Raw genomic sequence first — 115,343 nt, 5'->3', positions numbered from 1 at the left:
GATATTCGTCTCATCGGGATTCTTAGCCGCACTTTTGGTGAGCAAGCCTGTTTGCAAGAACTTGATGGTTTACTGGCGCATCGCGACAGTATTACTGCGCTGGATCTGGCGGGTGATGAGCTGGGTTTCCCTGGTGGCCTATTCCGCAGCCATTTTAACCGCGCCCGTGATGCCGGTTTGCGTATTACTGTCCATGCCGGTGAAGCCGCAGGCCCTGAAAGTATCTGGCAAGCGATCCGCGAGTTAGGCGCTGAACGTATCGGTCACGGTGTTAAAGCCGTGGAAGATATTAAGCTGATGGATTATTTAGCTGAGCACAGCATTGGCATTGAATCCTGTCTGACCTCCAATATCCAGACCAGCACAGTCACATCACTGGCGGCCCACCCCTTGGCTATCTTCTTACGCCATGGTGTGTTGGCATCGATCAACACTGATGACCCTGCCGTGCAAGGAATTGAAATTACCAATGAATATCATGTTGCTGCACCAGCTGCTGGCCTGACACCACAAGAAATTCGTCAAGCTCAAGAGAATGGGCTAACTATGGCCTTTATCAGCGAAGCAGAGAAACAGGCGCTACGCGACAAAATCTGCGCTTAACTGACTGAAATAATGCTAACAAAAACGCCCGTGTTTCAATGAAATACGGGCGTTTATTATTGATAACTCGCTATGACTTGGTTTCAGTATTCTCAGCCAAAAGCGGTTGTGCACTTGTCAGCTCTTTAGCCGCATTTTCTTTGGCAACCCGTTTGGCGTAACGTTGTGCCAATACCGCACAAACCATCAATTGCACCTGATGGAATATCATCAGCGGTAATACCATAACCCCCACCACAGAGGCAGGAAACAGCACATTCGCCATCGGAATCCCATTTGCCAGGCTTTTCTTCGAGCCGCAGAATACAATGGTAATCTCATCTGCGGTGTTGAAACCTAGCCAACGTGCGGCCAGCGTATTGACAACTAATACGAGTGTCAGCAATACCATTGAGCAAACTAATATTGCCAACAAAGACCAGCCGTCGATTTGGTGCCAAATCCCCTCAACCACCGCCTCACTGAAGGCCACATAAACCACCAATAGAATTGATGACCGGTCAGTGATATTGACCAACTTTTTATGCCGTTCAACCCATTTGGCAATCAGCGGACGAGATAAATGGCCGACAATAAAGGGCACCATCAATTGCATGACGATAGAACCGATAGCATGCAAAGTATCAGTATCCCCCCCCTGCGTTTGCATCAGCATGCCCACCAGAATCGGGGATAAAAACACACCAAGGATGCTGGAAGCCGATGCGCTACATATGGCGGCCGCCACATTCCCGCCCGCCACCGAGGTATAGGCAATGGCGGATTGAACTGTTGCCGGTAATGCACACAGATAAAGGAAACCCAGATACAACGTTGGCGTTAACACCCCTGGGACCAATACATTCATGCCCAATCCCAGTAACGGAAACAGAGCAAAGGTGCTGAGGAACACCACCAAGTGCAGTTTCCAATGCCCCATGCCAGAGACAATCGCGGCGCGGGAAAGCTTGGCCCCGTGCATAAAGAACAATAATGCGATGGCCGCTGTCGTCAGGTGTTCGAACCACACTTTAACTTCGCCCTCACAGGGGAAGATTGAAGCAATGATAACAACCAGTATCAATACCAATAAAAACTTATCTATCCGTAAGCGTTGTAACCAGGACATGCCACTGTATTCCTTCAATTATCCCCGTCATACTTCAAGCTGCAAGTGTGTTGGCTGCTCTCGCGAACCACTGACCGATGTAAGCTCATCGGGACTCACTCGCTGACCGCCTTCTTGCAACTCGAATTATTTAGGGTATATACCCTTCGAACTTCACGTTACTGGGTGTTAGTTACACACACTCACTGGCAGCGCTCTTTTCTGTTGATCAGAGGCGATACCCAGCTCAATCAATTCCATCACCTTAATCGCCTCAGAGGCTGGCACCGGATTAGCAGCCGTCCCCAAAATAGCATCGCGGATCCCAGCATAATAAGCAGGATAATTACCTGGTAATGTCAATAAAGGTTTCTCGGCCAGCACACCATCATGTGACAGTGTCACAATACCATCACGCATATCATAACCCCAGTCGGCCTGTGGTAAACGCTCACCTGCTTTCAGACGGTCTTCCTGTGGGTCCAAACCAAATTTAATATAGCTGCCCTGCATCCCGTGGACGATATAACGCGCAGTTTCTGCGGCCGCAACCACCGAGCCGTGCAATACCACGCGTTGCCCAGGATAGCTGAGAATGGCATGGAAATAGTCAACAGATTGCGCCCCTGGACGCAACATCCCTAAATCAACATTCAGCGTATCTGGCAAACCAAACAGTTGCAGCGCCTGGTCCAATAAGTGTGGCCCTAAATCGTACCAGATGCCACTGCCGGCCCCCGCTTGCTCACGCCAACGCTGACGGATTTCTGGGCGATAGCGATCAAAGTGAGATTCAAAATAGACCACTTTGCCCAGCGAGCCTTCTGCCAACAAAGTTTTTAATGTCAGGAAATCACTGTCCCAGCGGCGATTGTGGAACACCGACAACAAAAGACCAGCAGCATCAGCTTGTTGCTTCAGATCATTTGCTTGTGACAGTGTCACAGTAAACGGCTTATCAACCACTACATGCTTACCCGCTGCCAGCGCCTTTTGAGCCAAAGGAAAGTGGGTATCATTAGGGGTAGGAATGACGATGAGATCGATGGAAGGGTCATCAAATAAGGTTTGCGGATCAGAAACGACGTTCATCGACGGCCAATCAGCATGAACTTTACTGGCATCACTACTGGAAACACCCACCAGCTCCAACCCCGGAGTCCCCATAATCAGCGGTGCATGAAACGTTTTACTGGCGTAGCCATAACCCAGTAAACCCACTTTTATTTTTTCGCCCATTATGTAATTCCTCTTGCGCACAATATTCGCTAATTGATATCACTCGATTAATCGATTTGACACCATGATGATTGCCGCGACAAGAGGTAATTTTTTACTGAACATGACTAACGCGGTTAAATCTGGGTAATTTCCGCTGAATCATCACGCCATTCTGGGGGCTGCAAGCTACGTTGTGGGTAGTTGGTTTCAATGCTACGACGCCTGAAATCACTGGGGCTGACCCCCACGCGCTTACGGAAAACGCGGGAGAAATACAGTTGGTCGTCATAACCCACGACACGGCCAATGGTTGCAATAGGTTCTTGCGTGGTTTGCAGCAATAATTTAGCTCGGATAACCCGTTGGTCTTCGCGCCAACGCAAGATATTGATACCGACCTGATCACGAAACAGATGTGCCAACCGTGACGGAGACAAACACACATGCCGCGCCACTTCATCAATGCGCAGCTCGCCAGCCAGATTGCCGGTGATAAATTGACATGCTTCGATAACGCGTGGATCCATAATCCGTTGCGGGCTGAGGGGGTCTTCTTCCATTGAGCGCAATAACAGCCGTTCCAGTAAGTTCATCCCTAGCTCTTCGCCAAAACGTCGTCCGGATTGTTGTGTCTGTTCTATATTGGCAAACAGCCGATCAAACTCCAGCAGTAAATTATTGTTCGGTAAGGATAAACGCCCTACTTCATAAGCTTTACTGTGCCACTCTAACCAATCAGCCCAGTATGCCCGAGGCCGGAAATAGACCCAACGGTGATACCAACAATCACTGCTGGGTGAACGACCATAATAATGAGCAACTTTAGGCGGAAATAACAGCAAATCACCGGGATTACTGTAAAACGTATTTTCACCGTCAAAAATCTTGCCCTGCCCCTTAATGGTTAAATTCAGAATATAGCCTTTCATACCGCCGGGTCGGTCGATAAAAAAATCAAGCGGCCCATCGGCCAGTATCGGGGTTAATCCTGCTACCAGATAAGCATTAAAGGTATAACCTGGCAGCAAGGGGTTAGATTGCGGTTCCTGAGCCATTCGATGATACATTGAGTCTCCTAGGCATCCCTTTCTGATTTTTATGCGCTTATCTCAGTCTATCGAACCAATTTTACGCTGCCCGATAGTGATGACAAAACTGTGAGCCAGAGTGGTTTTTTATGGACTATTCTGTCACTCAACCACAGATACTCTCTATTTATGCACTGGTTTGTCATTTAACCCATCATTGTCATGACCATTCCGGCTCACGCTTGCGCCCGCATACAGGAATATCACTCCCAACTTTTGACTGGCATCACAAAAACGCTATACGAAGCAGAAAAGTACATACTTCCAGCGATTGGCTCCTCACCTTTTGCCGTCACTCACTTCTATCTTTGTTAGCAATTAATAGGCAATTGCCAATGAGTCTTTTTTCAGCAATGAGTTAGGAGCAACCACCATGACAGGCGAAGTTATATCGGTAGACAGCCCTATCGCGCTCGGGTTGGATTTTGGCAGCGATTCTGTCCGGGTATTGGCGGTGGATTGTCAACATGGCATCGAGATAGATACTGAGGTTGTTTATTATCCTCGCTGGCAGAAAGGACTCTACAGCCAAGCCGCACAAAACCAGTTCCGCCATCATCCGCTCGACTATATTGAAGCTATGGAACAGGCTATTTTTCAGTTAGTTAGTCGTCTATCAGTAGAGCAACGTCAACATATTATTGGCATTGGCGTGGATACGACCGGATCCACCCCCGCACCGATTGATAAACAGGGCCAGGTACTCGCGTTACGCCCTGACTTTGCTGAAAATCCCAATGCTATGTTCGTGTTATGGAAAGACCATACCGCCATAGAAGAAGCGGAGGAAATCAACCGTTTATGCAGCAGTGGTGAATTTGATGATTATTCGCGTTATATCGGCGGAGTTTATTCATCTGAATGGTTTTGGGCAAAAATTCTGCATGTTACACGAGCGGATCAGGCTGTCTGTGACGCGGCGGTGTCATGGGTTGAGCTGTGCGACTGGATCCCCGCACTACTCTCTGGCACTACCGCCCCTAAAGATATTCAGCGGGGGCGGTGTGGCGCGGGGCATAAAAGTTTGTGGCATCCATCGTGGGGAGGATTACCACCTCGCGAATTTTTGACAGCACTCGATAGCCGTTTAGTCGACCATCTCGATTACCCAATGTTCACCGAGACCTATACGGCTGAACGCCCAGTAGGCAAGATTACGGCTGAATGGGCCGAGCGCTTAGGGTTGCCCACGACGGTGGTTATTTCTGGTGGTGCATTCGATTGTCATATGGGTGCCGTCGGTGCAGGTGCTCAGCCATATACTTTGGTGAAAGTCATTGGAACTTCCACTTGTGATATTTTGATTGCCGACAAAAAGTTAGTTGGTGAGCGGGCAATTGCAGGGATTTGTGGTCAAGTGGAAGGTAGCGTAGTCCCCGGTTGGATAGGCATGGAAGCCGGTCAGTCCGCATTTGGCGATATGTATGCCTGGTTCAGCCGGTTATTAAGCTGGCCATTGCATCAGGCCGCGCTGGCTCAGCCAGAATTACAGTCCCAGTTAAAACTGATTGAATCTACGTTACTGGCCTCTCTGACGGCAGAATGGGCTAAAAACCCTTCACTGGATAACCTGCCAGTGGTATTGGATTGGTTTAATGGTCGCCGTACCCCAAATGCTAATCAGCGGCTAAAAGGGATTATCACTGACCTGAACTTGGGGACTGATGCACCCACGCTGTTTGGCGGTTTTATCGCCGCGACTGCCTTTGGTGCCCGCGCGATTATGGAATGCTTCGAACAGCAGGATATTCCGGTTGAGAACATCCTGGCCTTAGGCGGTATTGCACGTAAATCACCGGTTATTATGCAGGTTTGTGCTGATGTCATGAACAGGCCGCTCCAAATTGTGGCATCAGATCAATGTTGTGCATTGGGTGCGGCTATATTTGCGGCTGTTGCTGCGGGTATTTTTGCTGATGTCCCCACCGCACAGCGCCATATGGCGTGTAAAATTGAACGAACCCTGACACCCAATGCAGCACAAGTGGCTCGCTATCAGCAGCTTTATCAACGTTATCAACAATGGTGTCTGTCGGCCGAGCCACATTACACACCAGTAACCAAAGCAACGCTATGACCTTGATGATCAGGACGATTTATCACTGTATGCTGTATATAAATTGATTAAATGGAGTATCCGATGGACGTATTCAAGCAATCAGAAGTATGGTTTGTGGTCGGTAGCCAAAATCTGTATGGCCCTAAAACCCTGCAACAAGTCATGGATAATGCCCATCATGTTGTTAACAGCCTGAATAACGAAGCCGGTTTACCAATAAAACTGGTACTGAAACCATTGGTGACGACACCAGATGAAATCACCACTTTGTGCCGCGAGGCCAACTACAATACCACCTGTATTGGTATCATGGTCTGGTTACATACTTTTTCCCCAGCCAAAATGTGGATTGGTGGATTGAGTATTCTGAGTAAGCCGTTACTACAATTTCACACGCAGTTTAATGCTCAGATTCCATGGGAAACCATGGATATGGACTTTATGAACTTGAACCAAACTGCACATGGTGGCCGGGAGTTTGGTTTTATCGGCGCACGGATGCGCCAGCAACACAGTGTTATCACCGGCCACTGGCAAGATAAAGCAGCCCATCAGCGTATCAGCCAGTGGATGCGTGTCGCGGCGGCTAAACAAGAAAGCCAACAGCTGAAAGTGGCCCGTTTTGGCGATAATATGCGCGAAGTGGCGGTGACCGAAGGGGATAAAGTCGCCGCGCAAATCCAGTTTGGTTATTCGGTTAATGCCTATGGTATCGGTGATTTAGTTACAGTGGTAGATGCCGTCAGCAAAGGTGATATTGATACCTTGGTTGAAGAATACGAAGCGACTTACCAGCTTACAGACGCCGTGAAACTGAATGGTAATAAACGTGAAAACTTACTAGATGCTGCTCGTATTGAGTTAGGTATGAAGCATTTTCTGGAACAAGGCGGTTTTAAAGCTTTCACCACTAACTTTGAAAATCTTTATGGATTGAATCAGTTACCGGGCCTTGCAGTTCAACGTCTGATGCAACAAGGGTACGGTTTTGGCGCCGAAGGCGATTGGAAAACCGCCGCGTTATTGCGCATTATGAAAGTGATGGGAACTGGCCTTCAAGGCGGTACCTCCTTTATGGAGGATTACACTTATCACTTCCAGCCGGGTAATGATTTAGTGGTTGGTTCCCATATGCTGGAAGTGTGCCCATCGATCGCCAAAGAAGAAAAACCGCTGTTAGATGTACAATATTTAGGTATTGGTGGTAAAGCCGATCCTGCCCGGTTGATCTTCTCTACGCCTGCTAGCACGGCACTGAATGCCAGCTTGATCGATATGGGTAACCGCTTCCGTTTATTGGTCAGTGTGGTTGATACCATTGAGCAACCCCATCCATTGCCCAAACTACCGGTAGCGCGTGCTATTTGGCAAGCTCAGCCTTCACTAGCAACAGCCGCCGAAGCCTGGATTATCGCAGGAGGCGCGCACCATACCGTATTTTCGCAAGCTATCGGCGTAGATGAGTTGCTCTTGTATGCCGAAATGCATGGCATTGAATTCCTGCTTATTGATAACGACACCTCTTTGCCCGTTTTCAAAAATGAAATTCGCTGGAATGAAGTGTATTACCATCTAAATCGTTAAGTTAACCATTGCGCACTTAGTGTTTATTTATCAGCAAACTTTATCAGCAAACATGGGGCCTAACCGCCCCTTGTTATTGTTTTTCAATTCTATTTTTCTAACGTGATGGCCATTGCCAATATGGGTCGCTCTCTTGTTGTATCGTGGTTTCACTAAGTTCTTTATGCAACAAGATATGGCGGCAGTTCTCTTCCTGCACAAGCGCATCCACCAATTCTGCGGCATGGGAAACAACAATCACCTGTGTGTGCTGTGCAGACTGAGCAATCAGGCGTGCTAAAGGTTTTAGTAAATCAACATGTAAGCTGATCTCCGGTTCATTGAGAATCATCATTTCTGGCGGACGTGGAGAGAGTAACGCCGCCACCAGCAATAAGTAACGCAATGTGCCATCTGATAGTTCGGCCACTTTAAGAGGCCTTAGCAAGCCATGTTGTGCCAGCAACAGTTCAAAATTCGATTGAATGTTCAGAGTAGTGCCAGGAAAAGCATCGGCAATGGTATGGTTTAGCGCCTCGATGTCGCCTATCTCTCTGATGGTTTGCAGCGCTGCGGCCAAATCAGATCCGTCGCTGGCAAGCACCGGCGTGTAAGTTCCAATTTGTGCCTGGCGAGCCGGTGCATGACGATCCGTACGCAGGTTGTCATAAAAACGCCACGCCCGCATCCGCTCACGCATGACCAAAATCTCTGGGGCATCACGGGGATCGGTACTGTGCGTCATCATGCTGTCATAGGCTGCCAGCCCGTGATATGCCTCACGCCAAACACCGTTATCATCACGAATTTTAACTCTCGGGCCACGACGTTCAGCAAAAATATTACTGTGGTGCAGTGTATCGCCACACCACAAGCTTTCAACCTTAACTTCAGGGTCTCGAGTAAAGAAGGAACTTTGAATTCCAGCATTGCTGGCAGCAAAGCTGCCGCGAGCAGCAGGCAACCCTAAATCAATAGCATAGCCGTAATCCTCCCCGGAAAAACCGAGTTTTAGGCTGACAGGATTATTACGAACCACACCTTGAACCGGCTGTTCTCCTAGTTTCATCGCCCGAGAAAATGACTCAGGCCCAGCCCAAAGAGTGGATTGTAGCCCCCCCTCTGCCGCCAATGATTGGATAACCTGCCCTTGGCCAATATCAGACAGTAATCGTAGCGCACGATAGAGGCTGGATTTACCGCTGCCATTAGCACCGGTAATCACATTCAACTGCCCCAATTCCAGCACCACATCACGTAAAGAACGGTAGCCAGAGATAGCAAGCCGAGTAATCATAACTCTCCTTTTTGAAGCAACAAGTCCATAACGGCCGACATGCTGATTATATATACAGTATTTTTCTATTGCACGATTTGTCTATCCTCTGTTTAGTCGCTATTTAACTTTTGTACTGTATCGCGGCAGTTAGCCCCCCTCGATTTACTCCGTCTGTAATCGCCACAAACGCGCATAGGCACCGGACTGATTCAGTAACTCTTGATGGCTACCTTGCTCCAATACTTGCCCCTCTTTTAATACAAAAATACGATGACATTGGCGCAAAGTATTTAGCCGATGTGCGATACAAATGACCGTGCGATTGCGGATAATTTCCGGTAGCTGGCGCATGATCGCCGCCTCTGACTCATAATCCAATGCACTGGTGGCTTCATCAAGGATCAGTATTTTTGGGTCTGCCATCAAGGCCCTTGCCAATGCGACTCGCTGCCGCTGTCCGCCCGATAACAGCCCGCCCCGCTCGCCCACCTGCGTTTGATAACCCTGTGGCAGCGCCGTAATAAATTCATGTGCGCCGGCCAGGCGGGCAATATGCTCAACCTGTGTATCATCCGCCGTTGGGCGGCACTGACATATGTTGTCCCGTATCGACCCAGAGAACAGCACACTTTCTTGCAGCACCACACTCATCTGGCAGCGTAATGTGGTGGCATCAGTAATAGCCAAATCCTGCCCATCCACCAGAATTTGCCCGTGTTGCGGTGTGTATAATCGTTGGAGTAACTTGGTTAATGTCGATTTCCCGCAGCCGGATGGCCCGGTAATACCAATAAACTCGCCGCCTGCAATATCTAAATTGAGGTTTTGTATCACTTCGACTGCGTCTGCCCGATAGCGAAAACGCACCTGTTTAAAGGTCAAACTCCCCGGACGGTTGGAATTAGAGAGTAGCCCCGCGCTGCCCGGTTCGATTGGATAATCCAGAATGGTGCCTATGCGCTTGAGCGCCACTTGTGTGTGCTGGAAATCTTGCCAGATTTGCGCCAAACGCAGGATGGGTTGAGTGACATAGCCTGAAAATAGCGTAAAGGCGATAAACTGCCCTGGACTCAGCTTGCCCGCTAAGACCAAGGTCACACCACACCACAACAAGATAGCCGACGTCACTTTATTGATTAAAGTGATACCTTGCTCAGCAATATTAGCGGCCCTGGCACAAGCAAATGAGGCACGCACATAACCGGCCAATGAGTGCCGCCAGCTCCGATTAAACTGGTTCTCAGTAGCGGAGGTTTTGATGGTTTCCAGCCCGCTGATAGCTTCAGTGAGAAATGCCGTATTCTGCGCGCTGGTCTCATATTGCCGTTCCACCCGCTTGCGTAGCACCCCCCCGGCAGCCCACCAAAACAACAGATAGCAAACCAGAGAAAATAAGACTATCCATGTCAGTTGGATACTGTAGCAAAACATCACCGCGATAAAGGTGCTGACAAAGACTAAATCCAGCAGCATGGTGAGAGCAGACCCCGTCATAAAGCTGCGGATTTGCTCCATTTCCCGCACTTTTGCAATAGTTTGCCCGGTTTGTTGTGAAGCAAAGTAACTCAGTGGTAGCCCCATTAAATGGCGATAAAGCCCGGTATTCAGTTCAGCGCCCACGCGGCTGGATAAATGTGAAAACAGCCAACCGCGCAAAAAGGTATAACACGGCTCCACCACCGCCAGCGCCACCATGGCAATCCCCAACACCATCAAGCTCCCCATGCCTCGGCTGACCAACACTTTATCGATGACGGTTTCAAATAACATGGGCGTCACCAGTAAAATGCCCTGCAATAACAATGAAACCAAAACAATGTTACGCAACTGATGGCGGTATTTGGTGATAACCGGGATAAACCAGCTAAACCCAAACGAGGTTTTCTTTTGCTCAGGCTGTTCGGCTTTCGCCAATAATATGGCCTCACCAGACCACAAGTTGGCCAGTTCCTGCTGACTTAATTGCCGTTGCTTTTCATCAGCGGAAAAATAAACGCTGGCACCTTGTTCATTCAGCGCCAATAACACATACCACTGGGCACCATGACTGAACAACACCGGAAGCGCCAGATGGCCTAACCGCGAAAAAGGGTAACTGACTGTTCTGGCACGTAAACCAATCCAACTCGCACAGCGGCACACCGCAATATTATCGATATCCTGAGGGGCTAACCCGGCTTTGTGTGCCAAGTGTGAGGCCTCGACGGCCAGATCAAAGCACGCGGCGGCACGGGCCAGCGCCACCCACGGCTGAATCAGCGGAGTCAACGTTGAGTTCATCATATCAACGCTCCCTCATGGCTTCTGATTGGTATTTTTGTAATGGGCTGAGTAAGTAATCAATGACACGTCGGCGACCGGTTTTAATCTCGACGCTGACCGCCATCCCAGCAGATAGACGCACTGGCTTCCCCTCTACGGTTAGCGTATCGCTATTAAGTCGGATACGCGCGGGGAACACTAAACCTTGCTGTTGATCTTCCATGGCATCGCGCGAGATATGTTTGACTTCACCAGAAAGTGTGCCGAATCGAGTATAAGGAAAACTGTCTATTTTCACTTCCACCGCTTGGCCGGGGAGAACAAAGCCGACATCTTTATTGAGGATCATCACATCCAGCTCGAGTTGATAATTTTCCGGAACCAGCACCATGAGTGGTTGGGCGCTGGTGACAACTCCCCCCAAAGTATGCACCGTGGATTGCTGTATAACACCCGCCACGGGGGCGCGTAAGGTTTGTTGCCGCTGCTTTTCCATCAATTTCACCCGCTCTTGCTGTAATTGGTTGAGCACTTCATGGGCTTTATTCAATTGCTCCTGATAACTTCGCTTTTTCTCCGCCAAATAGTGCAATCGGGTTTGCATCAGATGGTGCTTTTTTGCTTGCAAAACCACCTGTTCACTCTGCAAACGGCCAGCTTCAGCATTGGCATTCAGCCACTCTCGCTCTTGTATCAATACTTCAACTTCAGCAATTGACTTAGATTTCACCAAGGTGCGCAATGCTTGCAACCGCTGATAAATATTCTTCATCAATGCTTTTTGGTGAGCGATATTGGTGCCCCCGGTCTGAATATAAGCTTGATTAACCGCCTGCTCACTGTCTTGACGCGCCAGCTCGGCATTAACCGCGTCATATTCTTTCGCCAACAGGGCTTTAGCTGTCATCACCAAACTTTCCGGGCTATTCGGGGGAGAGAGGAAATGCGTATGAGGATCATGGGTCAGTAGCGCCGACATGCGTGCCGCTTCCAGCGACCGATGCATCAATTGTTGATTGATATTACTGACCTCAGCATCAATCCCAATGGGATTCAGTTCAATTAATACCTGACCCGCGGCCACCCGGTCACCATCGCGAACATTGATAGCCACCACCACCCCCGGTTCAAAAGATTGAATGACTTTGGAATGCTCAGAAACAATCACCTTGCCATTGGCTGAAGCATGAATATCAAGTTTCCCGAAAATCGACCAGAGCAAAACCAAGAGCAATGTCAGGGCCAAAAACCAGGCGGTGCGCCGAGCCAATGGTGCTACCGGGCGCTCGACAATATCCAGATAAGCGGGTAGAAAATCATATTCATCGCGGGTTTTCCCCGCTGAAAAGTGGCTTTGCCAGCGTTTTTTTAGCGTTTTGAACATCGCCAACTTCACCAAAGAGTGTATTAAAGAATGTATTAACTTCATTTTGATGTCCCCTGGCTGAAATCGGCCTGTTGCCGCCAAAGATGGGCATAAACGCCGCCTTGCGTCAGTAACTCGTCATGATTTGCCAGCTCAGTCACGCGGCCTTGGGTGATGACGGCGATACGATGGCAATGCCGTACCGTCGAAAGACGATGGGCAATAGTGATAACCGTGCGATTCGCGATAATTTGGGCCATGTTTTTCTGTACCTCCGCCTGTGACTCGTCATCCAAAGCGCTGGTGGCTTCATCAAAAATCAACACGCGGGGATTGGCCAAAAGCGTGCGGGCAATAGCAATACGTTGGCGTTGCCCACCAGAAAGTGAGGTCCCGCCTTCTGATAACACCGTGTCATATCCTAGCGGCAAGGCCAGAATAAAATCATTGGCACCGGCCAAACTGGCAGCATCAACCACCTCACCGAGCGAGGCGGTTGGCCGGGAGTAAGCGATGTTTTCACGAACAGTGCGGTTAAACAGGTAGTTTTCCTGCATCACCACCCCCACTTGGCGGCGTAAATATTCAGGTGAGAAATTACTTATCGGGTAACCATCAATGTTGATTACCCCCTGTTCAGCAATATAAAGGCGCTGTAATAACCGCGCGACCGTGCTTTTACCCGAACCCGATGGCCCCACCAGCCCGATATGCTCTCCCGCGCGTAGTGACAATGAAAAACCGCATAACACGGGGCCAAGATCGGGGCGATAACGAAAAATCACATTTTCCAGAGTGATATCACCGTTAATTTGGCGGTTAGAGGGCGCGCCCCCCGCGGCTTGTTCGACAGGTAAGCTCAAAATATCGGATATCAGCATCACCCCCACCTGCGCACGGATGCTCTGTTGCCATAAATCAACCAACTTACTCATCGGCATAAGTGCTTGAACAGCCAGCATATTAAAGGCAATTAATTGCCCGATACTGAGTTGTACCGACATCACCTGATATGCGCCAATAACAATCACCAGCGCACCGGCGAGTTTTTGCAATAATTGAGCACACTGACTGCTGAAGTTTTGCAGATTTTGCACCTGAAAATTGGCTTGGGCATAATCCCGCGTTTGTGTTTCCCAGCGCTGCTGCATTTGCGGTTCTAGCGCCAGGCTTTTGACAGTTTCAACCCCCGAGACGGTTTCGGTTAAAAATGCGCCGTTTTGCGCCGCGCAGCTGCACAACACTTCGACTTTTTTTTGCAATGGCCGCGTGGTCAGTGCGGCTAATAACAGATAAAGCGGTAACGTCCCCAATACAATTAATGTCAGTAGCGGTGAAATACACCACATCACGATAAATAATATGAAAGTGAAAACAACATCCACACATAATGTCAGGGCCGAACCGGTAATAAATTCACGAATATTATCTAATTCCCGCACTCTGGCGACAATATTCCCGACATGGCGTTGCTTAAAAAAACTTAATGGTAATTTAATCAAATGATTAAATAACTTCCCCCCCAATAAAATATCCACCCGCGTCGTGGTGTGGCTAAAGATATATTCGCGCAAAAACTTCAGTACAACTTCATAAACTCCGACCACCAATAATACAATAATTAACACATCAAGAGTGGTTAATGCATTATGGACTAAGACTTTATCCATAATGACCTGAAAAAAAAGTGGCGATATCAATGCTAAGAATTGCAATAACAGGGATAAAGCCAAGACCTGAATCAGTGATTTGCGGTGACGTAGTAAAACCGGAACAAACCAGCGGATATCAAACCGTGAATGACTGCAATAAAGTACAACCCCGCCCCATATCGCACTAAGCTGTTGATAATCTATTATTTGTGGTTTATTACTATCAGGGTATTGTAGTAATGCTTGATTATCATTCAACCGGGCCAATAAGATAAACCGGCCCTGAACATCGCGAAATGCCAGTGGTAATTGGCCTGTTTTGATGTTATTTAAGGCTTGTTTTTTGACTTTAAAACGGATGGATGTCGCGCGCGATAATTGCGATAAATACCGTTGTAATGATGTGAATGTCACCTTTGTCGAGATATCGATGGCCGCACTTTTCCCAAATAACTCTACGGGCTCCGCATTGATTCCCGCTAAACGAAGTAACCGTGCCGCACATACTAAAGAAGAATGAATGTGATTATCCATAAATTGCATTGCCTATATTTTCATCGTCAGAATCAGATTGCTTTCTGTTGCCATAGAATATAATCGTGGGATTGTATAGGGCCTTTTATATACCGACCTTATGAAGTAAGGTTTTATAATAAATATAATCTCAAAATATCTTTAATTTCTTTAAAAAAATCGATTATTATAAATAATAATAAATTCACGAATACCTATAAAAACTCTGCGGTGACTGACCAGACGGCAAGAACCACCGGGTTATCAGCGGCTGACACCTCATATTTATTGATTTATATCGCCAATTTTTTATCGCTTTGTGTGATAATTTCGCGGTGATTTGTAGCCATTGTGATTGGCCGCCGCCGTTTTATCACTGATAACAGGAAATTCCTCACCATGACACCGACACTACCTCCTACTGCCGATGCTCTCTCCGCCTTATCTGATGTCAATCCTGAGGCTAATTTGCGCCCTATCCAATATATTGCGCAAAAATTAGGTTTAACCTCAGAGAATTTAATCCCGTATGGGCATCATATGGCGAAAGTCGATATCAGTGCATTACGCTCCGGTGGCCCACAGGGCAAACTGATTTTGGTTTCCAGCATTACCCCTACGCCACTGGGAGAAGGTAAAACCGTCACAACGATTGGATTAAGTCAAGGAATCAACCGGTTAGGCTATCGTGGCGTCGCTTGTATCCGCCAGCCCAGTCTTGGCCCCGTTTTTGGGGTTAAAGGTGGGGCCGCAGGTGGAGGAGCCGCACAAGTCTTGCCCATGGAGAAATTGAACCTGCATCTGACCGGTGATATTCATGCTATCAGTGCCGCGCATAATCTGGCCGCGGCGGCGCTGGACGCCCGGCTGTATCATGAACAGCGTCTGGGGCCGGATTTCAGTCAACAAACCGGGATACCCCGGCTCAATATTGATGTTAAACAGATCCTCTGGCCACGGGTAGTTGATCATAATGATCGGGCATTGCGGCACATTCAAGTGGGTGTGGGCGGCGGGACTCACGGCGTGGAACGGCCTGACTATGTGGAAATTACTGCTGCATCAGAACTTATGGCGATTTTAGCGCTGTCAGAAAGTTTGCATGATATGCGCCAGCGTATTGGTCGGATTATTTTAGCCCACAGTACCACCGGGGCCCCTATTACCGCCGATGATTTGGGCGTGGCCGGTGCCATGACGGCACTGATGAAAGAAACTATCCACCCGACCCTGATGCAAACCAGCGAGCAAACACCGGTGCTTATCCACGCAGGGCCATTTGCCAACATCGCACACGGGAACTCCTCGGTGTTGGCTGACCGTCTGGGATTGCAGTTAGCTGAATATGTGGTGACAGAAGCGGGTTTTGGCTCGGATATGGGCATGGAAAAGTTCTTTAATATTAAGTATCGTCAATCCGGCATTGCCCCGTCCTGTGTGGTGTTGGTTGCCACATTGCGAAGTTTGAAGGCCAATAGTGGTGTTTTTGACATCAAACCGGGCCAGCCCCTACCCGCTGACATTATCAATATCAATATTCCTTTATTGAGCCAAGGTTGCGCCAATCTAAAATGGCATATTCATCATGCCAAAAGCTATGGTTTACCGGTGGTGGTGGCGGTCAATCGCTTCCCTGATGACAGTGCCGAAGAACTGGCGTTTTTGAGCGACTATGCGCTCTCCGCTGGCGCAGTAGCCTGTGAAATCAGTGAAGCTTTCGCCAAAGGCGGCCTGGGGGCTACTGCTCTGGCGCAGCAAGTTATCAATGCCTGCACCCATGTCACTGAGCCTGTTCTGCCTTACCCTGATAGCGCCTCATTGGAGCAGAAAATAGCGGTTTTGGCCCAAGGTTATGGCGCCCGTGATATCACCTTTACTCCACTGGCGCGCCAGCAACTTGCGGCCATCACAGCGGCCGGTTTCGCTCATTTGCCACTGTGTATGGCCAAAACGCCCCTTTCCATCAGCGCAGATGCCCGTTTGAAGAATGTTCCACAGGACTTTGTGTTGCCCATCACCGCCTGCGCAGTGTCAGCCGGTGCCGGGTTTGTCCGTATTTATGCGGGGGATATTATGACCATGCCAGGTCTGGGAACTCAGCCCGCGTATTATCATATTGATATAGATGACGAGGGGCGCATTCGCGGGTTAAGCTAGTATGATGCAGATAAGGGATAACCGTATGTTCGGTTATCCCTTTTAATTAAAAGATAAGGCTTATTATGTCTCAACAGCAAGAATATCAACGTATTGGCGGCTGGTTATTGGCTCCACTGGCCTATCTGATTGTGACATTGCTCAGCGCCAGTTTAATGTTGGCGCTCTATGCCATGGCGATTTTTACGCCAGAATCCAGAGAATATCTGGTGACTAACTCACAAGCATTCACCCTGCAATGGTATTTCTCGGTGGTGACCACATTGGTGATGTGGCTTTATACTTTATGGGTCATTTGGTTATTTTGTAGCCGCTCAAAACGTTTGCCCAAATGGTTTATTCTGTGGTTATTAATAACCGTATTATTAGCGTTAAAGGCTTTTGCTTTTGCGCCAATCAGTGATGGTATCGCCTTGCGCGCGTTGGGTTGGCCCCTGCTGGCCGCGGCTGTTTTTGTGCCCTATATCAAACGTTCTCAGCGGGTGAAGTCTACCTTTATCGAACATTAAGGCGATTTCACGCCTTTTGCTGCTTAAATAGAGGGAAAATCGTAATAACCTTGTACTTCATCTGTTGTCCTTAGGCCGCCAATTTTGGATAATAGGCGGCTTTGCTTTTTTAGGCTCCGCAATGACTTTTTGGGCTCCGCAATGACTGAATACCTGCTCCTGTTTGTCGGTACTGTTTTGGTAAACAATTTCGTTCTGGTCAAATTTCTTGGCCTGTGTCCTTTCATGGGGGTCTCCAAAAAACTGGAGACCGCTATTGGTATGGGGCTGGCGACCACTTTTGTACTGACTTTGGCCTCGGTTTGCGCCTGGATGGTTAACAGTTTTATTTTGCTGCCTCTTGGTTTGGTCTATTTACGGACGCTGGCCTTTATTTTAGTTATCGCGGTGGTGGTGCAATTTACTGAGTTGGTGGTGCGCAAAACCAGCCCGACGCTTTATCGCCTGCTAGGGATCTTTTTACCGCTCATCACCACTAACTGTGCGGTGTTAGGTGTGGCCTTGCTAAATGTCAATCAATCTCATAATTTTATGCAATCGGCGGTCTATGGCTTCAGTGCTGCCGCCGGTTTCTCTCTGGTCATGGTGCTATTCGCCGCGATCCGTGAACGGCTGGCCGTCGCTGATGTTCCCGCGCCGTTCCGTGGTTCATCCATTGCGCTGATAACCGCCGGGCTAATGTCATTGGCCTTTATGGGCTTTACCGGGTTGGTGAAGTTCTAATGATGTCGCTATGGATTGCCATTGGGGCATTAAGTGCATTGGCGTTGATTTCCGGCGTAGTGTTGGGTTTTGCTGCCCGCCGTTTTCAGGTTGAACAAGACCCGGTCGTCGAACAAGTTGATGCTATCTTACCGCAGAGTCAGTGTGGTCAATGCGGCTATCCCGGCTGTCGCCCTTATGCCGAAGCGGTTTCGGCTGGCGGTGAAAAAATAAATAAATGCGCCCCCGGCGGCGAGCAAGTGATGCTCAAATTGGCCGAGTTGCTGGCCGTCGAGCCACAACCGCTGGAGGGTGACGAAACTGCCGCCCACCCGCAACGCAAAGTTGCTTTCATCGATGAGGAAAATTGCATCGGTTGCACTAAATGCATTCAGGCCTGCCCAGTCGACGCCATTGTTGGTGCGACACGCGCCATGCATACCGTATTGCCGGATCTTTGCACCGGTTGTGACCTCTGTGTCTCCCCCTGCCCGACCGACTGCATTGAAATGATCCCGGTTGCTACCACCACCGCCAACTGGAAGTGGGATTTAAGCACCATCCCAGTAAAAAATCTGCCTAGTCAATTAGCTGCCTCGCAGATGATCCCGGTGAAAATGATAGATGTGGAGCAACATGTTTAAGCTGTTTTCTGCCCGTCAAAACGACAAAATTTGGGATTTCGACGGAGGCATTCATCCGCCGGAAATGAAGCTGCAATCAAGCCAGGTTCCGATGCGGATCGCGACGTTGCCGGATCAAATGATGATTCCTTTGCAGCAGCATCTCGGGCCGGAAGGTGAACTGCGCGTCAAAACGGGTGATGTGGTATTAAAAGGGCAACCATTGACGATAGGTCGTGGTCGCACAGTGCCGGTACATGCGCCCACTTCTGGTGTGATTACCGCCATCGCCCCTCACATTACCGCCCACCCTTCAGGTTTGGCGGAACTCTGTGTGCATATTACCCCTGATGGGGAAGACCGCTGGCGCGAGCAACAGCCGTGGGCGGATTATCACCAGCGCGATAAAAATGTGTTGCTGGAGAGGATCCACCAGGCGGGTATCGCCGGTTTAGGTGGCGCAGGTTTCCCCACTGCCAGCAAGTTACAAGGCGGTTTGAACAACGTTACCACACTCATTATCAACGCAGCTGAGTGCGAGCCTTATATCACTGCTGATGACCGTTTGATGCAAGACCATGCTGCTGAAGTGGTCTTGGGGATTCAGATTTTAGTTTACTTGCTGCAACCTCAGCAGGTGTTGATTGGCATTGAAGATAATAAACCCGAAGCTATCGCCGCCCTGCAACAGGCACTACGCGGTCAGGATGAAATACAGCTACGCGTGGTCCCCACTAAATATCCGTCAGGTGGAGCCAAGCAACTCACCAAAATCCTGACTGGCAAAGAAGTGCCTTTCGGTAAGCACTCGTCATCCATTGGGGTATTGATGCAAAACGTCGGTACTGTGGTGGCTATCAAGCGGGCAATTATTGACGACGAGCCATTAATCGAGCGCGTGGTGACATTAACTGGCGATGCATTATCACAGCCGGGGAATTTCTGGGCCAGGATCGGCACTCCGGTCTTGCACTTGTTGAAACTGGCGGGCTTTATGCCGCAACAGCAGCCTATGGTCATTATGGGTGGCCCCTTGATGGGCTTTACCCTCCCCAGCTTAGATGTGCCGATTGTTAAAATTAGTAACTGCCTTTTGGCTCCCGCCGACGCTGAAATGGGGTTATCGGAGCCAGAGCAATCCTGCATTCGCTGTGGTTTATGTGTGGATGCGTGTCCGGCAGGCTTGTTACCTCAGCAACTCTATTGGTTTAGTCGTGGCGAAGAGCATGAGAAAGCTCGCAATCATAATCTATTTGACTGTATTGAATGCGGTGCCTGTGCTTATGTTTGCCCAAGTAATATTCCGCTGGTGCAATATTACCGTCAGGAGAAAGCCGAAATACGCGCCCTTGATCAAGAGGCCGCGCGCGCTGCAGAAGCAAAAGCACGTTTTGAGGCCAAACAGGCTCGTCTTGCACGGGAAAAACTGGCGCGTGAATTGCGCCACAAACAAGCCGCAGTCAAACTCACTGATGTTGACCAACAAACCGTTGACGCGGCCGTTAGCCGCTTAGCACGTGGATCCGATAATACAGATTCAGCTATCAATGTGCCCATTGGGCAGACACCGGATAACAGTGACGTTATTGCTGCCCGTGAGGCCCGTAAAGCACAAGCCCGAGCGCGTCAGGCAGAGAAAAAACGGGCTGCCGTCGAGGAAGAAAGTGACACGGCAGAGGAAGACCCGCGTAAAGCTGCCGTCGCAGCAGCTATTGCCCGCGTTAAAGCCAAAAAAGCCGCCCAAGCACAGCTTGAGTCTGAATCAGTGGAGAATAAAAGCGCTGTGGCGGAGGAAGACCCGCGTAAAGCTGCCGTCGCAGCAGCTATTGCCCGCGTTAAAGCCAAAAAGGCCGCCCAAGCACAGCTTGAGTCTGAATCAGTGGAGAATAAAAGCGCAGTGGCAGAGGAAGATCCGCGCAAAGCTGCCGTCGCAGCAGCTATTGCTCGCGTTAAAGCCAAAAAAGCCGCCCAAGCCGTTAATCCGGATTAACGACTGAACTGACGCCCTGCAATAGGGTGTCAGTTCACTGACATCAGGTAAGTGTAAACGGCTGTAATATCGCGCAATTTAGATTCCGCATGGCAGCCATCCACTTCTATAACTTCCATTTCAATACCGCCGCCGAACTCATCACGCAACTTAGGCAGTACTTCATTAAACAGATATATTGAAAACTTTATACATTCTTTAGCATTACCTTGATGGGAAATAGATAAAAACTCTCCCGCCGGGATGGACAATGCATCAACCTCGCGATGCCCTTGAATTTCATGCCGTTTCTCTTTATCAATAGCCGTCGAATAATACATACTTTTCTGCCCTTGCTGAGACGGCTTAGCCGAAAATAGCGAATAGACCCGCTGGCAAGAAAAGTTAACTTCTTTAAAGAAATCGAGCAAAATTTCATCTTTCATGGCCATGCAAGATGAATGCTGGCCGCTGCAATGATTGTGTTCATCAAAATCCAGCCGTCGGGTAAAGCCCACTAGCTCTTGTGGCGGTAAAGATATCCGCTTGATTTCTGGTGTGTAATTCTCATAGAAATTAAAACGGGGCAGCATCCCTTGCACATCCCATTGCTCCATCTGGCGAAAACTATTGGGTGTGACACCAAAACGCTTCTTAAAGGTACGAGTAAACGTCTGTTGTGAGTCAAAACCCAACTCATCAGAGATTTCAATGATGGGCCGGCGCGAGATACGCAAGGCAACTGCCGCACGAGTCAGTACCCGCCCACGTATATAGGACGCTAATTGTAACCCCACAATACTTTTAAATTTTCGTTGCAGATGCCATTTTGAATATCCAGAAATTTTTGCCACATCATCTAATGTGGGTCGTTTTTCTAAATTAATTTCAATCCACTCAATTAATTCATCTATAAATAATATGTCTTCATTAATCATTTCATTGTTCTTTAAATATATAATTACTCTGCATACTACATCAATTTATCATTATGCCAACGCTTTTCTCAAGTCTCATTTCAATTGTTAATAAGTCTTTAATTTACAATTGATTACAAATAAAACCCCAACAATAAGCGTTATTATAATCAAGTTGTTAGGTGCCTTTCTTCTGTTACTAACGCTTAATTATGTCCATAGAAAAAACAGTATTTCTTACTGTTCGCCTGTTACTATTCAGATATAAATTGCAAGTGAAATTTTAAGATTAGCGCGGTTTATTAAATGCGCTAATTTCCTTAGTATTGCTGCATATAATGAATAATAACCCTATAATTAAGGCGTATTACACTTTGTCCAAATAGGGTAGAATGCGGCACTTATATTATCCCCTGACGACTGAGTGTACCCATGCCCGCAAGTATTAACTTGCCCGCGCGACGCCTGCGTTTGAGAACCCTGTTAAGTATTCGACATATGGTTGCAATTTCATGAAATTCAGGCCTGTAGCACCACCCCAGAACAAAGGGTTGCAGATAGCCAGTTCCCCTTTTACGCATAATCAACGTAGCACCCGCAGTATTATGCTGTTGGTTATTTTGGCCTGTATTCCGGGGGTTATCGCCCAAACCTATTTCTTTGGTTATGGCAGTCTGATTCAAGTGGCGCTGGCCATGGTGACCGCCGTGCTGGCCGAAGGTGCTGTTTTGCAATTACGTCAACAGCCCGTTCTGATGCGCTTGCAGGACAATTCTGCGCTGCTCACCGGCTTGCTATTGGGGATAAGCCTACCCCCACTGGCCCCTTGGTGGATGATTGTATTAGGGACATTATTCGCCATTGTCATTGCCAAACAGCTCTATGGCGGCTTGGGGCAAAATCCGTTTAACCCCGCGATGGTCGGCTATGTCGTTCTGCTGATTTCATTCCCGGTGCAAATGACCAGTTGGCTCCCTCCGCTACCCTTGCAGGGAACCCCGGTGGGTTTCTATGACAGCCTGCTAACCATTTTCACCGGTTTTACCCATAGCGGTGCGGATATTCATCAACTACAGATTGGCTATGATGGGATCAGTCAGGCCACCCCGCTCGATAGCTTTAAAACCGCCCTACGTTCGCAACCGACCGAGCAAATTCTGCAACACCCTATTTTTGCTGGAGGGTTAGCGGGCGTCGGTTGGCAATGGGTTAACCTCGGTTTCTTAGCCGGAGGGCTGCTACTGCTGTGGCGCAAAGCTATTCACTGGCATATTCCGGTAAGTTTCCTGCTAGCTTTGGCCGGTTGTGCCGCCCTCAGTTGGGTGATTGCGCCACAAAGTTTTGCTCCGCCGATGCTGCATTTGTTTTCCGGTGCCACCATGCTAGGGGCTTTCTTTATTGCCACCGATCCCGTCAGCGCATCCACTACCCCCCGTGGCCGGCTGATTTTCGGCGCATTAATTGGTATTTTAGTCTGGCTTATTCGTGTTTACGGCGGTTATCCCGATGGCGTGGCATTTGCCGTGCTGCTGGCTAACATCACGGTTCCGCTGATTGACCACTATACCCAGCCACGTGTTTATGGTCATCACCGTGGGCACAAATAAGGAGCCGTTATGCTAAACACTATGAGGCGTCATGGCATCACTCTGGCACTGTTTGCTGCCGGCGCCACCGGGTTGACGGCGGTGGTTAATGCACTGACTGAAACCACCATTGCTCATCAGGCGGCGCTACAGCAAAAAGCTTTGCTGGATCAGGTCGTCCCGGCAGAAAATTATGACAATGACATGCAAGCTGAATGTTACGTTGTCACAAATTCTGCGTTGGGTAATATGGCCCCTCACCGCCTTTATTTGGCACGCAAAGAGGGCCAACCGGTCGCCGTTGCCATTGAAACTACCGCACCAGATGGCTATTCCGGGGCTATTCAATTATTGGTTGGGGCTGATTTTCGCGGTAACGTACTGGGTAGCCGAGTCGTCGAACATCACGAAACCCCCGGTCTTGGTGATAAAATTGATATCCGCATTTCTGATTGGATAAGTCATTTCAGTGGTCAACACGTAGAAAGTGAACAAGATAAGCGCTGGGCGGTGAAAAAAGACGGTGGTGATTTTGATCAGTTTACCGGTGCGACCATTACGCCAAGAGCCGTGGTCCAGGCGGTAAAAAACACCGCGCTATTTTTAGAAACTCTGCCAGCAAAACTGGATAGTTTGCCCGTCTGTGGAGAAAATCAATGAGTGAAGCAAAAGATCTCTTCGCCCAAGGGCTATGGAAAAATAACTCGGCATTAGTGCAACTGCTGGGCCTCTGCCCCCTGTTGGCCGTCTCCTCAACGGCAACCAACGCACTGGGCTTAGGGTTGGCCACCACGCTGGTATTAGTGTGCACCAACACGGCGGTATCGGCGCTACGCCGTTGGGTGCCGAATGAAATCCGCATTCCTATTTACGTCATGATTATTGCGTCGGTGGTCAGTACCGTCCAAATGCTGATTAACGCCTATGCCTTTGGTTTATATCAGTCGCTTGGGATATTCATCCCATTGATTGTGACCAACTGTATTGTGATTGGCCGGGCGGAAGCCTATGCCGCTAAAAATCCAGTAGGATTATCTGCGCTGGATGGCCTCGCGATGGGGCTGGGAGCCACAAGTGCCTTATTTGTCTTGGGTTCACTACGTGAAATTCTGGGTAACGGCACCCTGTTTGATGGCGCAGATATGCTGCTCGGAAGCTGGGCCAAAGTACTGCGCATTGACGTCTTACATCTGGACAGCCCATTCCTGTTAGCCATGTTACCACCGGGGGCTTTTATCGGCTTAGGTTTACTGTTAGCTGGTAAATATGTCATTGATGAAAAAATGAAAGCGCGCAAAGCCAAAGTATTAGCGGCTACGCCACAGGCTCGGGATATCCTGGTAGAAAAGTCTTATGAATAAAGAAAAACGCGTCGCTATTTTGACTCGCCTGCGGGATAACGACCCGCACCCGACCACCGAGTTGGTCTACAGTACGCCCTTTGAGTTATTGATTTCGGTACTCTTATCGGCGCAAGCAACTGATGTGAGTGTCAATAAAGCCACCGCCAAACTTTACCCGGTGGCTAACACCCCACAGGCCATACTTGATCTAGGTGTTGAAGGGCTAAAGTCATACATCAAAACTATTGGTCTGTTTAATACCAAAGCCGAAAATGTGATTAAAACCTGCCGGATATTACTGGAAAAACATCAAGGCGAAGTGCCAGAGGATCGCGCTGCACTTGAAGCTTTGCCGGGCGTGGGCCGCAAAACAGCCAATGTGGTACTGAATACCGCCTTTGGCTGGCCGACGATTGCGGTTGATACCCATATCTTCCGCGTATGTAACCGCACCGGTTTTGCCCCCGGCAGTAATGTGGATCAGGTTGAAACCAAGTTACTCAAAGTGGTTCCGGCTGAATTTAAACTGGACTGCCACCACTGGCTTATTTTGCATGGCCGCTACACCTGTGTTGCCCGTAAGCCGCGCTGTGGCTCATGCATTATTGAAGATTTGTGCGAGTTTAAAGAGAAAGTCTATCCTGAGCATTAATCACCAAGCCCCGCAAAATAGCTGGGCTGGTGATTTAAATAGACTGCCGGCTACACTGACACTGCGTTACCAGGCTCAGGCTGACCACTCATAAATTTGCCGACCTCCACCTGTTTAGCATCAATATTATGACTACTGGCATAAGCATCTTTAGCCGCCTGGGTAAATGCCCCTGTCTCTTTGTGATTAGGGTGATCTGTCGTCTGTTTACGATAATATTTTACTTTACCCAACGTGCCAGAATCCATTGACTGAACCATATATTTAGGCATAGTTAACCTCGATAACATCAGTGAAAGAGAACATTAGTGAAATAAAATCTCATTTATGAGCATCGCCTTAAATGAGTCATTACCATAATAGAACCGCACTTATTGAGTTATAACTGAACAAACTGTTTGATTAATGACTCTAAATAACTCTGTTGTTTTATTAGTGGTTTAGATAATCCAATTTCATTCAGCGCCGTACCCTGCAATGCCGCTATCTCATTAATAAAAAGGTGCCATGCGTGGCTAAGTTTTTCGACTTCAGCAACAACAACACTTTTCTCTTTATCAATTTTAATTACAGCATTAATACCAGAAACTAATTTATCTGATTTTTCTAACTGATGATTTAGCTCTGTTAAACGGGTGGAAATTGTATCTATTTGGTTATCCAGTTTTTTCCGTGCTTCAGTTAAATCTATGTACTTTAAACCCGCAGAAAACTGCCCCAATACCTTTTTGGTAATCTCTAATGACTGTTTGATTAACTCCAACTCAGGTTTAGCCAGGTCTAACTCACTTAAATTTTCGCCTGTCGGAATAAGATCGTTGAATGCATCAATGAGATTATGCTCGCGGATAATATCCAAAGCCTCTATTATCTTATCCCTCTTCTTCTCTATCTCTTTTATTTCCAGTTCTTTTATACCAATATCTTCTGTCAGTTGTTTTTGGCGTAATTGCTCAGCTTGCAAAACTTTATCGGTTCCCTCAATAATAATTACATTATGAAGATCAGCAGCCGATTTATCTAGTAACTCTGTTTTTTCGATAAAGAGTTTCCTTAGTTGAGCGATGTCATTACCCAAACTTTTAATCAAATCAAGACGCTCTTTACGCATTTCAGATTTACTTTCTTCATCAATATCATTACTTACAAGTGCCTCATCGATTTCCTCCAGGGTAGTGAAATAGGTTTGTGCTAGAATATTCTTCAACTTAACCTGTAGGCTTGATAGTGACTCGCGCACATTAACATCCAATTTTTGCGAATATAAACCAACTCGTAGCGCTTTTTCCTGTAATACTTCAACGCCTTCCGTTTTCAATTGAGCAAGATGTGATATATTTTTAACTCCTTGGTTTAAAGCTTTAATATTAACGTCTGGATAATTTAGGGCACTGTGCGGAAATGTGCTTATTTCAGCCATAGTGATAATCCTCATAATAAATGATTAAACAGGGTAAAATTGATTAGCCATATACTTTTTTGTATTCATTTATTGCTTCATCAAATATATGCACCAGTTGGAGGGCAGAGTCTGCAACACTTTTCCATGGGGTAATCACCTGCTGGAATTTATTAACAAAACTAGTCAGGCGCAATGCATTATTAATCGTACTGAACTGCGTCTGAGATTCATTGATTTGATTGAGAACAGATAACCACATAAAATCCAGATGGTTAAGTGCAGATTCGGCATCAACCATCCGAATGCCAATATCACTAAATAACAGAGAAAGTGTCTCTAACGAGGTTTGCAATGTTCTTTGATGGCTAACTTTTTTTTCTAATTCAGAAACCTCACGGATTAATGCATTTTTTTCTTTTCTGGCTTTTTCGGCTTTAGCACCAAATATCCCACCAGTAATAGCAATGCCTATTATGCCACCGGCTGCCCCGGTAAAAGATAGACCGACAAACTTATCGTAGTCTTTCTTTAATTGCTCAATTCTCTGTTTCTTCTCTTTTATTTTATCGTCTAATTCTTTTATTGACTTTCTCATGTTATTTTTTTCCATCAGGTCATATTTTGCTTTGACCTGTGGTTCCAATCCATTCACTTTATTTCCTGATGATAGTTCACCTCCAGTCAAGGTAATTCTATAATTTGATACCTTTTGTCTAATATTTTCAGTTGTTTTCTGGTGTCTATTGATATCCGCTTTCATGTCATCAAGTATGTCTTTTAATGCCGTGGCTATTTCATGATCAGCAGATTCATAAGTGATATCTTCCAACTGTTTGTCTGTAATATCACCCAGCAAGGTTTTGACTCGCACTGTTATTGGCATTTGATTTATTACATTGATAATTTCATCACCAGTACTGACGATGTTCTTGGCGGCAATATCCAAATCCAGGCTCTGCTGTAATGCACCTTGTTCAACATCACTCCAATTTAATGCATGATTATGAATATCATAAAATAAATTTTTAATATCTATCGGTTCAAGTCCTGGAATATCTATTTTTTTATATCCAAGGTAAGTTTCTACTTCATCCTGCTTGATGGGTAAAGAGAGTCCCTTCCTGACATAAAGTTTGAGGTTAATTAAGTCCTCCTTGGTGAAAATACCACCAGCGCGCGCAACACCCGTTTGTTCCCCGGTAATAAAATCCAGGACAACTTCCGGTAACTCATTAATTTTCACTGTACTTTCAGCACTTGCCAAGACATTATCAATAGCCAGTTGTGTTTGTGTCATTATATTATCCTCACCGAAATAATCATGGGTATAGACGAGTAAAGGCAGGTAAAGATTTGCCTTTATATTTCAACAGTAATGTGAGCATCACTGTTATTATTATTTTATGATGACTATCATGAACATGGTGTTTATAATGAGATATGATAAACCAGCGAATACAGCAACATGGTTTAAGTATAATAGTAGCTACTTTGGGTTATTTATATTTGGCTTTATATTGAACAAGCCATCCATTATTCAATGATAGAGCAGTTAATTAATCTTTCCATCATTTAAACCAGATTATTAGACTGTTATAATATAAATATCAGTCTAATAATCTAGGCAAGAGAGTAATTAAGATAAGAATATCATTAAAGAGATTAATTTATTTTGATTAAACAGGGCTTTAATCAAATAGTCTCATCCTCCTCCCAAGTTGATTAGCAAATTAATAATTTAAGTTAAATCTATATTTTAAACATTCTTAATTTTATCGACTTAGTTAGGGTCCCATACTGAATAAATATCCTCATCTGCTATGCCATAGCACCCGGCTAACCAGCCTGTGATAAGCCCCCTCTATGCCGTGATTGCGGGTTTCGATTAGACGCCGGTGCTGCGCCCCACTAGACTTGTGACAAAATAGACTCAAGTTGTTAATGATTTCATTACCTACTTGAAACAAAAAAACACCTGCGGCGTATCATTATGAAATTTAAATCGACTATAAAACCCTATACCGGCGCGGCTGGCGGCTGGGGTTCTCTTGAAGCCACCACGCGCTTTGTTCTGGACAGCAAGCAAGCATTGAAAAATATTCGTAATTTGCTGCGCGTCAATCAAGTCAAAGGCTTTGACTGCCCCGGCTGCGCGTGGGGAGATGATAATCACAGCACCTTTAGTTTTTGTGAAAATGGGGCTAAAGCCGTCAGTTGGGAAGCCACTCGTAAGGCCGTAGAGCCGGCATTTTTTGCTGAACACGGCCTCACTACCCTGCGCCAACAAAGTGACTATTTTCTTGAATATCAAGGGCGCATAACTCACCCCATGCGCTATAACCCCGAGACTGACCGCTATCAACCAATCAGTTGGGAAAGCGCTCTTGAATTAATTGCTAAGCATATTAATGGGTTGGATAACCCCAATCAGTTGGAACTCTATACCTCAGGCCGCGCCAGTAATGAAGCTTCCTATCTTTATCAGCTATTTGGCCGCATGTTGGGGACGAATAACTTCCCAGATTGCTCCAATATGTGTCATGAAGCCAGTGGCACCGGGCTGAAACAGAGTATTGGGGTCGGTAAAGGCACCATTCGTATGCAGGATTTTGAGCTAGCTGATGCCATTTTTGTCTTCGGGCAGAATCCGGGCACTAATCACCCGAGAATGTTACACAGTTTGCGCCATGCCAAAGACCGCGGTGCACGGATTGTCAGTTTCAATACCTTGCGCGAGCGCGGGCTGGAACGTTTTGCTGACCCACAAAACCCGATTGAAATGTTGACGCCAAAATCCTCGCCGATCAGTTCTGCCTATTTTCAGCCGAATCTCGGCGGTGACATGGCGGCGGTGCGCGGGATGGTGAAAACGCTACTGGAAACCCATCGCCATCAGTTGGCGCAAGGGTTGTCCGGCTTATTCGATGAGGCGTTTATTGTTACGCACACCCAAGGAATCGATGATTATCTGGCGGCGGTTGATCATACTTCATGGGCGCAGATTACCCAGCAATCGGGCCTGACGGAGGCACAAATACGCCATGCGGCAGATATCTATCAGCATGCAGAACGTGTCATTCTGACGTGGGCGATGGGCATCACCCAGCATAAACATTCGGTGATAACCGTCAGGGAATTAGCCAATCTGCAACTGTTGTTTGGTCAGTTAGGCAAACCTGGTGCCGGTTTATGCCCAGTTCGCGGCCACAGTAATGTGCAAGGCAACCGCACCATGGGCATTGATGAGAACCCCTCTGCCGCCATGTTAGCGCGCTTAGGTCAGCATTTTGGTTTCAAACCGCCTCAAGCCGCCGGTCATAATACCGTGGAAGCACTGGAGGCGATGTTGCGCGGTGAAGTCAAAGTGTTGATTGCCCTTGGCGGTAATTTGGCTGCGGCCGCACCGGATACCGAGCGCACCGCGCAAGCATTGCGCCGGTGTGACCTGACGGTGCATATCAGCACCAAACTGAATCGCAGCCACCTGATTACCGGCACTGAAGCCCTGATCCTGCCAACATTGGGCCGCACAGAGCGCGATATGCAAGCCACTGGCTCGCAGTTTATCACCGTCGAAGATTCATTTAGCATGGTGCATGCCTCTGAGGGCGTAGGTAAACCGTTGGCGGAGACTCAACACGCTGAAACCGCCATTGTCTGTGGTATCGCCCATGCGGTTTTTGCTCACCAGCCCGCACAGGGTAAGGCGCTGAATTGGCTGGCATTAGCCGATGATTACACCCTGATTCGTGACCATATTGCTGCCACCACCCCCGGATTTGATGATTTCAATGCCCGCTGTGAGCAACCGGGTGGCTTCTATCTGGGCAGTGCCGCCGCCGAAATGCAGTTTGCCACCCCCAGTGGTAAAGCCGAGTTTTGCGCATCCATGCTGCCGGAGAGTTTGTTCCCGCAGATTGCTGGCGAACCCGCCCCCTTTGTGCTGCAAACCTTGCGCTCGCATGACCAGTACAACACCACCATTTATGGCCTTGATGACCGCTATCGCGGGGTGTACGGTCAACGGGAAGTGCTGTTTATTAACCCGCAAGATTTGGCGGCACTGGCCTTAGAAGATGGCGATTTAGTGGAAATTGAAACCCTGTGGAATGACGGAATCACGCGAAAAGTCAGTGGATTCAAACTGGTTAGCTATGATATTCCACGGGGTAATCTGGCGGCCTATTACCCTGAAACCAACCCGCTAGTGCCGTTGTCCAGCTTTGGTGATGAAACCCACACCCCTACCTCAAAATCTGTGCCGGTGACCGTGCGCCGCTGGCAACAACCGCAAACACGACGTATTGCTTGATTACGTTTTTGCTGGATTAGCATCAATGAGCCGGCCCTGATGTTTATCAGTCGGGGCCGATTTATTATGCATGGCTCATTGAGGGCAATAGATAGCCCCTGTTTCTAACAGGGAATTCGGCCTCAGGGTGATATGCCGCTTGCCCGATGGGACTGATTCGCGTAAAACTGTCAGCCGGATTAATCCCACTCACTACACCATTCACTGGACGATATGTTTCAAGATAACCCGCTGCTGGCGCAGCTAAAACAGCAACTTCACACTCAGACTCCGCGCGTCGAAGGCGTCGTTAAAGGTACTGAGAAAGGCTTTGGCTTTCTTGAGGTAGACGGGCAGAAAAGTTACTTTATTCCGCCGCCGCAGATGAAAAAAGTCATGCATGGCGATCGCATTATTGCGACTCTTCACACCGATAAAGATCGTGAAATTGCTGAGCCGGAAACCCTGGTTGAGCCATTTTTATCTCGCTTTGTTGGCCGTGTACAACGAAAAGACGACCGCCTGTCTATCGTTCCTGACCATCCTCTGCTGCGTGATGCTATTCAGTGTCGTCCGGTGCGTGAACTGACGCACGATTTCCAGACCGGTGATTGGGCCGTGGCTGAAATGCGCCGCCATCCATTAAAAGGTGACCGGGCCTTTAATGCTGATCTGACTGCTTTTATTACTGATGGCGAAGATCATTTTGTGCCTTGGTGGGTCACATTAGCGCGCCATAATCTGGAGCGTGAAGCGCCAGCGATGGTGGAATCGGCTCTGCATGATGCCAATCTGCAACGTGAAGATTTGACTGCGCTTAATTTTGTCACTATCGATAGCGCCAGCACCGAAGATATGGATGACGCCTTGCATGTGAAAGACAACGGAGACGGTTCTCTGTTGTTGACCATTGCCATTGCAGACCCTACGGCTTATGTCGATGAGAACAGTGAGTTGGATTTAATTGCCCGCAAACGCGCATTTACCAACTATCTGCCGGGCTTTAATATCCCGATGCTGCCACGCGATTTATCCGACAATCTCTGCTCACTGCGCCCGAATGAACGCCGCCCGGTGTTGGTGTGCCGTGTCACTATCGCCGCTGATGGTGCGCTGGGGGATGACATTCAATTCTCTGCCGCTTGGGTAGAGTCAAAAGCCAAGCTGGTTTATGACGAAGTTTCTGACTGGTTAGACGGTCAGGGCGACTGGCAGCCACAGGATGCTGATATTGCTGAACAAATCACATTACTGAAACGTGTTTGTGACGCGCGCAGCAGTTGGCGTCAGGCGCATGCGCTGGTGTTTAAAGACCGGCCAGACTATCGCTTCCTGTTGGGCGAAAAAGGCGAAGTGCTGGATATCATTGTTGAGCACCGCCGCATTGCTAATCGTATTGTTGAAGAGTGCATGATTGCCGCCAACGTCTGTGCCGCTATTGCGCTACGTGATAATCTTGGCTTTGGCATTTATAACGTGCATACCGGATTTGATCCTGCTTTGGTTGAACAAGCCGCCAATGTGTTGCAAGCCAATGGGGTAGAAGCCGATCCACAAGCGCTGCTGACCCTACCGGGTTTCTGTGAGTTGCGCCGTCATCTTGATGCCTTGCCGACCCAGTTCCTCGACAGTCGCATCCGCCGTTTCCAGACATTTGCTGAAATCAGTACGGTTCCCGGCCCACACTTCGGTTTGGGGCTGGAAGCTTACGCCACCTGGACCTCGCCAATTCGTAAATACGGCGATATGGTCAACCATCGTCTGCTGAAAGCCATTATTACCGGTCAGCAAGCAGAGAAACCACAAGATGAAATCACGGTGCAATTGGCTGAACGCCGTCGGTTGAATCGCATGGCTGAACGCGACGTCGGTGATTGGCTGTATGCCCGCTACCTGCAACCTATGGCCGGCACGGATACCCGCTTCCCTGCGGAAATCATTGATATCACTCGCGGTGGTCTGCGCGTGCGCTTACTGGATAATGGCGCAGTGGCCTTTATTCCGGCGCCATTTATTCATGCGGTACGTGATGAAATGGTGTGCAGCCAGGAAACCGGCACCATACAGATCAAAGGTGAAACGGTTTACAGCCAAAACGATAAAATTGAAGTGCGCATTGCAGAAGTGCGGATGGAAACGCGCAACGTGGTGGCCCGCCCAGTGGTTTGATGTTTATAATCAATATATTATTAATTATACCCTAAATAATTCGAGTAGCAGGAAGGCGGCAACGTAATGAACCCAAAGAGTTGAGAAACTCAATGAATTGGGTAAGTGATGGCAGCCAACGCACATACAGCTTGAAGTATGACGGATAAAGCCGTGGTGATGCACAACATCCCACGGCTTTTTTATGTTCGTCATCCCCGCCCCCTATTACCTTGGCTTCATGATCAGCACAGTTGGGTAGCTGTCACAATATGTAAGAAAATGATACTAATGGTGAGCAAAAAACAATTAGCTCATCACAGTTCTCACTTTCGCTACTTTTCTTTCACATTAAACCTCCTATGTTAGCTAACAGTTTGCATCTTTTGTCACAAACAGGTGCTGATAACTGTTCCCCATAAACATAACAAGGAGTTGTTAACCATGAAAAACGTCAAGACTGTCGTCATATGGCTGACCGTGGCGTTAATTGGTGCATTTGCTTTTGCCATGCTAGCACTGAGCCGAGGCGAGCATGTCAACGCCATCTGGCTGGTGATTGCATCAGTAGCGTGTTACAGCATCGCCTATCGTTTTTACAGCTTGTTTATCGCCAAGAATATCTTTGAACTGGATGACCGCCGTTTAACCCCTGCGGAGCGGCGTAATGATGGTCTGGATTATGTTCCGACCAATAAATGGGTGCTTTTCGGTCACCACTTTGCCGCTATTGCGGGTGCTGGGCCCTTAGTCGGGCCCATTTTAGCCGCCCAAATGGGCTTTTTACCCGGCACTATCTGGATTCTGGTGGGGGTAATGATGGCCGGTGCGGTGCAGGATTTCCTGATCCTGTTTATCTCCACCCGCCGCGATGGCCGCTCATTGGGGGAAATGGCAAAACAAGAATTAGGGGCTTTTGCCGGTATTATCACCATGTTAGGTGCCTTAGGGGTGATGATCATCATCTTGTCCGCCCTGGCTTTAGTGGTGGTAAAAGCATTGGCAGACAGCCCGTGGGGCCTGTTTACCATTGCAGCCACCATCCCAATTGCGCTGTTTATGGGCGTGTATATGCGTTTTCTGCGCCCAGGTAAAATCGCCGAAGTGTCGCTAATCGGTTTCGTGTTAATGATGGCGGCAATTATTTACGGCGGGAATATTGCGGTTCATCCTTATTGGGGGCCATTCTTCACCTTACACGGCACTACCCTGACTTGGGTGCTGGTTATTTATGGTTTTATTGCCTCCGTGCTGCCGGTATGGCTGTTGTTGGCACCACGAGATTATCTATCAACTTTCCTGAAAATCGGTGTCATTATCGGTTTGGCGGTGGGTATTGTGTTCGCCATGCCCGAAATGAAAATGCCTGCCGTCTCGCGTTTTATTGATGGCAGCGGCCCAGTCTTCTCCGGCAGTCTGTTCCCATTCCTGTTTATCACCATCGCCTGTGGCGCGATTTCGGGCTTCCATGCGCTGGTGGCCAGTGGCACCACGCCGAAACTGATTGAACGCGAAAGCCACATTCGCTTTATCGGGTACGGCGCGATGCTGATGGAATCATTCGTCGCAATTATGGCGCTGATTTGTGCATCGGTTATCGATCCGGGCGTTTATTTTGCGATGAACTCCCCAGCGGCGCTGATTGGCAGCACAGTAGAAAGTGCGGCGTTGGCGATCAACAGTTGGGGGTTTGTCGTCACGCCTGAAACTCTGACCATGATTGCCAAAGATGTCGGCGAGAACTCAATACTCTCTCGTGCGGGCGGTGCCCCTACTTTTGCCGTCGGGATGGCGCATATCATCAGTGAAGTTTTCAATAGCCGCAATATGATGGCATTCTGGTATCACTTCGCCATTCTGTTTGAGGCGATGTTTATTCTGACCGCCGTTGATGCCGGTACCCGTGCTTGCCGCTTTATGGTGCAGGATTTGGTGGGGGTGGTGGTGCCGAGTCTGGCAAATAACCGCTCCTGGTTGGGTAACTTATCCGGAACCACGGTGGCCGTGGCCTGTTGGGGCTTCTTTGTCTATCAAGGGGTGGTCGACCCGCTGGGCGGCATCAATACCTTATGGCCATTGTTTGGTATCGGTAACCAGATGCTGGCGTCAATGGCGCTGATTTTAGGGACTGTGGTCCTGTTTAAAATGAAGAAGCAGCGCTATGCTTGGGTGACCATCCTGCCAACAATTTGGCTGTTTATTACCTCAATGACCGCAGGCTGGCAGAAGATTTTCCATGAAAAACCGAGCATTGGTTTCCTGGCTCAGGCGAAAAAATTCTCGGCAGGTGTCGAGCAAGGGGTACTCATTGCCCCAGCCAAGAGCATTAAGGACATGGAAACTATTGTGTTTAACAATCAGATCAACGCCGCCTTGTGCGCCTTCTTTATGCTGGTGGCAGTGACCATGTTGATTTCATCTTTCTTCGTGATTCGGCGCGCGCTGAAATCCAGCAAGCCCACCACGCACGAAACTGAAGTTGTATTCCGTGAGGAGACTGTTCGTGGCTAATGTAGGTATCCCACTGCGCAGGCAGCACACGAATCTGTTGCACAAACGGCCATTCCCCGCCGGGTCGCGTCAGATTACGCGCTGCATACCGCTGGTTCCAATAGCAACTCGCCCGACCACGTGGTGGGCTTGGGTACGTCTGATCGCGCGCCGGGTGGCACAAAGTTTTCGCTTGATGGTCGGAGTGCAGGATTATGGCAATTATGTCAATCATATGCGCCGTCATCATCCTGAGACACCGCCAATGACCGAGCGTGATTTCCACCGTTATTGTCTGGAGGCCCGTTTCCCTAGCGAAGCGGGCAAATTGGGGAAATGCCCTTGTTAGAATAAAACCGTTTTATTCTGCTCGGATAAGTGACAATGTAACGCCCGCTTGATGTCTCAGCGGGCGTTCTTTTATGGTTTCGTGCGTGAATGAAATACTAGCCCAAGATTGCGGAGCCAAATGCGCCCTGCCAATCATGTTCAAACTGTTCAACGGCGGCTTTAACCGCCGGTGTACTGATAAATTGTTCTGCAACATCCACAGGAATAGTGACCGACTGGCAGCCCGCCAGTAAGCAATCTAGCACTTGCCGAGGAGTCCGGAAGCTGGCGGCCAACACTTTAGCGCCCGGTGCATGCAAGGTGAGCAACTGCTGTAACTCACGTACCATCGCGATACCATCACCGCCCTGCGCATCCAACCGATTGACATAAGGAGCCACATATTCAGCCCCAGCTAAAGCAGATAATAGGCCTTGTCCGGCACCGTACACCGCCGTACCCAATGTCGGGATTGACATCGCTTTCAACTTTTTGATTGCTGCCAACCCTTCTGCCGTAGCGGGTACTTTGATAACCAAACCAGGAACCCGTTGCGACAGTAAAACAGCCTCCGACACCATTAACTCGCTGTCACTGGCTAACACTTGTGCAAAAAGTTTACCGGTTCCACCCAAAGCATCGCGCAGCGCTGGTAGCACTTCCCAGATAGGTTTACCTGCTTTGGCCAAAATACTGGGATTGGTGGTGACGCCCTGCAAAGGCAGGATACGCGCCAGACGTTTAACTGCGGCCACATCTGCTGTGTCGAGATAAAGCTCCATAACAACCTCCGATTGGAATGATTAAAGCAGCCAGACTGGTTAGCCAAACCACCAGTAAAGCAAATAAAGTCACAAAGAATCATTAACCGCAATCATAGAGCAACTCTTAATCAATAACGTGATCTCGCTCAAACATCTTTCATTCGAAAGTGAATTACACTTCAAACGAAAGTTTATTTATTTGGCTGACCGATGATGAACCTAAGACAGCAAACAATTTTACAGCAAGTGAATGACCGCAAGCGGGTTAGCGTCAGCGAATTGTCGCAAGCTACCTTGGTATCGGAAGTGACTATTCGGCACGATCTCAACCTGCTAGAAAAACGCGGCTTGCTCAAGCGCGTGCATGGCTCTGCTGTTGCCCTTGAAAGTGATGATATTGATGTTCGCATGATGCGCCATTTTTCTATGAAGCAAAAACTGGCCAATCATGCCGCCTCGCTGGTCAATGATGGCGAGACAATATTTATTGAAAGCGGCAGCAGCAACGCCCTATTGGCTCATCAGTTAGCCAAACGGCCCGGTATCACGCTGGTGACAGTCAGCGGCTATATTGCCCGGCAATTAAAAGACTCCGCCTGTGAAGTCATTCTATTGGGGGGGATTTATCAGAAGAAAAGTGACAGCATGGTCGGCCCACTGACACAACTGTGTTTGCGTCATGTTAATTTCAGTAAGGCATTCATCGGCATTGACGGCTATCAGATAGACCGCGGATTCACCGGGCGTGACATGTTACGCGCCGATGTAATTAACAGTGTACTGGCAAAAGGCGCTGAAAATATCATCCTGGCGGATGCCTCAAAATTTGGCCAGGTACATCAAAACTTGCTGACCACGGACTCCGTTATCAGCAGAGTGATTACCGATAATCGCCTGCCCGCGAGCTATCAACAGCAGTTGACCGCCCAAGGAATTCAAGTCGACATATTGGGCGAGTAATTACTGAGTTATCATTATCAAACCGCCCTAATCGGAGCTATACCCATGGCAGACATTACTTTTACCCGCGAGCAAACGCAGCGGATGACCTACAAACTTCAGCGTTATCTGGAGCAAGAACACAATATTGAGTTGGAAGATTTTGACACAGAGTTTTTACTGCAATTCATCAGTCGTGAGTTGGGTGCGCATTTTTACAATCAGGGAATCAATGACGCCATCACGCAAATCGAAGCAAAAATGCTCGATATCAGTGACGCCATATTGTGGTTGGAAAAACCCGTGCAAGATTAAACACGGGCGGCGGCCAAACGCCCATTATTGCCCGTAATAGGCGTTTTTCCCGTGTTTGCGCAGGTAATGTTTATCCAACAATTGCGGCTGCATATCCGCCAACTGTGGGTTCAACTGGCGAGAGAAAAGCCCCATATAAGCCAATTCTTCTAACACCACCGCATTGTGTACCGCATTATCAGCACTGCTACCCCAGGCGAATGGCCCGTGCGAATTCACTAAAACGGCGGGGACATCTTCTGGCTTAATACCCCGCTGTTGGAAAGTGTCGACGATGACATTACCGGTCTCCCACTCATAACGGCCAGCAATCTCTTCCGGGGTCATCAAGCGGGTACAGGGAATAGTGCCATAGAAATAATCCGCATGAGTGGTGCCCCAGGCGGGTAAATCCAAACCGGCTTGCGCCCAGATGGTGGCATGGCGTGAATGGGTGTGAACAATGCCGCCGATTTGTGGGAAATTAAGGTAAAGCACCCGGTGAGTATCGGTATCCGACGAGGGTTTCTTACTGCCCTCCACCACTTTGCCGCTGTCCAACTCCACGACCACCATGTCGTCAACCGTCATGACATCATATTCTACGCCCGAAGGTTTAATCACCAGAAGCCCACGGTGCCGGTCAACGGCACTGACATTTCCCCAGGTGAAAGTGACCAGATTATGGCGCGGCAACGCCAAATTAGCGGCAAGCACCTGTTGCTTCAGTTCGTTGAGCATTGTCATATCCTGAATAACTGAATTTATCTCATTTTCAGCGCCACAGGAGAGAATCGGTATGGCATAAATAGCTATAAACTGCGTGCAGATCGGCTAGAAAGCACAGTATGAGAGATGTACGCCCATGCAGCCAAGCTTTGTTGAGCCGCGACCAGACGTTAAATTTGGTCTTTCTCTTAAGATAATCCTTAATTCCTCCCCCTTGCGGTTAAATTAGGACTATTTACCTACTAAATGATTCTCGGATATTTATACTAGTTTCTATTGGTGACAAAACAAGTTTTCAGCATTAATCCTGAAATTAAACTCAAACGCCGCTTTTTATTCTAACCACTAACCGAATAAGATCGCGGCTAAAATGAATACAATGCCTATACTTAGTTAGGCAAGTTCATTTTGATACGGATAGTTCAGGGCGTATAAGTTGAAAATCTGTAAGTTGAAGGTCAATAACCTGCTCAATCCGCATTTAGCCACTGTCTGGAGAATTATTATGATGATAATCAATAAACGATTTGCTACTGCCGCACTGGCACTCACTCTGGCTTTATCTCTATCCGCCTGCTCTAACATGTCCAAACGTGACCGTAACACCGCGATTGGTGCCGGTGCCGGTGCTGTTGGCGGTGCAGTCTTGACAGGCAGTACATTAGGGACGTTAGGCGGCGCTGCTGTGGGTGGCGTTATTGGCCATCAGGTCGGCAAATAATTTTATCCTTCGTACTTGAAACTGTAGCGTTGTTGGCGGCTCTCATGCCCCCGAATCACTGACGGGTGTCAGCTCATCGGGGAGTTATTCGTTTGCCGCCTAGCTACAGCTCTAATTACTTTGGATATTTTTTATTCTAGAAACTATTCGGGTAATTTCTTTTATTCTTGAAACCAACCATTATTCTCATCCACCCGCCAGTTTGACTTTCATCCCTTTGGCTTCGAGTAATTGCTTGAGCAGATCGCGCTTATCCCCTTGAATTTCAATGATGCCGTCTTTTATCGCGCCGCCACAGCCGCACTTTTTCTTCAATTCTGCCGCCAATTTTTCCAGCATCTCATCACTGCCATCAATACCGGTAATCAGACACACGCCCTTTCCTTTACGACCACTGGTTTGGCGCTGGATGCGAACAATGCCATCGCCCTTAGGGCGCTGCGGTTTTATCTCGGGTTCAGTGATACGGCCAGAATCAGTTGAATAGACTAAGCGGCTATTATCATGACTCATTTTGCCCCCTTAGGCAGGGATGCCAGAATATCCGCCAGGGCTTTTTCAGGATCAGGAGATTGGGTGATCGGACGCCCTATCACCATATAATCCACCCCTGCTACCACGGCTTGTGGCGGTGTCATAATACGGCGCTGATCACCAGCATCACTGCCTTCTGGGCGGATCCCCGGAGTGACCAGTTTGAAATCCTCACCACACACCTGTTTTAGCCGTACCGCTTCATGGGCAGAGCACACCACGCCGTCTAAACCGCAATCCCACGTCAATTTCGCCAACCGCTCAGCCTGTTCAGCAGGGGTGATGTTAATGCCAATATCACGTAAATCTTCGCCATCCATGCTAGTGAGCACGGTCACGGCAATCAATAACGGCGCTTGCGGCCCGTAGGGTAATAAAGCCTCTTTTGCCGCGGTCATCATACGCGCCCCGCCGCTGGCATGGACATTCACCATCCACACGCCGAGTTCCGCTGCCGCCGCGACAGCATGGGCGGTGGTGTTAGGAATATCGTGGAATTTCAAATCAAGAAATACTTCAAAACCGCGGTGATGCAGATCACGCACCAATTGTGGGCCATATAAGGTAAACATCTCTTTGCCCACCTTTAACCGGCAATCTCGCGGGTTAACACGATCAGCAAAGGCTAGCGCCGCGTCTTTATTGGCATAATCCAGTGCGACAACAATCGGGGAAGATATTGAGCCACTGTTATTAGTTTTAGTTGCAGACGTCATTTTCAAGCCTTTTTCAGTCAGTCATTATTTTTCAGTCAATAAATACTGGTAACGCCCATATTCTACAGGGTGTCTCACAGAAATTACAGTAATCGGGGCATCCGAGGTTTGCCGTCTGTTTGTCAGGCTTTGATTGGGTGGGTCAATTTAGGTAAAGCAGACAAATTCCCCATACCCGCAGTTGAGTAAAATAGTTTCAAGAAGCGTAAATTCTCAATCAATATATTTGATTATTCAGCTCAGTATTTTGGAGTTTCATTTAAAAATCCATGCGGTATCATGCACTCCATCGCCAGACAATGATTGTCTAACCAATGATTTAAATAATGATTTATTATTTAAATGGTAAATAAGTAACTGGAGTTTTACATGAAAAATATTAAATATATTATCCCTGCTTTGGCCCTTTCTTTCGCATCCTTTGCCAGTGTTGCTGCAACACAAATCCAGCATGCTCCCTCAACTGGATTGAATGAGATTGGTACAATCTCAGCCAGTAATGCCGGTACATTGACTGAATTAGAGAATACACTGGCGAAAAAAGCAGATGAAGCCGGTGCAACCTCGTATCTGATCACCTCTGCGACCGGCAATAACAAACTGCACGGTACCGCGGTCATTTACCGCTAAGTGACTGGGGGAAATGTTATCTCCACCACATTTCCTCCATCTAACCAAAAATTTTTCCCTATCACTTGAACGAACTCAACTTCTCCCAGCGTCTGGCCCTGCTTTGTGCGCCGGAGGTAAGGATCAAATGTGCGATTGCGCCACCGACCAGCCCCAGAACGCCGAACCAATACCCCAATAGCGTCACGCCAATACCGATAATGGTTGAGAGCGGAAAGTGTGCCATCACAAATACCGGTGTGGCAAAGGTCAATATCTGGCCGTGCCAGCGCAAAATGGCCTTGCATTTACCGTTATGTATCAGTCTCAAAGGTGTTATTTGCCAATTAATGGGGTATTTTCGCCATCAGCAATTGTGAATTTTTTGTGACAGCGGTGTTATCCCCTAGACAGTTTCGCTTCCCTCGCTTAGCTTGGTATTTTCCCTTAAGTTGAAGGTTATATGATGAGCGAAATATCTACCTTAACCATTAAAATCCCTCTGGAATTAAAAGAAAAAATCAAAGCTGCCGCCTTAGAAAAGCAATTTTCTCTCAGCACTGAAGTTTGCGAAAGATTAGAGCAAAGTTTTGAGGTTGAGGTTAAAAGTAGCAAAAGCAGCCGTAAAGAGGCCAAATTGCATCACAGCGAGATTGATAATCAAGGTGTGGAAGAAGTGTCAGAACAGCCATTGAGCCAGAAAGAATTGAAGAAATTGCGCCAATTGCTAAAAGATGGTGTTAAAGCACCGCCGAAGAAAAAGTAAGTCACTTTATTATCATATACAGCCTATTCATCGGGTGATCCTATTCACCCGATACTTTCCGATTTATTCGAGACCGCGAAAAACGGAGATTTATCCCCTGCTCAGTCAGCGCTGTCATTCACTCCATGATTAAGACCGGATGCGATCATATTCCTCTTGAGCTTGTTTTAATTCAGAGCCGTAGGTTAGCGCCCAATCATATAATGCAGCAAAAGGTTGCTGTAGCGACTGCCCGAGGGGCGTTATCGTATACTCAACGCCGACTGGCGTAGTGTTTGCCAATACCTCTCTCCGTATCAGCCCATTGCGCTCCAGGCGCTTGAGTGCATCTGCCAGCGCCTTATGTGTTATGCCATTGAGCCGCCGCATGATTTCATTGAAGCGTGACGGTTTGTTGCATAGAACTGTCAGGATCAGCACCGACCATTTATTCGCAATCTGATCCAGAATTGGCCGCGTGCTGTGAACATCGATTAACGCCTCGTCAATGACCCGATCTAGTGTCATGGGTAAGGCTGATGATGCTTCATCTTGGCTTGCCATAGATATACTTCCCGATACCTTATATATATAAAGTGCGTAATTGACCGTAGATATATAGCATATATCATCAACTCCATCTCATCGATAGGAGTTTTATATGAATAAGCTAGCAAAAAAGATTGCTGTGGTTATCGGCGGTAATGGCGGCATTGGTGGGGCTATCTCAACCCGCTTCGCCGCCGAAGGCGCTGTGACTTACGCCACCAGCCGCGCGCTGGCCGAGACTGCCCCTGATGTCGCTCCAGAGACGAGGGGCGGCCGTATTATCCCTGTCTATGCCGATGCTGGACGCCTCTCGGATTTAACGCAGGTATTTTCCAGAATTCGTGAGGAACAAGGGCAAATTGATGTGCTGGTACTCAATGCCGGTATTTCCGAGTTCAGCATGTTGGGTAGTATCAGTGAGGATTTATTCGACCGAACCTTCGGGCTGAACGTCAAAGCCCTACTGTTCGCGGCGCAAGGGGCTATTGAGCTTATGTCAACAGGTGGAACCATTGTTCTGGTCGGCTCAATCGCCGATACTTTGGGAACAAAGGGTTATGGCGTTTATAGCGCGAGCAAAGCCGCCGTGCGCTCATTTACCCGGACATGGGCTAATGAACTGGCTCCTAAGGGGATCCGTGTCAATGTCGTCAGCCCCGGCCCGACCGACACGGCGATGATGGCCGACGTCAGCGACGAAATCCGTGACTCGCTGACCCGCCTCATTCCACTAGGCCGCCTCGGGAGGCCGGAAGAGGTTGCCGCCGCTGCCCTGTTTCTGGCAAGCGACGAAAGCAGCTTCACTACCGGCGCTGAACTTTGTGTCGACGGTGGCGTCGCGCAAGTCTGAGGAGGGAATGACTCTCTAAGCGCTTATTGCCCATCTAACCCTCTGATGGGCTTAACCGATGCCCATGCACGGCAAGATGGGCAATGCCAGTAGAGCGAATGTGCGGTAAAACCACACTTGTGGCAGCGATAACGCGGCTTGGTACGGATTTGCTCCCCAACCATATCGCGCAATAACAGCAAACTCTCTTTGGCCCGCCCTTCTTCAGCATCGGCAAGGTGATAATCCATCAAACGATAGAAAACACGCATGGTTGGATGACGCTGTAACTGGCGATTAATATACGTTTGTGCCACATCTCGGCCTTCATGCTGCTCGAGAATCTCTGCCAACATTAACTCGGCCGTCGCGCCGGTATTATCTTCAACACAGCGTTTAAGAAAATTAGCCCATGCTTGGGGTTGCTGTAGGTGTTGGTAGCATTCACTCAGCATCGGCAATGCTTCGCTGACCACTTCTTTATCTTGCTCTAACACCTGCTCCAGTGCCTCTACGCCTTTGGCATATTCACCCTTGGCCAAATAGACCCGACCTTGCATGATGGAGACTCTGGCGCACCGTTTATCGGCGGAAGCTGCTTTTTTCAACAGGCTCATGGCCTTATCAAGATCATCACTGCCCATGGCTTGTAGCGCCAATTCGCAATAAAAATGCGCAATTTCCAACCGCTGATTATCTTTGCCCATCTTGACCAGCTTTTCTGCCACTTCAATGGCATTGTTCCAATCACTGGTAGCCTGATGGATCACCAATAACTGTTGTAATGCACCCAGCCGGAAGTCTTTCTCCTCAACCAATTGGTTGAACATATCCTCGGCTCTGTCATATAACCCCGCAGCCATATAATCGCGCCCCAGTTGCTGGACAGCCAGCAAGCGCTGTTCAAATGTCAGGGCGGCGCTTTCCATCAAGGCCTGATGGATGCGGATTGCACGGTCGACTTCACCCCGGGAGCGGAACAAATTGCCTAACGTCAGATGTGCTTCAACAGTTGAACTGTCTTCTTTCAGCATTTCAAGAAACAGATCAACCGCTTTGTCTTGCTGGTTTGAGAGAAGAAAGTTAACCCCGGCCACATATTCACGCGACAGGCGGTTAGCATCCTGCTGTTTATCCTGCTGAGCACTTCTTCGCCCCATATACCAACCATAGGCGGCAGCGACCGGTAACAGCAGAAACAGCATTTCTAACATAGAAAATTATTCCTTGCTGACAGCAGGTGCAGATACCGCCGCGCTGGATTCAATCGATAGCTCTTGCTGCGATTCAAGACGTTTAATTTTCCGCTCGGCGCGGCCTAATAAAATCCGAATCCGCAGATAAAAAAGCCCACAAATAATCCATCCCAGCACCAAACCCGCTGCAAAAAGTGCCGCTAATAAGGTAGATACGCGATATTCACCCTGAGCCAATAAATAATTGAAAGTAACGACCTGATCGTTATTTGCTCCTAACGTGATTGATATCACAAAAACCACGAGTACTAACAAAAAAATCAGCAAATATTTCACGTTTTTTCCTAAAGGCCGAATCAACCTGATGAATTATGCCAAAAATGTGGCGTCCATACTCAATAAATTAACACTTCCTTACCCAGCAAAGAAACCCTGCCCCAAGATAAAGCGCAAACCTATGCTTAATAGAGATGATTTTAAGCAATTTAACGGCAAATACGGAACTGCGAAAAATAATTGTTCGCTTAATTTTCCCCATGCTTGCGTTGTTCAATCTCCTGCTGTTCTTGCGGTGGAATATTTAATGGGCCGAACCATCGCTGCACCAGACTACAGACAATAGCAACCAATAGACCGCTAATAATGGTGGCCGCCATTAAATCACCAGGCCAATGCATCCCTAAGACCAAGCGGCTCATCATCACCCCCTGCGCCCAAAGCATCAATAAAGTAACCGTTTTATAATGTCGGCGGGGCCATAACAACCCAACCGCCAATAATGCCCAACTGGCGGCAAAAACAGTATGGCCGGAAGGGAAAGCAAAACCCGTTTCAAATTGCCAGTGGCGACTCAACCATGCTGGAATGATAGATTGGTTCTGCAATTGCTGTTTAACCAATTCGCTGCGCTCGGTGCGGGGTAAAGAATAGAAAAAGCGATTATCAATATGATGTTCAGCTTCAAGCCACACCACAAATGGCCGTGGTTCCTGCACATGTTCTTTAATCAGCGATTTCACCCCCTGCCCCAACACAATAACCACGCCCAGGAGTGCCAAGAGTCCGATAGCGGGTTTGAGCCGAAAACGCAGGCACCACAAAAACCAGCCACTAAGGAGCACACTGGTGATGATGCCCCACGGCGCAGTCACCGTCTCTGTCACCCAAAAAAGCGTTTTTAACGCGCTTTCACGACCACCCGGCTGCCACTGCCAACCAGAGAGCCAAATAATAAATGTTGGCAACAGTAAAATAACTGATCCCACCGTAATTCGTTTTGTTATATTCCACATCTGTTGCCCTTCTTTCTGGCAATATCCACAACATATTACCCGTGGTGATAGCACGTTTTATATAAGCGCTATATCTATATAATATAAGTCTCTCTAACCATTGATAACATACAAAATTTTTTTGTCACTAGCGAAATAAATCTTAAACAACCATTCATGCTGGCCTTATCGCTGCTTTGTTGAACAGCAGGGCATCAAAAGTTATGGCAATATAGCTAATAATGATCGCAGAAAATTTTTTATTTAACCTTTATATCGCAAAATATCGAGGTATAAGGTTAAAACAGGCATTCACGGTAGGGTATGCGACAACCTTCCTAAGGGTATGAAGTTATAATATGAACAATAAGATGCAGCTAAAACGTGTAGCAGAAGCTAAATTACCGACTCCTTGGGGTGATTTTCTGATGGTAGGTTTTGAAGAGTTAGCCACTGGTCATGACCATCTGGCATTAATCTTTGGCGATATCAGCGGTGATGAGCCGGTGCTCTCGCGTGTTCATTCTGAATGTCTGACAGGTGATGCCCTGTTTAGCCTGCGTTGTGATTGTGGTTTCCAGTTAGAAGCTGCATTGGCACATATTGCCGAAGAGGGCCGTGGTGTGCTGATTTATCATCGTCAGGAAGGTCGTAATATTGGTTTGCTGAATAAAATTCGAGCCTATGCCTTACAGGACTTGGGGGCCGATACCGTTGAAGCCAATCATCAACTGGGTTTTGCTACCGACGAGCGCGATTTCACACTGTGTTCTGATATGTACAAGTTATTGGACATTAAAGCTGTACGTTTGCTAACCAACAACCCGAAGAAAGTTGAAATTCTCTCTGAAGCGGGGATCAATATCGTCGAACGAGTCCCTTTGATTGTCGGACAAAATCCGAAGAACGAGCATTATATGGCAACAAAAGCGGCTAAAATGGGCCATTTGTTGACCAAATAATCATCTTGATTCTGACTGCTGATACAAAGTGTTTGGGCTAACACAAACAATAAGGGAGGTCTCACAACCCCCCTTTTTAATCACTGAATTTAATAGTGACACTGTCACGAAAACATGCGTCTATTACAACATTTTGCGGATCACATAATGCAAAATGCCGCCATTTTCGAAATAAACCAATTCATTGCCAGTATCTATGCGACAGCGGGTATCAACCTTTTGTTGCCGCCCGTCGGCATAGGTGAGTGTTATCGGAACAGTTTGCCCCGGAGATAAACCTTGTAACCCACTGACACTAATAGATTCATCGCCAGTCAGACCCAATGTTTTACGATCTACCCCAGCCGGGAACTCCAGTGGCAGAATGCCCATCCCGATTAAATTAGAGCGGTGAATACGTTCGAAAGATTCCGCAATCACAACGCGAACCCCCAACAAACGCGGCCCTTTAGCGGCCCAGTCGCGACTTGAGCCTGATCCATATTCCTTACCGGCAATGACTGCTAATGGCACATTATCCTGCTGGTAACGCATAGCCGCATCATAGATAGCCATCTGATTTTGCGATGGAATATGCCGGGTAATCCCCCCTTCAACACCGGGCACCATTTCATTACGAATGCGGATATTGGCAAAGGTTCCGCGCATCATGACTTCATGGTTACCCCGGCGCGAGCCGTAGGAGTTGAATTCCTTAATCTCAACCCCGCGATCTCGCAGATAACGGCCTGCCGGGCTGTCCAGCTTGATATTACCGGCCGGTGAAATGTGGTCAGTAGTCACTGAATCAGCCAAAATTGCCAAAATACGGGCATGATGGATATCCTGAACAGGTTCCGGTAACGCTTTCATATCACTGAAGAAAGGCGGCAAACGGATGTAGGTGGAATCACTCTGCCAGTCATAGGTGGGCGTACTATCAACTTGAATTGCCTGCCACTCTTCATCGCCATCAAACACCGCGGAATACTCCTTGCGGAACATGTCCGTTTTCACCTCTTCAACGGCTTTGGCGATTTCAAGCCCGGTCGGCCAAATATCTTTCAGATAGACCGGATTACCCTCAGGATCGTTGCCCAATGAATCTTGCGTCAAATTGACATTCATATTCCCCGCTAAAGCATAGGCAACCACCAGCGGCGGCGAGGCTAACCAGTTGGTTTTCACCAACGGATGAATGCGCCCTTCAAAGTTGCGGTTACCGGAAAGCACCGCACCGACAGTTAAATCCCCTTCTTTGATGGCATTTTCAATAGGTTGTGGCAATGGGCCTGAGTTGCCTATGCAGGTGGTACAGCCGTAGCCCACCAGGTTGAACCCCAAATGATCCAGATAAGAGGTTAACCCCGCGGCCTTAAGATACTCAGTCACCACTTTGGAACCGGGAGCCAGAGAGGTTTTTACCCATGGCTGAGTTTTAAGCCCCTTCTCTGTGGCTTTCTTGGCGAGTAATCCCGCCGCCATCAATACACTGGGGTTAGAGGTATTGGTACATGAGGTAATAGCCGCGATGACGACAGCGCCCTGTTCCAACTCGTGGGTTTTACCTTCCAGAGCGAAAGAGACTTGGCTAACTTTGTCTTTTTTACTGTTGACTTCCAACTCTTCAAACGCATTAAACGCCAAAGGCACTTTCGCTAAGGCGACTCTGTCCTGCGGGCGTTTAGGCCCAGCCAGACTGGATTCTACTGTACTCAGCTCCAATGATAATTGGCTGGTAAACACTGGCTCATCTCCTGGATGACGCCATAATCCTTGCGCTTTACTGTAGGTTTCCACCAGTGCTATTTGTTCGTCGCTACGGCCACTTAAGCGCATGTAGCTCAGAGTGACGTCATCAACCGGGAAGAAACCGCAAGTCGCACCGTATTCCGGTGCCATGTTGGCGATAGTGGCACGATCCGCTAACGGCAAATCCGCCAAACCATCACCGTAAAACTCAACAAATTTGCCGACCACACCGTGTTTTCTCAGCATTTGGGTCACCGTCAATACCAAGTCAGTGGCGGTAATCCCTTCACGCATTTTGCCGGTCATTTTAAAACCAACCACATCGGGGATAAGCATAGATACCGGCTGCCCCAGCATCGCCGCTTCGGCCTCAATGCCGCCAACCCCCCAACCTAGAATCCCCAAGCCGTTAATCATGGTGGTGTGCGAGTCGGTTCCGACTAAGGTATCGGGATAAGCAATCTGCTTGCCGCCCTGCTCTTCATGCCAGACGGTTTGCCCCAGATACTCCAGATTCACCTGATGACAAATCCCGGTGCCCGGTGGCACCACACGGAAGCGGCTAAAGGCTTTTTGCCCCCAGCGCAGGAAAGTATAGCGTTCGTGGTTACGTTCCATTTCTAAGCGGACGTTTTCACCAAAGGCGGCTTTATCACCAAACTCATCGACAGTCACTGAGTGGTCGATAACCAGATCAACCGGCGACAGTGGGTTAACCTGCGCAACATTCCCCCCAAGACGTTTTACCGCCTCCCGCATCGCGGCCAAATCCACCACAGCCGGTACACCGGTAAAGTCTTGCATTAAGACACGGGCGGGCCGATAAGCGATCTCTTTGTCCGCATGGCCGGTCTGTTGCCACGCCACAATGGCTTTAAGGTCATCCTCCTGAACCTGCTCACCGTCCAAATGGCGTAGCAAATTTTCTAACAACACTTTCAGTGATTTAGGTAATCGATCGATATCCCCCAGCACTGCCGCCAATTGCGGCAGGCTGTAATAGTGATATTCGTGATTGAGGGCGACCAACCTGGCCATACTCGTTTTCCGCAAATCCAACGACATAGCGCCTCCATTGTTTCTTAGAGTGTTCTAAACAACATTTATCTCAACAAGGCAATTCCCTTGAAATCATGAGGTCTAGAATTAATATAACACAAAGAAACATTAACATTTTGGCAACAATGGCGATTGCTATGATAGACGGTCTAAATATAATTTTTGCGCTCTTTTACTCCGTCAATAAAGCCATTAACATATCCCACGCTTTCTCCTGCTACATAGCTTTTTTCTGAGCCACTATCTTTATCTTCAATTTCAAGTATATCGTCCTCAGAGTAGCTATCTTCTTCAAATACAAAATCACATTCTGAAAAAATCTCTTCAACTTGTTCATAATTTTTTGATTCAATAACTCCAAGGTTTGCATATGCCAGTTTCGGAGTACCTATTTCAGTTGGATTTTTTGAACCTGGCATAGTATTAGCTATAGCATAAGAGTTGGGGGTAAATAATTCTTTAAACCACTCTAAAATCATTTTTATTATACCGTTGCGATTTACGTCACGTCTTAATTCGCCAGGACACTGTTTCTCAAACTTAAAAAAAATGCGCGACGTCTCTTCATTTAACGTAAAGTCTTTACCTAAAAATAGTTGACAGTCCAAAGTGAATAAAAGTTGAGCCCCATCGGTATAAGGTACTGAATAATGCATTTCAAGTCCGTGATGCCTATCGAGCTTGAATTCCATTGAAATATCATCATGATGTAAATAAGGATGCCCTCTCTTGGCATGCTCCAGAGCAACTGTTGCCATTGAATATCGACTCACTACATTCAGTACAGCAATTCTCCTCTTATCATCATCGTCAGTGCCTGCTTTTAACCACCCTTTATGAACCAAGCGTTCTAATACTTCCTTAATATTTTTATAGCCACCCGAACATTCCCCATCAATATAAAATTGTTTTTTTTCAATTGGAGTATTGTTACTCTTTAATGCGCCAACTGTATTAGTTAGCCCCAGAGACTCTATTGGGTAAGATATTCTAGACATTTATCCCTCTTGACTATGTTTATATAAAACCAAGATTGCATATCAATAAAATATCAAACTAATTTTGAATTATCTTTTGAATTTACACTTATTATTTTCGTTATTGAAATAAAATTAATTCTTCAATTAAGGTTATAAACTATATTTTCAGGCAATTTAATTTGAATGTCATACTGCTTTTTTATACAGTCATAAATAATATGTTGTGTTGTTAAAACACAACATCAGGTACACCCTACACACAAAATGAGATCAATTAATGTCCAGGAATAAAAAGAAAACATCAGCATCGGTCGCGGCGCAGGCGGCAAGAATACTAAAAGACCCGAATGCTTCCGCGCTCGAAAAGAGCCTGGCGGGTTCGGCACTCTCTCAGACCAATACTGATAATCAGACCGGCGTTTATATGGAAGATGTCGCGGCACAAGTTCTGGCAAACCCCGAGTCCAGTGAAAAAGCCAAGACACTCGCGGGCTCTGTACTCGCACAAGCCAATAAGAAACGCTAATCATGCAAAAAGCCCCTTTGCAGGGGCTTTTTTAATCGATGCTAGCATTACTTCGTCGGCAGTTTAATATCTTTAAACATCGCCTCGATGTCTTCATTCGAGCGCAGCGCAACCGCTTTATCCACCACATCTCGCGTTAAATGAGGGGCAAAACGTAAAATAAAGTCATACATATAACTGCGCAGGAAGGTACTGCGGCGGAAGCCAATCTTAGTGGTGCTGTAGGTAAAGATATCTCGCGCATCGACCGTAACCAGATCAGGGTCTTGGATCGGGTCAACAGCCATGCTGGCGATAACCCCCACACCCAGCCCTAATCTCACGTAAGTTTTAATGACATCTGCATCTGTCGCGGTAAAGACAATACGCGGGGTCAGGCCTGCGCGGTTAAACGCGGTGTCCAGTTCAGAACGCCCAGTGAAACCAAAGGTATAGGTCACAATCGGATAGGCGGCCAGCTCTTCAATGCTAACGTGGGATTTACCGGCTAATGGATGATCGGGCTTCACCACCACCGCACGGTTCCAGTGGTAGCACGGCAACATAATCAGGTCATCATATAAATGCAGCGCTTCCGTCGCAATCGCAAAGTCGGCGCTGCCTTTCGAAACCGCTTCTGCTATTTGTGTTGGTGACCCTTGATGCATATGCAACGACACGCGCGGATAGCGCTCAATAAAACCTTTGATGACATTCGGTAACGCGTAGCGCGCTTGCGTGTGGGTGGTCGCGACATACAAAGAGCCTTTATCCGGATAAGTATGTTCACCGGCGACAGCTTTAATGGCATCAACTTTTGAGAGAACTTCACGGGCAATACGGATGATTTCCAGCCCTGCGGGGGTTACCTGTGTAAGGTGTTTACCGCTGCGGGCAAAAATCTGGATACCCAGCTCATCTTCCAGCATTCGGACCTGCTTACTGATCCCTGGTTGCGAGGTGTACAGGCCTTCTGCGGTGGATGATACGTTAAGGTTATGATTTACCACCTCAACAATATAACGGAGCTGCTGCAATTTCATATCTATACCATCCTAGGTTAAACACTGCGGGAGGCCCACAGTTTGGTATATCGGTATCACCCGGTATGCCGAGAAGTTATCAACTGAAACCCATAACTGCATGATGCCAAAGTGGTCAGTATTGACCTTATAATAACATTAGGTGATAAAAAACTATTTTATATAACTACTATATCATTTCATCAACCCCTGTATACACCTTGTTATGTCGTTTTTATCTCGACTTAACCTGCGGCTTTAATCTGCGTGCATACCCGTGCTATTAATGATTTAAGTTATAGAATATTAGCCCAAAATAATCAGAGTTTTGCCCAACATAGACAGCAGGTAACAATTTATAACTTCAAAGGTTTAACCAAGACTATAAAACACTTGAATAGATTAGCCCAATAAAAAAACCAGCCATTTAGGCTGGTTTTTACATGTACGGCTCAGTATTTCACACCACAAATATTTTGGCTACTCAGCAAAAAAGCATTCGATCAGCCGCATTCAGATGGATGTCAAAGCACCTATTTTTTAGCTTCAACCCATTTACCATCAATATAGAAAGCCGACCAGCCGGTCGCTTTCCCCTCTTTCTCGGAGGAAACATACTGTTGCTTGGTTTTGCGGCTGAAGCGAACCAGAGTCTTATTACCTTCGTTATCCGTCACTGGCGCGTCAGCCAAATAACGCAATTTTTCAGGTAAACGGTCTTTAAAGCGAACCAATTCTTCTACCAGCGGCGCACGGGTTTCGCGCGATTTAGGGAAAGTATTGGCAGCCAGGAAGACACCCGCAGCGCCATCACGTAACACGAAATAAGCATCTGACTTTTCGCATGGTAGTTCTGGCAAAGGTACCGGATCCTCTTTCGGTGGCGCGACTTCGCCACTGCGCAAGATCTTACGGGTATTTTTGCACTCATCATTGGTGCAGCCCATGTACTTACCAAAACGCCCCATTTTCAGATGCATTTCAGAACCACACTTTTCACACTCAACAATTGGGCCTTCATAGCCCTTGATGCGGAACTCGCCTTCTTCTATCTCATAACCATCACATGCCGGGTTATTACCACAAACATGCAATTTACGCTGGTTATCAATCAGATAGCTATCCATGGCGGTGCCACATTTCTGACAACGACGTTTGGCGCGTAATGCATTGGTTTCCGCATCATCACCTTCCAGAATATTGAGAATTTCAGCTTCCGGCACCAGATTGATGGTGGTTTTACAGCGCTCTTTTGGTGGTAATGCGTAACCTGAACACCCCAGGAATACCCCAGTGCTGGCAGTACGAATCCCCATCTGACGGCCACAAGTTGGGCAATCGATGCTGGTCATCACCATTTGATTCGGGCGCATACCGCCCTCTTCAGGATCTTTTTCCGCCTTTTCAAGCTGCTCGCTGAACTCGGCAAAGAAGCCATCTAGCACCGCTTTCCACTCAGCCTGATTATTAGCAACCTGATCCAACCCACTTTCCATACGCGCGGTGAAATCATAATTCATCAACTCGCGGAAGTTTTCTTCCAGACGATCGGTTACGATTTCACCCATTTTCTCGGCATAGAAACGGCGGTTCTCTACCCGGACATAACCACGGTCCTGGATGGTCGAAATAATCGATGCATAGGTGGATGGGCGGCCAATACCCCGTTTTTCCAGCTCTTTTACCAATGACGCTTCGCTGTAACGCGCTGGCGGTTTGGTGAAGTGCTGGCTTGGGATCAGCTTTTGTAAATCCAGTTCACTGCCTACTTCAATCACAGGCAAGGTTCGGTCTTCATCACCTTTGCGCAAAGCCGGCATGACCTTGGTCCAACCATCGAAGCGTAAAGTTCGGCCTTTAGCGCGCAGTTGGAAATCGCCAGCCTGGACGGTCAATGTAGTGGAATCATACTTAGCCGGCGTCATCTGACAGGCCACAAACTGACGCCAAATCAGCTGATAGAGCTTCTGGGCGTCAGCTTCCATATCTTTTAACTGCTCAGCCAGCACATTCACATCAGAAGGACGAATAGCTTCATGCGCTTCTTGTGAATTCTCTTTGCTACTGTATTGGTTCGGCGCTGATGGCAAATATTTATCGCCAAAGTTATCACCAATATAACCGCGCACCATGGTCAGAGCATCCTGACTTAAGTTGGTGGAGTCAGTACGCATATAGGTAATATGGCCCGCTTCATACAAGCGCTGCGCCATCATCATGGTTTTCTTCACACCAAAGCTCAGGCGGGTACTGGCGGCCTGCTGCAAGGTAGAAGTAATAAACGGCGCACCCGGCTTGCTGCTGGTGGGTTTGTCTTCACGATCCAGCACTTTGTAGCGCGCATTTTCCAGCAATTGAAGCGCGGCATGGGTCTGCTCACGGTTTACTGGTTTAAAGGGTTTATTGTGAGCATGGGTGACTTCCATTTGAATAGGAACTTCACCTTTCGCCAGCAAGTCGGCATGCAACTCCCAGTATTCTTCAGGGACGAATGCTTTAATATCCCGCTCACGTTCAACCACCAAACGTACCGCGACCGACTGCACACGCCCAGCTGACAGACCACGGGCAATCTTTTTCCACAACAGAGGAGAAACCATATACCCCACAACCCGGTCCATAAAGCGACGAGCTTGCTGGGCATTTACCCGGTTGATATTTAATTCACCCGGTTGATTAAACGCCTGTTGGATAGCATTTTTTGTGATTTCGTTAAACACGACACGACTGAAACGCGTATCGTCACCACCAATGACTTCCCGCAAATGCCAGGCGATTGCCTCTCCTTCGCGGTCAAGGTCGGTTGCGAGATAGATATGGTCGGCGTTTTCGGCTAATGCTTTAAGCTCGGCAACCACTTTTTCTTTGCCGGGCAAAATTTCATACTGCGCTTTCCAGCCATGATAAGGGTCGACGCCCATGCGGTTAACTAACGCAACCTTTTCGTCTTTCTTTACTTTAGTTTTGGGCTTGTCGGCTTTCTTGGCTTTATCTTCAGTTGAGTTAGCGCTCTTTTTACTGGCTGAGCCACTGGTCGGCAAATCACGAATGTGACCGACACTGGACTTAACCACGTAGTTATTCCCTAAGTATTTATTAATAGTTTTGGCTTTTGCCGGGGACTCAACTATTACGAGAGCTTTACCCATAATTACCTTTACCTAAATTATTTCTTCTAAAAGAAGGTTTTTATCTTGCCGTACCGCGGCATTCTGAATCTCTTTTTTATATTGCGGTACTTTTTCAGGAGATCAACCTGTTTTTTTGATCGGAGCCATAAAAGCGCTTTCCGAAGCCCAGTTGACGATCTGTCAAAATCTTTGTCTGCGCCCAGTGTAACAGCAGTGAATTCTGCCCCATGGCGTCAACAAAACCTTCCACCTAATAGTATAAAATCCCACACTGTACCTGATAAAAAGCGACGCGCAACCTAATTAGCTCGGAATCTGAATTTATCCAATTGTGATAACAAACCTACCAGTAGCTCGAATAAACCTTAGTCGGTTTGCGAACAAATGCTAACCCACAGTACAATAGTAAGAGAAATCACCTTGTGGTGAGGAAATATAATTGTATTGAGGAAATATGATGCTCGGAAACACAACACCGATTGAACGTAATAAATTATTGGCAGAAGCTAATGAGATTATTCGTCAACATGAAGATTATCTGCATGGGATGAAAGCCACTGAAGTTGAGCAAAAAGGCCCCGTTTTAGTATTTCGTGGGGAATTCTTTCTCGATGAGCAAGGCTTACCTACAGCCAAAACAACCGCCGTATTTAATATGTTTAAACATCTCGCGCACGTGTTGTCTGCTAAATATCATTTAATCGACTAATGGCAGATTATTCTTTTTTTTACTGCGTTATCTTTTAGTGGTTGAGCAAAAAAACAGGGGCCACGCCCCTGTTTTTTTTACATCAAATTCGCTTTATATCCGCTTATAACAGGGGTTTTTCACCGCGCTGCCACCAACGTAATAATAGACGATCCGCACTTTCTGCGACACTACCGGTAAAGCGATCCATTAACCGTTTACGGCGTGAATAACGCACACCAATAACTTCATGATTATCCATTTCAGCAATCAGAAAATCATCACTGGTACCAATGGCATCAACCAACCCTTTCTCTTTGGCTTGGGTACCAAACCAATGTTCGCCTGTTGCAACTGCATCGATATCCAAAGAAGGCCGTTGTTGCTGGACAAACTGCTTAAATAGCAGATGCGTTTCATTCAAATCTTCCCGGAATTTTTCGCGCCCTTGCTCAGTATTTTCCCCAAACAATGTCAGAGTTCGCTTAAATTCACCGGCAGTATGCAGCTCAACATCAATATCGTTCTTTTTCAGTAAACGATGGAAGTTGGGTATTTGGGCAACGACGCCAATAGAACCAATAATGGCGAACGGTGCGCTAATAATGCGGTCAGCAACACAGGCCATCATATACCCGCCACTGGCGGCAACTTTATCCACCGCAACAGTCAGACGAATACCTTTGTGACGCAGACGCTCCAATTGCGACGCCGCCAGACCATAGCCGTGTACCACACCACCAGGGCTTTCCAGTCTTAGCAACACTTCATCCTGAGCCGTCGCCACTGCCAACACCGCAGAAATTTCTTCGCGCAATGAAGTGACTTCATGGGCATCAATACTCCCTTTGAAGTCAATGACATACAGGCAAGGTTTGACAGCAGCTACCGCGCCCGATTTAGCGCGTTGCTTCTTGAGTTTTTGATCAGATTTTTGCTGCTTTTTAAATTCCTTGACCCAGGCTTTTTGCTCAACATGGCTCAGGCGAGCCAAGCGCATTTCACGTTGCATTTCCTTATATTGCTCACCCAGATCAACCAGATTGAGTTCTCCCCGTTGCCCTTGTTTCCTCATTCCTTGGCTGACAACCAGTAATACTACCGCACCGATTGCGACCACAATGGTCACGACTTTAGCGAGAAACAATCCGTATAGAGAAAATAACTCCACAAATACCGCCTTTATTCATCTGCTATTAAAGAGATACCTGCATTCTAGCGAACCCTTAAGCCGCCGTCTTGCCCAAATGAAAAATTGCATTGGTTTCGCTTAAATATAAGAATGTAAGAGATATCGCGGCACATAAGAGCTCAATTCCCGCCGCCCGTAAAAGGAATAATTATGCATTACCAACCTAAACACGACCTGCTCGATAATCGCACTATTTTAGTGACGGGTGCAGGTGATGGCATTGGTCGCGAAGCGGCTCTGACTTATGCACGTTTTGGTGCTCGCTTGATTCTCGTCGGCCGAACCCGGCACAAGCTGGTTGCTGTACAGCAACAAATTTCCGCGGCCGGTGGTCAACTGGCTACCGTTTGCGAACTGGATTTGCTGCATGCCAGCGTGACAGATTGCCAACAATTGGCGGAGACGCTTAGCCAGCAGGTTCCGTCTCTGGACGGTGTATTGCATAATGCCGGTTTATTAGGTGAGATAGCCCCGATGGTCGAGCAAGATATCACCGTCTGGCAAGAAGTCATGCAAGTGAATGTCAATGCAACATTTATGCTCACCCAAGCACTTTTACCATTACTATTGAAATCGCCCAGTGCCTCTTTAGTTTTTACCAGTTCCAGTGTTGGTCGTCAGGGCAGAGCCGGATGGGGAGCTTATGCCGTGTCAAAATTTGCCACTGAGGGCATGATGCAAGTGCTTTCCGAAGAATATAAACACGCTAACCTGAGGGTTAATTGCATTAATCCAGGGGGAACGCGCACGCAGATGCGGGCGAACGCTTTCCCGGATGAAGATGCCAGTAAGTTAAAAACACCAGCGGAGATTATGCCACTGTATCTCTACTTGATGGGCGACGATAGCCGCAGAAAGACGGGTATCAGTTTCGATGCACAACCTGGCCGTAAACCCGGCCCCGCAGAATAAAGGAATGTTTCATGTCTGAAGAACGCCACCAGCAACGCCAACAAAAAATAAAAGAAAAGGTTGAGTCACGGATTGCAGCAGCGCAAGAAACTCGCGGCATCTTGATTATTTTTACCGGGAATGGCAAAGGTAAGACCACCGCCGCATTTGGTACCGTGACCCGTGCTGTTGGTCATGGATTGAAAGCAGGTGTCATACAGTTTATTAAAGGTGAATGGCCGAACGGCGAGAAAAATCTGCTGCAACAACATGGTGTTGAGTTTCAGGTGATGGCCACTGGGTTTACCTGGAATACACAAAATAGAGCAACAGATACTGCGGCTTGTCAGGAGGCCTGGCAACACGCACGGCGGATGTTAGCGGATCCTGCCTTAGATTTAGTGGTACTGGATGAACTGACTTATATGGTCGCTTATGACTACCTATCACTGGATGACGTGGTGGACGCGCTAAAACAGCGCCCTGCTCATCAAACAGTGATAATTACTGGCCGTGGTTGCCATCGAGATCTATTGGAACTGGCGGATACCGTCAGTGAATTACGCCCGGTGAAACATGCTTTTGATGCCGGAATTAAGGCACAGCAAGGTATTGACTGGTAATTTTCAGCAATCATTCAACTCAAAAAGGTGCCGCGGAGAGAATATCCACGGCATTATTAGCTTTAGAGTGATAATGACATCCAAACTTCACTCACCCATATTGATTTCTCATCACTTCTCAAGTGGCGTCATAGGTATCTTTGGCGGCGTCAGTGTCCCAAGGGCGGGAGCTAACGTTCCCATCCCCGGAGCCACTTGGCTCGACGGCTGGCCTTTATGCTGTGTACCACCAAAATAGCAGATTGTTTTCCACGGTTCTGAAAGCGGACCACAGGTCTTTTCACAAATGTCACCGTAATGCGAGTGAGGGCCACTACAAGCATAAGTCACAGAGGAAAATCCGGTGCCAACAACAAATAAAATAGCGGCGCTGGTGGTTAACAGTGATTTTTTCATGTTAATGCTCCTGAGATTTTAAATCCGATGGGGGATTCCCCAAGAGCAATGTAGCCACACCGAATATCCCGAGACCAGCGCTATCAAACCTTGGTTGATGATATGTATATGCTGTAAAACCATTTTTTATAGGTAATTTATGCTTTCGAAAGAAACAAAGTAAGTTTGTTATACTACAGGGAGAAAAAAGGAATAGTTGAGAAAGGGGTAAAGGAATGCATGCAATTAATTATGGGAAGGAAATGATCCCTTCCCATAGATAACTTATCCGCGCTTGTTAGACCCACGACGCCCGGTAGCGGCTGCTGGAGCTGCATTACCTGCATGTTGACGGGTAGAACTTTTACGGGCTGAACCTTGACGACCGGCAACCTGACGGCCTGCGACTTCAGTATGGCGTTTAACCGCACGACGAATTTGATTCGCTTTGACTCGGCGTCTGTCTTTCTCAACAGGCAATTTACTGACTGTTTCAGAATCCAGCTCTACCAGCTCGCGTAGGTAATTGGTGGCTTTCAAATCCAATTCAGTCCAACCGCCACGAGGCAGGCCTTTTGGCAGATTGATATCACCATAACGTACACGGATCAGACGGCTAACTTGTACACCGACAGCTTCCCACAAGCGGCGAACTTCGCGGTTGCGCCCTTCGGTCAAGGTGACGTTATACCACTGATTAATCCCTTCTCCGCCTTGGAAACTAATGGTGCGGAATGCCGCAGGGCCATCTTCCAATTGAACACCACGGCTAAGTTGCTTGATTTTTTCGTCATCGATTTGACCAAACACGCGTACCGCATATTCGCGTTCAACTTCACGGCTGGGGTGCATCAAGCGGTTGGCCAGTTCACCATCGGTGGTAAACAGCAATAAACCGGAGGTATTGACGTCCAAACGCCCTACCGCAACCCAACGCGAACCGCGCAGTTTAGGCAGACGATCAAACACCGTTGGGCGACCTTCTGGATCATTACGAGTACAGAGTTCACCTTCCGGCTTGTAATATGCCAGAACACGGCACACAGCCTCTTCAGATTCTTTAATAGAAAGAAGATGGCCGTCCAGGCGAATTTTCGTGGCCTGTGTGACTTCAACACGGTCGCCCAACTTTGATATCTTACCATCAACGCTGACGCGGCCTTGTTGGATGATTGTTTCGATTTCTCGACGTGAACCATGACCGGCCCGAGCCAAGATTTTCTGTAATTTTTCACCCACAACTTTTGTTTTTTCGCCCACAACTTTGTCTTCCTGCGGTTTAGGGCTAGGTGACTTTACGTTGGGTAACTTTTGGTCTTCTGACTTCTCGCTCATTGAGCAACCTCTAATGTCGCCTTCACAGGCGTCGTGTTATATATTGTAATCAATAAGTTAAGCTCACAATCAAGCAGAACTCATTGATTGTAATACATTTCGGAACACAGCATGCCGTCGTGATAGTCACGCAGACGCCGCCACACGCTGGTTCGTGACCGCACATATTACACTAATTTCACAGTCAGGGATTCAAAAAGTATCTGCGCCCCGGAAATGTCGTTAATCTATAACACTTAACTATCTCGATAATAAATTTGGGATGACAGATAAAGTCGTTGCCTACATAGAAGCCGCACAACCAGAATTTGTAGAGAAAGCGCGTGAGATGGAACAACGAAGTTCTATGTTTGAAAAATCTGATTAAAACACGTCTTGAAGGGTTCTTTTATCGTTCAAGACAGGCTACTGCGGTCACAGTGGCCTGTCTATCATTATTGAGTGCTACTTAGCGGCTCTCAATATCAACCAAATAGTCGTAATAATCTATTTTTATCGTCTAACTCATCAGAATATTAAGCTGTCGCGTATTGCGGTTCGGCACTGATATTCTCCAATAGCTGCGAGACAATTCCTGAGTTCATTAACATTGGTTGTAAGGTGGGGATGCCTAATTTACCCAGAGCACTGCGCTTATGATAGCTGATAGTTTTATTACTTAATTGCAAATGATCCGCAATGTCATTGTTTGATTTGCCTTGCAGCAATAAAGCCAGTACCGTTCGTTCGCGCTTCGATAATACACAGGGCAGTTTCCTACTCAGCGCCATGGAGCTTGAGAATACCCGGTTTAGTTGAGTGATAAATTGACTAACAGACTCATTTTGCGCAATAACAGCATAAACTTGGGGGACGCCGGAAAAGAACTGCCTTACCAGAGAGACACAAAACTCTTCGGCGATAATAATCACACGACAATTTGGGCGGTGTATTCGTAACCAGTCGACAACCAGACTAAGACTATCGCCAGAGGTATAATCTTCACCTCGTAAACTCAGAATAGCCAAATGAGTTTCCGGGAACTTTACCAGATTATCATAGCAATCAGTAAGAGAACTGACACTGGCCACTATATTTACCGATTCATTCATTAATAATTTTTTTAGAATACGCTCCAGGCTAAACCGGGTATAACAACAAGGGTGTTGAATAATTGTAAGCTTATCTTCCATAGCGCTTATTTCCTTTGATAATACACATAAATTTAATTTTGTTTAGCTAAAATTCCTGACCTTTTTGAAAAGTAAATCGATAAAAAACATGGCAATGATGGCAGAAATAAATGATAGCCATAGAGAGAAAGCAATCAGAGAATCATAGAGTTCTGCTGATACAATAGCGCCCAAATAAATTGAATGTATGTGGCTCATAATATCAGGGAACGTCTCAACAATAAGTAAACTAAAAAAACAGAACAGCCAAAAAAACCAAAAAAAAGACAGAGAAAGTGAAACCAACCTATTCATAGGATTAATTCCAATATACTTTTATTTTCTAGTGTATTTGCTAGATGACACATTCTGTATTCACCGGCAATCCACTCTGAGGAAAACAGCAATAGCCCGATATCACCGCATCAATAGCACCATCAAGATTAATGACCTCATCCCTTTTATGTACATAACCACGAACCCCTATTTCAAGGCATTTTTTCAAGTAAAAAATTGACATTAAAGAGGTATAGATAAGTATTTTTGACTTAGGAGAGACAATCATTAATTTATGAATAAGATTGAGCTGGATACTTTTATACCCGACAAAATCCACCACAATTAAATTTGGTTTGTAAATATTGGCCATTTTTATCGATTCGAGTTCTCCGCCCGTTTCATAAACCTTGCCCCCTTTATATTCTATAATCCCCCTCACTACAGACCGAATTAATGGGTGTTGATCAATAATTAACGCTGAAATTTCCTCAGTCATAAGAACCTCATTCGTAAAATTAATGCAAGCCAGTTAATTAGGCAGAATGACACCAGACAGCCACTCTGCCAGATGCTTTATTCAGAATTAATTTAGTGTGTATCCTCCAGAGAGATCACAGTTAAGTGCAAGGGATGTTTCAGCCGTAGTGGATGGTGTCGATACATATAGTCCATAATAAATAGGATCAGTATCATATTCCACTATCATACTGTCATAGCCGGGTATGCTAATATTTTTGGCGAAAGTGTATCCGGGCTGAGTTGTTGATATGTCATTGACATAAGCACCACATGTCACTTCAGTATTGCTCCCAGTCGCCACGACCACATTAGGAGAAATAGTAAACTTCAAAGTTTTACTTTTAGCTGTTGGCAACCAATTAACACAGTTAACGGATAAGTTAATTGCACCAATATTTTCTGACCGTCGCGATGCATTACTATTATATAAATAGATATGTTCACCACTTAAGATATTCTCAATGCTGGTCGCGCCCTCCGCTTTGGCCTCACAGGCAACATCTAAATTTTGCTGAACAAGATCGAGGGTACTGGTGGTATAGCTATCTGGAGTCGGCGTACTACAAGAGGTGCTGCTGCTACAAATACTCCCCACGCCGTAGGTACTTACCCGAAACTTTCCTGAACTGCCGGCCAATGAAGTAATATTGGCGCGAGAAATTGAAATATGTTGATCAACAGCGACGCCATGTGCAATCGCCACTTTAACCGCATCGTAATGGGTGGCAGCATCCATTAATTCATCGTCGTAAGAACCATTGCCGCGAAGATCCACATCATATGTTTGAATATCCGGAGACAGTATTCCACCACTTGAGTTCAACATGCTAAATCTATATCGCAAAACACAGGTATTAAGTGAGACCGTATTCGATGCCCTTTTACATCGATTGATATGGCTCATATGAGAACCTTTATCACCCGCTGTCGGTGGGTTATTGGTACCATCCCAATAGGTATGTATTAAATCAAAAGAAAGCTCACTCAAACTGGTTTGAGGGTTTTTAACCTCATAATGTGCCAATAGCATATTTGGCAATACTAAAAATAGTGATGAAAATAAAAATAACTTTACTGGTTTCATAATAAATATCCACGATAGAGTGACTGCAAAGCAGGTATTAGCTCAAGGGGTTGGCACCCTGATTATTCATTGTCGAGTAATAACAAGAGAGTATTAAAGGTAATTTTTAATACTCTCTATATTATCGTTACTCTATTTTCCTACCGGCTTACATTGCTAAGGTAAATTTGGCACTGAATGCCACCGGCAAAAACGTCACGACATCAGAATCTGTGGTGCCATTGAATGTTGCCGTTACTTTGCTGTCCCCTGGATTAGCATTGATTAATGTCATAATGACTTCACCATCGGGGCCTGTTATTCCGCTAGTCGCCATCGTCACGTTATTTGTTGCGCTGAAACTGACTGACTGATTCGGGAGCACGTTGCCAAATGCATCTGTGACCTTGGCTTTGACACTATTTTGCGCGGTGCCGTCCGCTGGCATATTGCCAGTGACCGTCTCAATACTGACAATTGCCGTGCTGATATCAGGAATAAAGGTTGAATCGATGGTCAGACTTTGGCTATTAACTGCCGCTGTCACTAGGGTGATACCTGATTTGATATTGGTGAGTGTCAATGTGACTGAACCATTGCTATCAGTGGTGCCGCTTGCTGCTATTACCGCATTATTGTTCGCGCTGAAGTTCACCAACAGATTTGGAACACGATTTCCCAAAGCATCTGTCACCACAGCTTTAACACTGTTCGTGGCGACGCCATTTGCCACCGCACCATCATCCTCAATGTTGAAAGCCCCGCTAATAATAGTTGCCGTACTTTCATCAGCAATGAACGTCGCCACCACATTTTGGCTATTACCGTTGACTGTGGCTGTCACCGTCGTCACGCCCGCCGTAGTGTTAGTCAGAGGCAAAGTCACCATACCCTGGCTATCCGTCGTTCCACTGGCGGCAATTATCGTATTGTTATTGGCACTGAATGTAACGACTTGATTCGGCACCTCATTACCGGTGGCATCCGTGACAATGGCTTTCACCTCATTCTGCGCCACACCATTGGCGATCGCATTATTTCGGGTGATGGTCAGTGCACCGCTGAGGATGGTTGCTGTCGCACTGTCAGGAATAAAGGTGACATCCACACTTTGGCTGTTCCCGTTAACGGTGGCCGTGACCTGAGTGACACCCGCGCGGACATTGGTCAGTGGCAAGGTCACCACACCCAGATTATCTGTGGTCGCACTGGCCGCCATCACACCCTGGTCATCGGCACTGAATGTGACCACCTGGTTTGGCACCACATTACCTGTGGCATCAGTCACAATCGCTTTCACCTCATTTTGTGCCGTACCATTCGCCAGCGCATTATCACGGGTGATAGTCAGTGCACCGCTGATAATAGTCGCCGTGCCGCTGTCGGCAATAAAGGTGACACCCACACTCTGGTTATTACCGTTAACTGTGGCCGTGACCTGAGTCATACCGGTAGTGACGTTAGTCAGTGGCAAGATCACCACCCCATCACTATTGGTTGTGCCACTGGTTGCCATCAGCGCATTGTTATTGGCACTGAATGTCACCAGCTGATTCGGCACTTTATTACCGGTGGCATCCGTGACAACCGCTTTTACCTCATTCTGCGCTGTGCCATTGGCAATCGCATTATCACGGGTGATGGTCAGTGCACCGCTGAGGAGTGTCGCCGTGCCGCTGTCGGCAATAAAGGTAACATCCACACTTTGGCTGTTCCCATTGACCGTGGCCGTGACTTGAGTGACACCCGCCGTAGTGTTAGTCAGTGGCAATGTCACCACACCGTCACCATTGGTTGTGCCACTGGCCGCCATCAGCGCATTATTATTCGCACTGAATGTCACCAACTGATTAGGTACCACATTACCTGTAGCATCAGTGACAACCGCTTTCACCTCATTTTGTGCCGTACCATTCGCCAGCGCATTATTGCGCGTGGCAGTCAATGCCCCACTAAGGATGGATGCTGTACTGCTGTCCGGAATAAAGGACACATTGACACTTTGGCTGTTCCCATTGACCGTAGCCGTGACTTGAGTGATACCCGCCGTGCTGTTGGTCAGTGGCAAAGTCACCACACCGTCACCATTGGTTGTGCCACTGGCCGCCATCAGCGCATTATTATTCGCACTGAATGTCACCAACTGATTAGGTACTTTATTACCGGTGGCATCCGTGACAACCGCTTTTACCTCATTCTGCGCCGTGCCATTGGCCAACGCATTATCACGGGTAATGGTCAGTGCCCCACTGAGGATGGTGGCCGTGCCGCTGTCCGCCGTAAAGGACACATCGACATTCCGACTATTACCATTGACCGTCGCCGTGACATGAGTGATACCCTTGGTGGTATTGGTCAGTGGTAAAATCACCACTCCCATATTATCCGTCGTCCCACTGGCCGCCATCACGGCATTGTTATCGGCACTGAATGTCACCAACTGATTGGGCACCCGATTACCGGTAGCATCCGTGACAATGCCTTTCACTTCATTCTCCGCCGTGCCATTAGCAATCGCATTATTACGAGTAACAGTCAGTGCACCACTCAGAATAATCGCCGTACTGCGGTCCGCAATAAAGGTGACATCCACACTTTGACTGTTGCCGTTTACTGTCGCCGTGACGCGTGTAACCCCCGCAGTTGCATTGATAAGTGACATCGTCACAGATCCATCTGTTCCGGTTGTCCCGCTGGCTGCAATGATCGCATCATTATTAGCACTGAACGCCACCATCTGATTGGGCACCACGTTACCGGTGGCATCGGTGACAATAGCTTTCACTTCATCCTGCGCCGTGCCATTAGCCAGTGCATTATCGCGGATGATAGTTAGTGCGCCGCTGAGGATGGTTGCTGTAGCGCTGTCCGCGATAAAGGTGACATCCACACTCTGGCTATTACCGTTAACTGTCGCCGTGACGTGAGTGACACTCGCTATGGTGTTGGTTAGTGACACCGTCACAGATCCATCCGCGCCCGTCGTACCATTGCCAGCTATAGTGGCGTTATTATCAGCACTGAATGTCACCGCCAGATTGGGCACCACATTACCGCTGGCATCAGTCACGATAGCTTTTATTGCATTGCTCGCCACACCATTGGCAATAGCATTGTCATGCATGACGGTCAGTGCGCCACTGAGGATGGTCGCCGTGCCGCTATCAGGAATAAAGGTCAGGTTTACCTTCTGGCTGCTCCCATTGACCGTGGCAATCACTTCAGTCACACCCGCTTTGGTATTGACCACGGGCATCGTCACAACGCCATCAGCATCGGTCGATCCAGTGGCAGCAATCACCGCATTATTATTGGCACTGAACGTCACCACCTGATTAGGTACCCGGTTGCCGGTAGCATCTGTCACGATAGCTTGTACCGTATTGGCGGCTAAACCATTAGCTAGCGCATTATCATTGGTCACAGTGAGAGCGCCGCGCAGCAGAGTCGCGGTGCTTGAGTCTGGAATAAAGGTCACCTCCACACTCTGGCTCGCGCCATTAGTCGTCGCGGTCACTCGCGTCACACCCGCCTTAATATTGGTTAGCGACTGTGTCACTGCACCGTCCGCGCCGGTCGTCCCACTAGCGGAAATACTCGCACCATTGTTGCTGATGAAACTGACCACTTGATTAGGAATAGGATTACCGCGAGCATCAGTGACTACCGCTTTGACACTGTTACGATCACGTCCATTAGCGAGTGCATTATCGACAAGTATCGTCAGCGCCCCGTCGGCAATGGTTGCTGTTGCGCTATCAGGGGTAAAGTTAACCGGCACACTTTGGCTGACGCCGTTTAGCGTTGCAGTAACATTGGTTACTCCCGTAGTCTCATTAGTTAATGTCACAGTGAGCGAGCCATCAGTGCCGGTCATACCACTGGAGAGTGAAAGCGTGGCATTGTTATCAGCACTGAAACTAACGCGGTAGTTTGGTACAGCATTACCGTTAGCATCCTTTACGATTGCCTTAACACTGTTGGTCGCCACACCGTTTGCCAAAGCATTATTGTGCAAGACCAGCAGATCCTCGCTAAGCAGGTTCGCGGTACTCTCATCGGCAGTAAAAGCAACAGCGGCTTGTGCCCTGTTTCCATTGTCCAACACAGCATGCACCTGCCCGCCACCAGCCAAGGTGCTCTTCACTGAAACGGTCGATCTTCCCTGGCTATCCGTGGTCGCACTCGATGAGACCACATCACCCAGAGTAGTGTTGAATGCCACATTCATGCCCGCCATAGGTGTATTGGAACCATTAGCGGTATCAAGCACAGAAGCCCGATAAGTCACTAATGCAGCGCCATCAGCCGTGGCAGTAGCACTTGAACCCACGACGCTAAGCGCTATCTGATGCGGCGATTCCTGGACAATAATGTTGGTGGTGGCGGTGTTTGATTTATTACCGCGAATGTCATAAGCAACAGCGCTAACTTGATAGCTATTGATGTTTTGCAGATGTTGATAAGCAGGAAGTCTAACGCCAGCTGATTCGGTGGTCAGTGCGGCCAAAGCCCCCCCGGCGGTAATCAGAACCGGTGCACTCCATTCAACTCGATCAGTACCGTATTTTGATGATACCGTCCCCGTCAGAGTGACATTTTCCAGCGCATGAGCTGAAATCGTGGCTGGCAGCGTTAAATTAATCAGATTTTGCTTCTGATACTGCATAACAATATTGTAGTTTCGATCGACCAGATCATAGCGGCTGCCCGCCAGGCTGCGCATCAAGCCGACAGCATCTTTATTAATTTGATCAATCCAAGGCACACCGAAGCGGTAGTTAAAGTTTAAACCGAGTTGAAGCTCATTTGAGGTGTTCTGACCATTCTTGTGGGCAACATCCACTGTTATCAGTGGAATTGGCGTGTAGTTCGCCCCTATTGTCAGCGCCGACGGCGAGTCACCTAAGTCATTTGGGCCGGTACTTCCACTGTTGAGCGCAACACCTTTACCGAAGTATTTTTCATACATTAACGAACCACCCAACTGGGGGTACGCGGGTAAATATGCCAAGGCCCGGACATCAAAACCATTCGCTGGCCGTTCATTATAATCTTCCATGCTCGACAGCACGGACTGATGCCAATCTGTCAAACGGAAATAGCCATTGGCGGAGAATTTGAGATTATCAGTCCAGACCTCTGCCCCTGCCCCTAAACGACTATTTTTACCCGTCAGATCATAATCATAGAAACTGTTAACCCCGAACATCCAGTTATCGGTAAATTGACGAACCCCCAGACCCACATTATTTGTCGTCCGGTCTCCATCATAACGAACCCCTAGCTGGCCAAACAGTAGATTGTTTGGCGATTCAACCAGTGGCAGCAAAATATCCGCATTAGCTGTTCCTGTAGAATTGAGCTGAACTCTGGCATGGCCAAATTGGTTCAGCCAATCAGAGGCGGCCTGTGAAGCCAACCCGGAGGATACACCTCTCACAGCGCTCTCTGCGGCTTTGGTCGAATTCTCGCTGCCCATTACGCCCCAAAATTGGGTGGCAGTATTGGCAACATTATCTTCAGTGAGATTAAACTTATTAGCAGCAGAAATTTCTGATGTCTGATTTTCAGATCCCAAATCAGGTAGTGTTTGACTTGGTGGTAAAAGGGACGGGTCTTCTTGCGCTATAAAGGGATTCGAGGGTTGAAATTTGCCAGGAACCGCTGAGTTTTCACTGGGGGTCTTGGGCTGCTCAGAATATATTGGTGCTGGTGCTGTTGTGGATTCAACCAATATCTCGGCTGATCGCATCTTCGTCATTATTTCATCTAGTTCATCTGCGCGTACCGACAACGATATTAGCGGAGTGAATGCTATGGATATAGGCAGCAGTAATTGCATTAATAATGTATTAATGGCAACTGCTCGCATGAGTAATTTATTTGAGTGGAAACCGTTCATAGTGAATTCAAAGTTCCGATTTTGAATGGCGATATCCGTTACCGCAGAGATATAAGCCGTTTTATTATTGACAGACATACGAGAATTCATCATTGATTATTTTAATGATGTCGCTCAGTACCTCGCCCAATAAACTCAGTTTATTAATGGTGCGATAAAATAACTAACGATAAGAAATGAGCAATTTAGCGAACTAAACTGCCCTAGTCCCAGTGGTTATATTGGTATATATATCATGATAAAATACACTGTTCACCCTGACTAAAAAGTGAATAGCATGATGATATAAAACCTAAACCACGAGTTTACACACGGAGTTGTTATAATAGTTACATATAGTCACACTACAGTATTTTAGTGAGTAACTGATTAGATACGTGAAAGATAATTTACTTTGCTTTGGACTTCATTGAACGCAGTATTTCTAACTCTGGCACACACCATTTTAAGTTTTGAGTCTAATTCAAGAGAAATGAGCTGCTTAGGGTCATTATCTAAAATGTTTCTATTTTGTTCTAAGAATGCATACATATCATTAATTTTGTCAAACTGCCCTCTAAATACACCGAATTCATTTGCATTCAGTTTTTTGACCATAGAGAAATTATTGACACATTGATCATTGGTGCTTTTTTTGATAATGGCTGCGGTCTGTTGCTCGGAATCAACCTTTGCTTTCGTGCTGCACCCTCCTAATACCGCACTTGCCATCAATATTACTATCGCCACTGATTTCATAAAATACCCTCATTAATCCTTTATAAGTACTCAACCTTCTATTGGATATGCACTCTCTTATACTGATATCATTGGTGCCATTTCTGCATAGCGATTTCAGTTGTATTTTTCAATAGAATGCAATCCAACGCTTGTAGCAGGCCACACTGTACATCGTGATCTTTTATGCTGTCAAATGGTGATAAGTCAGATCTATACACTATCTAATGCAATATGAGCAGACAAATATTCTATTGAGAGAACTTAAAATGGAGGGATAGATCGTATTCTTATGAATTAATAGTTTTATATTTCAACTTATTTATATAACTCAGCGGAACAACCTAATTAAATTGAAAGCAAAAAAAAATTAAAATTAATTAGAATTATTGACATAGTGCAAAAAAAAACGAAATTAATTACCATTCGCCATAATAAATAAAAACATTTCATCAGCAAATCAACAACAAAATATAACAAGGCTGTGTTTTTACTAGAATATAGCCATGAAAGACTAAAAATTGAGAATTATCTTGGTTAATAGAAATTGCCGTCATGCAGTAAAATAATCATTACTATAAAAATGAATCTATTCTATTTCAGCGTTAATAGATTCCTTAAAGTTTGGTTTATTGCTTTAACGCCTAATTTATTATATATATTTCGCCTGTGAGCACTGGCTGTTTTATTCTTCATATCAAGTACTCTTGATATGTCACTATTATTTAACCCTAACAATATACACTCAAGAACTTCATTCTCTCTATTCGTTAATTGGTTTTTTATTTCCTTCGTCAAACTTGATTGATCAAATTTCTTTGGGGGCTTACGTGAAGATAACAGTTTAACGATTAAACTCTCTATTCTATCAACAGAAGCCGTCTTGCATAGGATCCCATCAGATACAACGGATAAATAAATGAAATCTTCTGTTTTTTCGTCTTTACGACAAAAAACCATAATAAAAGCAAGGGGGTTAAACTCTCTAACCTTACCTATCGTGCTAAAAATTTTAATGGCAGGAATGTTATCAACATCAAGAATGACAATATCTCGGGTATTTGATTGGTTATATAAACTTTCATTGTCAACGGAGTAATATAACTCAACATCAATATCCGGCCTTTTATCTATAACGCGTTTTATTCCTTTAACAATAATCTCTAAGGATAATTTTGTTAAACCACAATCACTAACCACAATAACTCTCATGACGTTGTATCATTCCTTGTCGACTATTTTTATTTATTCAGAACGGAATTGTATTGGGATTACAATATATAAATAACGGTGCCGAAGCACCGTTATTTATCAGGACTAATAATCGATTAGAAGTTGTATTTAACCCCTAACATTACGGCAGTATCACTGTAGCCTTTATCACCTAATTGCTGGCCTACGTTACCCCAGACATTCAGTTGCTTGTTCAGTTGCCCCTCAACACCCAGTTTCAACTCACCGATGTTTTTCGCACCAGCTTGTTTCACGTCAACTCCGTTCATGCTGGTACCGAAGTCTTTGGTATTGTGGATCCAGTTAGCTTCCACAAACGGCTGGAACTCGCGATCCTTGCCATTATCACTTTCGTGGTGCCCTTTCATATAAGAACGTACGCCCAAACGTGTCTGGATATTACCGTCGCCCTCGCCACTTACCTGTGTGCCATTGGCTTCACGGTGCTCGTCAGCCTTCACACCCATCCAAGTGATCTGTGCTTTTGGCTGGATAAAGTAGGTTTCGTTCTTAGACTTATTCTCACCAATCTTGAAGGTGTAGCCACTTTCTACCGAGGCGGTTATCCCTTTCGATTTGTACTCTTCAGTCGCCAGACCTTCGCCTTTCACCGTATTGTTAAACCAGCTGTACTGCGCCCAACCATCAACATACAACCCAGACTTATCTTCGTCATTGGCGTACCAAGTGCTATAGACACCCGCAGTGTAACCATCAACGGAACCATCAGACTGGTAGCCGGATTTCGAGCGAGTATTGCTTTTGCTGTTACCGTAACCGGCCATCACACCTAAATGTAAACGGTTCAGGTCATTGTTGCTCCACTGCGCGATATCGCCACCCAATTGCATCACATAGCGATTACTTTGAGTTTTCAGTTGGCCGCTGGTATCACGTGAACGATTATGCCCGCCCTCATTGCGCAACCACATGCTGGTCACTTTCTGCTCGCCAGTCAGGGCATCAATGTATTGAGTTTCCCCTAAACGATCATGCAGACGGGTGACAAACATATTGTTAGCTGCCGCCAGGTTAGCTGTATAGCTTCCGGCTTCAGGACGCTTAATTTCTTCCTCTGGGCCGACTGGATTTTCTGGATCAACTGGAATTTCAGGATCAACCGGCAAATTACTCAAGCTACTCAGATACCAGTTAGTGGCATTCTGACCCACGCCGCGTTTCAAGCTGTAATCATATGCACCCGCCACAATTCGGCCACTTTGCACAAAATCACCCTCTGACAGACCATTCACCTGAATCAGTTCAATACCATTCAGTGTTTGGGCACCCAAACCACCCGCATTGTCCACACTAACATTGGTGGTTCCGCTGGTGTTGCCGTTGACTATCATGCTGTCCGTGGCGGAGTTATCATCACCCAACGCGGTGTTGAAATGCAGCAAGCCGTTGTTACCCACATAGTTGCCATTCACTACCAATTGATTGCCGGTAGTGCCGGTACCATTACTGGTTTTGTTGCCGATAAACACAGTACCGCTGTTGGTTAAATTCGTTCCGACGGTAAATACATTACTGGCAGGTGCCAGACGGCTCAGTATTGAGGTCACTGGCGCGGTTGGGTTGCCGACAAACAAGGAACCCTTGTTATCAATTGCACCCGCTACACTACCAAAACCGCCCATGAAAGCACCGCTGGCGATATTCACCTGCTGACTAGCCAGTGTCATTGGGTTGGCATTGCTGCCCAGCATAATCCCACCAGCATTAATGTCTGTTTGGCCGGTATAAGCGGCGGTTGATGTTAACGAAACTGTGCCTGCGCCATTTTTGGTCAAGCTACCGGTGCCGATAACACTATTAGCCAGTGCCCAATCGGTGGCTGAGTTCAAGACCAGCGAACCATTATTGGTGACGGACGCGCTGCCCAGATTTGCCGCCTGAGAAACCGCTAACTGGCTGCCATTGTTGATATCAAACAGGCCACTGAACAAGCTGTTATCGCCGCTGGCGTTAATGTCGCTGTTATCTTGCAACACCACACTACCTGCATCACTAATAGCATTCACCAACTGACCGGCTGCACCTTTCAGTGTCAACAGACCGGCGTTGACAATATTACCATTCCCCAGACCTGCTGCATTGTTCAGCACCGCTTCTGCACCGCTGGTAATGGTCGTTACTGCGCTCAAACCGGTGTTAGCGCCGTCAACAGTCAGCACATCAGCGGCAATCGTCAACTCGCCACTGCCGGCCAGTTCACCGTTTGAAATGCCCCCATGACTCAGCGTCAGGTTGCCACCGTTGAGGTTCAATAATGAACCTGCGGTACCATTTAATTCGCCCACGGTTTGGCTGTGGCCGTTCATATCAAAACTAGTGTCTGCTGCCAAAGATAACAGTGAGGTATTCCCCAACACATTATCATTCAACATTTGTAAGGTACCGCTGCGCACCTCGGTAGAGCCGGTGTAATCATTTAACAGATTAGACAGTGTCACGGTATCGCCCGCGCCAGTATCAATCGCTAAATCACCGCTCCCCGTAATTTTGGCACTCAAATCGGCGGCCGGGCCGGTTTTATTGGTGGCATACAGTGACAGCGCATCAGCACCACTGCCCAACAACTCAACCTGAGTCAGACCGTAACCCACATACAAACCATCGTTATTTACGCCACTGGTCAGGCGATAGTCGTAAGTGCCTTTGGCGACCGTGGTGCCGTTCTGTGCAATATCTGCCGTGGTGGCATCGGTAATAATATTGCCATACTGGTCTTTCAACACCAGATTGCCCCCATTACCTTGTACCGCAACATCACTCACCGCCAGTTGCAATAGGGTATTAGCATCATCCTGCTCCAGAATTGGCAGCACAGGATTCACCGGAGTTTGACTATTATCGATGCTGCCGATATTCACTTCTACGATCCCTGCACCCAGCAAATCCATCTCTTTTGTAGTATGGATAGTGCTTTTCGCTACGGTCTCACCCGGTGTTCCGGTGTCAAATTTCACCGTACCACCGTCGAAAGCCAACCCGCCGATAGTTTGGACGCCATCACCTACCGTGGTGATGCTGTCAGCACCCAATTTCAGAGTCGCATTCACCAATGCAGCAGTGTTATCAGCGGCCAGATCAAAAGTGCTGTGGCCTAATGCCAGAACCCCATTAAAAGCATTCTGTGCCGCATTGGCGGTAAAGTTAAACGCCTTTCCTGCGGTATCGACCGCAACAGTACCGAGACCATTGAGTTTGCTGTTAAAGCTCACTGCATTCAGATTGTTAACCTGCAACAGACTGCCGTCGCCCAAGTTAAAACCGGTGTTGGCATTGTCATCTTTCGCATTACCCAGCGCCAACAGGACATTGTCCAGTGTCAGTGTGGAGTTATTGATTAGGTCGATGTATTCCATATTCTGAATAGCATCAGCATCTTTCAGCGTATACACCGAGCTATCAAAGGTCACAGTATCTGTGCCGGTTCCGCCATTCAGTGAACTGAATACGCCAGTATCCGCTGATGTCAGTCCTTTCAGAATGAAAGCGTCATTGCCGCTGCCGGTGGTAAAGTCAGTCCCTTCACTGCCTTGCATCAAGGTCACTGTATTGTTACCCGCCAACAAATTGACCTGGCCAATAATGCTGCCGCCGGTTTCATTGGTGAAGGCCACGCCGTTGCCGGTGTTGGTTAACACGGCTTGCTGCGCTGCACTGTTAGCATGAATACTGCCGCTATTGACGAAGCTAGTAACATTGCCATTGTTGATATCAACCACTGGGCTAGTCAGTGACTGGGATGTCAGTTTGCCGGACTGCTCAACACGGCCAGTCGTGCCTTTAACAATCAAGGCCGCGCCGCCAGCAGCATTTTTCACATTCACACTGGCACCGGTTTTCAGATCCTGACGGGAATTGGTAACAATCCCTTTACCGGCAGCTGAATTGACGTTAATCACCAGGTCAGCCGAATCGGACATGTCCAGCGTGTTATCAGTAATAACGTCGCCCGTATTGGCGAACAAAATACCGGTACCACTGCCGTTCACATTGATCGTGCCAGAGTTGGTCGCCGCCAGAGAGGCCCCGGTGCGGATACCCGCGCCATTACCTACTGTCAGGTTAGTATCTTTTAATTGGATACCCGTAATTTCTGCTTTGTTTTCAATAGCATTACCGGTGCTGCCCGCCATCATAGCGATAGTCGCGCCGTCAACAGTCAGTGCGGTAGCGCCGGTATCAAGCAATACGCCATGAGCCGTGCCGCCCGCGTTAGTCACACCATTGCCAGACAGGGTCAAACTTGATCCTGAACCTAACAAGAAAGCAGCGGTACCATCAGTCGCGGTAACCGTGCCCGAGTTATTGACTATTGAGTTAGCACCCTGAATATTCACCGCAGTGCCATTCACGGAAATGCTGTTTTCGTTGGTCAGGATCCCGCCATTCACCAATACACCGGTGCTGCCAGCCTGAGTAAAATCAATAGAACCTTTATGGATAAGCTCACCGCCATTACGGGCGATATAGCCATAGGCACCGGAAGCGGTGTTACCGGTAGTCAATACCGCTGAACTGGTCAGAACTGATTTGCCGGTAGCACTGGTTGCGATGCCGTCTAATCCGTAATATTTACCATCGACGATACCGGCAGTCGCCCCGTTACCACTCAGTTCTAAAGTTGCATCTGCTGTGATGATACCCGTCGCGCCACCCTCGACTTTGACCCCTGTAGCACCCTCACCAGAGAGAACCATGTTTAATGCGCCAGAGCTAAAGCTACTGCCAGCACCGGTAACCTGAATAAGCGACGAGTTTTTGCCCGTGGCATTCATAGTCGACGCCGTGGTCCCGGCAAAGCTGGCACCTTTATCAACGCGATATAAAGTCGAGCTTTCAGTTGAAACAGTTTCAGCCCCCATCGCGGTGTTATTGACGCTAGCACCGGCACCGTAAATCAGGTACCCGACTTGTTTGGTACCAGAGACAAACTCAACCTGGCCATTACCGGTAACATTAATGGTGCCTTTATCTTCCGCAACCACCCCAATCGCCCCGTCGCCCGTCAGATTAACCTGACCGGAAAGATTAGCGACCGCACCCACACCTACTGCCTGAATCCCGTAGTTGGCCAAATTGGTTAACGGGTCAAGCCCGCTATTCACATAAATATGACCCCTGTTGGTAGCAGAACTGTTGGTCAGCACTTTCATACCGACGGTATTGATACCATTAATGACGATATCGCCATTATTGAAAACATTGGTGGCATTGGCACTGGAGGAAATACCAATGTTCTGACCCGCATTTTGTCCCGTGGTCGCACCAGCACCATTTAGCTCAATGGTACCGTTCTGATTAACCGCTGTTCTCACCCCTTGTGCATCAATAGCTGTCGCGTTTTCAGTTTTGCTGCCAACGATAATTTTGCCGGTCGCATTATTGGTAAAGGTGGCGATATTGCTCAGATTAACCAGATCTTGCACTAATCTGACGGCATAAGACGGGGTCTTAATAGCCAGATCGACCACTGCATCGGTCAGCGACCGCTGAGCTTGGCGGCCAATATAGACAGTGCCATTATTGGTAAAAGTAGAGCCTTTTTGAACACTCACCCCTTCGTTCAGATACCCTGCAGCAGGCGATATATCTACTGTTGCCGCAATGTTGATATTGCCGTTATTGACGAAGGTTGAGGTACCGTCAATGATAGCTGCGCGGGTATAAACACTGGTCCCACGTGAAGCAGTATTTATGACACCATTGTTAGTCACTGAAGAGGCCCCATTCGCCAGAATCGCGGTATGACTCCCACTGGCGACATTCAGTGGCAATGTGGCGGTCGGGGTAGATTTGAAATCCAACATGTCAGGGTTAGTCCCTGCATCCAGAACCCCAGTGGCCTCATTAATGACGGTACTGTCAGTCGCAAATATAATATTGGTCCCACGAACACTGGCGGCGGCTGAACCTAATGTCCCCGCATTATTCAAAGTTGCCCCATCATTCAAGCGCACCACTGAAATGTCAGTATTAAAAGCTTGAATATTGGCATCGGCACCTATATTCACAACGGCGCGCTGACCATCACCATGAATAAAGGCAACGCGACTAGAATCAATGATGTGATTGACTGCGTCGTTGGCGTCAATACCCATATCAAGATAGATAGGGGTGACTTTGGGTGCAGTACTGGAACCAGTGGTGAAATAGGCACGCGCCAACTCAGCCTGATAGCCTTTACTGTCCAGTACAATCGCGCCGCTTTTAATACCGGCGATCAACGCATTATTGTATTGCTGGAAATCAGCAAAATTTTGAACATTCTGCGCACCTAAATAAGGGCTGGTGAATGTACCAGTAAAGTCATCAAGTACCGCGTTTGCCACTGAGGTGCTGCTATCACGAATGTTGTTACTGTTATTTCCCAGATTGACGACTGTTTTAGAATTATAATTTAAAACTGTATCCTGAGTAGATGCAGTAGAGTCAACATAAAATCCTGAAGAGGTTGTTACTTCAGGTTGGCTTTTCAAGCCGCCTTTAAGAATGGCGTTAAAGTAGTTGGTGCTTTCATTAACCCAGCCCGCTGCGGTGCTACCAACATTCACTGTCAGGTCACTGCTGTCTTGCACATGGAATAAGTTACGGTTTACATACTGGCCATTTTCACCCACCGCATAAGAAACCGGCACCACAAAATTAGCCAGTGGTTTAATTGACATCGCCGGGCTGCTATACACATTAATAGTAATTAATGCGCCCGTTCCTTTAGGATCAAGGAAGGTTTCAGTCACCATATCGCCTAAACTGAAAATATTTTTGCTGATCAGATTCTCTGCACCATACAGGAAGTTCCCCGGAGGAATATCACCTAACTTACTGTTTTTAAAACCAGAATCACCACGTGCAATATTGCTAAAATTCCCCGACAAAGTATTATTTGGACCGGTGAATGTCTGTTCAAATTGAGCTTCAGGTGTAAATACTGGAACACTAACATTGGCAGCAAAGGCAGCACTCGCCCCGAAGGTGAACATCAAGGTAATAGCTATCTGGCTCAGACGAGATGGTGTCGCTAAACCTAAAGTCGTATCGACATTACCTGAGCAAGAGGACTTAGCTTTCTTTACTGATTTAGAAAACTCAGATGCAACATCATAACGGCCTAAAGCACTATTCCAAATGACTTTAAATACTCGATTCATAAAACTCTCAATTTTCTCTATGTATTATGGATTATAATTAACGAGCAATACTTCTCACTTAATCAAAAAGTAATTAAGCTGGTGAGCTTTAACTGGTGTATACCTTAAGTCTGATATTGCATCATTAATAACAATGATAAACGTATGAGGTTATGTAGATATATAGGAGGTGGAGACCACATATGTAGGAACAATCCTACATATGATGACAACATAAAAGATTAACTATAAATATCAATTAATTAAACACAAAACAAGCATAAGAATAATCTTATAAAAGTATAATAACCTTATACAAAACAGCCTTGTTTTTATTTTAATTCAGTAACCCATCATAGGTATTTATCAATAAGATAAAATAAAAGAAATGTTTCTTAACCCAAACGCAGACGAATGAAATTTGGGCGGAATGTTATATTTAACTTTAGATGTTTCATTGTACGAATCACTCTTAACAAGAATTGTCCAAGTATATAGAAAAAGCAAGTTTTTTTGGTACATATGATCAGAAATCCCAGAAACACGATATATATGACCAACACACCCAACATAAACCACTTTAACAGAATATTACACTAACGAATGACTTAAAGCTTAGAATAAAAGATCGTCAAATTAAAAAATATAAATGTAAATATATTTACCATTAAATTTACATTGGATCTGTCTTAAAAATAACCATTCAAAAAAATCAATTAAATAATCAAAAAAATATAAAGTTAATTATCAATAACAAATTAGTCGCAAGAAAAAGTAGCCCGTCAATATTGAAGGATAACTAATATTAGACATTGAAAGGCAGAAATGGCACCTTCAGACGATAAGGATAACCCATTGAATTTAAATATTATTCAACAAACAAAGCAGATTGGATATATAAAATTAAATCAATGTTAAAATGAATTTTATTCATATTGGCGTTAAGGTTGGAATGGGGTGTGAATAAAAGGGTAGCAGAAGCCGTGACTCATTAAGCAACTCTAATGCATTAGGATGACGACTCGTTTTTTAAGAAAAAGGCCGGATACTAAAGAAGTCAGCCAGGAGTAGGAGTGTTTGTCGGAGTTTGGGGGAGTATCGGGCAAGCGCGTTGGATACTTGCTGTTCAAAACAAGCTGATTAGCGTATCCAACACGCGTATAACATTCACAACAGTTATCAACCACAATAGCTATAACCTGCGGCCGATTAGCGGAATGGTGTGGCGTCTCCGGCACCTTCGCGGATAACTTCTGGGGAGGAATCAGTTAAATCAATCACCGTGGTCGGTTGTTGGCCCAAAGAACCGCCGTGAATAATTAAATCCACTTGTTTGCCCAAATTTTCTTTGATCTCTTCTGGATCAGACTCAGCAAAATCATTGCCCGGTAACATCAATGTAGTCGACATCAGCGGCTCACCCAATACATCCAGCAATGCCAGCGCAATAGGATTAGACGGCACACGCAAACCGATAGTTTTGCGTTTGTCATTCATCAAACGCCGAGGCACTTCTTTTGTCGCTTTCAGTATAAAGGTGTAATTGCCGGGAGTATTATTTTTGATTAACCGAAACGCAGAGTTATCAACATAGGCGTAAGTTGATAGCTCAGACAAGTCACGGCATACCAACGTGAAGTTATGGTTTCCATCCAATTGACGAATACGACAAATACGTTCCATTGCGGCTTTATCTTCTAATCGACAGCCAAGGGCATAACCCGAATCTGTCGGATAAACCACCACACCACCCTTGCGTAACACATCAACACTTTGGTTGATTAACCGCGGTTGCGGGTTCTCCGGGTGAATATAAAAAAATTGACTCATGATTCTACCTTATCATTCAACGTACGAGTGGGTTAGCTCTCTTGCAGCCAATCACGCCATACCGGTTCTACCCCAGCGGGTAGCCACAATTTGCGGCCCAACTCAATCCAGGAGCAAGGTTGATGGAAATCAGACCCCTGGGATCCAAGTAAATTATAGTCGCGTGCATATTGAGCAAGTTGTGCCCGTTCATGGGGTGCCTGCTGACACTGGGCAACCTCCATCGCATCGCCGCCATGTTCAGCAAAATGCGCTAATAACCGTTTCAGCCATTTCGCCGTTAAATCATAACGCCCAGGATGCGCCAGTACGGCCTGCCCACCAGATTGCTTAATAGCATCAATAGCTTGTTCTATTGTACACCATTGAGCAGGAACATAACCGGTCTTGCCTTTGGCCAAATACTTTTTAAAAACCTGACCGACATTGCTGGCCAGGCCTAACTCCACCAGATAGCGGGCAAAATGGCCTCGTGTCACCTGGCCGCCTTCGGCTAAGCGATTTGCCCCTTCCCAGGCACCCGGGATGCGCGCTTTTGCCAACCGAGCGCTTATCTCCTGCGCTCGAATATAGCGGCGCTCTGATTGTTCACTCAACAACTGGCAAATACTGCCATGCTGGATATCCATGCCCAATCCCACAATATGGATCTCGTGGTTTTCCCATAAGGTGGAAATCTCGACACCGGGAATCAGCCTAATGGGTAATTGCTGTTGCTCGATGGTCGCGGCGGCTTCGGCTAACCCTGCGGTGGTATCGTGATCAGTAATCGCCAATACACCTACGCGCATTTGCGCCGCCCTTATCACCAACGCCGAGGGGCTCAACGAACCATCCGATGCCGTGGTGTGGCTATGTAAATCATAGAGTGTAAAGGCCGTTGAGGTGACAACATCAGTGAAATCAGCCATGTCAGGTGATGTGGTGTTATCAGACGAAACGGGTTTATTAGTCAAAACTGATTTATTAGCCAAAACATGAGTCCGGAAAAAGCGTGGCTGACTATTGTACTCGCTAATGTGACATTAACGTTAATCAATCTTAGTTAGCTTCCCGACCATTAAGACTAATACCCAGATAAAAGAGTTTATTAAAAAACCCTCATTCAGGGGTTGACATTCACCGCGTGAACCAGTTAACTAGTACACAAGTTCACGAGATACCAAGATGCTGATCGGAACCTCAGACAGCACAATGAAAGCAATAATAGAGAGTGACTGATAATGAAAATTTCCCTGATTTCCTTACTGCGTTGGTGGCACATCTCCCTCTCTCGGGCGGTGTAATCGCGCATATCAGTCATTCGACAGTGCAGATTGCTCAGCCCGCTAATAGCGGGTTTTTTTATGGACAGATTTCGGCGTAATCACTTTTTTCAGGAACGACAAATAATGCAAACCTCGCGCCCTACCTTACAGTTATTGACCACCACGGGGTGTTACCGTGATGACCCAACCGCACTGTTTCACCAACTCTGTGGCGCACGGCCAGCAACACTTCTGCTTGAGTCTGCGGAAGTAACCAGCAAACAAAACCTGAAAAGTCTGCTCATTGTAGACAGCGCCCTGCGTATCACCGCGCTAGGGCAGAAAGTGACGATAGAAGCGCTGACACGCAATGGCGCGTCTTTATTACCGCTGTTGGACTCAGCATTGCCAGCACAAGTTAAGATTCAAGTCCGCCCGAATGGCCGTGAACTAACTTTTCCCGTCATTAATGATGTGCAGGATGAAGACTCTCGCTTACAGGCGTTATCCGTTTTTGATGCTTTGCGCCTGCTGCTGAAGCTGGTCGACTCCCCACTGGCAGAGCGGGAAGCCATGTTCATTGGTGGTTTGTTTGCCTACGATTTGGTCGCCGGTTTTGAAAACTTGCCGCCGTTGCGCCAAGACCAGCGCTGCCCGGACTTCTGCTTCTATTTAGCCGAGACATTATTGGTGCTGGATCACCAACACCGCTCTACCCGTTTACAAGCCAGCTTGTTCACCCCGGATAACAGCGAGCACCAGCGTTTAGCGGCCCGTTTAGAACAACTTGCCCACCAATTGCAACAAGCACCACAGCCTATTCCCGCCCAATCAGTGCCGGAAATGGCGTTACAGTGTAACCAATCGGATGAAGAGTACGGCGCAGTGGTCAGTGAATTACAGCAAGCCATTCGCGAAGGTGAGATTTTCCAAGTGGTGCCGTCGCGCCGTTTCTCACTGCCATGCCCATCGCCACTGGCGGCGTACCAAACACTGAAAGACAGTAATCCAAGCCCGTATATGTTCTTCATGCAGGATAATGAGTTTTCGCTGTTCGGTGCCTCACCAGAGAGCGCACTGAAATACGACGCGACCAATCGCCAGATTGAAATTTATCCGATCGCCGGTACGCGCCCTCGTGGCCGCCGTGCTAATGGTGAACTGGACCGCGATTTAGACAGCCGTATTGAGCTGGAAATGCGTACCGACCATAAAGAACTGGCGGAGCACTTGATGCTGGTGGATTTAGCCCGTAATGACCTGGCGCGCATCTGTGAGCCGGGCAGCCGTTACGTGGCAGATTTAACCAAAGTTGACCGCTACTCCTTTGTTATGCATCTGGTTTCTCGCGTGGTGGGCACATTGCGCCACGATTTAGATGTGCTGCATGCATATCAAGCCTGCATGAATATGGGGACATTAAGTGGCGCGCCAAAAGTCCGGGCGATGCAATTAATCGCTGGCAGTGAAGGATCGCGTCGCGGCAGTTACGGCGGTGCAGTGGGCTATTTCACCGCCCATGGCGATCTGGATACCTGCATTGTGATTCGCTCGGCTTATGTTGAAGACGGGATCGCCACGGTACAAGCGGGTGCCGGTGTAGTACTCGATTCTATCCCACAGGCGGAAGCCGATGAAACCCGTAATAAAGCCCGCGCGGTTCTACGGGCGATTGCCACTGCACACCATGCCAGGGAGGTGTTCTAATGGAAAAGAATTTAATGGCCGATATCTTGCTGCTCGATAATATCGATTCCTTTACTTACAACCTGGTTGACCAACTGCGCTCAAGTGGTCATCGCGTGGTGATTTACCGTAACCACATTGCCGCTGACACCATTATTGAGCGCTTGCAACAGCTCGAGCAACCGGTGCTGATGCTGTCACCCGGCCCCGGCACCCCAGCACAAGCGGGCTGTATGCCGGAGTTGTTACAGCGCTTACGCGGTCAGTTGCCGATTATCGGTATCTGCCTTGGTCATCAAGCCATTGTTGAAGCCTATGGCGGCCATGTCGGTCAGGCCGGCGAAATATTGCATGGTAAAGCTTCAGCCATTGAACATGACGGACGCGGCATGTTTGCAGGAATGCCGAACCCGTTACCGGTCGCCCGCTACCACTCATTAGTCGGCAGTAATATCCCAGCAGAATTAACCGTTAACGCCCGTTTTGGCGAAATGGTGATGGCGGTTCGTCATGATGCCCATCGGGTATGTGGCTATCAATTCCATCCAGAATCGATTTTAACCACCCATGGGGCCAAGTTGCTGGAGCAAACCTTAGACTGGGCGCTATCCCCTTCGCGCGTATAACCGCAAGAGTGTTAGCTGTAACGCCCAACTCTTTGGGGCTGAATATTTAAGGAATATCAGATGCACAATCTATTACCAAAAGAATTGTTATTAGAAAAACTGTTCTGCGCCGAGTCTCTGAGCCAGCAAGAAAGCCAGCTATTATTTGCCGCGATTGTGCGCGGCGAACTGGAAGCCAGCCAATTGGCTGCGGCATTAATCAGCATGAAAGTACGGGGCGAAACCCCCGCCGAGATTGCCGGTGCCGCACAAGCTTTATTAGCCGATGCGCAACCTTTCCCGCGCCCCGATTACCTGTTTGCCGATATTGTCGGTACCGGCGGCGACGGCACCAACAGCATTAATATTTCCACTGCGAGCGCCTTTGTCGCCGCCAGTTGTGGGGTGAAAGTGGCCAAGCACGGTAACCGCAGTGTCTCCAGCCGATCTGGCTCGTCAGACTTGCTGGCCGCCTTTGGTATTCGCCTCGACATGAGCGCCGAACAATCGCGTCTGGCCTTGGATGAGTTAGGGGTTTGCTTCCTGTTTGCGCCGCAGTATCACACCGGTTTTCGCCACGCGATGCCGGTTCGCCAACAGTTGAAAACCCGCACCCTGTTTAATGTGTTGGGGCCATTGATTAACCCCGCCCGCCCGCCGTTGGCATTGATTGGTGTGTATAGCCCTGAACTGGTGTTGCCGATTGCTCAAACCCTTAAAGTCTTGGGTTATCAACGCGCTGCCGTGGTGCATGGCGGTGGAATGGATGAAGTGGCGATTCATGCGCCGACACAGGTCGCGGAGCTAAATAACGGCCATATTGAAAGCTACGAATTAGCGCCCGAAGACTTTGGTTTAAATCGCTATGAACTTGGCTCACTGCAAGGTGGCGCACCGGAAGAAAATCGTGACATTTTAGCACGGTTGTTACAAGGTAAGGGTGAAGCAGCACACGCGGCAGCCGTCGCGGCTAACGTGGCGTTATTGCTGAAGTTACACGGGCAAGAAAACCTGCGCCACAACGCGCAGCAAGCATTGGAAATGATTCACAGCGGTCGGCCTTTTGAACGTGTTACCGCTCTGGCAGCAAGAGGATAAAATCATGCAGGAAACCGTACTTCACAAAATAGTGCGCGATAAGGAAATCTGGGTTGCCGCGCGGAAATTGCAACAACCTCTGGCCAGCTTCCAAAATGGCATTACCCCGAGCCAGCGCGATTTTTATCACGCGCTACAGGGCGACAAAACCGTGTTTATTTTGGAATGCAAAAAAGCATCGCCATCCAAGGGGGTTATTCGCGATAATTTTAACCCGACAGAGATTGCGGCAGTTTATAAAAATTACGCCTCGGCTATCTCGGTTCTGACGGATGAAAAATACTTCCAGGGCAGTTTTGATTTCTTGCCGCAAGTCAGTGCCGTGGTAACTCAACCGGTATTGTGCAAAGACTTTATTATTGATGCTTACCAAATTCAGCTCGCCCGTTTTTATCAGGCTGATGCTATTTTGCTGATGTTATCTGTCCTGGATGATGAAACTTATCGTCAACTGGCCGCCGTGGCTCATAGCCTGAACATGGGCGTGTTGACCGAGGCCAGCAATGCCGAAGAGCTGGAAAGAGCCATTGCATTAGAGGCGAAAGTCGTCGGTATCAATAACCGAGATTTACGCGACTTATCTATCAGCCTTGATCGCACCCGTGAACTGGCCCCCCGCTTGCCCAAAAACGTGACGGTCATCAGCGAATCCGGCATCAATACCTACCAACAAGTGCGCGAACTCGGCCACTTTGCCAACGGGTTCCTGATTGGCAGCGCGTTGATGTCTGAACCCGACCTGAATGCCGCGGTACGCCGCGTATTACTGGGCGAGAATAAAGTCTGCGGTCTGACCCGCGCCCAAGATGCCGCCGCGGCTTACCAAGCTGGAGCAGTGTATGGCGGGTTGATTTTTGTCGGAAATTCACCCCGTTATGTGGATATTGCGCAGGCCCGCACCGTGATTAGTGGTGCGCCGCTAAAATATGTCGGTGTGTTCCGTGATGCTAAAGTCGAGACTATACAACAAACAGCTGAGCGCCTGTCGCTAACCGCCGTGCAATTGCATGGGCATGAAGATCAAACCTATATCAACCAACTGCGGGAGGTATTGCCCGCCAGTTGCCAGATTTGGCAAGCATTGAGTGTCAGTGACACTGTGCCAGCGCGCAACTTACTGCATGTCGAGCGCTATGTGTTGGATAATGGCCAGGGGGGCACCGGCCAACGCTTTGACTGGTCATTATTAGCCGGTCAGCCATTGGACAATGTCCTGCTGGCAGGCGGGCTGGGGCCGGATAACTGCGGTGCTGCGGCGCAATTAGGCTGCGCTGGCCTGGATCTCAATTCCGGTGTCGAAAGTGCCCCCGGCATTAAAGATCCCCAAAAGATTGCCGCGGTATTCCAGACATTACGCACCTATTAAATCATAAACACATTTGGGTTAACCCTATACCCAATAGATTTCAAGATGCAGGAAGGCGGTAAGCAAGATAATCCCGATGAGCTTACACAAGTAAGTGATTCGGGTTAGCAAGTGCAGCCAACACACCTGCAGTTTGAAAGATGACGGGTATATAAAGGACAGAAAAATGACCACATTGAATCCCTATTTTGGCGAGTTCGGGGGCATGTATGTCCCCCAGATTCTGATGCCAGCATTAAAGCAATTGGAAGAGGCTTTTGTCAGTGCTCAGTTAGACCCTGAGTTCCAGGCGGAATTTCAGGATTTGCTCAAGAACTATGCCGGGCGTCCCACCGCTCTGACCCTGTGTCAAAATTTGACCGCGGGGACTAAAACCAAGTTATATCTGAAACGCGAAGACCTGTTGCACGGCGGCGCGCACAAAACAAATCAGGTGTTAGGCCAAGCTTTATTAGCAAAACGCATGGGTAAGACAGAAATCATTGCTGAAACCGGTGCCGGTCAGCATGGTGTGGCGTCAGCATTAGCCTGCGCCCTGCTCGGCTTAAAATGCCGCATTTATATGGGCGCTAAAGATATTGAGCGCCAGTCACCCAACGTATTTCGTATGCGCTTGATGGGAGCCGAAGTTATCCCAGTGCACAGTGGCTCCTCGACACTGAAAGATGCGTGTAATGAAGCCCTGCGTGACTGGTCTGGTAGCTACGAAACCGCCCACTATATGCTGGGAACCGCCGCAGGCCCGCACCCTTACCCAACGATTGTGCGCGAATTCCAACGGATGATTGGCGAAGAAACTAAAGCGCAAATGCTGGCCAGAGAAGGCCGCCTGCCAGATGCGGTGCTGGCATGCATCGGTGGCGGTTCTAACGCCATTGGGATGTTTGCTGATTTTATCGATGAGCCGGGCGTGGGCCTGATTGGCGTAGAACCGGCCGGGCTGGGTATCGAAACCGGCCAACATGGTGCGCCACTCAAACACGGCAAAGTGGGTATCTACTTCGGCATGAAATCGCCGATGATGCAAACCAGTGATGGTCAAATTGAAGAATCTTACTCAATTTCTGCTGGTTTAGACTTCCCGTCTGTCGGGCCACAACATGCTTATTTGAACAGCATTGGGCGCGCGGATTATGTTTCAGTGACCGACGACGAAGCTCTGGAGGCGTTTAAAGCACTGTCATGTAAAGAAGGGATTATCCCGGCATTGGAATCTTCCCATGCACTGGCGCATGCTTTGAAAATGATTAAAGCATCACCAGAAAAAGAACAGATACTGGTGGTGAATCTGTCCGGGCGTGGTGATAAAGATATTTTCACCGTTCACGATATCCTGAAAGCACGGGGAGAAATTTAATGGAGCGTTATCAACAGCTTTTCCAACAATTGGCCGCCAAAAAAGAAGGCGCATTTGTGCCTTTCGTGCAACTGGGTGACCCAACACCAGCGCTTTCTTTAGAGATTATCGACACCTTAATTGCCGCCGGTGCCGATGCCTTGGAGCTGGGTATTCCCTTCTCTGACCCATTGGCGGATGGCCCGACGATTCAAAACGCGGCGCTGCGCGCTTTCGCCGCCGGTGTGACTCCGAGCATTTGTTTTGAGATGCTGGCCGAAATCCGCAAAAAGCACCCCACTATTCCTATTGGGCTGCTGATGTATGCAAATCTGGTCTTCCATAACGGAATTGATACTTTCTATCAGCGCTGTGCTGATGTGGGTGTCGACTCGGTGCTGATTGCTGACGTGCCGTTTGAAGAGTCACTGCCCTTCCGAACGGCGGCCTTGCGCCACGGAATTGCGCCTATCTTTATCTGCCCGCCGAATGCAGATGATGATTTATTGCGGGAAATAGCCTCTCATGGCCGCGGTTATACCTATCTGCTTTCTCGTGCAGGGGTGACCGGTGCGGAACACCATGGCCATCTGCCCTTGAATCATTTAATAGATAAACTGCGTGAATACCATGCCGCGCCAGCCCTGCAAGGTTTTGGTATTTCAGAACCGGAGCAGGTGAAAATCAGCCTGGAGGCTGGAGCAGCAGGCGCTATTTCAGGTTCTGCGATTGTAAAAATCATTGAAAACAATCTCTCTCAGCCCACTGAGATGCTCGCCCAATTGGCGAGTTTTGTGACTAAAATGAAAGCAGCGACCCGCAGCTAGTGCCCTTAGAGCGCCTGATGACGTCACCGACTCAGGCGCTTTCTTCCTTATTTTCAATACCTTTCTCACGCTCTATTCAGCATAAATTTGTATAAAAGACATTCATAACCAATACTAATAATGTGTAACACACTAAGCATTTTTTTACATTTAGGATGCGGAGAGTGTCAGCACCCCTGAGTGAAATATGCGTTAATAATACTTTGAGCTAAACATGGAGAGTCATTTATGAAGATTTTTAAGACTTTGGCAGCCTTATGTATTGCAGTGGTGATGGCGATGGCAATATCTGCTTGTGCGCCGACAGCAAAATCGGAAGGAACCGGTGGTTATCTGGATGATACTGTGGTGACGACGAAAGTGAAATCTGCGCTGCTGGGTGAGAAGAATCTAAAATCGACTGAAATCAGTGTTGAGACGTTCAAAGGGCGGGTTCAGTTGAGTGGTTTTGTTAGCTCGCGTCAGGATGCAAACCGCGCGGTACAGATTACCCGTGGCGTACCTGGGGTGAAATCTGTTAGTGATCAAATGCTTATCAGGTAATTGTGTGTGAGTAAGCACCTATTATAGTCTGGAGACTGGCGGGGCGACTGCACCGATGGGCACGCCGACGGCTTACGCCGTTACGATCCATTCGGTACATTTCCCCGCCTATTGATGCTAAAAACGAAAAATATTAGCCAAAGTCATTGGTGTTACAGCCAGTAAGGTCAACTACAAGTCAGTGATTCAGGTAAGTGAACGCAGCTAACATCACTGTAACGCCAAGGATGAAGGATAATTAGAAACGATAGCCCGCGCCGAACATAAACACCCATGGATCAAGGCGAGTATGAATACTTTGTTCTTGACCCGCGGCTTTGAATTTCACGTCAGTTTCGATATTCATCCACCAGACAGACATATTCACCATCCAGTTTTCGCTGACCATGTAATCCAAACCGGCCTGACCGGCCACTCCCCAAGAGTCTTTAACACTTAAATCCGTCAAACCAGCAGAAGTGCCGGTATTGTTGAATTTCTCATCAAAGAAAGTGGTGTAGTTCAGACCTATCCCCAAGTACGGGCGCAGTTTGTCTTGTTTATCACGGAAATAATACTGTGCCATTAATGTCGGTGGCAATTGCTTAACTTCGGCAATATCGCCGGTCGGCCCAAGGCCAACCTTATGACGGAACGGCGTCGCGGCCAACAGTTCGACCCCGATATTATCAGTAACCAGATAGCTGAAGGTCAGGCCCAACTGGGTATTATTATCCGCTTTGAAGGAACCATAACCTAATACATCATCAGAACCTGTATTGGGTCTGACAGTTGCCGTCCCTGCCCGGAAAATATAATCGCCCGCTTGGTGCGCACTTACCGCAGTCGATGTCAGAGTTGCTACGGCTAACAATGCCAAAGTGACTTTTTTCATTATCCATTCCATTTGTAGGTATATTCGCGAACAGAATATACCTACAAATAAGTATTCATGATCCAATCGAGATCACATCTTTCGTAACAATTTGGATAAATCCTAAATTAAGTAGGGTTATTTAATTCCTTAATAACATTGAAATTGATCTGGATCATAAATGGCTGTTTACATCAAATTGTGCTCACAGCCATTGCTGAAAAAGACAACAGTGGTGATGCTGCTATGCTTGGATGTCATATGTGTGAAATCGTGATCGGTTGGCTGTTTACTTTGTAAGGAGCGGTAGATTAAAGATGAGCGCTGAAATAAATCCGTGTGTCAGTTGTGGGGCCTGCTGTGCCTATTTTCGAGTGTCATTTTATTGGGCTGAAGGCCAGGATGGCGGCGGCACAGTTCCCCCTACCATGACCGAGCAAGTCACTCCCTTTATTAGCTGTATGTCCGGCACTAACTGCAAATCCCCGCGCTGCACCGCCCTTCAGGGAGAGGTGGGTCAGTCTGTTTCTTGTTCAATCTATGGTCAGCGCCCTTCTCCTTGTCATGAATTTGAACCGTCGGGGGAAGCCGGGATTCACAATCCGGATTGTGACCGCGCCCGTGCCCACTACGGCTTGCCACCGTTACCTGTTGATAACATCCAGATAATTAGAGTAGAAGAAATCCGCTGTTGGCCAATGACAGGATCCCACAGCGCGCCATAACAAGGTATAATCATCGGCTAAGCGCTATTTTTTCATCCCAAGGAGCTTTCATGCCTATCACGGCTAACACTTTATACCGTGACAGTTTTAACTTTTTACGCAATCAGCTACCCGCCATTCTGTTGCTGGCGCTGCTGACTGCGTTCATTACCGTCATGTTAAATCAGGCATTTATCCCTGATACTGAACAACTGAGTACCTTAAGTTCCACAGAAAATGATTTCGCATCATCAGGCAATATCAGCATTACAGAATTAGTGGCGCAACTCACGCCAGAGCAACAGATTGTGCTGCTCAAAGTGTCAGCGGCGGCCACTTTCTCAGCATTAGTGGGTAATGTATTGTTAGTCGGTGGTATGTTGACGCTGATTTCTATGGTTTCTCAAGGCCGTCGTGTTAGCGCATTGCAGGCAATTGGCATTTCCTTGCCTATTTTACCCCGCCTACTGCTGCTGATGTTTATTGGCACCTTGTTAATTCAGTTGGGAATAACCCTGTTTATCGTGCCGGGTATCGTCATTGCTGTCGCACTTTCCCTGTCACCCGCTATCGTCACGACAGAAAAAATAGGCGTTTTTGCCGCCATGAAAGCCAGTACTAAATTGGCGTTTGCCAATGTACGGCTGATTGTGCCAGCAATGATGCTGTGGATAGCGGCCAAACTGATTTTACTGTATTTGGTCAATCACTTGACGGTATTGCCGACGCCCATTGCCAGTGTCGTTTTAGCTTCACTGAGTAATCTGGTTTCCGCATTATTGCTGGTGTATTTGTTCCGCTTATATATGTTATTGCGCCCGACCGATACTACCGTATAAATATCAGTCAGATAATAGTAAAAAAGGGCCATTACGGCCCTTTTTGTTGTTTGCGATAAAGTTGTCTGCAATTGAGCCGATTTAAATCAACTGACTTCCGGCTCGCCAACAGGTTCCTCTCTCTCTGCCACCCGCTGTTTACTCTGAATCAGCTTGAGGGCTAAATAGAGATCGGGCACCAAAATTAGGTCATCATCATGACTTTTCAGCCGATTAATCCGGAACCAGCGCGTCAGTTCAGTGCGCCGCCCCGCCAATATCAGCTTAATATTGCGCTGTTTTAAGTCGCGTTTAAGTTCATCAATCGCCGCCAACACACTGATATCCGCATAGGTAAAGCTCGCGACTGCATCAATCACCACCCAATTGGCCGGATGTGGTGTGCTATCGACCAGATTCAGAATGCGCCGTTTAAAATAGGCGACATTGAAATAGGTCAGTGGCGAGTTAAAACGGTAAATCATCACGCCGGGTACTGGTTTAATCCCATTGCCGCTGCGCATTGAATGGATCATGCCATCGGCATTCACCCCCAATAATTGCTCTGTCGGGCGGAAAACGGTGCGCAAGAATTGTAATAAGCCCAGCAATACCGCCAAACCAATGCCACTGATAACGCCGACCAATACTACACTGACGAAAGTAAAAATCGCCAAATAGAAAGCTTGCGTATTACGTTTGCGTAATTGCCATAAGCTCCTAAAACCAAGCAAAGACCAGGCGGCATAAATCAGCACCACGCCCAGTGCTGCTATCGGGATATATTGCAGTGGGCGAGTTAAGAAAAACAACACCATGGCGATAACTAAAGCGGCGATAATAGAGACTAACTGGCTCTTACCATTATTGGCATCATTCACCGCGGTGCGGGTGCTGGCCCCACTGATGGCAAAGCCCTGAGACAAAGCAGACACAATATTGGTGACACCGAGCGCGCGCAACTCGACATCCGCATCTACTTCGTAACCATTCTTCGCCGCAAAACTGCGGGCGGTGAGCATCATACTGACAAAGCTGACTACCGCCAGGTTGAGTGCCGGGATCACCATGTCACGTAACAGGCCGGGCTGGAAATCTGGCCAATGCACCATCGGCAAACCGCCGTCAAAACCCCCTACCACCCCAACACCAAATTGCTGCATATTGGCAGCCCAAGAGACGAAGGTCGCCATGATAATCGCCAACAAAGGCGCGGGCCAATTAGGCCGTAACCACTTGACGCCATACAGCACCACAAAAGTCAGTAATGAAATCGCGACAGTGGGTAAATGGCTGTTAATCAAATTATGCGGCAGCGCCAAAACCCGCTCAATCAATTGAGGTGGGCGAGTCATAAAACCAAATACCTTGCCCAATTGATCAACAATAATGGTAACCGCCACCCCATTGAGTAAGCCGGTCAGTATTGGCCGCGACAATAAATCCGCCAACGCTCCCAGCTTGAAGCGGCTAGCCACCAAACACCATGTCCCCATCATCAGCGTCATCATGATGGTAAGCTGCCAGTGAACCTCACTGTTCCCTGCCGCCAATGGGGCAACCACCGCCGCGATGACCGCGCAGGTAGCCGCATCCGGCCCGACAATCAATTGCCGCGATGAACCAAAAAAAGCGTAGGCAATCATCGGCAAAATACATGAATACAAACCAACGGCAGCACTAACGCCGGTCAATTCCGCATAGGCAATAGCGATGGGTAATGCCACTGCCGCCACCGACAACCCGGCTCGTATGTCTGGCTTAAGCCAGACACGTTCATAAGCCATTAATTGGGTCAAACCCGGCATCCAATACCGGAGTGATTTCCTCTGCATAGTGACTCCACAAGCTTTAACCCAATATCTGTTGCTTATAATGCTGGGTTAGTGGCTGACTGGCAATATACAGACAAAATCTGTTACGTGTTTATCGTAAGTTTCTGCAAATTCCTCTGGCAGAGCGCGCATTCCCGCAGATAATTAAGGATAATAGTGTTTTGTCGCAGGTACCCTCACCTCACTGAATCCGGTATAGTCAGGTGGTGTATAAATGATGGATTGATTCATGAAGCAACTTTTAGATTTTCTCCCATTGGTCGTGTTTTTCGTTTTCTACAAAATGTATGACATTTTTGTCGCCTCAGGGGCACTGATTGTCGCCACATTGTTAGCGCTGGCCTTTACCTGGGTCAAATACCGCAAAGTCGAAAAAATGACACTGGTCACCGCCATTATGGTGCTGGTATTTGGTACCTTGACGCTGGCATTCCACAGTGACTTATTTATTAAGTGGAAAGTGACCGTGCTGTATGTTTTGTTCGCCGTCGCATTGCTTGTCAGCCAGTGGTTTATGAAAAAACCTTTGATCCAGCGAATGCTTGGTAAAGAATTGACCTTGCCCGATAGCGTCTGGTCGACATTGAACCTGTCTTGGGCGGTGTTCTTCTTAGTATGCGGGTTACTGAACATCTATGTCGCTTTCTGGTTACCACAAGATATTTGGGTTAATTTCAAGGTCTTTGGCTTAACGGCTTTAACGCTGATATTCACACTCATCAGCGGTGTGTATATCTACAAACATATGCCAGAAGAACAGAAAAAGTCATAATTTAAAATAGTAGGCAGAGATGACCCAGGAACAAACATCACCTCGCGGTGAGCAGTTATTATCTCGCGGTGAACAAGTATTACCTAACGGTGAGCTGGTACTTCGTACCCTTGCGATGCCCGCCGATACCAATGCCAACGGAGATATTTTCGGCGGCTGGTTGATGTCACAAATGGATATTGGCGGGGCTATTCAAGCTAAAGAGATAGCCCAAGGCCGAGTGGTCACTGTGCGGGTTGATGGCATGACTTTCCTCAAACCAGTTGCCGTGGGTGACGTGGTTTGCTGCTATGCCCGCTGCATTAAGTCCGGCCGCAGTTCTATTACCATCAATATTGAAGTCTGGGTGAAAAAAGTCTCTTCTGAGCCTATCGGGCAGCGCTATAAGGCTACTGAAGCGGTATTCACCTATGTGGCCGTTGATGATGCCGGTAAAGCCCGCGCCTTACCGGAAGGCAGCAGAAATTTTGAAGTTGGCGCGACACAATAGCCGTAAAGTTATCCGGTAACATGTAAAAAGGGTCGCTATAAAGCGACCCTTTTTATTGCAGCGTGACATTATTGCAGCATAGACACCGCCAAACAGCAATATCACTGACTTAGTTCATTTCCGTCGTGCCACCAATTTTGAACACGATCGTGGTTACGCGATTTTTGTCCGAACCATCAAAACGCCATTTGCGCATCACCTGCTTCACTTCGCGCTCAAAGGTATTGCGCGGAGTGGCTTCCAAGACCTGCACATTGGTCACTCGACCATCGTCGTCAATGTCGTATTGTACTTTAACCTGCCCTTCAATGCCTAAGGCCAGTGCCCGAGCGGGATAATTAGGCTTCGCTTTACTGAGCGCTCTTGGCCCATCCGATGTTGATACCCCCGGCACCGCTGCTTTAGGTGCAGATTTTACCGGTGCATTGGTAGAAACCAGTGCTGGCTCATCCGACTTAAACGGTTTGTCATCCGGTGGGGCAACCGTCTTTTTAACATCCGGCTTCTTCACGTCTGGCTTTTTGACTTCTTTTTTCACCGGTTTTGGTTTTGGCTTAGGTTTCACCGGTTCTGGGAGCGGGACTGGCACCGGCTCTGGCAACACTTCTGGCTCTGGCGGTGCCTCTTCAATAGCTTCGGGTTCAGGTTCCGGCTCGGCCTGTGGCTCCGCCGCCGCTGGTTGGGGGGCCGCGAAGGTATCTATATTCACCATAGTGACAGCCAGTGGCGCGTCTTCTATCTCTGGCTGTATATTCATTTGCTCTACAGATACATACAGCAGCGCTGCAATAACGCTGCCATGTAGCCCTACTGAAAATACAAGTGGCCACGTCACCCGTCGACCCAAGAAAAATTTATTTAGCTGCATAATAATTCAGTGTCCTCTAATGCAGCCAAGTTTAAATGCAAATAGCAATCATATTCAATAAGCTTCTGCAAACTATCTCAACAATAGGTCTTAAATGATGCTTTAAACGGCAAAACTAACGCAATAACACTTTCCATTTACGCTTAGTTATCATTTTATTTCATTATAAATGACCCGTGTATTCGCCCGATAATTTTAGATGCCGTCCTTTATGCACATTATTGAATTTATGGATAGAACATGGTGTTATGGAACACAGATCATCATATTGAAGTATATACATTTAAAAGGTGAAACATGCTGTACATAATCTTTGCGACCGATGTTCCTGATTCACTGGAGAAGCGGCTGTCCGTGCGCCCGGCACATTTGGCGCGCTTACAAGCATTACAGGATCAAGGCCGTTTATTGACCGCAGGCCCTAATCCCGCCATCGACAGTGCTGACCCTGGCGCTGCGGGGTTCAGCGGTTCGACCGTGATAGCTGAATTTGAATCGCAACACGAGGCTGAATCTTGGGCTGAACAAGACCCTTATGTCGCTGCTGGGGTATATCACTCAGTCATTGTAAAACCCTATAAACGCGTATTTTGAATATAAAGTTGCTTAGGCGCCGTGGCCCCTATCACGGCTGCCGTTTGAAAGAAGATATTCCTCACCATTCCCAGCCAGATCTTGTCTCGCATCTGCCGGACACTACCGAGTTATTACACGACTTTAATCAACTTTACTTATAATTACCGAGAGTTAATGTCTAATTGTGTATCGATTCTTATGTCGAGACGATAAGCCATTTTGTTAAATGCGGAGATGAAGACTATGCAGTGTCCAGTATGCAAAGATACCCAACTGGTTATGTCTGAACGTAAAAGCATTGAGATTGATTATTGCCCGAACTGCCGTGGTGTTTGGCTTGATCGTGGGGAGCTTGATAAAATCATTGAAAAATCAACTGAGAGTGCGCCTGTTGCGGCCTCTTATGCTGAACCGAGAAATAGTGATCGCGACCACCACGGATATTCAAAACCCAAGCACTATAAAAAGAAAAGTTTTCTGTCAGAGTTATTTGATTAACCCTAATGATGACTCAGATAAAGATCATACGCCTGACTTCAGGCGTATTAGCTTGACTGTATCATCACCTGGCTGACTAAACTTTGTAGTGTTTCAACCAATGATCTTCACAGGCTTCCACCGCCTTATCCAACATATGCGCCGGTGATTTTAGGATCATATGGTCTTTTCTTGCCCAGACAGAATAAGTATGTTTGCCAGCAGAAATGACTTGTTCAGAATAAATAGCAGCGTGATATATCAGCTCAGACTCTTCACAATAAATCTCATATTTATACAGCGCCGTGCTGGTTTTCAAATCCCCGAAGAATACTGTTTTCGCTAATTTATATTGAGACATTAACTGTAGCCTTTGCTGTAATAGGGATTACATCATCCGCTGAACTGTATGATATAACTGTGATATTCACAGCAAAAGTTCACCTAAGTTGATGTCCTATCGATAAATTTTGAGTTTTATCCCCCCACGCTATATCCCGCTAAAGGCGTTCTCTAACATTAAAATGATCATATTGCAGAGGAAAATGGCTCACCGCACCTAATGGGCAAGAACTGAATAAGTAACCTTGCATAGCATCAACACCCCTATCGGCGAGTTGGCTAAACTGCTGGTGAGTTTCGACTCCCTCGATAATCACATGCTGGCAATGGTCGCGCAAACTCCCGACCAAGTTATCAAAAGTGGCACTCCCACCCCATTGCCAATAAAAGTGCTTATCAATTTTTACACATTCAAAGAAGCCGCTGGCTGCTGCTGCAATGTGGGCATCTCCGCTACCAAAATCGTCCAACCAGAGAGAATATCGTTTAGCCAGCTTACTCAATAATGCATTCTCAGCGCCATCACTGAGATTAGGAAAACATTCCATTATTTCCAATCGGATAAAAGGCATTGAGCTCAACAACAATATGACCTCTTCATCATTCAACACCGCATTTGCCATATCAAAATCTATATTTATTGAGAGTATTATTTGATGTTTAGTAAACCACTGTTGTTGCTTTTTCACTTCACATAATTGAGTGCGCAATAATTTTTCCTTCATCTGAGCATTAAGTTGATGTAAGAAGCGCTCAGTATAAATGGGCGATTTAAAAGAGGTTGTAGTGAAGCGACTCAATAACTCTACTGCAAGTAACTTACCGTCACGCTTGTAAACCGGCTCACAGATAAAAGTGCAATCAACTGCAATGTTTAGTCTGCTATCCACAGTAAAATCCTTTTATTTGATGAGAACAACAGTATTGATCAATTGATAAAATTGATCAATTTTTTATTATTGATCAATAAAAACGATGATTGAAATAAGCACAACAAAATGAAATATAAAATAACTCATTGATAAATAAGAAAACATAAGGAAGGCATGATGATTATCATATTTATTATTTCATAATCATTTATTTCAATAGGGAATGGTCGCCTCGAACAACTCGACAGTAACACCCCTGAAACTGAAAAATTAGAACGAAGCGACCGAATATATAGGGTAGCGCGAACGCATTCTGATGTGAAATAAACTGGGAAAAGAGTATTCTGCGCCTTTTATTATTAATATGAACATCAGAATTATCGTATTTTGATAATTTAGGATAGGGGCCATTTTTCTGCGCAAGAAAGTGAAATTCAACGATGAAAGTATCACTCAAAAATATCCAATCGACACCCTATTTTAGCAAAATCATGGGGAGTATCCGAGTGATCAAATGTATTGTATGAAACACCCTTCGGCGAGAAATAAATATTTAGTGGGCTCGCACACTATGGCAAAACAAAAACAGCCTCATAAAGAGACTGTTTTTATTATCGCTACAGCGCATCACCATTCATAAGCCACAGTGAACAATAGTGCTCTACGATGTTGATGCTCGTGGAGCTGCCGAACACTATAGATATGGCGATAACGCCGTGATTGGCCTTCAAGCCAGCGATTTCTTCTGCGCTGATGTTGCCGCAACATACGCCAACGGCCGACCTCATTTTTACTCCGTCTCATGAAGCTACTCTTTCCAAGCTGAGAACTGGGCCATTATAAACTTTTCATCTCTTGAGCCAAGTCACTCCGAGGAAAAAACGCATGTTTAGCGCTAAATCATCTAATCTTTACTGTGGTAAAAACAAAAATCGCCGACTATATCTGTATATTCGTCCTTGCAAGTCCCTTAGCTTAAAAGACTTTATCCATTAATATATCCGATTAAAGGTTTCGCCTTTGCCGTACTGTGCGTACACTCTTTAGTGACCGTTTGTGAACAGGATTTCCGCCCTTATGACAACATTTTACACCGTAATCAGTTGGCTCTCAGTTTTTGGCTATTGGTTGCTTATTGCCGGGGTTACATTGCGTATTCTCATGAAACGCAGAGCTGTTCCTTCGGCCATGGCATGGCTACTTGTTATCTATATTCTGCCTTTGGTGGGCATCATCGCGTACCTCTCATTTGGTGAGCTTCATCTGGGTAAACGGCGCGCTGAGCGAGCTAAAGCCATGTGGCCGTCCACCGCGCGCTGGCTGAGTGAACTGAAAGATTGCCAACATATCTTTGCCAGTTCTAATAGCGAAGTGGCGACCCCATTATTCCAATTATGTGAACGTCGCCAAGGCATCAGCGGCGTTAAAGGTAATCAATTACAGTTATTAACCACCACTGATGACACCTTAAAAGCATTAGTGCGCGATATTGAATTAGCTCGCCATAATATAGAAATGGTTTTTTATATCTGGCAGCCGGGCGGTTTGGTTGATCAAGTGGCTGAGTCTTTAATGGCTGCGGCGCGGCGCGGTGTCCATTGCCGACTGATGCTGGATTCAGCCGGTAGCCAGCAATTCTTCCGCACCCCCTATCCGGCCATGATGCGCAATGCAGGCATTGAGGTGGTCGAAGCCCTCAAAGTGAATGTTTTTCGGGTATTCTTACGCCGAATGGATTTACGCCAACACCGTAAAGTCATATTGATTGATAACTATGTTGCTTACACTGGCAGCATGAATATGGTTGACCCACGTTTCTTCAAGCAAGATGCCGGTGTGGGACAATGGATTGATATGATGGCGCGCATGGAAGGCCCAGTGGCGACAACCATTGGTATCGTCTATGCCTGCGACTGGGAGATTGAAACCGGCAAACGTATTCTGCCGCCACCGCCCGATAACCATATTATGCCGTTCGAGGAAGAGAGCGGGCATACTATTCAAGTTATTGCCTCTGGTCCGGGCTTCCCTGAAGAAATGATTCATCAGGCATTATTGACCGCCGTGTATGCCGCACGTAAACAGTTGGTCATGACCACACCTTATCTGGTGCCAAGTGATGATTTGCTGCATGCCATCTGTACTGCGGCACAGCGAGGTGTCGATGTCAGTATTATCGTCCCACGCGACAATGACTCAATGATGGTTCGCTGGGCCAGCCGCGCTTTCTTCTCAGAATTACTTGAAGCCGGAGTTAAAATTTATCAATTTGAGGGCGGCTTACTGCACAGCAAGAGTGTCTTGGTCGATGGCCAGTTAAGTTTAGTCGGAACCGTGAACCTGGATATGCGCAGCTTATGGCTGAATTTTGAAATCACCCTGGTCATTGACGACGACGGTTTTGGTGCAGATTTAGCCCAAGTCCAAGATGATTATATTGCTCGCTCAGTATTATTAGACGGCGAACAGTGGAATAAGCGCCCGCTGTGGCATCGCGTAACTGAAAGATTATTCTACTTTTTCAGCCCATTCCTGTAATCAATCGGAAACTGACAATCATCCAATTGTAGATTCTCTGAGTTATTCGCTTTCAATAGCATATTAATTGTAAAAGCAGCATAGAGGATGTTTTAATACCTGTAGTCTGTAAATAATAAATGGGAATCTGCAAATGGATCAAAATGTGATGGACCTTAATAACCGCCTGACTGAAGATGAAACACTGGAGCAGGCTTATGACATCTTTCTGGAACTGGCCGGTGACAACCTCGATCCAGCAGATATTTTATTGTTTAATCTTCAGTTTGAAGAGCGCGGCGGTGCTGAGTTATTTGATCCGGCTGAAGATTGGCAAGAACATGTCGATTTTGATTTAAACCCGGACTTTTTCGCCGAAGTGGTGATTGGCCTGGCTGACAGTGATGGTGAAGAGATAAACGATGTATTTGCTCGTGTTCTTCTGTGCCGTGAGAAAGATCATAAACTTTGCCATATATTGTGGAAAGAGTAACCAGCCTCCCCCACTGCTTCAGTCGCGGTTTTTTATCAAACTAAAAAAATCCCCGCTTATTCATTTGCGGGGATTTTTGCTATTAGGTTATCAATATCAGGATAATGACATCATAGCGGATCCACTTTCAGGCAAGAGACCGCATGGCGGAAACTCCCTTCTAATAGTGGGCGGGTTTTTGCACATTCTGGCCCAGCGATGGGACAGCGAGTCCGGAATACACAACCTGATGGAGGATTAATCGGTGACGGTAATTCCCCTTCGAGCAACTGAATCACTTTCGCCCTTTCTTTATCCGGATCGGGGATAGGCACCGCCGACATCAATGCTTTGGTGTAAGGGTGCTGAGGGTTATGGTAAACCTCATCATAAGTCCCCAACTCCACCGCATGGCCCAGATACATCACCAATACTCGGTCAGAAATATGTTTTACCACCGCCAGATCATGCGCGATGAAAATCAGTGACAGCCCCATCTCGCGTTGTAATTGCTGCAACAGATTCACAACTTGCGCCTGGATTGACACATCCAGCGCCGACACTGGTTCATCACAAATGACCAACTTGGGTTCAAGGATCAATGCACGCGCAATCCCGATACGCTGGCACTGGCCCCCCGAGAATTCATGAGGATAGCGGTTGATTAAGTTAGGCAGCAAACCCACCTTTAACATCATGGCCTTAACTTTATCTTTGATTTCCTGACGTGGCATTTTGGGATGATAAGTCCGTAATGGCTCGGCAATGATTTCGCCAATAGTCATGCGTGGATTAAGTGACGCCAGAGGATCTTGGAATATCATCTGAATATCACTGCGTGTTGCCCGCCACTCGGCATCACTCATGTTGAGTAAATCTTTACCTAGCCAGCTGACACTGCCGCCAGTGGCCTTCACCAAACCAATAATGGCACGCGCGAAAGTGGATTTACCACAACCGGATTCCCCCACAACGCCTAAGGTTTCACCTTCATACAGGCGCAAGGTGACGCCATCAACTGCCTTAAGCGTTTTTGACGGCTGCCAAAACCACTGCTTGCCATCCTGAATATCAAAGTGAACTTTCAGGTCGGCCACTTCCAACAAGACTTTTTGCTCTGTCATGGCATTCATACCAATTCCCCTACTGGCTTATAGCAGGCGCGTAAACGGCCATCACCAAAGTGCTCTAATGTCGGAGCCGTTCCGCAGCGTTCCATGGCATATTGGCAACGAGGCTGGAACGGGCACCCTTTCGGCAAGCGCAGTAAATTGGGCGGATTACCCGGAATGGTCATGAGAGATTCGCCTTCAGCATCAAGACGAGGGACCGCATTTAATAAGCCAATAGAATAAGGGTGGCTGGGGTGATAAAACACATCACGGGCCTGGCCATATTCCATGGTTCGGCCCGCATACATCACCAGAACTTTATTACAAATACCGGCAACCACCCCCAGATCATGGGTAATCATGATGATTGCGGTATTAAACTCACTCTTAAGTTCATTCAGCAAAGTCATGATTTGAGCCTGAACTGTGACATCCAATGCGGTTGTCGGCTCATCGGCAATCAACAGTTTAGGGCGACACAGCAACGCCATGGCGATCATCACTCGCTGGCGCATACCCCCAGAAAATTCATGAGGATACATCCGCATGCGCTTACGCGCTTCTGGCATTTTTACCGCGTCAAGCATGCGGATTGATTCTTCAAACGCCTCACTCTTACTCATCTTTTTATGCAATTGCAGCACTTCCATTAGCTGCTCACCCACGCGCATATAAGGGTTAAGAGAGGTCATTGGGTCTTGGAAAATCATCGAGATTTCTTCGGCCCGTAAACGGTTCAATTGTTTCTCGGGCAAATTCAGAATTTCACGTCCATGAAACTTCGCCGAACCGCCTATCCGGCCATTACTGGCCAGCAACCCCATCAAAGCAAATGCCGTTTGAGATTTACCTGAACCTGACTCACCGACAATACCCAGAGTTTCACCGGCGCGCAGATCAAAATTAAGGGCATTAACGGCAGTAACATCGCCGTCTGGCGTACCAAATGTGACGGTCAAGTCCTTGACATCCAACAGAACTTTTTGCTCCGACAGCCCCGATTGCTGAACAGCAGACTGATTATCAATAGTCGTCATCGTGCTACTCCTCAGCGATCTTTCGGGTCGAGGGCATCACGCAAGCCATCGCCGATAAAGTTGAAACAAAACAGCGTCACTACCAGAAAACCGGCAGGAAACATCAATAACCAGGGAGAAACTTCCATTGAATTGGCACCATCACTGAGTAATGCACCCCAACTGCTCAATGGCTCTTGCGTCCCTAACCCTAAGAAACTCAGGAATGATTCAAACAAAATCATACTGGGAACCAGTAAAGAGGCGTATACCACCACCACACCCAATACGTTTGGCACAATATGACGCAACACAATATTGCGAGTGGAAACCCCGCCTACCAGCGCCGCTTCGATGAACTCTTTGCGTTTCAGACTTAATGTTTGCCCGCGCACGATACGCGCCATATCCAGCCAGGAAACCATCCCGATCGCCACAAATATCAACAGAATATTCTGGCCAAAGAAAGTCACCAACAGAATGACGAAAAACATGAAAGGAAATGAGTTAAGAATTTCCAGCAAACGCATCATCAGTGAGTCAATTTTTCCACCGAGATAGCCTGATAATGACCCATATAATGTGCCAACCACCACCGCCACCAAGGCCGCAGCAACACCCACCATCAATGAGATTCGCCCACCAATAGCGACGCGCACCAATAAATCACGGCCAGATGAATCAGTGCCAAAGTAGTGTCCGGATTCAATATCGGGTGCCGCTGACATCATGCCCCAGTCAGTATCTGCATAGGAAAACTGAGCTAGCATCGGGGCCAGAATAACAAATAAGGTAATCAACATTAGGATCACCAAACTGGTGATCGCCGCGCGGTTATGAATAAAGCGGCGGCGGGCATCCTGCCAAAGGCTACGCCCTTCAACTTCCAGTTTTTCACTGAAAACTTCCAGAGCTTCGCTATTTTTCTTGCTCAACATAATTGGCGTGCTCCAGTGCTAATAACGGATTTTCGGATCGATAACGGCATACAGCACGTCGACAATCGCATTGAATAAAATAGTTAATGCGCCTACCAAAATGGTCAAACTTAGGACCAGAGAGTAATCGCGGTTTAACGCTCCGTTGACGAACAACTGACCAATACCCGGCAAACCAAAAATGGTCTCAATCACCATTGAGCCGGTGATAATGCCAACAAATGCGGGCCCCATATAGGAGAGAACCGGTAGCAATGCCGGTTTTAATGCGTGCCGTAATACAATCGTTCGCAGTGGCAGACCTTTGGCCCGCGCAGTGCGAATAAAATTGGAATGCAGAACCTCAATCATTGAACCGCGAGTAATACGCGCAATACTGGCGATATAAGCTAAGGATAGCGCCACCATTGGCAAAATAATAAATTGTGGTGCCCCGCCATTCCAACCACCACCCGGCAGCCATTTTAATATAATGGCGAACACCAGCACTAATAAAGGTGCCACCACAAAGCTCGGGATAACCACCCCGGTCATAGCAAACCCCATGACCATATAGTCCCACTTGGTATTTTGATTCAGCGCAGCAATAACACCGGCACTAACACCTAATACTACAGCGAGTAAAAATGCAGCCAGCCCAAGTTTAGCGGAAACAGGAAACGAGGCTGCAACCAGCTCATTGACGGTGTAATCTTTATATTTGAATGAAGGCCCAAGATCACCCTGTGCCAGTTGCCCCAAATAATTGAAATACTGTTTATAAACTGGGTCATTGAGATGATATTTCGCCTCAATATTCGCCATCACTTCGGGTGGAAGATTGCGTTCGCCGGTAAATGGACTGCCCGGGGCAAGACGCATCATAAAGAATGAGATGGTGATCAAAATGAAAAGTGTCGGAATTGCTTCCAGACAGCGGCGTAGAATAAATTTTAACATTGCCTGTACCTTTAGCCTTTTTGAATTATCAAGCAATAAGGGCAGCACGCCAGTTAAACGGCTGCCCTTAAGATATTAGTGCTTGATAATATAAAGATCTTTAACGTGCATGTTATCCAGTGGGTCTTTACCGGTATAACCACCGACATAAGGTTTCACTAAACGAGCATTCACGTAATAGAACAACGGTACGATAGCAGAGTCTTTATCCAGCAAGACTTCAGCTTGTTGGTACAAGCCCGCGCGCTCCTGCTCGGTTTTAACTTTCAGCGTATCTTTTATCAGCTTGTCAAACGCCGGGCTTTTATAATGCACGGTGTTGTTGCTGCTGTCAGATAACATCATATTCAGGAAGGAAGAAGGTTCGTTATAATCAGCGCACCAGCCGGCACGTGCTACATCGAAAGCACCTTGATGACGGCTATCCAGGAAGGTTTTCCACTCTTGGTTTTCTAACTTAACATCAACGCCCAGGTTTTTCTTCCAGATAGAGGCGGCGGCAATAGCCAGCTTCTTATGTAAATCTGATGTGTTGTATAACAGGTTGAATGTCAGCGGTTTATCTTTAGTGTAACCAGCTTCCGCCAGTAATTTTTTAGCCACTTCATTCCGTTTTTCTTGTGTCCAACTGAACCACTCTGGTGGTGTCAACTCAGCACCACTGGTATATGGAGGGGTGAAACCATAAGCCGGTAAATCACCTTGGTTTTTCACTTTGTTCACGATGATATCGCGATCCATACCCAGTTTCAGGGCTTCACGAACACGAGCATCGGTGAATGGTGCTTTTTGGTTATTAATTTCGTAGTAATAGGTGCACAGATACGGGTCAACATGAACTTCTTGTGGGATCTCTTTTTTCAGCTTCTGGAATAATTCAATCGGCATGTTGTTATAGGTCATGTCGATTTCACCACTGCGATAGCGGTTAACATCAGTCACTTCGGAAGAGATTGGCAGGTAAGTCACCTGATTAATGACGGTCTTGGCATTATCCCAATAAGTTGGGCTGCGTTCTAACACGATACGTTCGTTAACGACCCAATCTTTCAACTTATAGGCGCCATTACCAACAAAGTTCTGCGGCTGAGTCCACTTCTCACCAAACTTCTCTATCGCGGTTTTGTTCACCGGAGACATAGAAGGATGCGCTAATAATTTATCCAAATAAGGCACTGGCTCACTCAACGTAACTTCCAGAGTATGGTCATCCAGAGCTTTCACGCCTAAGGTATCGGGTGCTTGTTTGCCGGTGATAATATCGTCGATATTGGCAATGTGGGCATATTGCACATAGCTTGCATACGGAGAAACTGTTTTAGGATCCGCCAGGCGTTGCCAGCTATAAACGAAGTCCTGTGCCGTTACAGGGTCACCATTTGACCATTTAGCATCTTTACGCAGATGGAAAGTCCACACTTTAAAATCTTTATTGTCCCAACTTTCTGCCACACCGGGTAGAATTTTGCCGTTAGGATCGTTAATAACCAGCCCCTCTAACAGGTCGCGTGAGATATTGGATTCAGGGACACCCTCAATTTTATGTGGGTCTAATGACTGAGGCTCGGAACCATTATTCCGCACTAAGACTTGCTTTTCAGCTAGTTGTACGCCTGCAGGCACATTCGCTGCAAAACTATTGCCTACAGCCATCATACCTAAGGCAGCCACAATGCCTGCGGCCAGGAGACTTTTCTTCGTGATGTTGGTCATGCTTATATCCACTCCAGTTTTTATTATTGCATCGCCCAATAATCAGGCGAGCATCACCTTTAAAAGGTATTTTTAAATTACATCGCGCGGGGAACGAATCCGGCCATGTAATACCCTATATGTATTAACATCAGCCGAAAATTCGTACTGTGTTATACATCCCTAATATCCTATTTGTTTTCCTAGATGCTTTATGACTCGACTTCTTACGGCTAACCGCTTTTCACTACTCTAACTTACGAATATAGAGATTTTTTAAATCTATTAAATCTTGTGGGTCCTTACCCGTAAACCCGCCCACGGTAGGCCGAATTAGGCGGACACTGACGCGATAATATACTGGCACCATGGCAGAGTCTTTATCCAATAAGTTTTCGGCCTGTTGATATAACGCAGCGCGCGCTTTAGCATCAGGTGCCGCTAACGTTTTGGCTAATAGCACATCAAACTCAGGATTCTTATAGAAAAACGTATTATTGCTGCTGTCCGATAACAACATATTAAGGAATGCCGTCGGCTCATTGTAATCACCGCACCAGGTTGCTCTGGCAACATCAAACTGGCCCTGATGACGACTTTCTAACGAGGTTTTCCACTCTTGATTCTGCAAAGTGACCGTGGCCCCGAGATTTTTTTGCCACATTGAGGCGGCAGCAATCGCCTGCTGTTTATTTTGATCTGAGGTGTTGTAGAGCAAATTAAATTTCAATGGATTCTCAGCATTGAAACCGGCTTCAGCGAGGAGTTTTCTCGCCTCTACATTACGTTTTTCCTGAGTCCAACTGGCCCATTCAGGTACAGTGAAATTACCGCCCTCGGTAAATGTTGGGGTAAAGCCATATGCAGAGATCTGCCCTTGCCCCATAATTTTGGTGGCAATAATGTCCCGGTCTAATGTTAATTTTATGGCGGTTCGAACCCTTGCATCCGTGAAAGGCGCTTTTTGATTATTAATTTCGTAATAAAATGTGCAAAGGTATGGGCTAACATGAACCTGCGCTGGCAGGTCTTTTTTCATTTTGGCAAACAAATTTGGCGGAATGGCACTGTTGGTAATATCGATTTCACCGCTACGATAGCGATTGATATCACTGACTTCAGAAGTAATCGGCAAGAAAGTCGCCTGATTAATGATGGTTTCTTTATTATTCCAATAAGTCGGGCTGCGTTCGAGCACAATGCGCTCGTTAACCACCCAATCTTTTAATTTATAAGCGCCATTGCCGACAAAATTCTGTGGAAGTGTCCATTTATCGCCATATTTCTCAACGACATCACGCTTAACCGGTTTCAGTGAGGTGTGTGACAACATATTAATAAAATAAGGGACGGGTTCAGTCAACGTGACCTGCAACGTCTTGGCATCTAATGCTTTCACCCCTAATTCATCTGGCTTTTTGACACCTTTTAGCACCGCATCAACATTATCAATTTGGGCATATTGTAAATAACTGGCATAAGGTGAACCTATTTTAGGATTAGCTAAGCGTTGCCAACTATAAACAAAGTCCTGCGCAGTGACCGGAGTGTCATCACTCCATACTGCGTTATCGCGCAGATGGAAAGTCCAAACTTTATAACCATCATTATCCCAATGGCTTGCGACAGCCGGAATGATATGGCCGTTAGCATCATTACTTACCAGCCCTTCTAATAGATTTAGAATAATATTGGTTTCAGGATTTCCCTCAACCTTATGCGGGTCCAAAGAAGCAACCTCAGAGCCATTATTAATAGTAATCCTCTGATCTAACGCTAATTCTACGCCCGGAGGAACGGCTGCAGCCATTGATCCCGCTGAGAATGACAAACCCAGGATAGTGCCAATTATTGCCAGTGGTCGCTGCTTAAACTTTATTTGCATTTCTAACCGCCCTTTTACGAGATTTGTGATGTTTTTCTCAAGGTTATGCGTCAATTTTCCGCCAACAATCACTAGCAATAACTATTCCAAAAATAAAAATTACGGTTCAGTTTCATTGGAAAAACAAGAAAACTCTCGTTAGGGAGTTGCCCGAAAGCTAACAGAACCCGAAATCTGACGCCAATAATTTTTACAGAAATGTTAAGCAATTCTCTTTTTTACTGGGTCACTAGCAACAGTAACTTAGGATGTCATCATTCTAATAAACACATAACTTTATGAATCTATTGGTTATATGTAATAACATTTTTAACTTCACATCAAAAATTATGTTTAAAAACAGCAATAAGAAACATAAAGTTAACATTTTAACTATTGCCAGAATAAACACCTACTCACTGCGATGTAATCACTAATAACATCTAGATAAATTCAGCACAAGCCCTACAGAATGATGTGAGCATTTTAACAACAAATAGCGTATTTAATTTAATCGGAAGGTTATCAAACTCTTTATTAAAGATGAATAAATAAGCCTTAATCCAAATTATTTGTTCAGAATAACTATTAGTGCAGCATTTAAGTGCAATAGATTAAAGTTCCTGCATTGTTTGCACCAAAATAAGGCCTGGGGACTTAAATATCATGCTAATAGCAAGAAAAAGGCTACAGGTAATAAACCTGTAGCCTCTTAATGATGATGAGATGTCTTATGAGGGATTAAAGCAATCCTGGGAAAATAGCCTTAATGCCGGTAACAATAAATTCGATACCCAATGCCATCAGCAGTAAACCCATAATACGTGTAATAACGTTAATACCGGTTTGACCGAGCAACCGAACCAATAGCGGCGCAGCACGGAATAATAACCAACAACAAAAGGCAAACAGTGCAATCGCAACAGTTAACCCCAGCAGGTTCTGCCAACTGTGGTAGCGAGAACTCCATACGATAGTTGAACTAATTGCCCCCGGCCCGGCCATCAAAGGTAATGCCAATGGGACGACGCCAATACTTTCACGCACTGCAGTTTCTGTTTTTTCCTGCTTATTCTGTTTATCTTCACCCAATTTACCGCTGATCATCGACATGGCAATACTAACCACCAAGATCCCACCAGCAATACGGAATGAATCAATAGAAATACCAAATATTTTCAGGATCGCATCCCCAAGAAACAGAGATATCCATAAAATAATCGCTACCGACAGGTTAGCTGTCAGGTTGGTTTTATCCCGCCCTGCCGCTGCCTGATAACTGGTCATACTGATAAATACCGGCAAGATACCTACCGGGTTAACCAGCGCAAATAAGCCAACAAAAAACTTGATGTAACCTGAAAGGTCCAACAGGGATTGACTCACACATCACTCCGCGCAATTGCTCATAAATACATCATAGATATCAGGTCATTATACCTAATGCCCCGAGATAACACATCTTACGGCTAAACCTGGGGAAATTGACGAGCAAATAATGATATCACCGCACTCTGCAACGGATCCTCACTGCCCAGCTCCCTAACAACAGTTCTTTTCACTGAAAATCACCCTTAGGGCAACCTCAAGTAGATGTGCGCGCTAATGTAATAGAATTAGTCACAGGAATCCATGGAATAAACCCGCATTTAGACAGGATAAATTATCGCTGTCTAAAATAATAATTATTGTTAACATTCTGTGGTGCTAATGATGATTTAACGTCATGAATTATCACTTTATTTACGTTAATGATAATTACTCTCAACTAATAATTGCTGAATGGTGTCAGCTTGCGAATTTTGTGATTTAAATCACGAAAAATAGTCATAAGAATGGTTAAGCTCAAAGCCGTAGTAGAGAGAACCTTTAGTAAGAAATAGAATATCAGGGTTGAAATAGTGTTTTTCTCCCACTTTATTCTTAGCAAACTTAAAGCTCTTTCAGTAAATCAGCGGTAAAGAATGAGAAAGTAAGATATAAAAACTATCTCTATTCGTGAGTACAGCATGGCTTAGCCTGTCTATACTGATTGCTTCAACAGCTCATTTACTAAAAGAGTTTAACATTATCAGGAGAGCATTATGGCTGTAACGAATGTCGCTGAACTTAACGAGTTAGTAGCACGCGTCAAGAAAGCCCAGCGCGAGTATGCCAACTTTACTCAAGAGCAGGTTGATAAAATCTTCCGCGCCGCAGCTCTGGCTGCAGCAGATGCCCGTATTCCTCTGGCCAAACTGGCTGTAGAAGAATCTGGCATGGGTATTGTGGAAGACAAAGTGATCAAAAACCACTTTGCTTCTGAATACATTTACAATGCATACAAAGATGAAAAGACTTGTGGCATTCTGGAAGAAGATAAAACCTTTGGTACTATCACTATCGCTGAACCTATCGGTTTGATTTGCGGTATCGTGCCAACGACTAACCCGACCTCTACCGCTATCTTCAAGGCTTTGATTAGCTTGAAAACCCGTAACGGTATCGTGTTTTCTCCACATCCACGTGCTAAAGACGCAACCAATAAAGCCGCAGATATCGTGCTTCAAGCCGCTATCGCAGCAGGTGCGCCAGCAGATATTATTGGTTGGATTGATGCCCCTACAGTTGAGTTGTCTAACCAACTGATGCATCACCCAGACATTAACCTGATTTTGGCGACCGGTGGCCCGGGCATGGTTAAAGCAGCTTACAGTTCTGGTAAGCCAGCTATCGGTGTTGGTGCAGGTAACACACCAGTTGTTGTTGATGAAACAGCAGATATCAAACGTGTTGTCGCCTCTATTCTGATGTCTAAAACCTTTGATAACGGCGTAATCTGTGCGTCTGAGCAATCTATCATTGTTGTTGACTCAGTTTATGATGCTGTTCGTGAGCGTTTTGCTTCCCACGGCGGCTACCTGTTACAAGGCAAAGAACTGAAAGCTGTTCAGGATATTATCCTGAAAAATGGTGGTCTGAACGCGGCTATCGTGGGTCAGCCAGCAACTAAAATTGCTGAAATGGCCGGCATCAAAGTTCCTGCTAATACTAAAATTCTGATCGGCGAAGTTAAAGTTGTTGATGAATCAGAGCCATTCGCTCACGAAAAACTGTCGCCAACGTTGGCGATGTACCGTGCGAAGAGCTTTGAAGACGCTGTTGAAAAAGCAGAAAAACTGGTGGAAATGGGCGGCATCGGCCATACATCTTGCCTGTATACAGACCAAGATAACCAGCCTGCGCGCGTTAAGTATTTCGGCGATAAAATGAAAACCGCCCGAATCTTAATCAATACCCCTGCCTCTCATGGTGGTATCGGTGACCTGTATAACTTCAAAGTAGCGCCATCTCTGACGCTGGGTTGCGGTTCTTGGGGTGGTAACTCCATCTCTGAAAACGTCGGTCCGAAACACTTGATCAACAAGAAAACTGTGGCTAAGCGAGCAGAAAACATGTTGTGGCATAAACTCCCGAAATCTATTTACTTCCGTCGTGGCTCACTGCCTATCGCGTTGGAAGAAGTGGCAACTGACGGTGCAAAACGTGCCTTCATCGTGACTGACCGCTACCTGTTCAACAACGGTTATGCTGATCAAATCACCAGCGTATTGAAATCTCATGGTATCGAAACTGAAGTCTTCTTCGAAGTAGAAGCAGACCCTACCCTGAGTGTTGTGCGCAAAGGTGCAGAGCAGATGAACTCCTTCAAACCAGACGTGATTATCGCGCTGGGTGGTGGTTCACCGATGGATGCTGCGAAAATCATGTGGGTTATGTACGAACACCCAGAAACCCACTTCGAAGAACTGGCATTACGCTTTATGGATATCCGTAAACGTATTTACAAGTTCCCGAAAATGGGCGTGAAAGCGAAGATGATCGCCGTAACTACCACATCAGGTACCGGCTCAGAAGTCACACCATTCGCGGTAGTGACCGACGATGCAACTGGCCAGAAATATCCATTGGCTGACTATGCATTGACTCCAGATATGGCAATCGTTGATGCCAACCTGGTTATGAATATGCCTAAGTCTCTGTGTGCATTCGGTGGTTTGGATGCTGTGACCCATGCTCTGGAAGCTTATGTTTCTGTCTTGGCGAACGAATACTCTGATGGCCAGGCTCTGCAAGCGCTGAAACTGCTGAAAGAGTTCCTGCCAGCCAGCTACCATGAAGGGGCAAAAAATCCGGTTGCACGTGAACGTGTTCACAATGCCGCGACCATTGCCGGTATCGCTTTTGCGAACGCCTTCTTGGGTGTCTGTCACTCAATGGCCCATAAACTGGGTTCTGAGTTCCACATTCCACACGGTTTGGCAAACGCCATGTTGATCTCTAACGTTATCCGCTATAACGCGAATGACAACCCAACCAAACAGACTGCTTTCAGCCAGTATGACCGCCCACAAGCGCGTCGTCGTTATGCTGAAATTGCAGACCATCTGGGTCTGAGTGCTCCGGGCGACCGTACTGCACAGAAAATCCAGAAACTGTTGACTTGGTTAGATGAGATCAAAGCTGATTTGGGTATCCCAGCATCAATCCGTGAAGCTGGTGTGCAAGAAGCAGACTTCCTGGCTAAAGTAGACAAATTGTCTGAAGATGCATTTGATGACCAGTGTACCGGTGCTAACCCGCGCTACCCACTGATCTCTGAGCTGAAACAGATTCTGATGGATACATACTACGGCCGTGAGTTCAGCGAAGAGTTAGATCGCGAAGAAGTTGCTGTCGCAGCCCCAGCACCTAAAGCTGAGAAAAAAGCTAAGAAGTAATCCCTAACTTACTGTGCAACTTCACTTGCGGGTGAGGTGAGTCACTGAAAGATATAACCCCCGACATCTGTTGGGGGTTTCTTTTTGTATTCATCCCCTGAATTTAGACATTGTCCACTCGCACCTCACTTTATTCATTGCCTCTAAAATCCTCCGTAATGGCGATTTATAACCGCCCTTACCTCATTTACCCACTCAATCAAATAAACTCGCCACAGCTCACTAACAGCGCTCTGCATAGGGATAACGTGGGTTGATTAGCCTATAAAAAATGAATAGCGCAATATCATCAGGCCGATGATATTAAATAAAATACTGTGGTCATTTATGGCTGGATCAGAAATAAGGAATCAGAGGGTACGGGTAACACGTATAAACGCAATGAATGGAGCTGTATGCTTCTATATAGTGTTAATTCCATAAAAGGCAACTACCCCACGGCCTTTAATAAAGGAGCCAGTGAGGTGTTATCCCGCTGATGATAGGCATTTAAAGAGATTAAGGGAGGGAAGCTGCTTTGATGGCTTCTTTATAATGGCGGCGACAAACAGAAACGTAGCTTTCATTCCCGCCAATGACAACTTGTTCGCCATCGTGAACTGCCCGCCCCTGTGCATCCAAACGTAACACCATATTAGCCTTGCGCCCACAATGACAAATTGTCTTTAGCTCGACCAATTTATCGGCCCACGACAACAAGTATTTACTGCCGGGGAATAACTCACCGAGAAAGTCAGTGCGCAAACCATAGCATAGAACAGGAATATGCAATTCATCCACCACTTGGCACAATTCTTGGACCTGCTCTTTAGTCAAAAACTGGCACTCATCGAGTAAAATACAATGAACCGGATTTTCCTGATGTTCAGTATTGATAATAGATAATAATGATGTCCCACTATTGTAAAGCAGAGCCTGTGAAGACAAGCCAATGCGTGAACTGACGGTTCCAACTCCAAAGCGGTTATCAATCTCGGCTGTAAACACCAGAGTGCGCATACCACGTTCTTGGTAGTTATAAGAAGACTGCAATAACGCAGTGGATTTGCCTGCATTCATTGCTGAGTAATAAAAATAAAGTTGAGCCATGAGCCCGTAGCTCCAAATAGTATAATAAATGGTCACATTAACAACGTGTAACGAGTTTATCATAAATTCAGGGGTTTCGTGGAGCAGACGAGTTCCTCTATATTACTGTTTTCTCTATTAAGTAATGCGATAACTAATGGAGTTGGCCGAATTTTTATGTAATCTACCTGTGTATTGTTAGGTAGATTACATGACCCATTTCACAATATTGAGACAGTAAAAGTATTCTGCTCGAACATTAACCAGGTTTAGGCGAGGTACAAGCAATAGCGCTTCAGTTTCATATGGAGGCCGCACGATTGGTTCATTAATGATACGGATAATGTGTTCTCATGATTAATTCGTAAATAGTGATAACAAATATTGCCGTAACCTGACAAAGCTTGGACTGCATGTTTTTTCTTACTCCATATTTCGTTGCAGCTATATCAATATCTCGGTGGCTCCAGGGTGATCAGTTATTGTGCATCCCAACATGAGCGGTAACGTATTTTTGCTTTATTGATATAAAGCAAAATTATAACTTAGTGAGAAAATCATGTTCACAAGCAGAATCATTAGTGAGTGAAACGAAAATTTACGTTAAAAACAGCTCAGATAATAACAAGTCCCATCGTTTATTAGTGTAAGCAGCAAGTTTTCGCTAATAAATACGTGAATTCGAGTATGCTAATCAAATTGGCTATTGCAGAAATTAAAATAGCACTCTATTATTATCCAGACGCCCCCCACCAATTATAATTTGAGACCAGGACAATGAGCGAAGCGTTAAAGATTCTTAACAACATCCGTACTCTGCGTGCACAAGCGCGTGAATGCACTCTTGAAACTTTAGAAGAGATGCTTGAGAAACTCGAAGTGGTCGTTAACGAACGCCGCGAAGAAGACTCCCAGGCACAAGCAGAAATTGAAGAACGCACACGTAAATTGCAGCAATACCGTGAAATGCTTATTGCAGATGGTATTGATCCGAATGAACTGTTGAATACTATCGCAGCTGCTAAAGCCGCGACGGGTAAATCAAAACGTGCTGCGCGCCCTGCTAAATATCAGTATACAGACGAAAATGGCGATGTTAAAACTTGGACAGGCCAAGGCCGTACTCCTGCAGTGATTAAGAAAGCCATTGAAGATGAAGGCAAATCACTCGATGATTTCCTGCTGTAATCGTAATAGTTAATTTACTATTGTGATAAAAATACCCTCCTATTATATGGGGGGTATTTTTTGCGTTCTCTTTAAGCGTCAAAACTCGCACTCCTCGCGATGAATTATCCTATCCAGCTGTTTACATCCAATCGATAAGCAACAGCCAATCTAAACATATCATTCTCAATAAATAACGTTATGTTATCACTCTCATTGAAAGTCGATAAGAATACTCTGCTAATTTATGACACTATAATAATCGCTATAACAGCCAAATCGACATTATCCTTTTGTGATATAAGATAAATTTAGCGATAAACTACTGTGATTGAATCCGATGAAGATTCGTGTTGGCTACAAAAAAGAACTCATTCAATTTTGCACCCAACACATAAAACCATCTTTACCACTTATTGTGCACGATTAATCGAAGCGC

Annotated in this window: 93 protein-coding genes, 1 pseudogene and 1 other annotated feature (2 of these 95 only partly in view); of the genes and pseudogenes, 43 read left to right on the top strand and 51 right to left on the bottom strand. The window is 46.8% G+C overall.

Translation table 11 applies throughout. The features are described from left to right. Positions 1–603, top strand: partial view of an adenosine deaminase gene (gene add / locus DX162_RS16355; RefSeq protein ID WP_032819749.1) — the 3' portion only. It extends 396 nt beyond the left edge of the window; only the last 603 of its 999 coding nucleotides appear in the window; the start codon falls outside the window, past its left edge; the stop codon is at positions 601–603. 70 nt (positions 604–673) lie between these two features. On the opposite strand, the gene DX162_RS16350 is transcribed toward add, so the two are convergent. The 3 genes from DX162_RS16350 to araC form a co-directional block, all read right to left on the bottom strand. Beyond that, positions 674–1,711 carry a bile acid:sodium symporter family protein gene (locus tag DX162_RS16350; RefSeq protein ID WP_004390337.1) on the bottom strand — a complete coding sequence of 346 codons (1,038 nt, stop codon included), beginning with the start codon at positions 1,709–1,711 and terminating at the stop codon, positions 674–676. Between the two features lie 168 nt (positions 1,712–1,879). Then, a complete protein-coding gene (locus tag DX162_RS16345; RefSeq protein ID WP_004390339.1) occupies positions 1,880–2,929 on the bottom strand; it encodes an oxidoreductase in 1,050 nt (349 codons plus the stop codon). A 116-nt stretch (positions 2,930–3,045) separates the two neighbouring features. Beyond that, positions 3,046–3,978, bottom strand: a complete 933-nt coding sequence (araC, locus tag DX162_RS16340) for an arabinose operon transcriptional regulator AraC (protein WP_032819750.1) — start codon at positions 3,976–3,978, stop codon at positions 3,046–3,048. Positions 3,979–4,372: 394 nt separating this feature from the next. Between araC and DX162_RS16335 the strand changes: the two genes are divergently transcribed. Both DX162_RS16335 and araA read left to right on the top strand, forming a co-directional pair. Then, the gene (locus DX162_RS16335; protein WP_004390341.1) at positions 4,373–6,076 is read left to right on the top strand and encodes a ribulokinase; all 1,704 of its coding nucleotides are present in this window, start codon (positions 4,373–4,375) and stop codon (positions 6,074–6,076) included. A 63-nt stretch (positions 6,077–6,139) separates the two neighbouring features. Next, positions 6,140–7,642 (top strand): L-arabinose isomerase, encoded by a 1,503-nt coding sequence (gene araA / locus DX162_RS16330; protein ID WP_032819751.1) that lies wholly within the window; start codon positions 6,140–6,142, stop codon positions 7,640–7,642. Between the two features lie 97 nt (positions 7,643–7,739). Here araA and DX162_RS16325 read toward each other — a convergent pair whose 3' ends face one another. From DX162_RS16325 to DX162_RS16310, 4 genes are all read right to left on the bottom strand, one after another. Then, positions 7,740–8,918 carry an AAA family ATPase gene (locus tag DX162_RS16325; RefSeq protein ID WP_004390343.1) on the bottom strand — a complete coding sequence of 393 codons (1,179 nt, stop codon included), beginning with the start codon at positions 8,916–8,918 and terminating at the stop codon, positions 7,740–7,742. Positions 8,919–9,062: 144 nt separating this feature from the next. Beyond that, positions 9,063–11,183, bottom strand: coding sequence for a type I secretion system permease/ATPase (locus DX162_RS16320; RefSeq protein WP_004390344.1), 2,121 nt, complete (start codon positions 11,181–11,183; stop codon positions 9,063–9,065). A 1-nt stretch (position 11,184) separates the two neighbouring features. Next, positions 11,185–12,591, bottom strand: a complete 1,407-nt coding sequence (locus tag DX162_RS16315; protein ID WP_032819752.1) for an HlyD family type I secretion periplasmic adaptor subunit — start codon at positions 12,589–12,591, stop codon at positions 11,185–11,187. Then, positions 12,588–14,714, bottom strand: a complete 2,127-nt coding sequence (locus DX162_RS16310; RefSeq protein WP_098081230.1) for a peptidase domain-containing ABC transporter — start codon at positions 14,712–14,714, stop codon at positions 12,588–12,590. The genes DX162_RS16315 and DX162_RS16310 overlap by 4 nt, the downstream gene beginning before the upstream one ends. A gap of 378 nt (positions 14,715–15,092) precedes the next feature. Here DX162_RS16310 and DX162_RS16305 point away from each other — a divergent pair, with 378 nt between their 5' ends. The 5 genes from DX162_RS16305 to rsxC all read left to right on the top strand — a co-directional run bounded on the left by DX162_RS16305 (position 15,093) and on the right by rsxC (position 20,674). After that, positions 15,093–16,850 carry a formate--tetrahydrofolate ligase gene (locus DX162_RS16305; protein ID WP_032819753.1) on the top strand — a complete coding sequence of 586 codons (1,758 nt, stop codon included), beginning with the start codon at positions 15,093–15,095 and terminating at the stop codon, positions 16,848–16,850. A gap of 65 nt (positions 16,851–16,915) precedes the next feature. Next, entirely contained in the window at positions 16,916–17,359 is a 444-nt protein-coding gene (locus tag DX162_RS16300) for a DUF2569 domain-containing protein (protein WP_004390349.1), read from the top strand. A gap of 141 nt (positions 17,360–17,500) precedes the next feature. Continuing rightward, positions 17,501–18,082 (top strand): electron transport complex subunit RsxA, encoded by a 582-nt coding sequence (gene rsxA / locus DX162_RS16295; RefSeq protein WP_025383905.1) that lies wholly within the window; start codon positions 17,501–17,503, stop codon positions 18,080–18,082. Continuing rightward, on the top strand, positions 18,082–18,705 hold the full coding sequence (rsxB, locus tag DX162_RS16290; protein ID WP_004390350.1) for an electron transport complex subunit RsxB: 624 nt from the start codon (positions 18,082–18,084) through the stop codon (positions 18,703–18,705). The genes rsxA and rsxB overlap by 1 nt, the downstream gene beginning before the upstream one ends. After that, positions 18,698–20,674 carry an electron transport complex subunit RsxC gene (rsxC, locus tag DX162_RS16285; RefSeq protein ID WP_098080833.1) on the top strand — a complete coding sequence of 659 codons (1,977 nt, stop codon included), beginning with the start codon at positions 18,698–18,700 and terminating at the stop codon, positions 20,672–20,674. Before rsxB ends, rsxC begins: the two co-directional genes overlap by 8 nt. Positions 20,675–20,703: 29 nt before the next feature. Here rsxC and DX162_RS16280 read toward each other — a convergent pair whose 3' ends face one another. After that, a complete protein-coding gene (locus DX162_RS16280; protein ID WP_004390817.1) occupies positions 20,704–21,591 on the bottom strand; it encodes a helix-turn-helix domain-containing protein in 888 nt (295 codons plus the stop codon). A gap of 491 nt (positions 21,592–22,082) precedes the next feature. On the opposite strand from DX162_RS16280, the gene rsxD reads away from it, so the two are divergent. From rsxD to nth, 4 genes are read left to right on the top strand one after another with little or no spacing between them, the layout of a single operon-like run. Then, positions 22,083–23,177, top strand: coding sequence for an electron transport complex subunit RsxD (gene rsxD, locus DX162_RS16275; protein WP_004390818.1), 1,095 nt, complete (start codon positions 22,083–22,085; stop codon positions 23,175–23,177). Between the two features lie 9 nt (positions 23,178–23,186). Further along, on the top strand, positions 23,187–23,816 hold the full coding sequence (gene rsxG / locus DX162_RS16270; RefSeq protein ID WP_032819934.1) for an electron transport complex subunit RsxG: 630 nt from the start codon (positions 23,187–23,189) through the stop codon (positions 23,814–23,816). Then, positions 23,813–24,517, top strand: a complete 705-nt coding sequence (locus tag DX162_RS16265; RefSeq protein WP_032819935.1) for an electron transport complex subunit E — start codon at positions 23,813–23,815, stop codon at positions 24,515–24,517. The genes rsxG and DX162_RS16265 overlap by 4 nt, the downstream gene beginning before the upstream one ends. Beyond that, complete coding sequence (gene nth, locus DX162_RS16260) at positions 24,510–25,151, top strand: endonuclease III (RefSeq protein WP_032819936.1); 642 nt, start codon at positions 24,510–24,512, stop codon at positions 25,149–25,151. Before DX162_RS16265 ends, nth begins: the two co-directional genes overlap by 8 nt. Before the next feature lie 50 nt (positions 25,152–25,201). Here the strand turns inward: nth and DX162_RS16255 are convergent, their stop codons facing one another. The 3 genes from DX162_RS16255 to DX162_RS16245 form a co-directional block, all read right to left on the bottom strand. Continuing rightward, entirely contained in the window at positions 25,202–25,423 is a 222-nt protein-coding gene (locus DX162_RS16255; RefSeq protein WP_032819937.1) for a hypothetical protein, read from the bottom strand. Positions 25,424–25,530: 107 nt separating this feature from the next. After that, the gene (locus DX162_RS16250; RefSeq protein WP_004390823.1) at positions 25,531–26,571 is read right to left on the bottom strand and encodes an alpha-xenorhabdolysin family binary toxin subunit B; all 1,041 of its coding nucleotides are present in this window, start codon (positions 26,569–26,571) and stop codon (positions 25,531–25,533) included. 43 nt (positions 26,572–26,614) lie between these two features. Then, positions 26,615–27,850, bottom strand: a complete 1,236-nt coding sequence (locus tag DX162_RS16245) for an alpha-xenorhabdolysin family binary toxin subunit A (RefSeq protein ID WP_004390824.1) — start codon at positions 27,848–27,850, stop codon at positions 26,615–26,617. A gap of 693 nt (positions 27,851–28,543) precedes the next feature. Between DX162_RS16245 and DX162_RS16240 the strand changes: the two genes are divergently transcribed. The 4 genes from DX162_RS16240 to DX162_RS16225 all read left to right on the top strand — a co-directional run bounded on the left by DX162_RS16240 (position 28,544) and on the right by DX162_RS16225 (position 35,831). Next, entirely contained in the window at positions 28,544–30,865 is a 2,322-nt protein-coding gene (locus tag DX162_RS16240; protein WP_004390825.1) for an FdhF/YdeP family oxidoreductase, read from the top strand. 213 nt (positions 30,866–31,078) lie between these two features. Further along, complete coding sequence (locus tag DX162_RS16235) at positions 31,079–33,013, top strand: exoribonuclease II (protein ID WP_004390826.1); 1,935 nt, start codon at positions 31,079–31,081, stop codon at positions 33,011–33,013. A gap of 423 nt (positions 33,014–33,436) precedes the next feature. Further along, positions 33,437–35,503, top strand: a complete 2,067-nt coding sequence (locus tag DX162_RS16230) for a carbon starvation CstA family protein (RefSeq protein ID WP_004390827.1) — start codon at positions 33,437–33,439, stop codon at positions 35,501–35,503. Continuing rightward, on the top strand, positions 35,496–35,831 hold the full coding sequence (locus DX162_RS16225) for a YbdD/YjiX family protein (protein WP_080548294.1): 336 nt from the start codon (positions 35,496–35,498) through the stop codon (positions 35,829–35,831). The genes DX162_RS16230 and DX162_RS16225 overlap by 8 nt, the downstream gene beginning before the upstream one ends. 97 nt (positions 35,832–35,928) lie before the next feature. Here the strand turns inward: DX162_RS16225 and fsa are convergent, their stop codons facing one another. Next, positions 35,929–36,594, bottom strand: a complete 666-nt coding sequence (fsa, locus tag DX162_RS16220; protein ID WP_004390830.1) for a fructose-6-phosphate aldolase — start codon at positions 36,592–36,594, stop codon at positions 35,929–35,931. A 195-nt stretch (positions 36,595–36,789) separates the two neighbouring features. Here fsa and DX162_RS16215 point away from each other — a divergent pair, with 195 nt between their 5' ends. Further along, positions 36,790–37,536 (top strand): DeoR/GlpR family DNA-binding transcription regulator, encoded by a 747-nt coding sequence (locus DX162_RS16215; protein WP_032819968.1) that lies wholly within the window; start codon positions 36,790–36,792, stop codon positions 37,534–37,536. A 45-nt stretch (positions 37,537–37,581) separates the two neighbouring features. Next, positions 37,582–37,830 (top strand): DUF2164 domain-containing protein, encoded by a 249-nt coding sequence (locus tag DX162_RS16210; protein WP_004390832.1) that lies wholly within the window; start codon positions 37,582–37,584, stop codon positions 37,828–37,830. A 24-nt stretch (positions 37,831–37,854) separates the two neighbouring features. On the opposite strand, the gene araD is transcribed toward DX162_RS16210, so the two are convergent. Beyond that, entirely contained in the window at positions 37,855–38,550 is a 696-nt protein-coding gene (gene araD / locus DX162_RS16205; protein WP_004390833.1) for an L-ribulose-5-phosphate 4-epimerase, read from the bottom strand. A gap of 493 nt (positions 38,551–39,043) precedes the next feature. On the opposite strand from araD, the gene osmB reads away from it, so the two are divergent. Continuing rightward, positions 39,044–39,259, top strand: coding sequence for an osmotically-inducible lipoprotein OsmB (osmB, locus tag DX162_RS16200; RefSeq protein WP_032819938.1), 216 nt, complete (start codon positions 39,044–39,046; stop codon positions 39,257–39,259). Between the two features lie 186 nt (positions 39,260–39,445). Here the strand turns inward: osmB and yciH are convergent, their stop codons facing one another. Further along, positions 39,446–39,772 (bottom strand): stress response translation initiation inhibitor YciH, encoded by a 327-nt coding sequence (gene yciH, locus DX162_RS16195; RefSeq protein ID WP_032819939.1) that lies wholly within the window; start codon positions 39,770–39,772, stop codon positions 39,446–39,448. Then, complete coding sequence (pyrF, locus tag DX162_RS16190; protein WP_004390837.1) at positions 39,769–40,509, bottom strand: orotidine-5'-phosphate decarboxylase; 741 nt, start codon at positions 40,507–40,509, stop codon at positions 39,769–39,771. The genes yciH and pyrF overlap by 4 nt, the downstream gene beginning before the upstream one ends. A gap of 369 nt (positions 40,510–40,878) precedes the next feature. On the opposite strand from pyrF, the gene bhsA reads away from it, so the two are divergent. Continuing rightward, positions 40,879–41,139, top strand: a complete 261-nt coding sequence (gene bhsA / locus DX162_RS16185) for a multiple stress resistance protein BhsA (RefSeq protein WP_004390839.1) — start codon at positions 40,879–40,881, stop codon at positions 41,137–41,139. Between the two features lie 61 nt (positions 41,140–41,200). Here the strand turns inward: bhsA and DX162_RS16180 are convergent, their stop codons facing one another. After that, positions 41,201–41,449, bottom strand: a complete 249-nt coding sequence (locus DX162_RS16180; protein ID WP_127446271.1) for a hypothetical protein — start codon at positions 41,447–41,449, stop codon at positions 41,201–41,203. Between the two features lie 135 nt (positions 41,450–41,584). Here DX162_RS16180 and DX162_RS16175 point away from each other — a divergent pair, with 135 nt between their 5' ends. Next, positions 41,585–41,884, top strand: a complete 300-nt coding sequence (locus tag DX162_RS16175) for a hypothetical protein (protein ID WP_032819941.1) — start codon at positions 41,585–41,587, stop codon at positions 41,882–41,884. Positions 41,885–42,013: 129 nt separating this feature from the next. On the opposite strand, the gene DX162_RS16170 is transcribed toward DX162_RS16175, so the two are convergent. Continuing rightward, positions 42,014–42,391 carry a winged helix-turn-helix transcriptional regulator gene (locus DX162_RS16170; RefSeq protein WP_050413810.1) on the bottom strand — a complete coding sequence of 126 codons (378 nt, stop codon included), beginning with the start codon at positions 42,389–42,391 and terminating at the stop codon, positions 42,014–42,016. 133 nt (positions 42,392–42,524) lie between these two features. Between DX162_RS16170 and DX162_RS16165 the strand changes: the two genes are divergently transcribed. After that, positions 42,525–43,262 (top strand): SDR family NAD(P)-dependent oxidoreductase, encoded by a 738-nt coding sequence (locus DX162_RS16165; RefSeq protein WP_004390844.1) that lies wholly within the window; start codon positions 42,525–42,527, stop codon positions 43,260–43,262. Positions 43,263–43,285: 23 nt separating this feature from the next. On the opposite strand, the gene lapB is transcribed toward DX162_RS16165, so the two are convergent. The 3 genes from lapB to pgpB form a co-directional block, all read right to left on the bottom strand. Then, positions 43,286–44,455, bottom strand: a complete 1,170-nt coding sequence (gene lapB, locus DX162_RS16160; protein WP_004390846.1) for a lipopolysaccharide assembly protein LapB — start codon at positions 44,453–44,455, stop codon at positions 43,286–43,288. 6 nt (positions 44,456–44,461) lie between these two features. Beyond that, complete coding sequence (locus DX162_RS16155; RefSeq protein ID WP_032819942.1) at positions 44,462–44,773, bottom strand: LapA family protein; 312 nt, start codon at positions 44,771–44,773, stop codon at positions 44,462–44,464. A gap of 188 nt (positions 44,774–44,961) precedes the next feature. Continuing rightward, positions 44,962–45,729: a phosphatidylglycerophosphatase B gene (gene pgpB / locus DX162_RS16150; protein ID WP_004390848.1), complete on the bottom strand. Its 768-nt coding sequence runs from the start codon at positions 45,727–45,729 to the stop codon at positions 44,962–44,964. 350 nt (positions 45,730–46,079) lie between these two features. Here pgpB and ribA point away from each other — a divergent pair, with 350 nt between their 5' ends. Then, positions 46,080–46,670 carry a GTP cyclohydrolase II gene (gene ribA, locus DX162_RS16145; RefSeq protein ID WP_004390849.1) on the top strand — a complete coding sequence of 197 codons (591 nt, stop codon included), beginning with the start codon at positions 46,080–46,082 and terminating at the stop codon, positions 46,668–46,670. Between the two features lie 123 nt (positions 46,671–46,793). On the opposite strand, the gene acnA is transcribed toward ribA, so the two are convergent. Next, positions 46,794–49,466 carry an aconitate hydratase AcnA gene (gene acnA / locus DX162_RS16140; protein ID WP_032819943.1) on the bottom strand — a complete coding sequence of 891 codons (2,673 nt, stop codon included), beginning with the start codon at positions 49,464–49,466 and terminating at the stop codon, positions 46,794–46,796. A gap of 143 nt (positions 49,467–49,609) precedes the next feature. Beyond that, positions 49,610–50,458: a hypothetical protein gene (locus DX162_RS16135; protein WP_098080832.1), complete on the bottom strand. Its 849-nt coding sequence runs from the start codon at positions 50,456–50,458 to the stop codon at positions 49,610–49,612. Positions 50,459–50,717: 259 nt separating this feature from the next. On the opposite strand from DX162_RS16135, the gene DX162_RS16130 reads away from it, so the two are divergent. Continuing rightward, the gene (locus DX162_RS16130; protein ID WP_004390852.1) at positions 50,718–50,966 is read left to right on the top strand and encodes a hypothetical protein; all 249 of its coding nucleotides are present in this window, start codon (positions 50,718–50,720) and stop codon (positions 50,964–50,966) included. Positions 50,967–51,013: 47 nt separating this feature from the next. On the opposite strand, the gene cysB is transcribed toward DX162_RS16130, so the two are convergent. Then, positions 51,014–51,988, bottom strand: coding sequence for an HTH-type transcriptional regulator CysB (gene cysB, locus DX162_RS16125; protein ID WP_004876199.1), 975 nt, complete (start codon positions 51,986–51,988; stop codon positions 51,014–51,016). Between the two features lie 512 nt (positions 51,989–52,500). Then, complete coding sequence (gene topA, locus DX162_RS16120) at positions 52,501–55,116, bottom strand: type I DNA topoisomerase (protein WP_004390854.1); 2,616 nt, start codon at positions 55,114–55,116, stop codon at positions 52,501–52,503. A gap of 439 nt (positions 55,117–55,555) precedes the next feature. Between topA and DX162_RS16115 the strand changes: the two genes are divergently transcribed. Then, entirely contained in the window at positions 55,556–55,807 is a 252-nt protein-coding gene (locus DX162_RS16115; RefSeq protein WP_032819944.1) for a YciN family protein, read from the top strand. 103 nt (positions 55,808–55,910) lie between these two features. Here DX162_RS16115 and sohB read toward each other — a convergent pair whose 3' ends face one another. Then, the gene (sohB, locus tag DX162_RS16110) at positions 55,911–56,957 is read right to left on the bottom strand and encodes a protease SohB (protein WP_098080831.1); all 1,047 of its coding nucleotides are present in this window, start codon (positions 56,955–56,957) and stop codon (positions 55,911–55,913) included. Between the two features lie 171 nt (positions 56,958–57,128). On the opposite strand from sohB, the gene DX162_RS16105 reads away from it, so the two are divergent. Together DX162_RS16105 and cobO are read left to right on the top strand one after the other, a co-directional pair. Next, complete coding sequence (locus DX162_RS16105; protein WP_004390858.1) at positions 57,129–57,890, top strand: YciK family oxidoreductase; 762 nt, start codon at positions 57,129–57,131, stop codon at positions 57,888–57,890. A gap of 11 nt (positions 57,891–57,901) precedes the next feature. Then, a complete protein-coding gene (gene cobO / locus DX162_RS16100; protein ID WP_098080830.1) occupies positions 57,902–58,492 on the top strand; it encodes a cob(I)yrinic acid a,c-diamide adenosyltransferase in 591 nt (196 codons plus the stop codon). Between the two features lie 111 nt (positions 58,493–58,603). Here cobO and DX162_RS16095 read toward each other — a convergent pair whose 3' ends face one another. The 11 genes from DX162_RS16095 to rnm all read right to left on the bottom strand — a co-directional run bounded on the left by DX162_RS16095 (position 58,604) and on the right by rnm (position 81,018). Then, positions 58,604–58,888, bottom strand: a complete 285-nt coding sequence (locus tag DX162_RS16095; RefSeq protein WP_004390860.1) for a hypothetical protein — start codon at positions 58,886–58,888, stop codon at positions 58,604–58,606. 264 nt (positions 58,889–59,152) lie between these two features. After that, a complete protein-coding gene (gene rluB, locus DX162_RS16090) occupies positions 59,153–60,202 on the bottom strand; it encodes a 23S rRNA pseudouridine(2605) synthase RluB (RefSeq protein ID WP_032819945.1) in 1,050 nt (349 codons plus the stop codon). 515 nt (positions 60,203–60,717) lie between these two features. Continuing rightward, the gene (locus DX162_RS22775) at positions 60,718–61,374 is read right to left on the bottom strand and encodes a helix-turn-helix transcriptional regulator (protein ID WP_004390862.1); all 657 of its coding nucleotides are present in this window, start codon (positions 61,372–61,374) and stop codon (positions 60,718–60,720) included. A gap of 334 nt (positions 61,375–61,708) precedes the next feature. Beyond that, a complete protein-coding gene (locus DX162_RS16075; protein ID WP_071777621.1) occupies positions 61,709–62,128 on the bottom strand; it encodes a response regulator in 420 nt (139 codons plus the stop codon). An 87-nt stretch (positions 62,129–62,215) separates the two neighbouring features. After that, positions 62,216–63,235, bottom strand: a complete 1,020-nt coding sequence (locus DX162_RS16070; RefSeq protein ID WP_004390866.1) for a hypothetical protein — start codon at positions 63,233–63,235, stop codon at positions 62,216–62,218. Positions 63,236–63,383: 148 nt separating this feature from the next. Next, positions 63,384–69,197, bottom strand: a complete 5,814-nt coding sequence (locus DX162_RS16065; RefSeq protein WP_050413806.1) for an inverse autotransporter beta-barrel domain-containing protein — start codon at positions 69,195–69,197, stop codon at positions 63,384–63,386. Positions 69,198–69,488: 291 nt separating this feature from the next. Continuing rightward, the gene (locus DX162_RS16060; protein ID WP_004390870.1) at positions 69,489–69,857 is read right to left on the bottom strand and encodes a hypothetical protein; all 369 of its coding nucleotides are present in this window, start codon (positions 69,855–69,857) and stop codon (positions 69,489–69,491) included. Between the two features lie 573 nt (positions 69,858–70,430). Then, complete coding sequence (locus tag DX162_RS16055) at positions 70,431–71,048, bottom strand: helix-turn-helix transcriptional regulator (protein ID WP_004390871.1); 618 nt, start codon at positions 71,046–71,048, stop codon at positions 70,431–70,433. A 116-nt stretch (positions 71,049–71,164) separates the two neighbouring features. Beyond that, positions 71,165–78,235, bottom strand: coding sequence for an autotransporter outer membrane beta-barrel domain-containing protein (locus DX162_RS16050; RefSeq protein WP_004390872.1), 7,071 nt, complete (start codon positions 78,233–78,235; stop codon positions 71,165–71,167). A gap of 1,188 nt (positions 78,236–79,423) precedes the next feature. Further along, complete coding sequence (locus DX162_RS16045) at positions 79,424–80,044, bottom strand: L-threonylcarbamoyladenylate synthase (protein ID WP_004390873.1); 621 nt, start codon at positions 80,042–80,044, stop codon at positions 79,424–79,426. A gap of 32 nt (positions 80,045–80,076) precedes the next feature. Next, a complete protein-coding gene (gene rnm / locus DX162_RS16040; RefSeq protein ID WP_032819947.1) occupies positions 80,077–81,018 on the bottom strand; it encodes an RNase RNM in 942 nt (313 codons plus the stop codon). 273 nt (positions 81,019–81,291) lie between these two features. Beyond that, positions 81,292–81,392 (top strand) — a sequence feature (Trp leader region). A 43-nt stretch (positions 81,393–81,435) separates the two neighbouring features. Between rnm and DX162_RS16030 the strand changes: the two genes are divergently transcribed. The 6 genes and pseudogenes from DX162_RS16030 to DX162_RS16000 all read left to right on the top strand — a co-directional run bounded on the left by DX162_RS16030 (position 81,436) and on the right by DX162_RS16000 (position 88,752). Continuing rightward, positions 81,436–82,998: an anthranilate synthase component 1 gene (locus DX162_RS16030; RefSeq protein ID WP_004390876.1), complete on the top strand. Its 1,563-nt coding sequence runs from the start codon at positions 81,436–81,438 to the stop codon at positions 82,996–82,998. 14 nt (positions 82,999–83,012) lie between these two features. Then, positions 83,013–84,680 (top strand): annotated as a pseudogene (gene trpD / locus DX162_RS22600) (bifunctional anthranilate synthase glutamate amidotransferase component TrpG/anthranilate phosphoribosyltransferase TrpD). Positions 84,681–84,684: 4 nt separating this feature from the next. Next, a complete protein-coding gene (gene trpCF / locus DX162_RS16015; protein WP_080548296.1) occupies positions 84,685–86,046 on the top strand; it encodes a bifunctional indole-3-glycerol-phosphate synthase TrpC/phosphoribosylanthranilate isomerase TrpF in 1,362 nt (453 codons plus the stop codon). A gap of 166 nt (positions 86,047–86,212) precedes the next feature. After that, the gene (gene trpB / locus DX162_RS16010) at positions 86,213–87,403 is read left to right on the top strand and encodes a tryptophan synthase subunit beta (protein WP_004390879.1); all 1,191 of its coding nucleotides are present in this window, start codon (positions 86,213–86,215) and stop codon (positions 87,401–87,403) included. Further along, the gene (trpA, locus tag DX162_RS16005; protein ID WP_032819948.1) at positions 87,403–88,209 is read left to right on the top strand and encodes a tryptophan synthase subunit alpha; all 807 of its coding nucleotides are present in this window, start codon (positions 87,403–87,405) and stop codon (positions 88,207–88,209) included. The genes trpB and trpA overlap by 1 nt, the downstream gene beginning before the upstream one ends. 228 nt (positions 88,210–88,437) lie before the next feature. Beyond that, positions 88,438–88,752: a BON domain-containing protein gene (locus DX162_RS16000; RefSeq protein ID WP_004390880.1), complete on the top strand. Its 315-nt coding sequence runs from the start codon at positions 88,438–88,440 to the stop codon at positions 88,750–88,752. Between the two features lie 238 nt (positions 88,753–88,990). On the opposite strand, the gene ompW is transcribed toward DX162_RS16000, so the two are convergent. Then, complete coding sequence (gene ompW / locus DX162_RS15995; protein WP_072076376.1) at positions 88,991–89,626, bottom strand: outer membrane protein OmpW; 636 nt, start codon at positions 89,624–89,626, stop codon at positions 88,991–88,993. Positions 89,627–89,922: 296 nt separating this feature from the next. Between ompW and DX162_RS15990 the strand changes: the two genes are divergently transcribed. Beyond that, entirely contained in the window at positions 89,923–90,330 is a 408-nt protein-coding gene (locus DX162_RS15990; protein ID WP_032819949.1) for a YkgJ family cysteine cluster protein, read from the top strand. 50 nt (positions 90,331–90,380) lie between these two features. Beyond that, positions 90,381–91,148 carry a YciC family protein gene (locus DX162_RS15985; protein ID WP_004390882.1) on the top strand — a complete coding sequence of 256 codons (768 nt, stop codon included), beginning with the start codon at positions 90,381–90,383 and terminating at the stop codon, positions 91,146–91,148. 86 nt (positions 91,149–91,234) lie between these two features. Here the strand turns inward: DX162_RS15985 and DX162_RS15980 are convergent, their stop codons facing one another. Next, positions 91,235–92,962, bottom strand: coding sequence for a SulP family inorganic anion transporter (locus DX162_RS15980; RefSeq protein WP_032819950.1), 1,728 nt, complete (start codon positions 92,960–92,962; stop codon positions 91,235–91,237). A 229-nt stretch (positions 92,963–93,191) separates the two neighbouring features. Here DX162_RS15980 and DX162_RS15975 point away from each other — a divergent pair, with 229 nt between their 5' ends. Together DX162_RS15975 and yciA are read left to right on the top strand one after the other, a co-directional pair. Further along, the gene (locus DX162_RS15975; RefSeq protein WP_004390884.1) at positions 93,192–93,734 is read left to right on the top strand and encodes a septation protein A; all 543 of its coding nucleotides are present in this window, start codon (positions 93,192–93,194) and stop codon (positions 93,732–93,734) included. Positions 93,735–93,753: 19 nt separating this feature from the next. Beyond that, positions 93,754–94,224, top strand: a complete 471-nt coding sequence (gene yciA / locus DX162_RS15970) for an acyl-CoA thioester hydrolase YciA (RefSeq protein WP_004390885.1) — start codon at positions 93,754–93,756, stop codon at positions 94,222–94,224. A 109-nt stretch (positions 94,225–94,333) separates the two neighbouring features. On the opposite strand, the gene tonB is transcribed toward yciA, so the two are convergent. Beyond that, positions 94,334–95,092, bottom strand: a complete 759-nt coding sequence (gene tonB / locus DX162_RS15965) for a TonB system transport protein TonB (protein WP_004390886.1) — start codon at positions 95,090–95,092, stop codon at positions 94,334–94,336. 297 nt (positions 95,093–95,389) lie between these two features. Between tonB and DX162_RS15960 the strand changes: the two genes are divergently transcribed. Together DX162_RS15960 and DX162_RS15955 are read left to right on the top strand one after the other, a co-directional pair. Further along, a complete protein-coding gene (locus DX162_RS15960) occupies positions 95,390–95,686 on the top strand; it encodes a YciI family protein (protein WP_004390887.1) in 297 nt (98 codons plus the stop codon). Between the two features lie 225 nt (positions 95,687–95,911). After that, positions 95,912–96,166 (top strand): TFIIB-type zinc ribbon-containing protein, encoded by a 255-nt coding sequence (locus DX162_RS15955; RefSeq protein ID WP_032819951.1) that lies wholly within the window; start codon positions 95,912–95,914, stop codon positions 96,164–96,166. A 76-nt stretch (positions 96,167–96,242) separates the two neighbouring features. On the opposite strand, the gene DX162_RS15950 is transcribed toward DX162_RS15955, so the two are convergent. From DX162_RS15950 to DX162_RS15940, 3 genes are all read right to left on the bottom strand, one after another. After that, positions 96,243–96,506: a hypothetical protein gene (locus DX162_RS15950; protein ID WP_004390889.1), complete on the bottom strand. Its 264-nt coding sequence runs from the start codon at positions 96,504–96,506 to the stop codon at positions 96,243–96,245. Positions 96,507–96,645: 139 nt separating this feature from the next. Continuing rightward, positions 96,646–97,377, bottom strand: a complete 732-nt coding sequence (locus DX162_RS15945) for an EAL domain-containing protein (protein WP_004390890.1) — start codon at positions 97,375–97,377, stop codon at positions 96,646–96,648. A 609-nt stretch (positions 97,378–97,986) separates the two neighbouring features. Then, positions 97,987–98,163 carry a YciY family protein gene (locus DX162_RS15940; protein WP_071777623.1) on the bottom strand — a complete coding sequence of 59 codons (177 nt, stop codon included), beginning with the start codon at positions 98,161–98,163 and terminating at the stop codon, positions 97,987–97,989. A 273-nt stretch (positions 98,164–98,436) separates the two neighbouring features. Between DX162_RS15940 and cls the strand changes: the two genes are divergently transcribed. Together cls and DX162_RS15930 are read left to right on the top strand one after the other, a co-directional pair. Continuing rightward, positions 98,437–99,897, top strand: coding sequence for a cardiolipin synthase (gene cls, locus DX162_RS15935; protein ID WP_004390892.1), 1,461 nt, complete (start codon positions 98,437–98,439; stop codon positions 99,895–99,897). A 148-nt stretch (positions 99,898–100,045) separates the two neighbouring features. Further along, a complete protein-coding gene (locus DX162_RS15930; RefSeq protein WP_032819973.1) occupies positions 100,046–100,369 on the top strand; it encodes an HI1450 family dsDNA-mimic protein in 324 nt (107 codons plus the stop codon). Between the two features lie 110 nt (positions 100,370–100,479). Here DX162_RS15930 and oppF read toward each other — a convergent pair whose 3' ends face one another. The 7 genes from oppF to DX162_RS15895 form a co-directional block, all read right to left on the bottom strand. After that, complete coding sequence (gene oppF / locus DX162_RS15925; RefSeq protein WP_032819952.1) at positions 100,480–101,481, bottom strand: murein tripeptide/oligopeptide ABC transporter ATP binding protein OppF; 1,002 nt, start codon at positions 101,479–101,481, stop codon at positions 100,480–100,482. Continuing rightward, positions 101,478–102,497: an ABC transporter ATP-binding protein gene (gene oppD, locus DX162_RS15920; RefSeq protein ID WP_004390895.1), complete on the bottom strand. Its 1,020-nt coding sequence runs from the start codon at positions 102,495–102,497 to the stop codon at positions 101,478–101,480. Before oppD ends, oppF begins: the two co-directional genes overlap by 4 nt. Before the next feature lie 11 nt (positions 102,498–102,508). After that, positions 102,509–103,417 (bottom strand): oligopeptide ABC transporter permease OppC, encoded by a 909-nt coding sequence (gene oppC, locus DX162_RS15915; protein ID WP_032819953.1) that lies wholly within the window; start codon positions 103,415–103,417, stop codon positions 102,509–102,511. A gap of 15 nt (positions 103,418–103,432) precedes the next feature. Then, on the bottom strand, positions 103,433–104,353 hold the full coding sequence (oppB, locus tag DX162_RS15910) for an oligopeptide ABC transporter permease OppB (RefSeq protein WP_032819954.1): 921 nt from the start codon (positions 104,351–104,353) through the stop codon (positions 103,433–103,435). 75 nt (positions 104,354–104,428) lie between these two features. Next, the gene (oppA, locus tag DX162_RS15905) at positions 104,429–106,066 is read right to left on the bottom strand and encodes an oligopeptide ABC transporter substrate-binding protein OppA (protein ID WP_004390898.1); all 1,638 of its coding nucleotides are present in this window, start codon (positions 106,064–106,066) and stop codon (positions 104,429–104,431) included. Between the two features lie 226 nt (positions 106,067–106,292). Then, positions 106,293–107,930: an ABC transporter substrate-binding protein gene (locus tag DX162_RS15900; RefSeq protein ID WP_147280401.1), complete on the bottom strand. Its 1,638-nt coding sequence runs from the start codon at positions 107,928–107,930 to the stop codon at positions 106,293–106,295. A gap of 720 nt (positions 107,931–108,650) precedes the next feature. Further along, positions 108,651–109,295 (bottom strand): YchE family NAAT transporter, encoded by a 645-nt coding sequence (locus DX162_RS15895; RefSeq protein ID WP_004708395.1) that lies wholly within the window; start codon positions 109,293–109,295, stop codon positions 108,651–108,653. Between the two features lie 698 nt (positions 109,296–109,993). Here DX162_RS15895 and adhE point away from each other — a divergent pair. Further along, complete coding sequence (gene adhE / locus DX162_RS15890; RefSeq protein WP_049561904.1) at positions 109,994–112,669, top strand: bifunctional acetaldehyde-CoA/alcohol dehydrogenase; 2,676 nt, start codon at positions 109,994–109,996, stop codon at positions 112,667–112,669. A 498-nt stretch (positions 112,670–113,167) separates the two neighbouring features. Here adhE and DX162_RS15885 read toward each other — a convergent pair whose 3' ends face one another. Further along, the gene (locus DX162_RS15885; protein WP_004390903.1) at positions 113,168–113,758 is read right to left on the bottom strand and encodes a thymidine kinase; all 591 of its coding nucleotides are present in this window, start codon (positions 113,756–113,758) and stop codon (positions 113,168–113,170) included. 756 nt (positions 113,759–114,514) lie between these two features. Here DX162_RS15885 and hns point away from each other — a divergent pair. Next, positions 114,515–114,925: a histone-like nucleoid-structuring protein H-NS gene (gene hns, locus DX162_RS15880; protein ID WP_004390904.1), complete on the top strand. Its 411-nt coding sequence runs from the start codon at positions 114,515–114,517 to the stop codon at positions 114,923–114,925. 392 nt (positions 114,926–115,317) lie between these two features. On the opposite strand, the gene DX162_RS15875 is transcribed toward hns, so the two are convergent. Further along, positions 115,318–115,343: the 3' portion of a UDP-glucose dehydrogenase family protein gene (locus tag DX162_RS15875; protein WP_004390905.1), read on the bottom strand. It continues 1,324 nt past the right edge of the window; the window shows 26 of its 1,350 coding nt (coding positions 1,325–1,350); its start codon lies off the right edge, out of view; the stop codon is at positions 115,318–115,320.

The sequence above is a fragment of the Yersinia kristensenii genome, from assembly GCF_900460525.1.
Taxonomy (GTDB): Bacteria; Pseudomonadota; Gammaproteobacteria; order Enterobacterales; family Enterobacteriaceae; genus Yersinia; species Yersinia kristensenii.
Note: the sequence above shows the minus strand (reverse complement) of the source record. Positions and strands in the feature narration are given on the sequence as shown.

Excerpts from the sequence above, each read along its gene's own strand:
- DX162_RS16215 (WP_032819968.1), top strand. The coding sequence starts at position 36,790 with ATGAACCTAAGACAGCAAACAATTTTACAGCAAGTGAATGACCGCAAG.
- hns (WP_004390904.1), top strand. The coding sequence starts at position 114,515 with ATGAGCGAAGCGTTAAAGATTCTTAACAACATCCGTACTCTGCGTGCA.
- DX162_RS16305 (WP_032819753.1), top strand. The coding sequence starts at position 15,093 with ATGACACCGACACTACCTCCTACTGCCGATGCTCTCTCCGCCTTATCT.
- DX162_RS15950 (WP_004390889.1), bottom strand. The coding sequence starts at position 96,506 with ATGTCTCAATATAAATTAGCGAAAACAGTATTCTTCGGGGATTTGAAA.
- DX162_RS16175 (WP_032819941.1), top strand. The coding sequence starts at position 41,585 with ATGAGCGAAATATCTACCTTAACCATTAAAATCCCTCTGGAATTAAAA.
- DX162_RS15885 (WP_004390903.1), bottom strand. The coding sequence starts at position 113,758 with ATGGCTCAACTTTATTTTTATTACTCAGCAATGAATGCAGGCAAATCC.
- DX162_RS16265 (WP_032819935.1), top strand. The coding sequence starts at position 23,813 with ATGAGTGAAGCAAAAGATCTCTTCGCCCAAGGGCTATGGAAAAATAAC.
- DX162_RS16070 (WP_004390866.1), bottom strand. The coding sequence starts at position 63,235 with ATGAAACCAGTAAAGTTATTTTTATTTTCATCACTATTTTTAGTATTG.
- acnA (WP_032819943.1), bottom strand. The coding sequence starts at position 49,466 with ATGTCGTTGGATTTGCGGAAAACGAGTATGGCCAGGTTGGTCGCCCTC.
- DX162_RS16115 (WP_032819944.1), top strand. The coding sequence starts at position 55,556 with ATGCTCGGAAACACAACACCGATTGAACGTAATAAATTATTGGCAGAA.
- DX162_RS16335 (WP_004390341.1), top strand. The coding sequence starts at position 4,373 with ATGACAGGCGAAGTTATATCGGTAGACAGCCCTATCGCGCTCGGGTTG.
- rsxG (WP_032819934.1), top strand. The coding sequence starts at position 23,187 with ATGCTAAACACTATGAGGCGTCATGGCATCACTCTGGCACTGTTTGCT.
- oppB (WP_032819954.1), bottom strand. The coding sequence starts at position 104,353 with ATGTTAAAATTTATTCTACGCCGCTGTCTGGAAGCAATTCCGACACTT.
- tonB (WP_004390886.1), bottom strand. The coding sequence starts at position 95,092 with ATGCAGCTAAATAAATTTTTCTTGGGTCGACGGGTGACGTGGCCACTT.
- DX162_RS16300 (WP_004390349.1), top strand. The coding sequence starts at position 16,916 with ATGTCTCAACAGCAAGAATATCAACGTATTGGCGGCTGGTTATTGGCT.
- trpB (WP_004390879.1), top strand. The coding sequence starts at position 86,213 with ATGACCACATTGAATCCCTATTTTGGCGAGTTCGGGGGCATGTATGTC.
- yciH (WP_032819939.1), bottom strand. The coding sequence starts at position 39,772 with ATGAGTCATGATAATAGCCGCTTAGTCTATTCAACTGATTCTGGCCGT.
- ribA (WP_004390849.1), top strand. The coding sequence starts at position 46,080 with ATGCAGCTAAAACGTGTAGCAGAAGCTAAATTACCGACTCCTTGGGGT.
- DX162_RS16310 (WP_098081230.1), bottom strand. The coding sequence starts at position 14,714 with ATGGATAATCACATTCATTCTTCTTTAGTATGTGCGGCACGGTTACTT.
- DX162_RS15985 (WP_004390882.1), top strand. The coding sequence starts at position 90,381 with ATGCCTATCACGGCTAACACTTTATACCGTGACAGTTTTAACTTTTTA.
- fsa (WP_004390830.1), bottom strand. The coding sequence starts at position 36,594 with ATGGAGCTTTATCTCGACACAGCAGATGTGGCCGCAGTTAAACGTCTG.
- DX162_RS15900 (WP_147280401.1), bottom strand. The coding sequence starts at position 107,930 with ATGCAAATAAAGTTTAAGCAGCGACCACTGGCAATAATTGGCACTATC.
- DX162_RS15960 (WP_004390887.1), top strand. The coding sequence starts at position 95,390 with ATGCTGTACATAATCTTTGCGACCGATGTTCCTGATTCACTGGAGAAG.
- osmB (WP_032819938.1), top strand. The coding sequence starts at position 39,044 with ATGATGATAATCAATAAACGATTTGCTACTGCCGCACTGGCACTCACT.
- DX162_RS16210 (WP_004390832.1), top strand. The coding sequence starts at position 37,582 with ATGGCAGACATTACTTTTACCCGCGAGCAAACGCAGCGGATGACCTAC.
- DX162_RS16075 (WP_071777621.1), bottom strand. The coding sequence starts at position 62,128 with ATGACTGAGGAAATTTCAGCGTTAATTATTGATCAACACCCATTAATT.
- DX162_RS16250 (WP_004390823.1), bottom strand. The coding sequence starts at position 26,571 with ATGGCTGAAATAAGCACATTTCCGCACAGTGCCCTAAATTATCCAGAC.
- DX162_RS16350 (WP_004390337.1), bottom strand. The coding sequence starts at position 1,711 with ATGTCCTGGTTACAACGCTTACGGATAGATAAGTTTTTATTGGTATTG.
- DX162_RS16095 (WP_004390860.1), bottom strand. The coding sequence starts at position 58,888 with ATGAAAAAATCACTGTTAACCACCAGCGCCGCTATTTTATTTGTTGTT.
- DX162_RS16235 (WP_004390826.1), top strand. The coding sequence starts at position 31,079 with ATGTTTCAAGATAACCCGCTGCTGGCGCAGCTAAAACAGCAACTTCAC.
- DX162_RS15940 (WP_071777623.1), bottom strand. The coding sequence starts at position 98,163 with ATGAGACGGAGTAAAAATGAGGTCGGCCGTTGGCGTATGTTGCGGCAA.
- ompW (WP_072076376.1), bottom strand. The coding sequence starts at position 89,626 with ATGAAAAAAGTCACTTTGGCATTGTTAGCCGTAGCAACTCTGACATCG.
- rsxC (WP_098080833.1), top strand. The coding sequence starts at position 18,698 with ATGTTTAAGCTGTTTTCTGCCCGTCAAAACGACAAAATTTGGGATTTC.
- DX162_RS16320 (WP_004390344.1), bottom strand. The coding sequence starts at position 11,183 with ATGATGAACTCAACGTTGACTCCGCTGATTCAGCCGTGGGTGGCGCTG.
- DX162_RS16060 (WP_004390870.1), bottom strand. The coding sequence starts at position 69,857 with ATGAAATCAGTGGCGATAGTAATATTGATGGCAAGTGCGGTATTAGGA.
- cls (WP_004390892.1), top strand. The coding sequence starts at position 98,437 with ATGACAACATTTTACACCGTAATCAGTTGGCTCTCAGTTTTTGGCTAT.
- oppF (WP_032819952.1), bottom strand. The coding sequence starts at position 101,481 with ATGAATGCCATGACAGAGCAAAAAGTCTTGTTGGAAGTGGCCGACCTG.
- DX162_RS22775 (WP_004390862.1), bottom strand. The coding sequence starts at position 61,374 with ATGGAAGATAAGCTTACAATTATTCAACACCCTTGTTGTTATACCCGG.
- DX162_RS16000 (WP_004390880.1), top strand. The coding sequence starts at position 88,438 with ATGAAGATTTTTAAGACTTTGGCAGCCTTATGTATTGCAGTGGTGATG.
- DX162_RS15975 (WP_004390884.1), top strand. The coding sequence starts at position 93,192 with ATGAAGCAACTTTTAGATTTTCTCCCATTGGTCGTGTTTTTCGTTTTC.
- DX162_RS16050 (WP_004390872.1), bottom strand. The coding sequence starts at position 78,235 with ATGAATCGAGTATTTAAAGTCATTTGGAATAGTGCTTTAGGCCGTTAT.
- lapB (WP_004390846.1), bottom strand. The coding sequence starts at position 44,455 with ATGTTAGAAATGCTGTTTCTGCTGTTACCGGTCGCTGCCGCCTATGGT.
- adhE (WP_049561904.1), top strand. The coding sequence starts at position 109,994 with ATGGCTGTAACGAATGTCGCTGAACTTAACGAGTTAGTAGCACGCGTC.
- DX162_RS16240 (WP_004390825.1), top strand. The coding sequence starts at position 28,544 with ATGAAATTTAAATCGACTATAAAACCCTATACCGGCGCGGCTGGCGGC.
- DX162_RS16315 (WP_032819752.1), bottom strand. The coding sequence starts at position 12,591 with ATGAAGTTAATACATTCTTTAATACACTCTTTGGTGAAGTTGGCGATG.
- araA (WP_032819751.1), top strand. The coding sequence starts at position 6,140 with ATGGACGTATTCAAGCAATCAGAAGTATGGTTTGTGGTCGGTAGCCAA.
- rluB (WP_032819945.1), bottom strand. The coding sequence starts at position 60,202 with ATGAGCGAGAAGTCAGAAGACCAAAAGTTACCCAACGTAAAGTCACCT.
- yciA (WP_004390885.1), top strand. The coding sequence starts at position 93,754 with ATGACCCAGGAACAAACATCACCTCGCGGTGAGCAGTTATTATCTCGC.
- rsxA (WP_025383905.1), top strand. The coding sequence starts at position 17,501 with ATGACTGAATACCTGCTCCTGTTTGTCGGTACTGTTTTGGTAAACAAT.
- DX162_RS16230 (WP_004390827.1), top strand. The coding sequence starts at position 33,437 with ATGAAAAACGTCAAGACTGTCGTCATATGGCTGACCGTGGCGTTAATT.
- oppD (WP_004390895.1), bottom strand. The coding sequence starts at position 102,497 with ATGACGACTATTGATAATCAGTCTGCTGTTCAGCAATCGGGGCTGTCG.
- DX162_RS16055 (WP_004390871.1), bottom strand. The coding sequence starts at position 71,048 with ATGAGAGTTATTGTGGTTAGTGATTGTGGTTTAACAAAATTATCCTTA.
- pgpB (WP_004390848.1), bottom strand. The coding sequence starts at position 45,729 with ATGTGGAATATAACAAAACGAATTACGGTGGGATCAGTTATTTTACTG.
- pyrF (WP_004390837.1), bottom strand. The coding sequence starts at position 40,509 with ATGACGTCTGCAACTAAAACTAATAACAGTGGCTCAATATCTTCCCCG.
- DX162_RS15990 (WP_032819949.1), top strand. The coding sequence starts at position 89,923 with ATGAGCGCTGAAATAAATCCGTGTGTCAGTTGTGGGGCCTGCTGTGCC.
- rsxD (WP_004390818.1), top strand. The coding sequence starts at position 22,083 with ATGAAATTCAGGCCTGTAGCACCACCCCAGAACAAAGGGTTGCAGATA.
- DX162_RS15955 (WP_032819951.1), top strand. The coding sequence starts at position 95,912 with ATGCAGTGTCCAGTATGCAAAGATACCCAACTGGTTATGTCTGAACGT.
- DX162_RS16325 (WP_004390343.1), bottom strand. The coding sequence starts at position 8,918 with ATGATTACTCGGCTTGCTATCTCTGGCTACCGTTCTTTACGTGATGTG.
- DX162_RS16030 (WP_004390876.1), top strand. The coding sequence starts at position 81,436 with ATGCAAACCTCGCGCCCTACCTTACAGTTATTGACCACCACGGGGTGT.
- DX162_RS16065 (WP_050413806.1), bottom strand. The coding sequence starts at position 69,197 with ATGTCTGTCAATAATAAAACGGCTTATATCTCTGCGGTAACGGATATC.
- DX162_RS16280 (WP_004390817.1), bottom strand. The coding sequence starts at position 21,591 with ATGATTAATGAAGACATATTATTTATAGATGAATTAATTGAGTGGATT.
- oppA (WP_004390898.1), bottom strand. The coding sequence starts at position 106,066 with ATGACCAACATCACGAAGAAAAGTCTCCTGGCCGCAGGCATTGTGGCT.
- DX162_RS16255 (WP_032819937.1), bottom strand. The coding sequence starts at position 25,423 with ATGCCTAAATATATGGTTCAGTCAATGGATTCTGGCACGTTGGGTAAA.
- araC (WP_032819750.1), bottom strand. The coding sequence starts at position 3,978 with ATGTATCATCGAATGGCTCAGGAACCGCAATCTAACCCCTTGCTGCCA.
- DX162_RS16135 (WP_098080832.1), bottom strand. The coding sequence starts at position 50,458 with ATGTCTAGAATATCTTACCCAATAGAGTCTCTGGGGCTAACTAATACA.
- DX162_RS16170 (WP_050413810.1), bottom strand. The coding sequence starts at position 42,391 with ATGACACTAGATCGGGTCATTGACGAGGCGTTAATCGATGTTCACAGC.
- DX162_RS16245 (WP_004390824.1), bottom strand. The coding sequence starts at position 27,850 with ATGACACAAACACAACTGGCTATTGATAATGTCTTGGCAAGTGCTGAA.
- DX162_RS16105 (WP_004390858.1), top strand. The coding sequence starts at position 57,129 with ATGCATTACCAACCTAAACACGACCTGCTCGATAATCGCACTATTTTA.
- trpCF (WP_080548296.1), top strand. The coding sequence starts at position 84,685 with ATGCAGGAAACCGTACTTCACAAAATAGTGCGCGATAAGGAAATCTGG.
- araD (WP_004390833.1), bottom strand. The coding sequence starts at position 38,550 with ATGCTCAACGAACTGAAGCAACAGGTGCTTGCCGCTAATTTGGCGTTG.
- cysB (WP_004876199.1), bottom strand. The coding sequence starts at position 51,988 with ATGAAATTGCAGCAGCTCCGTTATATTGTTGAGGTGGTAAATCATAAC.
- trpA (WP_032819948.1), top strand. The coding sequence starts at position 87,403 with ATGGAGCGTTATCAACAGCTTTTCCAACAATTGGCCGCCAAAAAAGAA.
- DX162_RS15980 (WP_032819950.1), bottom strand. The coding sequence starts at position 92,962 with ATGCAGAGGAAATCACTCCGGTATTGGATGCCGGGTTTGACCCAATTA.
- rsxB (WP_004390350.1), top strand. The coding sequence starts at position 18,082 with ATGATGTCGCTATGGATTGCCATTGGGGCATTAAGTGCATTGGCGTTG.
- DX162_RS16045 (WP_004390873.1), bottom strand. The coding sequence starts at position 80,044 with ATGAGTCAATTTTTTTATATTCACCCGGAGAACCCGCAACCGCGGTTA.
- nth (WP_032819936.1), top strand. The coding sequence starts at position 24,510 with ATGAATAAAGAAAAACGCGTCGCTATTTTGACTCGCCTGCGGGATAAC.
- DX162_RS16165 (WP_004390844.1), top strand. The coding sequence starts at position 42,525 with ATGAATAAGCTAGCAAAAAAGATTGCTGTGGTTATCGGCGGTAATGGC.
- DX162_RS16345 (WP_004390339.1), bottom strand. The coding sequence starts at position 2,929 with ATGGGCGAAAAAATAAAAGTGGGTTTACTGGGTTATGGCTACGCCAGT.
- cobO (WP_098080830.1), top strand. The coding sequence starts at position 57,902 with ATGTCTGAAGAACGCCACCAGCAACGCCAACAAAAAATAAAAGAAAAG.
- topA (WP_004390854.1), bottom strand. The coding sequence starts at position 55,116 with ATGGGTAAAGCTCTCGTAATAGTTGAGTCCCCGGCAAAAGCCAAAACT.
- DX162_RS15930 (WP_032819973.1), top strand. The coding sequence starts at position 100,046 with ATGGACCTTAATAACCGCCTGACTGAAGATGAAACACTGGAGCAGGCT.
- DX162_RS16130 (WP_004390852.1), top strand. The coding sequence starts at position 50,718 with ATGTCCAGGAATAAAAAGAAAACATCAGCATCGGTCGCGGCGCAGGCG.
- bhsA (WP_004390839.1), top strand. The coding sequence starts at position 40,879 with ATGAAAAATATTAAATATATTATCCCTGCTTTGGCCCTTTCTTTCGCA.